The organism is Mycobacterium sp. NGS64, assembly GCF_059812245.1.
In genome coordinates, this window is sequence record NZ_JCALCI010000003.1 from 788,168 (window position 1) to 869,738 (window position 81,571).

General features: G+C 66.9%; 85 protein-coding genes and 1 tRNA gene. 43 read left to right on the top strand and 43 right to left on the bottom strand.

What is annotated here, in order from left to right; translation table 11 throughout:
- The first annotated feature begins 179 nt into the window (after positions 1 to 179).
- Positions 180 to 1,538: a WS/DGAT/MGAT family O-acyltransferase gene (locus AC5Y4S_RS17615; protein ID WP_500033946.1), complete on the top strand. Its 1,359-nt coding sequence runs from the start codon at positions 180 to 182 to the stop codon at positions 1,536 to 1,538.
- Between the two features lies 1 nt (position 1,539).
- On the opposite strand, the gene AC5Y4S_RS17620 is transcribed toward AC5Y4S_RS17615, so the two are convergent.
- From AC5Y4S_RS17620 to AC5Y4S_RS17640, 5 genes are all read right to left on the bottom strand, one after another.
- On the bottom strand, positions 1,540 to 1,983 hold the full coding sequence (locus AC5Y4S_RS17620) for an ATP-binding protein (RefSeq protein WP_500033947.1): 444 nt from the start codon (positions 1,981 to 1,983) through the stop codon (positions 1,540 to 1,542).
- Positions 1,984 to 2,047: 64 nt separating this feature from the next.
- Positions 2,048 to 2,470, bottom strand: coding sequence for a nitroreductase family deazaflavin-dependent oxidoreductase (locus AC5Y4S_RS17625; protein WP_500033948.1), 423 nt, complete (start codon positions 2,468 to 2,470; stop codon positions 2,048 to 2,050).
- A gap of 68 nt (positions 2,471 to 2,538) precedes the next feature.
- Positions 2,539 to 3,753: an NAD(P)/FAD-dependent oxidoreductase gene (locus tag AC5Y4S_RS17630; protein WP_500033949.1), complete on the bottom strand. Its 1,215-nt coding sequence runs from the start codon at positions 3,751 to 3,753 to the stop codon at positions 2,539 to 2,541.
- Positions 3,754 to 3,757: 4 nt separating this feature from the next.
- On the bottom strand, positions 3,758 to 3,946 hold the full coding sequence (locus AC5Y4S_RS17635) for a ferredoxin (RefSeq protein ID WP_067153738.1): 189 nt from the start codon (positions 3,944 to 3,946) through the stop codon (positions 3,758 to 3,760).
- Positions 3,943 to 4,908 (bottom strand): metal-dependent hydrolase, encoded by a 966-nt coding sequence (locus tag AC5Y4S_RS17640; protein WP_500033950.1) that lies wholly within the window; start codon positions 4,906 to 4,908, stop codon positions 3,943 to 3,945. Before AC5Y4S_RS17640 ends, AC5Y4S_RS17635 begins: the two co-directional genes overlap by 4 nt.
- A 262-nt stretch (positions 4,909 to 5,170) precedes the next feature.
- On the opposite strand from AC5Y4S_RS17640, the gene AC5Y4S_RS17645 reads away from it, so the two are divergent.
- Positions 5,171 to 6,028 (top strand): LLM class F420-dependent oxidoreductase, encoded by an 858-nt coding sequence (locus AC5Y4S_RS17645; protein WP_500033951.1) that lies wholly within the window; start codon positions 5,171 to 5,173, stop codon positions 6,026 to 6,028.
- 24 nt (positions 6,029 to 6,052) lie between these two features.
- On the opposite strand, the gene trhA is transcribed toward AC5Y4S_RS17645, so the two are convergent.
- Together trhA and AC5Y4S_RS17655 are read right to left on the bottom strand one after the other, a co-directional pair.
- Positions 6,053 to 6,751, bottom strand: coding sequence for a PAQR family membrane homeostasis protein TrhA (gene trhA, locus AC5Y4S_RS17650; protein WP_500033952.1), 699 nt, complete (start codon positions 6,749 to 6,751; stop codon positions 6,053 to 6,055).
- A 132-nt stretch (positions 6,752 to 6,883) separates the two neighbouring features.
- The gene (locus AC5Y4S_RS17655; protein ID WP_500033953.1) at positions 6,884 to 7,951 is read right to left on the bottom strand and encodes a GGDEF domain-containing protein; all 1,068 of its coding nucleotides are present in this window, start codon (positions 7,949 to 7,951) and stop codon (positions 6,884 to 6,886) included.
- A 681-nt stretch (positions 7,952 to 8,632) separates the two neighbouring features.
- Here AC5Y4S_RS17655 and AC5Y4S_RS17660 point away from each other — a divergent pair.
- Positions 8,633 to 8,800 (top strand): hypothetical protein, encoded by a 168-nt coding sequence (locus AC5Y4S_RS17660; RefSeq protein ID WP_500033954.1) that lies wholly within the window; start codon positions 8,633 to 8,635, stop codon positions 8,798 to 8,800.
- Between the two features lie 95 nt (positions 8,801 to 8,895).
- Here the strand turns inward: AC5Y4S_RS17660 and AC5Y4S_RS17665 are convergent, their stop codons facing one another.
- Positions 8,896 to 9,252: a nuclear transport factor 2 family protein gene (locus tag AC5Y4S_RS17665; protein ID WP_500033955.1), complete on the bottom strand. Its 357-nt coding sequence runs from the start codon at positions 9,250 to 9,252 to the stop codon at positions 8,896 to 8,898.
- Between the two features lie 71 nt (positions 9,253 to 9,323).
- Here AC5Y4S_RS17665 and AC5Y4S_RS17670 point away from each other — a divergent pair, with 71 nt between their 5' ends.
- Positions 9,324 to 10,799, top strand: coding sequence for a phospholipase D-like domain-containing protein (locus tag AC5Y4S_RS17670; RefSeq protein ID WP_500033956.1), 1,476 nt, complete (start codon positions 9,324 to 9,326; stop codon positions 10,797 to 10,799).
- 107 nt (positions 10,800 to 10,906) lie between these two features.
- Positions 10,907 to 11,992 carry a GGDEF domain-containing protein gene (locus tag AC5Y4S_RS17675; protein WP_500033957.1) on the top strand — a complete coding sequence of 362 codons (1,086 nt, stop codon included), beginning with the start codon at positions 10,907 to 10,909 and terminating at the stop codon, positions 11,990 to 11,992.
- 91 nt (positions 11,993 to 12,083) lie between these two features.
- Here AC5Y4S_RS17675 and AC5Y4S_RS17680 read toward each other — a convergent pair whose 3' ends face one another.
- Positions 12,084 to 12,500, bottom strand: coding sequence for a hypothetical protein (locus tag AC5Y4S_RS17680; RefSeq protein WP_500033958.1), 417 nt, complete (start codon positions 12,498 to 12,500; stop codon positions 12,084 to 12,086).
- A 247-nt stretch (positions 12,501 to 12,747) separates the two neighbouring features.
- Between AC5Y4S_RS17680 and AC5Y4S_RS17685 the strand changes: the two genes are divergently transcribed.
- Entirely contained in the window at positions 12,748 to 13,665 is a 918-nt protein-coding gene (locus AC5Y4S_RS17685) for an alpha/beta fold hydrolase (protein ID WP_500033959.1), read from the top strand.
- A gap of 46 nt (positions 13,666 to 13,711) precedes the next feature.
- Here AC5Y4S_RS17685 and AC5Y4S_RS17690 read toward each other — a convergent pair whose 3' ends face one another.
- From AC5Y4S_RS17690 to AC5Y4S_RS17770, 17 genes are all read right to left on the bottom strand, one after another.
- A complete protein-coding gene (locus tag AC5Y4S_RS17690; protein WP_500033960.1) occupies positions 13,712 to 14,194 on the bottom strand; it encodes a DUF4262 domain-containing protein in 483 nt (160 codons plus the stop codon).
- 183 nt (positions 14,195 to 14,377) lie between these two features.
- Positions 14,378 to 15,241 carry a serine hydrolase gene (locus AC5Y4S_RS17695; RefSeq protein WP_500033961.1) on the bottom strand — a complete coding sequence of 288 codons (864 nt, stop codon included), beginning with the start codon at positions 15,239 to 15,241 and terminating at the stop codon, positions 14,378 to 14,380.
- A 37-nt stretch (positions 15,242 to 15,278) separates the two neighbouring features.
- Positions 15,279 to 16,067 carry an alpha/beta hydrolase gene (locus AC5Y4S_RS17700; RefSeq protein ID WP_500033962.1) on the bottom strand — a complete coding sequence of 263 codons (789 nt, stop codon included), beginning with the start codon at positions 16,065 to 16,067 and terminating at the stop codon, positions 15,279 to 15,281.
- Between the two features lie 111 nt (positions 16,068 to 16,178).
- Positions 16,179 to 17,732: a GMC family oxidoreductase gene (locus AC5Y4S_RS17705; protein WP_500033963.1), complete on the bottom strand. Its 1,554-nt coding sequence runs from the start codon at positions 17,730 to 17,732 to the stop codon at positions 16,179 to 16,181.
- A 213-nt stretch (positions 17,733 to 17,945) separates the two neighbouring features.
- A complete protein-coding gene (locus tag AC5Y4S_RS17710; protein WP_500033964.1) occupies positions 17,946 to 18,869 on the bottom strand; it encodes an alpha/beta hydrolase in 924 nt (307 codons plus the stop codon).
- A gap of 110 nt (positions 18,870 to 18,979) precedes the next feature.
- On the bottom strand, positions 18,980 to 19,417 hold the full coding sequence (locus tag AC5Y4S_RS17715) for a nuclear transport factor 2 family protein (RefSeq protein WP_500033965.1): 438 nt from the start codon (positions 19,415 to 19,417) through the stop codon (positions 18,980 to 18,982).
- A 68-nt stretch (positions 19,418 to 19,485) separates the two neighbouring features.
- Positions 19,486 to 20,073: a TetR/AcrR family transcriptional regulator gene (locus tag AC5Y4S_RS17720; RefSeq protein ID WP_500033966.1), complete on the bottom strand. Its 588-nt coding sequence runs from the start codon at positions 20,071 to 20,073 to the stop codon at positions 19,486 to 19,488.
- A gap of 329 nt (positions 20,074 to 20,402) precedes the next feature.
- A complete protein-coding gene (locus tag AC5Y4S_RS17725; protein WP_500033967.1) occupies positions 20,403 to 21,461 on the bottom strand; it encodes a cupin domain-containing protein in 1,059 nt (352 codons plus the stop codon).
- Between the two features lie 613 nt (positions 21,462 to 22,074).
- Entirely contained in the window at positions 22,075 to 25,155 is a 3,081-nt protein-coding gene (locus AC5Y4S_RS17730) for a replicative DNA helicase (RefSeq protein ID WP_500033968.1), read from the bottom strand.
- Positions 25,156 to 25,687: 532 nt separating this feature from the next.
- The gene (gene rplI, locus AC5Y4S_RS17735) at positions 25,688 to 26,146 is read right to left on the bottom strand and encodes a 50S ribosomal protein L9 (protein WP_500033969.1); all 459 of its coding nucleotides are present in this window, start codon (positions 26,144 to 26,146) and stop codon (positions 25,688 to 25,690) included.
- Positions 26,147 to 26,176: 30 nt separating this feature from the next.
- A complete protein-coding gene (gene rpsR, locus AC5Y4S_RS17740; RefSeq protein WP_066935440.1) occupies positions 26,177 to 26,431 on the bottom strand; it encodes a 30S ribosomal protein S18 in 255 nt (84 codons plus the stop codon).
- A 45-nt stretch (positions 26,432 to 26,476) separates the two neighbouring features.
- Positions 26,477 to 26,992, bottom strand: coding sequence for a single-stranded DNA-binding protein (locus AC5Y4S_RS17745; RefSeq protein ID WP_068111888.1), 516 nt, complete (start codon positions 26,990 to 26,992; stop codon positions 26,477 to 26,479).
- A gap of 98 nt (positions 26,993 to 27,090) precedes the next feature.
- The gene (gene rpsF, locus AC5Y4S_RS17750) at positions 27,091 to 27,381 is read right to left on the bottom strand and encodes a 30S ribosomal protein S6 (RefSeq protein WP_044509152.1); all 291 of its coding nucleotides are present in this window, start codon (positions 27,379 to 27,381) and stop codon (positions 27,091 to 27,093) included.
- A gap of 129 nt (positions 27,382 to 27,510) precedes the next feature.
- Entirely contained in the window at positions 27,511 to 28,152 is a 642-nt protein-coding gene (locus tag AC5Y4S_RS17755) for a DJ-1/PfpI family protein (protein WP_500033970.1), read from the bottom strand.
- Positions 28,149 to 29,795 (bottom strand): glycosyltransferase family 87 protein, encoded by a 1,647-nt coding sequence (locus AC5Y4S_RS17760; RefSeq protein ID WP_500033971.1) that lies wholly within the window; start codon positions 29,793 to 29,795, stop codon positions 28,149 to 28,151. Before AC5Y4S_RS17760 ends, AC5Y4S_RS17755 begins: the two co-directional genes overlap by 4 nt.
- Positions 29,792 to 32,338, bottom strand: a complete 2,547-nt coding sequence (locus tag AC5Y4S_RS17765) for a transglycosylase domain-containing protein (RefSeq protein ID WP_500034056.1) — start codon at positions 32,336 to 32,338, stop codon at positions 29,792 to 29,794. Before AC5Y4S_RS17765 ends, AC5Y4S_RS17760 begins: the two co-directional genes overlap by 4 nt.
- A gap of 55 nt (positions 32,339 to 32,393) precedes the next feature.
- Positions 32,394 to 32,819 carry a DUF5318 family protein gene (locus AC5Y4S_RS17770; RefSeq protein ID WP_068178901.1) on the bottom strand — a complete coding sequence of 142 codons (426 nt, stop codon included), beginning with the start codon at positions 32,817 to 32,819 and terminating at the stop codon, positions 32,394 to 32,396.
- Positions 32,820 to 32,953: 134 nt separating this feature from the next.
- Here AC5Y4S_RS17770 and AC5Y4S_RS17775 point away from each other — a divergent pair, with 134 nt between their 5' ends.
- The 10 genes from AC5Y4S_RS17775 (at position 32,954) to AC5Y4S_RS17820 (ending at position 42,424) form a co-directional block, all read left to right on the top strand.
- Positions 32,954 to 33,844, top strand: a complete 891-nt coding sequence (locus tag AC5Y4S_RS17775) for a DUF1707 SHOCT-like domain-containing protein (RefSeq protein ID WP_500034057.1) — start codon at positions 32,954 to 32,956, stop codon at positions 33,842 to 33,844.
- Positions 33,845 to 34,024: 180 nt separating this feature from the next.
- Positions 34,025 to 34,567, top strand: a complete 543-nt coding sequence (locus tag AC5Y4S_RS17780; RefSeq protein WP_068111901.1) for a PadR family transcriptional regulator — start codon at positions 34,025 to 34,027, stop codon at positions 34,565 to 34,567.
- A gap of 66 nt (positions 34,568 to 34,633) precedes the next feature.
- Positions 34,634 to 35,740 (top strand): inositol-3-phosphate synthase, encoded by a 1,107-nt coding sequence (locus AC5Y4S_RS17785; RefSeq protein ID WP_068178905.1) that lies wholly within the window; start codon positions 34,634 to 34,636, stop codon positions 35,738 to 35,740.
- Between the two features lie 191 nt (positions 35,741 to 35,931).
- Positions 35,932 to 36,858, top strand: a complete 927-nt coding sequence (locus tag AC5Y4S_RS17790; RefSeq protein WP_500033972.1) for an Rv0045c family esterase — start codon at positions 35,932 to 35,934, stop codon at positions 36,856 to 36,858.
- 16 nt (positions 36,859 to 36,874) lie between these two features.
- On the top strand, positions 36,875 to 37,669 hold the full coding sequence (locus tag AC5Y4S_RS17795; protein ID WP_500033973.1) for an LLM class F420-dependent oxidoreductase: 795 nt from the start codon (positions 36,875 to 36,877) through the stop codon (positions 37,667 to 37,669).
- 131 nt (positions 37,670 to 37,800) lie between these two features.
- Positions 37,801 to 38,541, top strand: coding sequence for a GntR family transcriptional regulator (locus AC5Y4S_RS17800; protein ID WP_068178915.1), 741 nt, complete (start codon positions 37,801 to 37,803; stop codon positions 38,539 to 38,541).
- 48 nt (positions 38,542 to 38,589) lie between these two features.
- On the top strand, positions 38,590 to 40,395 hold the full coding sequence (locus AC5Y4S_RS17805) for an ABC transporter substrate-binding protein/permease (RefSeq protein ID WP_500033974.1): 1,806 nt from the start codon (positions 38,590 to 38,592) through the stop codon (positions 40,393 to 40,395).
- Complete coding sequence (locus AC5Y4S_RS17810) at positions 40,392 to 41,141, top strand: amino acid ABC transporter ATP-binding protein (RefSeq protein WP_500033975.1); 750 nt, start codon at positions 40,392 to 40,394, stop codon at positions 41,139 to 41,141. The genes AC5Y4S_RS17805 and AC5Y4S_RS17810 overlap by 4 nt, the downstream gene beginning before the upstream one ends.
- 66 nt (positions 41,142 to 41,207) lie before the next feature.
- A complete protein-coding gene (locus AC5Y4S_RS17815; protein ID WP_068111922.1) occupies positions 41,208 to 41,705 on the top strand; it encodes a MarR family winged helix-turn-helix transcriptional regulator in 498 nt (165 codons plus the stop codon).
- A 47-nt stretch (positions 41,706 to 41,752) separates the two neighbouring features.
- Positions 41,753 to 42,424: an SDR family oxidoreductase gene (locus AC5Y4S_RS17820; RefSeq protein WP_500033976.1), complete on the top strand. Its 672-nt coding sequence runs from the start codon at positions 41,753 to 41,755 to the stop codon at positions 42,422 to 42,424.
- A gap of 10 nt (positions 42,425 to 42,434) precedes the next feature.
- On the opposite strand, the gene leuS is transcribed toward AC5Y4S_RS17820, so the two are convergent.
- Entirely contained in the window at positions 42,435 to 45,341 is a 2,907-nt protein-coding gene (leuS, locus tag AC5Y4S_RS17825) for a leucine--tRNA ligase (protein ID WP_500033977.1), read from the bottom strand.
- 185 nt (positions 45,342 to 45,526) lie between these two features.
- Here leuS and AC5Y4S_RS17830 point away from each other — a divergent pair, with 185 nt between their 5' ends.
- The 3 genes from AC5Y4S_RS17830 to AC5Y4S_RS17840 all read left to right on the top strand — a co-directional run bounded on the left by AC5Y4S_RS17830 (position 45,527) and on the right by AC5Y4S_RS17840 (position 48,136).
- A complete protein-coding gene (locus AC5Y4S_RS17830; RefSeq protein ID WP_500033978.1) occupies positions 45,527 to 46,672 on the top strand; it encodes an LpqN/LpqT family lipoprotein in 1,146 nt (381 codons plus the stop codon).
- Between the two features lie 68 nt (positions 46,673 to 46,740).
- A complete protein-coding gene (locus tag AC5Y4S_RS17835) occupies positions 46,741 to 47,091 on the top strand; it encodes a hypothetical protein (RefSeq protein ID WP_500033979.1) in 351 nt (116 codons plus the stop codon).
- A gap of 25 nt (positions 47,092 to 47,116) precedes the next feature.
- Complete coding sequence (locus tag AC5Y4S_RS17840; RefSeq protein WP_500034058.1) at positions 47,117 to 48,136, top strand: bile acid:sodium symporter family protein; 1,020 nt, start codon at positions 47,117 to 47,119, stop codon at positions 48,134 to 48,136.
- Here the strand turns inward: AC5Y4S_RS17840 and AC5Y4S_RS17845 are convergent.
- Positions 48,133 to 48,735: a YqgE/AlgH family protein gene (locus tag AC5Y4S_RS17845; RefSeq protein ID WP_152531273.1), complete on the bottom strand. Its 603-nt coding sequence runs from the start codon at positions 48,733 to 48,735 to the stop codon at positions 48,133 to 48,135. The two genes, AC5Y4S_RS17840 and AC5Y4S_RS17845, sit on opposite strands and share 4 nt — an antisense overlap.
- Before the next feature lie 123 nt (positions 48,736 to 48,858).
- Here AC5Y4S_RS17845 and AC5Y4S_RS17850 point away from each other — a divergent pair, with 123 nt between their 5' ends.
- Together AC5Y4S_RS17850 and AC5Y4S_RS17855 are read left to right on the top strand one after the other, a co-directional pair.
- Positions 48,859 to 50,151, top strand: coding sequence for an MFS transporter (locus tag AC5Y4S_RS17850; protein WP_500033980.1), 1,293 nt, complete (start codon positions 48,859 to 48,861; stop codon positions 50,149 to 50,151).
- A gap of 9 nt (positions 50,152 to 50,160) precedes the next feature.
- Positions 50,161 to 50,934 (top strand): TIGR03084 family metal-binding protein, encoded by a 774-nt coding sequence (locus tag AC5Y4S_RS17855; protein ID WP_500033981.1) that lies wholly within the window; start codon positions 50,161 to 50,163, stop codon positions 50,932 to 50,934.
- 183 nt (positions 50,935 to 51,117) lie between these two features.
- Here the strand turns inward: AC5Y4S_RS17855 and AC5Y4S_RS17860 are convergent, their stop codons facing one another.
- Positions 51,118 to 52,365 carry a DUF5631 domain-containing protein gene (locus AC5Y4S_RS17860; RefSeq protein WP_500033982.1) on the bottom strand — a complete coding sequence of 416 codons (1,248 nt, stop codon included), beginning with the start codon at positions 52,363 to 52,365 and terminating at the stop codon, positions 51,118 to 51,120.
- An 82-nt stretch (positions 52,366 to 52,447) separates the two neighbouring features.
- Between AC5Y4S_RS17860 and AC5Y4S_RS17865 the strand changes: the two genes are divergently transcribed.
- Positions 52,448 to 52,591 carry a hypothetical protein gene (locus AC5Y4S_RS17865; RefSeq protein WP_169924623.1) on the top strand — a complete coding sequence of 48 codons (144 nt, stop codon included), beginning with the start codon at positions 52,448 to 52,450 and terminating at the stop codon, positions 52,589 to 52,591.
- 13 nt (positions 52,592 to 52,604) lie between these two features.
- Here AC5Y4S_RS17865 and AC5Y4S_RS17870 read toward each other — a convergent pair whose 3' ends face one another.
- The 6 genes from AC5Y4S_RS17870 to AC5Y4S_RS17895 form a co-directional block, all read right to left on the bottom strand.
- On the bottom strand, positions 52,605 to 52,916 hold the full coding sequence (locus AC5Y4S_RS17870) for a DUF2694 family protein (protein WP_068178947.1): 312 nt from the start codon (positions 52,914 to 52,916) through the stop codon (positions 52,605 to 52,607).
- Positions 52,913 to 53,230: an ESX-1 secretion-associated protein gene (locus tag AC5Y4S_RS17875; protein ID WP_068111957.1), complete on the bottom strand. Its 318-nt coding sequence runs from the start codon at positions 53,228 to 53,230 to the stop codon at positions 52,913 to 52,915. The genes AC5Y4S_RS17870 and AC5Y4S_RS17875 overlap by 4 nt, the downstream gene beginning before the upstream one ends.
- A gap of 52 nt (positions 53,231 to 53,282) precedes the next feature.
- Positions 53,283 to 54,665 (bottom strand): DUF4226 domain-containing protein, encoded by a 1,383-nt coding sequence (locus AC5Y4S_RS17880; protein ID WP_500033983.1) that lies wholly within the window; start codon positions 54,663 to 54,665, stop codon positions 53,283 to 53,285.
- Between the two features lie 103 nt (positions 54,666 to 54,768).
- Positions 54,769 to 55,131, bottom strand: a complete 363-nt coding sequence (locus tag AC5Y4S_RS17885) for a DUF4226 domain-containing protein (RefSeq protein WP_500033984.1) — start codon at positions 55,129 to 55,131, stop codon at positions 54,769 to 54,771.
- Between the two features lie 18 nt (positions 55,132 to 55,149).
- Complete coding sequence (locus AC5Y4S_RS17890) at positions 55,150 to 55,956, bottom strand: C40 family peptidase (RefSeq protein WP_500033985.1); 807 nt, start codon at positions 55,954 to 55,956, stop codon at positions 55,150 to 55,152.
- Positions 55,953 to 56,717, bottom strand: coding sequence for a helix-turn-helix domain-containing protein (locus tag AC5Y4S_RS17895; RefSeq protein WP_500033986.1), 765 nt, complete (start codon positions 56,715 to 56,717; stop codon positions 55,953 to 55,955). Before AC5Y4S_RS17895 ends, AC5Y4S_RS17890 begins: the two co-directional genes overlap by 4 nt.
- A gap of 146 nt (positions 56,718 to 56,863) precedes the next feature.
- Between AC5Y4S_RS17895 and AC5Y4S_RS17900 the strand changes: the two genes are divergently transcribed.
- From AC5Y4S_RS17900 to AC5Y4S_RS17915, 4 genes are all read left to right on the top strand, one after another.
- The gene (locus tag AC5Y4S_RS17900) at positions 56,864 to 57,280 is read left to right on the top strand and encodes a WhiB family transcriptional regulator (RefSeq protein ID WP_068111974.1); all 417 of its coding nucleotides are present in this window, start codon (positions 56,864 to 56,866) and stop codon (positions 57,278 to 57,280) included.
- A 71-nt stretch (positions 57,281 to 57,351) separates the two neighbouring features.
- Positions 57,352 to 58,734, top strand: a complete 1,383-nt coding sequence (locus AC5Y4S_RS17905) for an acyl-CoA dehydrogenase family protein (RefSeq protein ID WP_500033987.1) — start codon at positions 57,352 to 57,354, stop codon at positions 58,732 to 58,734.
- A gap of 28 nt (positions 58,735 to 58,762) precedes the next feature.
- Positions 58,763 to 59,734, top strand: a complete 972-nt coding sequence (locus tag AC5Y4S_RS17910) for a pirin family protein (protein WP_500033988.1) — start codon at positions 58,763 to 58,765, stop codon at positions 59,732 to 59,734.
- Entirely contained in the window at positions 59,731 to 60,048 is a 318-nt protein-coding gene (locus tag AC5Y4S_RS17915) for a GNAT family N-acetyltransferase (protein ID WP_500033989.1), read from the top strand. The genes AC5Y4S_RS17910 and AC5Y4S_RS17915 overlap by 4 nt, the downstream gene beginning before the upstream one ends.
- Here AC5Y4S_RS17915 and AC5Y4S_RS17920 read toward each other — a convergent pair.
- Positions 60,045 to 60,314: a YdeI/OmpD-associated family protein gene (locus AC5Y4S_RS17920; protein ID WP_068111986.1), complete on the bottom strand. Its 270-nt coding sequence runs from the start codon at positions 60,312 to 60,314 to the stop codon at positions 60,045 to 60,047. The genes AC5Y4S_RS17915 and AC5Y4S_RS17920 overlap by 4 nt on opposite strands.
- 38 nt (positions 60,315 to 60,352) lie before the next feature.
- Here AC5Y4S_RS17920 and AC5Y4S_RS17925 point away from each other — a divergent pair, with 38 nt between their 5' ends.
- Both AC5Y4S_RS17925 and AC5Y4S_RS17930 read left to right on the top strand, forming a co-directional pair.
- Positions 60,353 to 60,706 carry a VOC family protein gene (locus tag AC5Y4S_RS17925; protein WP_500033990.1) on the top strand — a complete coding sequence of 118 codons (354 nt, stop codon included), beginning with the start codon at positions 60,353 to 60,355 and terminating at the stop codon, positions 60,704 to 60,706.
- 22 nt (positions 60,707 to 60,728) lie between these two features.
- A complete protein-coding gene (locus tag AC5Y4S_RS17930; protein WP_500033991.1) occupies positions 60,729 to 61,217 on the top strand; it encodes a glutathione peroxidase in 489 nt (162 codons plus the stop codon).
- A gap of 68 nt (positions 61,218 to 61,285) precedes the next feature.
- On the opposite strand, the gene AC5Y4S_RS17935 is transcribed toward AC5Y4S_RS17930, so the two are convergent.
- A tRNA-Leu gene (locus tag AC5Y4S_RS17935) sits at positions 61,286 to 61,371 on the bottom strand.
- Positions 61,372 to 61,624: 253 nt separating this feature from the next.
- Between AC5Y4S_RS17935 and AC5Y4S_RS17940 the strand changes: the two genes are divergently transcribed.
- The 7 genes from AC5Y4S_RS17940 (at position 61,625) to pknB (ending at position 71,577) form a co-directional block, all read left to right on the top strand.
- The gene (locus AC5Y4S_RS17940) at positions 61,625 to 63,325 is read left to right on the top strand and encodes an FhaA domain-containing protein (RefSeq protein ID WP_500033992.1); all 1,701 of its coding nucleotides are present in this window, start codon (positions 61,625 to 61,627) and stop codon (positions 63,323 to 63,325) included.
- A gap of 128 nt (positions 63,326 to 63,453) precedes the next feature.
- Complete coding sequence (locus AC5Y4S_RS17945; protein ID WP_067154186.1) at positions 63,454 to 63,921, top strand: FHA domain-containing protein FhaB/FipA; 468 nt, start codon at positions 63,454 to 63,456, stop codon at positions 63,919 to 63,921.
- Positions 63,922 to 63,997: 76 nt separating this feature from the next.
- Positions 63,998 to 65,506, top strand: a complete 1,509-nt coding sequence (locus AC5Y4S_RS17950) for a PP2C family protein-serine/threonine phosphatase (RefSeq protein WP_500033993.1) — start codon at positions 63,998 to 64,000, stop codon at positions 65,504 to 65,506.
- Entirely contained in the window at positions 65,503 to 66,912 is a 1,410-nt protein-coding gene (locus AC5Y4S_RS17955) for an FtsW/RodA/SpoVE family cell cycle protein (protein ID WP_500033994.1), read from the top strand. Before AC5Y4S_RS17950 ends, AC5Y4S_RS17955 begins: the two co-directional genes overlap by 4 nt.
- Positions 66,909 to 68,387, top strand: a complete 1,479-nt coding sequence (gene pbpA / locus AC5Y4S_RS17960; protein WP_500033995.1) for a D,D-transpeptidase PbpA — start codon at positions 66,909 to 66,911, stop codon at positions 68,385 to 68,387. The genes AC5Y4S_RS17955 and pbpA overlap by 4 nt, the downstream gene beginning before the upstream one ends.
- Positions 68,384 to 69,706 (top strand): serine/threonine-protein kinase, encoded by a 1,323-nt coding sequence (locus AC5Y4S_RS17965; RefSeq protein WP_500033996.1) that lies wholly within the window; start codon positions 68,384 to 68,386, stop codon positions 69,704 to 69,706. The genes pbpA and AC5Y4S_RS17965 overlap by 4 nt, the downstream gene beginning before the upstream one ends.
- A complete protein-coding gene (pknB, locus tag AC5Y4S_RS17970) occupies positions 69,703 to 71,577 on the top strand; it encodes a Stk1 family PASTA domain-containing Ser/Thr kinase (RefSeq protein ID WP_500033997.1) in 1,875 nt (624 codons plus the stop codon). Before AC5Y4S_RS17965 ends, pknB begins: the two co-directional genes overlap by 4 nt.
- Here the strand turns inward: pknB and AC5Y4S_RS17975 are convergent.
- Both AC5Y4S_RS17975 and AC5Y4S_RS17980 read right to left on the bottom strand, forming a co-directional pair.
- Positions 71,555 to 72,253, bottom strand: a complete 699-nt coding sequence (locus tag AC5Y4S_RS17975) for an aminodeoxychorismate/anthranilate synthase component II (protein WP_500033998.1) — start codon at positions 72,251 to 72,253, stop codon at positions 71,555 to 71,557. The genes pknB and AC5Y4S_RS17975 overlap by 23 nt on opposite strands.
- A 39-nt stretch (positions 72,254 to 72,292) precedes the next feature.
- On the bottom strand, positions 72,293 to 73,036 hold the full coding sequence (locus AC5Y4S_RS17980) for a DUF881 domain-containing protein (RefSeq protein WP_500033999.1): 744 nt from the start codon (positions 73,034 to 73,036) through the stop codon (positions 72,293 to 72,295).
- Positions 73,037 to 73,156: 120 nt separating this feature from the next.
- Here AC5Y4S_RS17980 and crgA point away from each other — a divergent pair, with 120 nt between their 5' ends.
- On the top strand, positions 73,157 to 73,438 hold the full coding sequence (crgA, locus tag AC5Y4S_RS17985; protein ID WP_066917062.1) for a cell division protein CrgA: 282 nt from the start codon (positions 73,157 to 73,159) through the stop codon (positions 73,436 to 73,438).
- Between the two features lie 155 nt (positions 73,439 to 73,593).
- Entirely contained in the window at positions 73,594 to 74,019 is a 426-nt protein-coding gene (locus tag AC5Y4S_RS17990; protein WP_068178745.1) for a PH domain-containing protein, read from the top strand.
- A gap of 12 nt (positions 74,020 to 74,031) precedes the next feature.
- Here AC5Y4S_RS17990 and AC5Y4S_RS17995 read toward each other — a convergent pair whose 3' ends face one another.
- Positions 74,032 to 74,580, bottom strand: a complete 549-nt coding sequence (locus tag AC5Y4S_RS17995) for a peptidylprolyl isomerase (protein ID WP_068111486.1) — start codon at positions 74,578 to 74,580, stop codon at positions 74,032 to 74,034.
- A gap of 115 nt (positions 74,581 to 74,695) precedes the next feature.
- On the opposite strand from AC5Y4S_RS17995, the gene cwsA reads away from it, so the two are divergent.
- Complete coding sequence (cwsA, locus tag AC5Y4S_RS18000; RefSeq protein WP_500034000.1) at positions 74,696 to 75,127, top strand: cell wall synthesis protein CwsA; 432 nt, start codon at positions 74,696 to 74,698, stop codon at positions 75,125 to 75,127.
- A gap of 3 nt (positions 75,128 to 75,130) precedes the next feature.
- Here cwsA and AC5Y4S_RS18005 read toward each other — a convergent pair whose 3' ends face one another.
- Positions 75,131 to 76,345 carry a cytochrome P450 gene (locus tag AC5Y4S_RS18005; RefSeq protein WP_500034001.1) on the bottom strand — a complete coding sequence of 405 codons (1,215 nt, stop codon included), beginning with the start codon at positions 76,343 to 76,345 and terminating at the stop codon, positions 75,131 to 75,133.
- A gap of 195 nt (positions 76,346 to 76,540) precedes the next feature.
- Here AC5Y4S_RS18005 and AC5Y4S_RS18010 point away from each other — a divergent pair, with 195 nt between their 5' ends.
- Positions 76,541 to 77,107 (top strand): TetR/AcrR family transcriptional regulator, encoded by a 567-nt coding sequence (locus AC5Y4S_RS18010; protein ID WP_500034002.1) that lies wholly within the window; start codon positions 76,541 to 76,543, stop codon positions 77,105 to 77,107.
- Positions 77,104 to 77,322, top strand: a complete 219-nt coding sequence (locus AC5Y4S_RS18015; RefSeq protein ID WP_500034003.1) for a hypothetical protein — start codon at positions 77,104 to 77,106, stop codon at positions 77,320 to 77,322. The genes AC5Y4S_RS18010 and AC5Y4S_RS18015 overlap by 4 nt, the downstream gene beginning before the upstream one ends.
- A gap of 10 nt (positions 77,323 to 77,332) precedes the next feature.
- Here the strand turns inward: AC5Y4S_RS18015 and AC5Y4S_RS18020 are convergent, their stop codons facing one another.
- Positions 77,333 to 78,598, bottom strand: a complete 1,266-nt coding sequence (locus AC5Y4S_RS18020; protein WP_500034004.1) for a PE family protein — start codon at positions 78,596 to 78,598, stop codon at positions 77,333 to 77,335.
- Positions 78,599 to 79,209: 611 nt separating this feature from the next.
- Between AC5Y4S_RS18020 and AC5Y4S_RS18025 the strand changes: the two genes are divergently transcribed.
- Positions 79,210 to 79,509 (top strand): PE family protein, encoded by a 300-nt coding sequence (locus AC5Y4S_RS18025; protein ID WP_500034005.1) that lies wholly within the window; start codon positions 79,210 to 79,212, stop codon positions 79,507 to 79,509.
- A 6-nt stretch (positions 79,510 to 79,515) separates the two neighbouring features.
- A complete protein-coding gene (locus tag AC5Y4S_RS18030; protein WP_500034006.1) occupies positions 79,516 to 80,676 on the top strand; it encodes a PPE family protein in 1,161 nt (386 codons plus the stop codon).
- 33 nt (positions 80,677 to 80,709) lie between these two features.
- Here AC5Y4S_RS18030 and AC5Y4S_RS18035 read toward each other — a convergent pair whose 3' ends face one another.
- The gene (locus tag AC5Y4S_RS18035; RefSeq protein WP_500034059.1) at positions 80,710 to 80,952 is read right to left on the bottom strand and encodes a long chain fatty acid-CoA synthetase Faa4p; all 243 of its coding nucleotides are present in this window, start codon (positions 80,950 to 80,952) and stop codon (positions 80,710 to 80,712) included.
- Between the two features lie 246 nt (positions 80,953 to 81,198).
- Between AC5Y4S_RS18035 and AC5Y4S_RS18040 the strand changes: the two genes are divergently transcribed.
- On the top strand, positions 81,199 to 81,522 hold the full coding sequence (locus tag AC5Y4S_RS18040) for a hypothetical protein (protein ID WP_500034007.1): 324 nt from the start codon (positions 81,199 to 81,201) through the stop codon (positions 81,520 to 81,522).
- Positions 81,523 to 81,571 lie beyond the last annotated feature (49 nt).

An 81,571-nucleotide genomic window follows, 5' to 3' on the forward strand; every position in this document is an offset into this window, starting at 1 on the left:
GTGATCTCAGCCGCTCGAGTTACGGCCTAGCAGTCTATCCGTCCGGCTGGCCGGGCAACGAATTGATGGCCTTAGCGGCGGAAACTGGCGGCGCCGAATTTTGCAGGTGTGGGCGATGCCCGCTCGGGCTAATTGGAGGTGAGGAGCCGTACCGAATGGACTGAATGGGGAGGCCAACCATGGAACCGATATCGCCGACGGATGCGCTGTTCCTCATCGGCGAGTCCCGCGAGCATCCGATGCACGTGGGCTCGTTGCAGCTCTTCGTGCCGCCCGAGGACGCCGGGCCGCACTTCGTCCGCGAGTCCTATCAGGCGATGCTCGAGCGCACGGACGTTCAACCGACGTTCCGCAAACACCCGGCCTTCTTCGGCGGCATCACCAATGTCGCGTGGTCGTTCGACCGGGAGGTCGAGCTCGATTACCACCTCCGCCGGTCGGCCCTACCGGAGCCGGGACGCGTGCGTGACCTGCTGGAATTGGCCTCCCGGCTGCACGGCAGCCTGCTCGACCGGCACCGCCCACTCTGGGAAGCGCACCTCATCGAGGGCCTGGAGGACGGGCGCTATGCGGTCTACACGAAGTACCACCACTCCCTCATGGACGGCGTATCGGCGCTGCGGCTGGTGCAACGGGCCTTCAGCCCCGACCCGGATGACGACGAGGTGCGGGTGCCATGGAATCTGGGTCCCCGGCAGCACAGGGGGTCGCGGAAGCGGCCATCGCTGCTCGAGCGGGTCGGCCGGACCGCGGGGTCGGCGTTCGCGCTGGCGCCGTCCACGGTGAGGCTTGCGCGCGCGGCGCTGCTCGAACAGCAACTGACCCTCCCGTTCCGTGCGCCGCGCAGCATGTTCAACGTCCGGATCGGCGGTGCCAGGCGGGTGGCCGCGCAGTCCTGGTCGCTGGACCGCGTCAAGGCGGTGAAGTCCGCCGCGGGAGTGACGGTCAACGACGTGGTGCTGGCTATGTCCTCCGGGGCGCTTCGCGCCTACCTTCTCGAGCAGAACGCCCTGCCGAGTGACCCGCTGACCGCGATGGTGCCGGTCAACCTGCGCAAGGCCGACGACGACCGCGGCGGCAACATGGTCGGAACGTTCCTGTGCAACCTCGCGACGGACCTCGATGATCCGGCCAAGAGGCTGGAGATCATCAGCTCGTCGATCCACGACACCAAAGAGGTGTTCCGGCAGTTGCCCCCAGTTCAACAGCTTGCGCTCTCGGCCTTCAACATCGGGGGGCTGTTCCTCGGGCTGGTTCCCGGCTATCTGTCGACCGCCTCGCCGCCGTTCAACATCGTCATCTCGAACGTCTCTGCCGGACCGTCGGAACCGGTGTACTGGCGCGGCGCGCGGTTGGACGGGAACTACCCGCTGTCGATCCCGCTCGACGGGCAGGCGGTCAACATCACCGTGACCAACAACGCCGAAAACCTCGATTTCGGTCTCGTCGGCTGCCGCCGCAGCGTTCCGCACCTGCAGCGGCTGCTCGGCCACTTGGAAACGTCGCTGAAGGATCTGGAGCGCGCCTACGGCGTGTGACCTAGGGCGGCGTAGGTGTTGTGGTGTAGTCGAGGCACACCGTGGTGCCATCGGGTCGGGCGTTGATGGTGCAGTGATCGGCGAGCGCGTGCATCAGCAGGATGCCCCGGGACGCGCGGGGATCGTCGGGCTTCATGGGCTGCTGCCGATGCCAGGTTCCCCGGTCGCTGACGCGCACGTTGACCGATTGTGCGCCGGGATCGTGGCGTGCGTGCAGTTTCATCGGGCCGGGCGTGGGGTGGGCCCGGTACGCGTGCTCGACGCAATTCGCTAACGCTTCGTTGGCGCCCAAAACGATGTCCTCGCGAAGATCCGCCGGAACCTCGGTCACCTCCTGCAGCCACCGTCGCAGGGCACTGCGCAACTCGGCAGCGGTAGCGGCATCCGCGGCACCGGCGCGGGTAAACCCCGCGGGGACGGCGGCCATAGGTGAATCTGCGGGCATCTGTGGGGGATACCCAGTTGGTGCCCGAGCGAATAACCCCTCCGCGGCAAGCGGATTCGATCGACTATTCCAGAACGAAAACCGGAATCTGCCTCGCCGTCTTCTCCTGGTATTCGGCATAAGGGGGAAACGCTTCGACCGCCAGCCGCCACCAGTGCTCGCGCTCGGTCCCCTCCAGCTCGCGCGCGGTGAGGGCGACGACCTTTTCGCCATCCTGCACAGTCACCGCCGGGTTGGCCTTGACGTTGAAGTACCACGACGGGTGTTCGGGCGCGCCGCCTTTCGACGCCACCATGGCGTAGCGACCGTCCTCTTCGACGCGCATCAACGGCACGTAGCGCTGCTTGCCGGACTTGGCGCCGGTGACGGTGATCAGGACGACGGGCCGGTCGAGGATCTCGACGCCGTCGGTCGTGCCCTGCTGCAGGATTCGTTCGGTTTGCTCGCGCACCCAGTCTCTCGGGCTCAGCTCGATCCGGTCGGTCATGGCCTTCTCAACTGCAGACCCCGCGTATCCATTCCCTGGGCAGCGCCCGACTAGTGGCACACCTGGCGCTAATCCGGACGCCCGAGCGGAAACTCCGCCCGTTTCGCGATGGCGTCACGGTAGGCATACACCCGGTTCGGGATCGTTCCCAGCACCGCGATGGTCTGGCCGTCGCGTCCATACGCGGCGACGAACTCCCAGCCGTCGGGATAGCCCTCGACGACTTCGATGGCATCGTAATCCGTTGGGACGCCTAGCATCTGGACCTTCACGTCGTATTGATCGGACCAGAAATACGGCACGTCGTCGTAAGCTTGCGCCCCGTCGGGCCCCGTCAGCAGCGTGCGAGCCGCCGCCGCGCCCTGACGCCCGGCGTCGTCCCAATGCTCGGTCCGCAAATGCCGCTCGTAGAGCGGGTGCCACCAGCGTGCGACGTCGCCGGCGGCGACGACGGCAGCGTCCCCGTCGGGGCCCTCGGCCGCGCCCGTGGCGTCGCACAACACGCCGTCATCGAGGTGCAATCCCGAGCCGCCCAACCAGTCGGTGGCAGGGGTGACGCCCAGGCCGACGACGACGAGATCGGCGGGAACCTGTGAACCGTCGGTCAACCGAACGGCCTCCACGTGCCCGTTTCCGATGAACGTGTCCACGCCCACCCCGACCCGCAGATCCACCCCATGCTGGCGGTGCAGTTCGGCCCAGCGTGGCGCCAGTTCCGCGCCCAGCGCGGCCAGCAGCGGGCTGGATGCCTTCTCGATCAGAACCACATCCAGCCCCACCGAGCGGCAACTCGCGGCCACCTCCGCTCCGATGAAACCCCCGCCGACGACGACGACCCGTGGGCGTGAGCCCAGCCTTTGCCGGATCGCCAGACAATCGTCGACCGTGCGGAGCATCAGCACTCCGTCCGGGACCGGGCCGCCCGGCCATTCGCGTGGTGTCGCACCACTTGCGATCACCAGTCCGTCGAATTGCAGTGCCAGGTCCCGGTTTTCGTCGTATACGTGGACGGTGCGCGACGCCAGGTCCAGCTTGGTCGCCGATGCGCCGCGCAGCACCCGCGCTTCCAGCTCGAATTGGGGCGCCAGGTCGACCCCGGCGCGGTGTACGTCGCCGGTGAGCAGTTTCTTGGAGAGCGGCGGCCGGTGATAGGGGGCGTAGCGCTCGGCGCCGACGATGGTCAGGGCACCGTCGTAGCCCTCCTGTCGCAGGGTCTCGGCCGCGCGGGTCCCCGCCACGCCGGCACCGACGACGACTACGTCCTTTAGCTGACGGCTCGGCATCGGATCACTCCTTCACCGTGATCGCCTGCGTGGGGCAGGACACCTCGGCGCCGATCAGTTGCTGGCGCAGTTCCTCCGGTGGCTCCGCCTGCAGTACGTGGAGCCCGTCTTCTTGTACGTCGAACACCTCGTGGCAGATGCTCATGCACACGCCGTTGCCGTCGCAGGTGTCGAGATCAACCGAGACCTTCATCGGACATCGACCTTCCCTGCTCCGTTGCGGGACGTCTCGATCCCGTGCGATTGGTCCGGGGACTTACCTTGGGAATGCGCCCGCTCGCGGGCCGCTTTCGCCACGGGCGAGTAGTTGAGGTAGTCGACCGCCATCTGCGTGGACGCCTCGTCGTTTGGATGATGGCTGGGCCGCATGTACCGGACCGGTGTGGTCACCAGCAGCTTCCAGGGCCCGACCACCCGGTACTCGCGGGCCGCCCATAGCCAGTCCCGCCATCGCCACTTCTGATCGATGGTCGGGTCCTGTGCCATCAGGTAGCGAGCGCCCGCGATCCACCAGCCGACGAACAGCGGCGCAGTGAAGAACATCGCGAACGCCCTGATCCAGTAGTTGCCGCAGACGTGCTGGAACACGTCGAAAACCAGCGAGCGATGCTCGACTTCCTCGGCGCCGTGCCAGCGCAATAAATCAAGCATCATCGGGTCGGCCCCCGCATAGTCCAGGCCCCGGTTCGTCAGCACCCACTGGCCCAACATTGCGGTGAAATGTTCCAGCGCCGCGACGTCGGCCAACCGCCGGTACAGCCACCACCGCTTCATCGCCGGCGGAAACCACTTGGGCGGATCACCCAGCGTGATCGACAACAGTCGGCCAAGCCGGTCGGTGTACGGCTTGGTGTCGATGCCCTGCTCGGCCAAGTGGTCGAGCACGATCTGGTGCGCCCACGCGTGCCAGGATTCCTGCTGAATGAACGGCTTGATCGCCGCCTCCAGCTCCGGGTCGTCGACCAGCGAGGAGGCTTCGAGGACCGCCTTGATGAAGTGCCGCTCGCCTTCGGGCAGCAGCAGATGCAGGACATTGATCATGTGGGTGGAGAACGGATCGTCGGGCACCCAGTGCAGCGGCGTTTCCGACCAGTCGAATCGGACCATCCGGCGGTACTTGGGATGTCCTTCGTGGTGAAGTTGGACTTCTGGCATCAGACGCTCCTCCCGCCGACGGGTGGTGCGCCGTCGGCATCCCCTCGATTTCAGAGAGCGGTCGATCCAAGGGCGGAACGCAGGCCGCCGCTACGCGACCGTTCAACCGCCCGGGTACCCACCCGGCTCCCGCGTCATGCGTACCGGCGGTACCGGGTTCCCTGACAGTTCGCTGTGAACGCGTGTTTACTGGGAAAAGCACGCCGGCGCGGCAGATTCCGATTCGGGGAAGCAACCGCGGCGCGACTCGGTTGAACGGGCAATGCGCATTGGTGTCGTGTTCCCGCAGACCGAACTGGGTGGAGACCCCGCAGCGGTACGTGCCTATGGGCAGCGCGTCGAGGAATTGGGCTTCACCCACATCCTCGCCTACGACCATGTCGTCGGCGCCGATCCGGCGGTGCACCGGGGCTGGCAGGGCTACTACGACATCGAGTCGACCTTTCACGAGCCGTTCGTGATGTTCGGCTACCTGGCCGCGGTCACCTCGCTTGAACTCGTCACCGGCGTCATCATCCTGCCGCAGCGCCAGACGGTGTTGGTGGCCAAGCAGGCCGCCGAGGTCGATCTGCTCACCGACGGGCGCTTCCGGCTCGGTATCGGGTTGGGGTGGAACGACGTCGAGTACGAGGCGCTCGGCGAGACGTTCACCAACCGCGGCCGCCGCTCCGAGGAACAGGTTGAGGTCATGCGCAAGCTGTGGACCGAGCGGTCGGTGACGTTCAACGGCAAGTACCACACGGTGACTGGGGCGGGCCTGGCCCCGATGCCGACCCAGCGCCCCATCCCGGTGTGGTTCGGCGCCGCGTCCGACCGCGCCTACGAACGCGCCGGACGGCTGAGCGACGGCTGGTTTCCGATGATGGAGCCCGGACCCGGCCTGGACTACGCGCGTGAGCAGGTCCGTCGCGCAGCGACGGCGGCCGGCCGCGACCCCGACACCCTCGGCATGGAGGGCCGGATCAGCTGGACCGGCGACCCGCAGAAAGCCGCCGCCGACATCGCCGCCTGGAAGGCTGCCGGCGCCACGCACGTATCGGTGAACACCATGAAGGCCGGCCTGGCGACCGTCGACGACCACCTCGCCGCGTTGGAGCGGGTCGCCTCCGAAGCGCAGTAGCCGGCCGCGCCAGGGGCCGTCGGCTCAGAAGACCGCGAACCAGATGGCGATGTATTGGCAGATCGCCGCGACCGCGGTGCACGCGTGAAAGACCTCGTGGTAGCCGAACGTCGTCGGCCAGGGATCGGGCCAGCGCAGTCCGTAGAACACGGCACCGACGCTATACAGCAGCCCACCCACCGCCAGCAGGACCGCCGCCGCCATTCCGGCGTTCTGCGAGATCAGCCCGGTGTACCAAACCGCCACCCAGCCCAGCAGCAAGTAGAGGGAAATCCCCAGCCACCGCGGGGCAGTCGGCCAGAACAGTTGCAGCGCAATGCCAACCACCGCACCACCCCAGACGATCGCGAGGACCAGGTAGCCGGTCCCGCGGGGCATCGCGAGCCTGGCGAACGGTGTGTAGGTGCCGGCGATGAGCACGAAGATCATCGAGTGGTCGAGCCGCCTCATCCAATTCCGGCAGACCGCGGACTCCCAGTGCACGCGGTGATAGACGGCGCTGACGGCAAACATCGCCACGATCGCCAGGGTGTAGGTCAGCGTCGAGTGTCCAGCCCGCTTGGAGGCCTCGGCCCACGAGATCACCACCAGCGGCGCGCCGGCGATTACGGCGGCGACGGCGCAGTATTGGTGGATGAAGCCCCGCAGCCGTGGCTTGGTCAGCGTGGCGGCCACGTTCTCGACGAGCTTGGGTTGTGCGGCCACGTCGGTCTGGAAGCTCAATGTCCCTCCCTCGCGTGCGCGGGCAGCTGATAAGCCTGGCTCGATGATTTCGCCGCAACCTAAGCGGCCGCTATGGCGAATCTGTGCAGGACATGTACGCGAGCGAAGCGGGTATCTTTCGAAAGCCGGCGGCTAGGCCATCACGCTCTGGTGGACCTGGTCTCCGCCGCGGCGTTTGGCGGCATACATCGCGTCGTCGGCGATCTTGATGAGGTCGTCGACGACGTAGGCAGCGTCGCCATTGAACTGGCGCAGCTCGGTGCTCGCGATGCCGACACTCGCGGTGACCCTGGGGAGCAGCCCGGCCAGCGCCCTGCTGAATTGCACGGTCAGTGGCCTCACGTCCGACGTCACGGCGGTCAGCGCGACCAAGAACTCCTCGCCGCCGGCGCGGCAGATGACCGCGTCGGACGGGGTGTGTTCGCGCAGCAGGTCGGCCACCGCCCGCAGAGCGCGGTCACCGGCCAAATGACCATGGGTGTCGTTGATTCGTTTGAAGTTGTCCAGATCGACCATCAGCATCGCCAGGTGCGTGTGCTCGGCCGGCGGATTCGCCAATCGGTTAGTGACCGCGTCGGCGAACGCACGCCGGTTCAGCAACCCGGTGAGGGCATCCTCTTCGGAGCGCTGAACATACATTCCCATGGCCCGCGACATACCCCAAATACCCAGTGCCACAGACACATTGAGAAAGGTGATTATCCAGAGCGCGGAGGCCGCCGTGGCAATATTGGTCTCACGAGCCAGCCGCACCACCGCCGCCGCGGTGACCGCGCAGGCCACCACGCTATTGAAGACCAAGAGCTTGGGACCGTGATAAAACGCGATGTAGCCGCCGGTGACAGCCATCGCCGTGCACGCCAGCGCGGCGAGGGCACCGCTGGGCTGCACCAGGCTCCACGCGCCGACGAACAACGAACCCAGCCCCACGCCGACCTGCGACTGCCAACGAGTGGGCCAGCGCGTCAGCCACAACAAGGTGACACAGATGGTGAAAGCGGAGGCGACGGCACCGGTGGTCAGTTCGACGGCACTCGGGTGGCTGTGGCTCGGCAACACCGTCAGCGGCACCATCGCCGATGATCCGGCGACAACCGCCATGATCATCCGTGCCGGACGAAGCATCCCACGCTGGTCCAGGAATGCGGTGATCCACTCATACTCGTCGGGCTGGCTCCACCATGCCTTGAGCCGCGACATCACTGAGCCAACCCCCGGCCAAGCATCGAGTCGCGTCTTGCCTGGTAGCAGCGAGACACGCGATACGAGGTCAACCAAGGCAGCCCACCGTCGAGGTAGTTTGGCCTGTGCAGGAGCTCCGGTTCGTCTGACTGCGCAAACGTCTTACCGGCCACCGGATTGGCACCTTTCGTGACCCGCGTCGGCCCACGCGTCGTTTGAGCCGGCAGCTGTACCAACACCCTGCGAGTGTGAATGCTACTACCTTGCGAGCATGGTCTTTTCGATCGAATAAACCGGCCGAAACCCCGGCAAAGCGTTACGGCTAGCTGTAACGTCTTGCGCGTGGTTGCCGCGAGACTGCGGTGTTGTGTGTGCCGGACGCCGTTCTACGGTCGTTCCGACGCGTGTTACTGCTCCGGGGCGTGCCGGCAGAAGGCCTACCGCTCGCGCATCGCCCGACGGGCCTTCGACGAATCTGTCCCGCAAAAACCGCGTGACCCGACCATGCAAGCCCGCCAGCTTCGCAGGCACGCGCGACTCGTCCGCAAAGAAGCCGTCCTGGTCCGCGCTAAAGCGACCGACCTCCGGGAGGCCCGTCGCCGTGCTCGATCAGGCCCGTCGTCGTGACTGTTCGGTTTCGGATCGCGTGATCCGGGCGATTCTCCAGGAACAGCCGTCGAAGCTCGAGGGAGATCTCGCGTGGATCAACAAGTCAACATCGACCCGCCGCCGGCGCCCGAAGATGCCCGGAAAGCGACCGCGGAGCAGCGGGAGCTTCAGGAGAAGCTGAAGCACCAGGACGATGACCCGGACGGACCCGCGCTGCATCAGTCTCGGCACGATCTTCCTGACGAGAGCACGCGGTAGGTCTCGCCGCCGCGAGGGGCGGCTCAGCGCTCGATTCTGTGCATCGGGCTCGAACGCTCCAGCGCACCGAGTCGATCGAGCGGGACGGACCGTGGTTACCGAGGAACGAGGTATGTCGCGTGCCCCTCGATCACCACGTCGCCGTCGAACCGTAAGACTTCACTCATCAGCTTGTCGGATTGGTTGCGGTAGGCGATGACGATGGTGTCGATGCCCAGGTAGACCCCCTCGACGACGAAGCGAAGGTCGGGAACGCGCTGCAAGGCGTGAGTCCAGTAGCGCCGCAGCGCGGCCTTGCCGCGAACCAGCCCCACCGTTTCCGGAAGCAGCTCGGCCGCCACCGGCGAGGTGAACAGCACGTCTTCGTGGAAGTGCTTCAGCACGGATTCGACGTCGTGGGCGTTCCATGCCGCCACCCACTGCTCGCTGAAGGCGACCGCGTCAACGTTCACGGTTCACGACTGTACGCAGGCCGGCGGCGGTCGCCGGGCAATCGGGCGCTCGTGTGATAGACAGACCGCGTATGCGCGACGAGCCCCTGCCCATTACCGGACGGACCTGCTGGCGCGTCGAGCGCGCCGACCAGCTGGCCTGCATCATCGACGCCGCCGACTACTTTCTTCAGGTCAAGGCGGCGATGCTGCGGGCCCAACATCGAATCATCTTGATCGGCTGGGACTTCGACGCCAGGACGGCATTCGAACGAGGAGGCAAGAAGCTCGCCGGACCGAACCAGCTGGGCGCCTTTCTCTACTGGCTGCTGTGGCGACGCCCGGCCCTCGAAATTTTCGTATTGAAATCCAACCTCCGCCTGCTGCCCGTGTTCGACGGCCTGTGGTACGGCGTCACGCCCGTGTCGGTTGTGAATCGGCTGAGCAGCAGGCGATTGCGCCTGGCCATCGACGGGGCCCGGCCAACCGGCGCGGTCCACCACCAGAAGATCGTGGTCGTCGATGACGTCCTCGCGTTCTGCGGCGGCATCGACCTCACACTCGATCGCTGGGACACTCCGGAGCACAAGCACAACAACCGGTTTCGCCGCGCGCTCGGCCGCAGGTACGGCCCGAGACACGAGGTCGCGGTCGCGGTGGACGGCGCCGCGGCGGTCGCCCTCGCGGAGCTCGCCCGGGACAGGTGGTGGGCCGCGACCCGGGAGTCGCTGGCCCCGATCGAGCCTGCGCGCGCCGTATGGCCCGGCGGCTTGCGGCCCATCTTGCGCGACGTCGAGGTCGGGATCGCGCGCACCTTGCCCACCTTCGGTGGTCGCGACGAGGTTCGCGAGGTGGAAGCGCTCAACCTCGCGGCGATTGCGGCGGCACGTCACACCATCTATCTAGAGAACCAGTACCTGGCGGCCCGACAGGTGGTCGAGGCGCTGGCCGCTCGGCTCAAAGAGCAGGACGGTCCGGAGATCCTCATCGTTCTTCCCCGCCGCGGGCTGAACCGGCTCGAGCGCGAGACGATGGACAGCGCGCGTCACCGGCTCCTCCAAAAACTCTGGGCGGCCGACGAATACCGCCGGCTGGGCGTCTACTGGGCGGTGACCGACGGCGGGTCGCAGATCTACATTCACTCGAAGATATTGGTCGTCGACGATTGGCTGTTGCGCGTCGGCTCGTCGAACTTCAACAACCGGTCAATGGGGTTCGACAGCGAGTGCGACCTCGCCGTCGAGGCGGACCCGAAAAGTGAAGCACACGAACATATTCGGCGGGCGATCGAGTCGGTGCGGCAACAACTGGTGTGCGAGCATCTGGGGATTTCCGTCGACGAGTTCGAGGGGACGATGCGGCAGGATAAGTCCTTCCTGACGGCCGTCGAGACGCTTCGTGGGCAGGGCAAGACATTGCGGCGATTCACCGGGCGGACGGTGACCGGCGAGGACAGCGCGCTGGCCGAGAACGACCTGATGGATCCCGATCACGTTCCGCGATCCCTCGGCCGCAGTATGCGGCGGCTGATTACCAAGCTGTCCGCACAACCGCGCAGTTCGAACTGAAATTCTGAACGGGACCTGATTTTCAGGCCAATAAGTAGCATACGACGGAGGTTCAGTCGTCCGCGCAGACGAACGGTGGTGTCAAGGAGGGGCCAAAGGCGTCGAAAATGCGCTGGATCGGTGTGTGGTGGCGTCAACCCGACCACTATGACTGGTTGTCGGATTACCTTGCCGCGCGCGGATTGCAGCCCTTTGTCCGCTTTTTATTGGTCGTTATCCTAACGACCCTGACCGCGGCGACATTACTGATGCTGAGCAGCCCATCGGGTCCGCGAACCCCAACTGAGCGCGCAGTCGCGGTGGCGTTCATCGTCATCCTGGCCGGAATGGCGCTGGTGTGGCTGCGCGGTTGGCCGACGCTGGTTCAGTCCCAGGTCTTTTCGACAGCGGGGACGCTGGGCATCGCCGCGACCTGCCTGATCGAGAGCAACCCGCTCAGCGGGCTGCTGGGTTGCGCGGCGTTCGGAGGCCTCGCCGGGTACGTCGCGTTTTTTCATTCGGCCCGCCTGCTGGTCTTCACCCTGGGCACGGCCCTGCTTACCGCGGCGGTGTGCGCCGGCCGGGTGGCGGTGGCCGGTGATGTGTCGATGGCTGCGGCCAAACTGCTGGTGCTCAGCGCTGGGATCCTGGCGGTCCCGTTCTGCGGGCAGATCCTCGTTCATTGGCTGTCGGTGGACGCCCTGAAGTCCTCCACCGATCCGCTCACCGGCTTGCGCAACCGACGGGGCTTTTATCGGTCCGCGTCCAGGTTGCTGACTGGCCAGACGCCCGCGCCTTGTCTCAGCGTGTTGATGCTCGATCTCGACAATTTCAAACGGATCAATGACACTTACGGCCACGCCGCTGGCGACCGCATCCTGGTGGCCGTGGCCGACAACCTGCGCCGAATCAGCCATGCCGGAACGGTTCTCGCCCGGGTGGGCGGAGAGGAATTCCTGGTCGCCGAGACGACCGGAATTCACGACGCGCTTAGGACGGCCGAGGCGATGCGCTCCGCAATCGCCGACGCCCCTTGGGGTGTGACGGCGAGCTTGGGCGTCAGCAGTATCCAGCTGTTATCGGACGGTGAAACCATCAACCGGCAGGTCATACAACGCCTGGTGGACGCCGCCGACGGCGCGATGTACGAGGCGAAACGCGCTGGGGGAAACCAGATTCGGCACGCAGACATTCCGGTGCCACCCAGCCGCTGAGCATGCCGCCGCAATCGCCGGTTGATCGGGAAGCTCTCCCAAAGCCCTGGCCGAACTCTGTCGCGGGCGGTAGCGGCCGCCCGCTTTCCGCCTAATAGAGCCGCATCTTTTGGGCGCGGCCGGTGAGGGCGGTTATCCGGTAATGGTCACGCTGGCCGGGAAGCGTCACCACAGCGGGGATCTCGTGGGTGGCGATGATCAGCATCGACTGCACCGGGATTTCCCCTCCCGTCGGGGGCATGACGACGGTTGGGAAGAGAATCGTTGCGGTGACCGAACCGGCATCGCCGAGCTCGTGCGTGGTCACGCTCAGAGTCCAGCCCAGGTCGGCCACGAACGTACTGCGGATCTGCTCGCGCTCGAAGTTGAGCGTCTGCCAGCCGTTGTCGTATCGAAGCACGAAGGGTGGCCTGCCGGGGATCCGCGGTGGGGTGACGCAGTACTCGATATAGATCCCGTCGCCGGCGAGGTCGCAGTAGTAGTCGGGGAACGTCCGCTGAGTAGCCATGGCTGCGGTCATAAGAATCGGCTTCCTCGGTTCACAATTCGCTCCTTGGTGGCGGCCTCTATCGCCGTCCTCCGGTTCAGGCAGTGCTGGACGGCAACAGAGTCTCAGCTGCCAGGCCGCTTCACATGCGTAGTTGACTACTCGACTTGCGCGGATGCCGAGCGTCTTGGGCGCTGACTGCGCTGCTGTGCACGTTTCCCAGGGAGTTTGACTGCAGTTAAAGTAGGGCGTCCACTGAGCTGCGTTTATGTCCACACGGAGGTCGGAGCTGTTTTCCCGTTCGCGCCAGGTGGAAACCGAACCGTCCTGGTTCGCCGCCGCGCTGGCCCAGCGACCGGACCATTGCGACGTCGACGTCGATGGTTGCCGCATTCACCTACGCGCCTGGGGCGACGCGGACCAACCCACGGTCGTGCTGGTCCACGGCGGCGCGGCTCACTCCGGTTGGTGGGACCACATCGCACCGTTCTTGTCCCGCACCCATCGCGTGATCGCGCCGGATCTGTCCGGACACGGCGACAGCGGCACGCGTAGCAGCTACGACCTGCAAACGTGGGCAGACGAAGTGATGGCAGTTTCCACGGCCGCCGGGGCGTCGGGGCGACCGACGATCATCGGCCACAGCATGGGCGGCTGGATCGCGGCCACGGCGGCGATGAGTTGCGGTAATCAGATCAATAGCATGATCGTGATCGACTCGCCGCTGTGGGAACGTTCGCCGGAGGAAGCGCGGTTACGCAACCGCAAACACACCCCGTACCGGACGAGAGACGAGATCCTGCAACGCTTTACGGCGGTTCCCTCGCAGCAGGTCATTCTCCCCTACATCCGGCGGCATATCGCGGTCGAGTCGGTGCGGAAGGCCGAGGGGGGCTGGAATTGGAAGTTCGACCCGGCGATTTTCGGCGGTGACCTTCTCGAGCCGACAACCTCCGACGAAGAAACGCTCGAAACCATGATGGCCGAAATGCGGTGCCGTTTGGGCTATGTGCGTTGCGAATCCGGATTGGTGCCGCCCGCGATGGCCGAACGGATCCGCTCCATGCTCCAGCTGCGAGGGCCGTTCGTCGAATTGGCCGAGGCCGGCCATCATCCGATGCTCGACCAGCCGCTCCCCCTCGTCGCGACGTTGCGGACTCTGCTCGAATTCTGGTCGATCACGTAACCGGGCCGATTCAGCGTGGCAGAACGCGCGGCAGATCGAGGCGTCGTTAGGCGGCCGAGCCCGGGCAGTCCGCACGGACGCCGAGCACCGGCTGCCGACGCCGGCCGTGCCCCCACCCCGCATCCCAGGGCCAACGGCCCTTGTCGTCAGCCCACACCAACTGCAGGCCACGAACCCGAGGGCCGAAGAGCCCAACTGCGAATTTCAAGTGGACATCGGGGTGCTCGACCTCGACAACCTCGATAAGAAACCTGTCTTGGTAGTCGATATGCATCGCCGGTGCGAGCGCCGTCCCGTCGTCGACGATCATGTGGGCAATGGAATTCAGCACGCGGCAGGCCGTGTCGGCGGGCAGACCCGTCATCAATAATTCGGGAAGCCCTCGACGGTGTAACCCGACCGTGTAGGCGAACGGTCTGTTCTCGCTCTCGACGTACTGAACCGCCCAACCGTGGTCGCGGATGGTCTCACGCAGTTCCTCCAGGTATTCCTCGGTTGTGCCGTCCGGATGGTCGCATTGCCAGCACATCGCAGCTCCCTTTCGTAGTGGTTGCGCACCAGCATGCACGCACCCTCCGACAAGCCCGCTGATGCGAGCCCGCGACGACCACCGCATAGGTCGTCGGCTTCCGCTACCTGACCCCACTCAGGTGAGTTGGTCGGCTTGGCCGGTCTGGGCGCTCACTGGACACGGTCTGTTTCGGGATCATGTTTACGAAGCACTTTCGATCATGGTCCTCAGTGTCATGCCGATGGCATGCATTCCCGCCAGCACCTCGTCTCGGAGGTCTCGGTCAGAGGGATCCCAATTGGCGATCACCGCGTAGTCGAACCAGGCGGAGTCTCGCCCGATCGTCCCGACGTCTGCTCTGATGCCCGCGTCCGCACCAGTTTTGTTACGGACAAGGAAGTTTCGATCCAACGTCGCATGAGCCAGCGGATCAAGCCCGAATGCGCCCGCGACCATGGATAGGTCTACGGACGTTGCCAGCCAGGCGTTCACCTGTTCTGAAACCGCATGGGATATCAGCTCTTTGCGATCCAGCTGGCTCATCAGATGTGACAACTCGGATGCTGAGCCGGTAGACAGCGTCGCCGGGTCATCTGGCCCTCGGTGATCCCTGACGTAGTCCAGCTGCGCCGTGTGGACTAAGCCGAGGGATTCGGCAAGGTCGCGAAGCGTGCGCAAGCCCACCCTCTTGAGGACTACATTTGTCGCCAAATTGTCGCTGACGCTGGCAATCAGAACGCAGAGATCCTGGATAGATAGTCTCTCGACGTGAAGGTGTTGCCAGATCCCCGAATCGGCAACCAAGAGCTCTGGATCACGGTCGAGCAAAGTAGCGCCGCTGAGATCGCCCTCTGCGCATTGCCGTGCGACCTCGACAAGTAACAGCAGCTTGCCGATGCTCGCAGTCTTCATCGGACGATCGGCATTACGAGAGGCTAGTTCGTGACCTGCGGCATCTCGAATGCACACCGACCAGTCGATGTTGGCACTCGTGCCCATCACATCGTCGATCGATCGCTGGAGCACCTCTAGCCCTTCAATCCGGTCAGGAGGCAGTGGCGGCATATCGATGATTATTGCGCCGTCAACTAGGCGCCGAGGGTCATAGTCGTCGCTTGCCCAGCCAAGAAATAATGGTGTCGGCGACCGTGGCCCATCCCGGCTCTAACATGAGCTCGTGTCCCATCTCTGGAAGGAAGACGGGTTCTGTGTTGTAGGCCTTGGCGGTCCGGCGTACGTCGCTGACGGCATAGACCTGGTCCTGTTGTCCGCCCATGACAAGCATCGGGGTGCCGATCTTTCTGGTGTTGACCAAGTTGGTGGCCACCATGTCCAAGAAGATGGCGCGCATGCTTTCCGGCTGGAGTCGGGTTGCGACCGCTTGGACGAGAGGATCGGGAGCCTTGTCACCGAAGAGGAGTTCTCGGGCGCCTGTGGTTGACCCGTACAGGTGAGCGGGATCACCGGTGAGCGCGAACCTGTTGCTGCGGCAGGGATGTCGGCGCATCGACCGCATGAGGGAACGCAGCTGTCCCCGCGGTGGCGCCGAGGCGATAAGTACCGCGGCTGGTACGTCATGAATCTCCAGATATTTTTGGACTAGGAAGCCGCCCATAGAATGGCCGACCAGCACCGGGGGTGTTGCAAGCTTTTGTGCGACCGAGCTCAAGTCGGCGAGGAAGTCTGAAATCGAGCACGTGCGAAGCGATTTCTCGATTGGACTGGTGCCGTGGCCCCGCAGGCTCAGCGCCAGGGCGTGGAAGCCCCGGCCGGCGAAGAAGTCGAGAAAGTGTTCATTCCAACACCATGCGCCGTGCCAGGCGCCGTGGACGAAGAGCAGGGGGTGCGGGTGCGCATTGCTGGCTTGTCCCTTATAGATCAATTCCAGCATGCGTCTTCTCCTCTGCATGTGATGGTTGATTTCTCGGCTAACCGGCGAACGCTTCTGAGCACGATTGGAGAGGCCGTTTGGGCTGCCTGCCGTGATCGGATGGATCGCGGCTCAGATTCGGTGTGCGGCCTTGATGAATTGCGCGGCGCGCTCGCCGATGACGACGCAGGGCGCCATGGTGTTGGCGGTGCTGATGCGGGGCATGATCGATGCGTCGGCGACGCGCAGGCCCTCGATGCCGTAGACCTTGAGGTGTCCGTCGACGACCGACATGTTGTCGCGGCCCATCTTGGCGGTACCGGATTCGTGCCAGTAGGTGGTGACGGCGTCCCGCAGATATGTCTCGAGTTCAGCGCCGGTCAGGTCGCCCGGCATGACCTCGCGTGCGACGAACGGCCGAAGTTCGGCGGAGTTGCCAATTTCGCGCAGGGTTTCGATGCAGGAGATGGCGGTCTTGAGGTCGTCGGGGTCCGAGAGCGCGTTGGCTTCGATGCGAAGGGGGTCGGTCGGGTCGGGACCTGACAGGCGTAGTTGACCGCGGCTGTGCGGGTGCGTGGGTGAGCCGAACAGGACCCAGCTGTTTTGCGGCAGGCCGTATTTCGCGGCGTTTTCCGGGGTGGCTTTCGGGAATGGGCCTGAACATGCGAACAGGTCCGGTCCCTGGACATCGGCCGCCCCGGAGTCCCAGAACATCGTCGCCCCCACCTGGGTGCTGCCCTGGATGTTCTCGGGGAACTCCCACACGCAGTCGAACCCGAAGTGGTCCTGAAGGTTACGCCCGACTCCGGGCAGGTGCTGGCGAACGGTGACGCCGACTCGACGCAAGTCGTCTTCGTCTCCGATGCCGGACTGCATCAGCACCTTCGGTGTGTGAATGGCGCCCAGCGACAGGACGACCTCAGCGTCGGCGGCTACGCGATGTACTGTGCCGCCATGGACGACCTCGACACCGGCGGCCCGGCTGCCTTCGAAGATCACGCGGGTGACCAGTGCGAGCGGGACCACGGTCAGATTCGCCTGCTGCTGATGCGGGGCGGTATACGTGCGAAACACCGATAGGCGTTTTCCGTCACGCCAGCGCAGATCGGTGATAGCAGCGCCGCGGGTCTCCTCCATCAGGCGGCCGTTGGGGCTCTGATAGGTGGGAATGCCGATGGCCCTGGCCGCCTCAAGGGTCGCCGCGGCAAGCGGGTGCGCATCAGGTGCCGGCTGGACGAACACCGGCCCGCCCCTGCCCCGATGGTTCGGCTCGCCGATGCCGTGCCAGTCCTCGATCCGCCGGTAGAGGTCGAGGATTGCTTGGTATCCCCAGGCCAGCTCGCCGGACTCCGAGGCGTAGTGGTCCCAGTCGCTGCGATGTCCGCGCGCCCAAATCATCAGGTTGATGCTGGACCCGCCGCCGAGCACTTTGCCCATCGAAAACGGGATCGCGCGGCCGTGAAGCCGCGGGTCGGGCTCGGACATGAATCCCCAATCACGTCCGCTGCCAAGGTTAGATGGCCATTGGCTTGCGTCAGTCACGCTGGGGACGTCGTCGCTGCCGCCGGCCTCCAAAAGTAAGACAGTGATGTCGGGGTTTTCGGCCAGCCGGCCGGCGATCACAGATCCCGACGATCCAGCACCGCACACGATGACGTCGTAACGCGGCTTCAACTCAGTATTCACAAGGGTCTCCTGACTTGAACGGCTGGGTATATCAGCAGATACCTAGATACACGACCGGGAAAGCTGAGCGGTTCAACCGCACTCGGACAAAGGTCTTCGGCCACTAATTGGGCTCGCCCGCAAGGGCTTCCGCGGGCACTGCCGGCGATAGCGTCTTCGCCCGAATCTCCTGTGCGGCGCCGGCCAACGTCAGTTCGAACGGCTGCATGTCTTTCAGGCCACCGCGGTCTGGAGCCCGAGCACAGAGCGCAGCCAGCGACCCATCTCGGCGATCGCGCGGTCGACCTCCCCGACGCGGCCCGCGCCCATGATGAAGGAGTGCTGCCCCTCGTCGACCCGCCGAACGAGTACGTCATTGCCTGCCTCCTTCGCCCGGCGGGAGAAGGCGATGGCGTCCGACGCGAGCAGCTCGTATTCGCCGTAGTACACCGCGGTCGGGGGCAGCCCCGACAGGTCGGCCCCGAGCAGATGCACCTGCGGGTCGGTGAATTCCACGCCGGTTCCATCAAGCCAGCACGACCGGAACAGCTCGAGCAATCCCCGCGTGAGCAGCTTGTCTCGCTCGGCGTTGGTCTCGATGGAGTCCCCCGACAGCGTGGCGTCGGTCCACGGCGAGATGGACAGCACGGCACCGGGCAGTGCCTCGCCCCGATCACGTAACCGCAGTGCAAGTTCGACCGCGAGATAGCCGCCGATCGAGTGGCCGACACTGCCGATCTTGTCGGGCCGGTAGCCCTGGTCGAGCAGCCAGCGGTAGGCGGCGTCCACGTCTTCGACCTGCGCTGGGTACTTGTGCTCCGGGGAACGCCGGAAGTTCAATACCAGCGACCGCACGCCCGCCGCTTTCGCGATGTGCGCGGCAGCTTTTCGGTCCGAATGCATTGACATCAGCACGCTGCCGCCCATGTGCGTGTGCAGCAGCACCGCCTCGGGGTCGCTGTCGACCGGGACGCACCACAGCGCCTCGACTCCGCCGGCGTCCACCTCGGCGTAGGTCACGCCCTCGGGTTCCTTCGTCGCCAGATGGATGTTCTCGGTGACGTCGCGGATCGTCTCCAGCTCGAAATTGGGATTCGAGGATCTCCTGCCGATCTCGGCGTAGAAGTCGGCGAACTCGATCGCTTGCTGGCTTGCCATTGCTTTCCTTCCGTCGGTCCATAGGATAACGGTCACTATATAGTGATCGTTATCCTATGGCTAGCCCAGGGTTCGGATCCGCGGTGGGATGGGCCGCGAGGAACCTCGGGTTAGGCGAAGTACGCGTCAAATGACCCGACGTCGGTCAAATGCGCTGTGACCTCAGAAATCTTGTCGTCACGGATGGTGAGCACGTTGACCACGTCCTGATCGAGCCGCTTGCCATTGTGTTCACCGGTGTCGTGCAGCGTGACCGCGACGGTGTCTTGGCCGAAAGCAAATCCGCGCGGCGAGATGTGCAGCCCGTACTGGGCAAACGTGTCGGTCAGCCTGGTGACGTCGTCGATTCCAGTCGCCCTGCCGGACACCACACTGGAGCCGGGGATGGTCCAGACAATGTCGGGGGTGGCGTGTTCGGCGATTCCGGCATGGTCGTCGTGCACGATGGCGGTCGCGAACGCGCCGACGATGGCCCGCTGCCGCTGGATTGTCGCAGCTTCGTCGTCCGGCGCTGCGATCGAATTGCCGCCCGGCACAACGCAAACCAAGAGCATGACGATACCCAGGCTTGCCAGAGCGGCTTTCCAAGCACTCGATGCCCACATGCCGCCTCCACTCAAGCGCGTCGCTTGCCGGGTGAAATGAGCCTATCCGCGGTCTCGCTCGCGGCGTCGATCACGTCTGCTTGCGTCGCGGGGTCGGCCATCGCGCGCGAGATCGACACCGCCCCCACCATCAGCGCGACGACGCTCCACGCCCGCCGCTGCCGATCGGCTCCGTCGAGAACATCGGCCACCCGCTGCGCAAGCGCGCTGATCTTGTGTTCGTACACCTCTCGAGTGGACACTCCCGCCCGCGCGACGTCGGCGCTAAGGGTCGGCATCACACATCCGTCGCCCGGGTTTTCCACGTGGCAGGTGCTGAGGTATTCCGCGAGAAAGCTCTTCAGCTTCGACCGGCGCTCGGTCTTGCTGCCGGACTCTGTGTCGGAAAGGAACGGCTCACCGACGGCGGCCTCGATGATCGCCTCGAGCATCGCTTCCTTGTTTGCGAAGTTCGAATAGAACGCTCCCGAGGTCACGTCCGCCGCGGCCGCTAGCCCGTCGACACCGATCCCGTTGAAGCCGGCGACCTTCATCGAGCGCGTGCCCGCACGCAGCAGCGCGGCGCGTGCCTTGACCTTCTGGTCTGCCGGGTATCTCATGACAAGAACTTTATAGCATAACCACCGATATTCTATCTTCGGGAAGCCGGCTCGGTCATCTGCCTGGCAGACGACGTCACCCCCGAAGCCTCCAGCGACCAGGTCCTGGCGATGACCTACCTCGGCGGCATGGCCTACCTCGAGGGCCGGCTGATCGCACCAAGCGATACGCCCCCTTGCGGGGAGTCGCTTGCGTCAATCCGGACGGCGCCCTGCACCGCATCGGATCTCGGATCACCTGATCGCACTAGACGCCCCAGCGCGGCCTGCCTTTACGCATGGCACGGGCTCGCGCGGCGGACGTGACCGCCACGCGAGCCCCCGTCCGTCTACACCTCGCTGATAGCGTGCGCGTCCAGCGCGTTGATCCGGTTCACGATCAGCGGGTCAGCTTTGGTGAACGGGAAGTCGGGCAGGTCGTCGATGTGGGTCTCGAACGTCGCCGCGAGCACCTGGCGCGAGTAGGCGCTGACCGAGGCCCGATAGCCGATGTCGGCAGGGGTTGGCTGGTCGAAAAAGATGCAGAAGTGCATCTCCGGCGCGTCGAAAACCTCGATGTGATGCGGGTAGGCGCGCGGGATGAAATACACGTCGCCCTGCCGCAAGTACCAAGTGTCCAGGCTGCCGTCGGGGTCCATCACCGTCATGCGTGCGGCGCCCTTGTTGACGTAGCCCATCTCCGCGGTAATCGGGTGCCAGTGCGGTTCGCGCATGCCGTCCTCACGGATGCGCAACGAGTACATCGACAGGTCCTTCAGCGCGGGCCAGTACTGCAGGCGGGCGGTCCTCGCCGAACCCACGGCTACGCTGACCGGCGGTGTCATCGCGTCGACCGAGAACTTGTGCGGGTCATCGAAGTAGGCGGTGGCTGGCACGTCGGGGCCACCGGTCCGGGCCGCCAGCGCGCGGTCGGTAGTGCTGCGGCGCATCGCCGCGAAGTCCGAGGCCGGCAGGTCGTAGGTGTTGCCCAGTACCGCGTCGGTCATCGCGCCGAAAGCCGCACCCAGCCCGAAGTCCTCGGGCCTCTCGCTGCGGAACGTGATGATGAATTCGGCTGTGTCCGTGCCGATGTTCTCGATGTGGTGCAGTGAACCGCTGTCGATGTGGAACATATCTCCGGCGCGCACCACAAAGGACGCGAACCGGCTGCCGGTGTCGAGGACCGAGACCAGCGCCGTTCCCGAGACGCAGTAGGTCAGCTCGTTGGCGTTGGCGTGCCAGTGCGGGGTCCGCATCGCCCCGGGGTTGATCAGCAACCGCTTGATGGACAGGCCCTTCAGGATCGGGAAGGTGTCGGCCGTCAGGCGCGTGATCGACCCCAGGTCGGACTCCTGCACAATTTCGCCCTGCGTTAACGACGCCACGTGCTTGCTTGTCTGCGTGATCATTTCGTCCCTCCTTTGGTGGATGTCTCAGCGTCTACCTCAACGATGCGGCTGAGGGACACGGCCGTCCAACACCGGTTTTGGATGTGATGATCACCGTCGTTTATCGAGCCGCTGTCGCGCGTTTCGGCCTGCGCAGTTCGGCGCCGACGTGGGTTGGCCGCTCGGGCCCTGGTGCTCGACGACTCCGGTGCCGTGCTGTTGTCGCGCGAGCTGGGCAAGAATGAACAACACGCCCGTAAACTCGTCACCGATGTCGACGGAATGGGTTCTCGAGTGTCGTGGACGGTCACGAACCAGGAACCGATGGGACGGACCATCCCCTGGGCAGGAGCGACATGCGGTTCGGGGTTTGGTCGATAACAGCTGGTATCCACGAACTTTGTTGTCGTCAGAGGCGTCGCCACAGCCGTCCGCTTGACGACTGGACGCCGATGTCCTTCGTGTACAAGGCAATCCGAGTCCCACAGATCCACACGCAGAGCGGTTGGGCCACCGCTCAAGTCCACGCCTAAGCTTAGGCCGACCAACTAGATTCCTTGTGGCGGATCAGCCATTTCCTCGTCACGACGACGAGAATCGCCGTGTTGAATGAGAACCTACAACAAAGACGTGATCAACGCGCCATGTTGGCGAAGCGCGACAGGTGCAGCTGGTGCGCGACCGTAACCGTCTTGGTCGGACCGTTACGGTGTTTGGCGAGAATGAAATCCGCCTCCCCCCCACGCGGATCATCGCGCTCGAACGCGTCCGGCCGGTGCAGCAGGATGACGACGTCGGCATCTTGTTCGAGGCTGTTATGTACTGAAATCCCTTGTGCTACAAAGTTATTCGTCTCAGGAACGGTACCATCGTATACGTCGTGTTCACCGATGCTGCTGATCTCCACGATCCTGTCCCAAAACACATCGCTGGTAGCCAGAGCGTGAAGCTCGCGGTCTTCGAGCAGCGCAGCCACGCTCTGCAACCGAGAGCGCCCCGGTGCGAATCTTCTTGTCGCATCGGCAAAATTCGAGTTCATCGCAGCTGAAAGTTCGCGATGCGTTATGCCCTTTACCGTCAATGCTTTTGCGATTTTTTCCCACACTTCTTTGGGTATGGTGTCACAGCCTGGGCGACCGATGCGGGCGTCCAGCTTAGCGAGAACTCCGCGGGCAGACTCACCCCGCTTCCCGTGAACACCGATGCTTCTAAGGAACTTGCCCTGATTCTCCGCCCTGTCGATATACAGGGACCAACAATCGCGGTAGCCAAGCTTGCGCACAGGTGCTACCCGGGAAAAAACTCCAAATCGGAGTAGCAACTGCATGACGTCATCGACCAGACGCCGACTTGTCGAGGCGTAGTAGATCTGTGCAGCATCAGTTGACTCGTTCCAGCAAACCGAACCATCGGTTGCCCAGAGGTGCCTCAGGAACAACGCCACCTGGTCGTTGGGCGCACGAAATACGGCCTCCGGCACGAACTTTTCGTAACTGCGCTTGCCGAACAGACCCATTCCATCGAGCCAGGCAGCAATGGGATTGCGCCGGCCGCGTGCCAGTCGTTCCGGCGACGGCAACCGCAGCGTGGTCACGCGAGCCGCCGGGTATTCGTCGCGGATCGCCTTCACCCCGAAGTGCGCCGCGGAGATCGTCACCGCGGCGAGGTTCGCCTCATCGACCGACGCGTAGCGGATCGGCTGGCGTTTCACGCACGATCCGTCGCCGATCATGTGGGCAAGCAGCATCACCTCGCAGTCGTCCATCCGCTGCGTGTTGACGGGCTCGGGAACACGCCGCGGCGCGGCGATGCGATCGCCGATCTTGAGCTGCTCCAACGGAGTCCAACCATCGAGCTTCATGAACGGGTGGTTACCAGTGGCCTCGACCTCGCGGCCCGACGCCAATCGAAGCCGGAACACCTCCTTGCGGCCACTTGGGAAAACGTTGGTCATGGGGCGCGCGACCATACGTAGCCGCTCGTCCAACGACCACACCAGCGGACGCTCGCCCGTCCGCATCAGCTCACCGAACGTGACCTCAGCCCCAGTATCGGCGCGCAGGATCCGTGTCGATGCGGTCAGACATCCCGACTCGCGAAGGTCAGCGAGCATCGGCCTCTTGTCGGTGCGCTGCTCGGGACCGCGGTTGAGCTGGCTGATCGCCACCACCGGAACCTCGAGCTCCTTCGCCAAAAGCTTGAGATGCCTTGAGAATTCGGACACCTCCACCTGGCGAGACTCGTGCTTCTTGCCCGACGTCATCAGCTGCATGTAGTCGATGACGATCAGCCGCAGGTCGGCCTTTTGCCGCAGCCGGCGCGCCTTGGCCCGGATCTCCATCATGGTCAGGTTGGGCGAGTCGTCGATATACAGTGGCGCTTCGCTGATTTCGCTCATCCGGCGCGCCAGCCGCGTCCAGTCGTCGTCGCTCATGCGGCCCGAACGCATGTCGGCGAGCTTGATCTTGGCCTCGGCTGACAGCAGCCGCATCACGATCTCGGACTTGCTCATCTCCAGCGAGAAGATGACGCTGGCCAGCCGGTGCTTGATGGAACACGACCGCATGAAGTCCAGACCCAGCGTGGAATTGTGCGTCGGCACCATCCCTGCGCCGGCAAGATAAAGACGCGCGGCGTTGTCCACCTGGACACAGCGCACCGGCACACTTTCCACGCGGCGCACCGAGATGATCTGCAGGACAGGAGCCAACAAGGCCGTCGTCCCAAAGTCGCCGTAGTGCGGCGTCGAGCCGGCCGCGGCAATCGTGTCCCAGCCGCTGCGCAGCTGAGCTGATGTCCGGATGCCGCGAGTCGTGGGCCACTGATGCGCGGCGTCCGCGGTGATCACTGTCCCGTCGGAGAACTCCACCTCGTAGCAGGGGCGTCCCAGCATCACGTCCGTCGCGGCAACCACCCGCGTCGGCTGCCCGTCGGCGTCGAGCAGCTCCTCACCGACCGCGACGTCGCCCATCGTTGTCCAACCGCCCGGCGTCGGCAGGGGCGTTTTCAGCGCCAGCGCCTTGCCCACGCCAGGTCGGGCCGCCACGATGATCATCTGCCCGGGGTGCAGGCCGTTGGTCACCTCGTCGAGCTCGGTGAAACCGGTCAGCACGCCGCGCGACACCCCGCCGCTGGACGCGATGGCGTCGATCTCGTCCATCGTCGGCTGCAGCAGGTCCTCGAGGGGAACGAAGTCCTCGGACATCCGGCGGTCAGCGACGTCGTAGATCTCGGCCTGCGCGCGGTCGACTATCTCGGCGACGTCGGCTCCCTCGGCGCCCGCGTAGCCGTATTGCACGACCCGCGTGCCCGCCTCGACCAACCGTCGCAGCAGGGCCTTCTCGGCGACGATGCCCGCGTAGTACCCCGCGTTGGCCGCCGTCGGCACCGTCGAGATCAGGGTGTGCAGATAGGGCGCGCCGCCGATGCGGCGCAGCATGCCGCGCCGGTCCAGTTCCGCGGCCACCGTCACGGCGTCGGCCGGCTCGCCGCGCCCGTAGAGGTCGAGGATCGCGTCGTAGACATTCTGGTGCGCCGGGCGGTAGAAGTCGCCGGGCCGCAGCCGCTCCAAGACGTCGGCGATCGCGTCCTTGCTCAGCAGCATCCCGCCCAGCACCGACTGCTCCGCGGCGAGGTCCTGCGGGGGCTGGCGGCCGAACTCTTCGTTGGGTGGCGACGAATCCATGCCTGGCGCGAGGTCATCGACGACCGCCACGGACTCTCACCTCCCCTAACACGAGTAGCCGAACATACATTCGAACCGACATTCGGAGCGTAAGTCAAGGCCCCGACAACCACCGACCTAGCGCGCCCGTATCGCATCGCGCGGGGACGACGGTAAACGTTGCTGGCAAGGACTTAAAGGGGGCTCTGTTCATAAGGCTGTGCATCGTGTGTGCATATCCTTCGACACCTGTGTTGAACGGGGTGTGGAGAACCTGTGGATTAATTCGAGACTCCGCGACATCGCTGCTGATAAGAGCAGTACAACTCACCACAATCGGTGTGGACAGGAATCTCTTCGGCGTGTCGTCGCAGGTTACTGCGTCGGGCGTGTTGGCTTTCGGCCATATTTTCGCCGAGTTACGAGGTGGTTAAGAGGTTCTGCCGCCGGCACCCCTGAAAGAGTTCGCCAGCCGAGCAAACGCGACGGAGTTCAAAAGCCGCCGCGAACCCCGCGCCGAGCACCAAAGGTTCGGCGGCGGCCGATCGAGGGCCGCCACCGAATGAGAGCAAACGCTACTTAGTTAGCTATCCGCGACGACATCGAGCGCGACCTCCGCGTCGATCTCGGGGTGCAGGTGCACCGAAACCGCATAGGTGCCGACGGCCTTGATGTGCGTCTTGGGCAGGCGGACGACCCGCTTGTCGAGGTTGGGTCCGCCGGCCTTCTTGATGGCCGCGACGACGGCACCGGCGGTCACCGAGCCGAACAGCTTGCCCGTGTCGCCCGCGGCCTTCACCGGCAGCGGGACGGGGCCCAACGCATCGATCGCCGACTTGATTTCGTTGGCGTGCTCGAGGTCGCGAACGGTCTTGGTCTCGCGGGCCCGACGAATCTCGTCGGCCTGCTTTTGTGCGCCGCGGGAGGCCAGGATGGCCAGGCCGCGCGGGAGCAGGAAGTTGCGGCCGTACCCGTCCTTGACCTCGACCGCGTCGCCGACAGTCCCGAGGTGATCGACGTCAGCCGTCAGAATCAGCTTCATTGTTTTGTACTTTCGGTTGGCTCTCGGCGGCTACCGCGTCGAGGAGGTGAAGGGCAGCAGGGCCACCTCGCGCGCGTTCTTCACCGCGATGGCGATGTCGCGCTGGTGCTGCACGCAGTTGCCGGTGACCCGGCGCGCCCGGATCTTGCCGCGCTCACTGATGTAGGTGCGCAACAGGGTGGTGTCCTTGTAGTCGATCGCTTGACCCTTTTTGGCGCAGAAGACGCATTTGCGCGCCTTGATCGGCTTTTCCGGAGCCGGGCGCCGCTTGGTGGACTTGGCCATGTCTGTCTTTCTTTCCGTTTGTTACTGGTCTGAAGGTTTTGTGTTTTAGAAGGGGGGCTCGTCGTCGCCGCCGCCGAAGGACCCCGACGCCGGGGCGCTGCCCCACGGGTCGTCCCCGCCGCTCGGCTGGGCCGCCGGGGCCGCCGCCGGGCGCGAGCCGCCGCCCCCGCCGAAGCCACCGCCCCCGCTCCCGCTGCGGCTGGCCTTGTTGACCTTGGCGGTGGCGTACCGCAGCGAAGGCCCGATCTCGTCGACCTCGACCTCGACGACGGTGCGCTTCTCGCCCTCACGGGTTTCGAACGAACGCTGCTTGAGCCGTCCGGTGACGATCACCCTGGCACCGCGAGTGAGGCTTTCCGCGACGTTCTCGGCGGCCTCCCGCCAGATGTTGCACCGCAGGAACAGCGCCTCGCCGTCCTTCCATTCCCCGCTCTGGCGGTCATAGATCCGTGGCGTCGAGGCCACGGTGAAGTTCGCCACGGCGGCACCCGAGGGAGTGAACCGCAGTTCGGGGTCGGCGGTCAGGTTGCCGACAACGGTGATTGTGGTGTCACCAGCCACAGGTTCCTCCTCGTTCCACCCTGTTCGTCGCCTTTGGACGGGGGATAGACATCAGTGTGTTCCCGCTGAGCGTACGCAGCTCCGACGACACTCGGCAGTCAGTGCTTGTCGGTGCGCATCACCTTGGTGCGCAACACCGACTCGTTGAGGCTGAGCTGGCGGTCGAGCTCGGATACCGTCGCCGGCTCGGCCTTCAGATCGACGACGACGTAGATGCCCTCGGCGTGCTTGGCAATCTCGTAGGCCAGGCGGCGCTTGCCCCAGATGTCGACCTTGTCGACGGTCCCGCCATCCTTCCGGACGACGTTGAGGAACGTCTCCAAGGATGGGGCAACGGTGCGCTCGTCGAGCGTGGGGTCAAGAATGACCATGATTTCGTATGGACGCATGGAAACCTCACCACCTCCTCTGGTCTCAAGCGGCCACGGTCGTTCCGTGGCAGGAGGGTCGCCTGCGTCGGCAACCGCACCAGGGTACCGGACGGGGGGCCGGCCCGAAAAATCCGTCCGTCCGGTGCCTTACTTTCGGCGTTCGGTGTATTCCTTCGCCCTGGCCCTCGTCGCGTCGTCGGCCTTGGCGAGCGACCCGGCGTCGAACGGCGGCTGCGGGTCGTATTCGATCAACAACTGAGCGGCTTGCGCGGCCTCTCGGTCGACAAGAAGCTCGACCAACCGTAGGGCCATGTCGATGCCGCTGGACACACCGGCGGCGGTGATGATTCGCTGCGACAGGTGCTCGACAACTCGTTCGGGCACGTAACGTGCGCCCAACTCGTTCAACAAATCCGCAGCACTGAAATGGGTCGTCGCGGTGAGCCCGTCGAGCAGGCCGGCGGCGGCCAGCAACAACGCCCCGGTGCACACCGAGGTGGTGAACGTGGTGTTGGGGTGCACCGATCGAAGCCAGGCGCGGATAGCGTCGTCGTGGATCAGCTGGCGGGTTCCGATGCCGCCCGGCACGACTACCACGTCGGGGGCGCCGACTTCGTCGAAGGCCGCATCGCAGGCGACGCCGAGCATGCCGTTTTCGGTGCGCACCTCGCCGCGGCGGTGCCCGACGAACACGACCTCGATCGATGGAATGCGTTGCAGCACTTCGTACGAGCCCACGGCGTCCAAGGCGGTGAACCGTGGGAACAGCGGGATCGCGACGACGGTCATGGCGCCGCGGCCACCGCTTCCTTGTCCGGTTCGGCTGCCGGCGCCGTCGGGCGGCGCACCCCCGGCGGACGCAGCCAGTCGGGCAACCAGCGGGGCGGTGCGTCGGAGGCGCGATCGAAGGGGCCTCCCGCCGGATCGTCGACGCGTCCGCCCCAGCGCACCAGGTCTTCCTCGGGCCGGTAGATCTGCCGGAGAACGAGCACACACAGCGCCACGACCGCGATATCGCGCAGTAGCACCGTCGTGGTGAAGAACTGCTCCGGCAGCCCGCGGTTCGGGTTGCCGTACAGGTAGTACATCCGCGGCACCCAGACCAGTGCGTCAATTGTCATCCACGCCAACAGGATTCGGCGATGCGGCAGCGCCAGCACGGCCAACGGCACCAACCACAACGAGAACTGAGGGCTCCACACCTTATTGGTCAACAGGAAGGCCGCCACCACCAAGAACAGCAGCTGCGCCAGCCGTGGTCGCCGCGGGGCGGTCAGCGCGACATACGCGATCGCGGCGCAACACAGCGCGAAGGACACCGCGACGACCGCGTTCAATACGGTCGGCGGCTGCCAGAAGCCCAGCCCGGGATCGAAACCGCGCCAGCCGGTGAACGACTTCACCACGTTGTACAACGAATCCATATCGTCGCCGCGCCGCGTGTTGAGCCGGAAGAACTCAGACCAACCGCGCGGAAACAGCACCAGCACAGGCAGATTCACCAACAACCACGTCGCCGCGGCCGTCGCCGCTGTGCGCACCAAGGCGCGAAGGCGACCGGTCCGGATGCCCAGCACCAACATCGGGCCCAGAAACAGCAGCGGATAGAGCTTGGCCGCGGCGCCCAATCCGATCAGCACACCGGCCAACACCGGTTTGCGCCGCGCCCAGGCCAACAGCCCGCCCATCGCGAAAGCCGTTGCCAAAGCATCGAAGTTGGTGAATATCTGAAAGATCACCAACGGCGAGGCGGCCACCAGCGCGGCGTCCCAAATGCGCCGGCCCGACAGCCCCGCGGTCGCCCAGACGGTCGCCAGCCAGGCCAACGCCAGCCCGAACGCCGCGATGTCGAAGAACATCACCACCTCGGCCACCACCGGCAGCGGCGCGACCTTGCTCAGCGCGGTGTAGGTCTTGGCCACCGCCATCGACACGTACTGGTAGACCCCGGTCAGCACCGGATACTCCATGTAGCGCACGGCGGGCCGGCCGTCGTAGCGCGTCTGCGGCGCGCCGCTGCCGTCGGTCTCGATCCAACTCGACTTGTACGGGAACTTGCCCTGGCTCAACAACTCCGCGCCGTAGAGGGGCACCGTGTCGGAGTAGCACAACTCGTAGTAGGCCCGCTGGTTCTCCCAATTGGCGACCCGCTGGTCGCCGCTCCCCGAGCCGGTGCTCTGCAGGCACGCCGCCTTGGTCGACCAGCCGAGCGCCAGAAACACCAGCGCGATCAGGAACATGACCCGCACCGGCGTCATCACCCTGGTGCGGCCGATGAGCGCGTGGCGGCCCACCGGTCCGCCCACGACATCGGCCAGTGCCGCGCCCAAAACGTCGGTGCGGCTGGGGCAATCGCGATTGTCGGCGCTGCGCAGATCGGCGGCCAGGGGCCGCGGTGAGATGGTGCTGTCCTGCTGCCGCGCGCCGGTCACGGCGGCGGCGGGGGCGCTTGCGGGCCGCCCGGCGGGACGCCGGGTGGCTGCGGACCACCCGGCTGGGTGCCCCCGGGCGGCGGAGGCGCGTTGGTGATCGTCGTCGGCGGGCCGACCGGAATCGTGATGCCGGGCGCCACCTCGATGGTGGGCTGGATGACGCTCACCGCGGGCGGTGCCGGCGGGGGCGGCGCGGCGGGAACGCCGGCGTAGCCGCCGATCTCGCTCGGCTTGGGGAAGGTCTCGTTGGGGGTGCCCTTAAGGGCGCCGTCCATGGTCGCCTTCCAAATGTCCGATGGCAGGCCGGAACCGTAGACCTCCGCACCGGAGGCCGTCACCAGCGGCACGTTGTCTTGCACGGTGCCCACCCAGACCGCCGTCGACAGCGACGGCGTGTATCCGACCATCCAGGCGTCCTTGTTCGCCTGGGTGTCGCCCAGCTGCACCGTCCCGGTCTTGGCGGCCGAGGGGCGCCCACCGGCCAAATTGTGTCCGCGCGAGTAGCCGGCAATCGGCGCCATCGCGGCAGTGACGTTGTCGGCGACGCCCTTGTCGATGCGGTTCTCGCCGTTGTTGTCGGAGTTGCCGGCGTCGAACAGCACCTGGCCTTCGGCGTTGACGACCTTTTGCACCAGATGGGGCCGGTGGTAGACACCTGACGCGGCCAGTGTGGCGTACGCCGAGGCCATGTCGATGGGCCGGGTTTGGTACTGGCCCAACACAATTCCGTTGTTGGGCGGTCCGCCCTTGCCGTCCTCGGACAGCGTGTGCGCGACACCGGGGAAGCTGGTCGCGACGCCCGCCTGGTGTGCGGCGTCGGCGACGGCCTGCGGTCCCCCCTTGAGCTTGAGCATCAGGCGGTAGTAGGCGGTGTTGAGCGAAAGCTTCAGCGCCTCGGCGATATTGCAGGTCCCGCAGCTCTCCCCGTCGACGTTGGTGATCTTGATCCCGTCGACGGTGAGCGGCGAACTGTCCACCTGGTAGCCCAGCCCGATACCTTGCTGCAGCGCGGCAACCAGAGCGAACACCTTGAACGACGATCCGGTCTGCAGCCCGGCCTGAGCAAAGTCGAAGCCGTTGGCGTCCGAACCGCCGTAGTAGGCGCGTATCGCGCCGGTGTGCGGATCGACCGACACCGCCGCGGACCGCATGTCGGGGTCCTGCCCGTCAAGGTATTTCGACACCGCCTTCTCCGCGGCCTGCTGGGCCTTCGGGTCGATCGTCGTGGTGACCTGCAGCCCCTGGGTGTTCAGAGTCTGCTCGTCGATGTTGAACAGCTCCATCAGCTCTTTGGTCACCTGGCGCTCGATCAGCCCGTTGGGCCCGGTGGTCTGGTTCTGCGCGCGGGCCTGATCGGGCGGCAACGTCGCCGGAAACACCTGTGCCGCACGGTCGCTCGGCGACAGCGCCTTGGTTTCCACCATGCCGTCCAAAACCCAGTTCCACCGCTCCGCGGAGCCCTTGGGATCGACGGCGGGATCCAGCGAGGAGGGCCGCCGGATCAGCGCCGCCAACAGCGCTCCCTCGGACACGGTGAGCTGCTCGACCGGCTTGTCGAAATAGGCCTTCGCGGCGGCCGAAATGCCGTAGGCCCCGCGACCGAAGTAGATGATGTTCAGATAGGCCTGCAAGACATCGTCTTTGGACCATTCCCCCGACATCTTGGTCGCGATCACCAATTCCTTGGCCTTGCGCATCAGCCCGCTGAACCCGTGCTGCGCCGAACCGACGAGCGCGTTCTTTACGTACTGCTGGGTGATCGTCGAGCCGCCCTGCAGGTCGCCGCCGAAGAGGTCGTTGTTGACCGCCCGCGCGAACCCGGTGAACGAAATGCCCGGGTTGGAATAGAAGTTGCGGTCTTCCGCGGCGATCACCGCCTGACGCACATGGACCGGCACCTGGCTGATGTTGACGTCGACCCGATTCCCTTCGGGCGGAACGATTTTGGCGAGCTGCGAGCCGTCGCTCGCGAGGATCGTCGAGACCTGGTTGGTGCGGATGTTGCCGGGTTTGGGCACGTCGACGATGAAGTACGCCATGGTGAAGGTGACGATCGGCAGCAGCACCAAGGCCGCCGCCGTGATGTAAGCCGCCCGTCGCACCCACAACCAGTTGATCTGCTGGGTCCAGCTCCAGTCCACCCCGGGTCGTGGGGGTCTTCCAGCAGGTCCATCAGGTCCGCCCGGTCCGCCGGGCCCACCAGGCCCTCGGGGCGGGGGTGGGGGCCCTTCGGGTGGGCGGCGCCCGGACATCGGCTCGCCGCGGCGCGGGGCGGTCGCCCGTCCGTCCAGCGCGGCCTTCACCTCTTCGATCGGGTCGCTTTGCAGGGGCACAGACGCGGGGCGGTCGAGTGCGGCCTTCACCTCTTGGACCGGGTCGGGCCGGCGGGGGGCGCGGTCATCGACGACGGGCGGCAGGATCGTGGTCAACCGGTCGTCGGGTGGAACCGGGCGGCGGCGCCCGGGCGCGTGGGGCGCCTCTCGCCGCTGCGGATCCGGACGGTCGGGGTTCCCCGGCCGGTCGGTGCTCGCGTGCTTGCCCACGCGCTCGGTCGCCGATTCGTTCAGGTCACCGGGCGACTGGTCGTGGGGCCCTTCGTTACTCAATGGCCGTGCGGGCGCCGTTGCGCGCCGTCCGGGTGCCGCCGGTGCCTTTGGGGGGGCGTGCCGCACCCATCACGTACGACTTCACGAGGTGGTTCCAGCTGCACGTGCGGCACACCTCCACCACGTGGACGGAAAACTCCGGGAAGCGAGTCGCCAGCAGCACCAGCTCCTCGGCGGTGCGCGCCGAGCCCGACACCGCGCCCAGGTGGTCGCCGAACACCCACGACACCAGGGTGAGCTGCTCCTTGCGGCAGATCGGGCACATCACCTGGCTCTGTTTCCCGTGAAATTTCGCGGCGCGCAGCAAATACGGATTGGCGTCACACACCTCGGATACACCGGTGCGGCCCGAATAAACCTCGGCGAGCAGGGAGCGCCGCCGAAGCGCGTAGTCCACCACTTGTCGCTGCAGTCGCACGCTGACCAGAGTACGTGGCCGCCCGCACCGCCGATACGCAACCGACGCCGTCGCCGGACCGCGCCGCGACGATCGACCGTCGGCGTCCTGTGCCGGATCCGGACGGGACTTCTACGATCATCGGCGTGGCGAAATTGCTCGGGACGACGGCGCGCGGCGGGGTTGCCGGCGCCACGTCGACGACCCGCGCCAAGGACAGCGACCGGCAGGACGCCTGCCAGATCCTCGACACCGCCCTGAACGACGGCGAGATATCCGATCAGGAGCACCGGGAACGCGTCAGCGCGGCGACCAACGCGGTCACGCTGGGCGAGCTGCGGGCCTTGGTCGACGACCTGCAGGGCGACACCACCGGGCTGCAGTCGACCGCTCGCGCGTGGGGGTCAACCTCGTCGATGCTGCCGAAGTTCGGTGGGTGGCGCGGCCTGGCCGCCGCCTTGCTCGTGTCGGTCCTGCTGGGCGTCGGCATCGGTTGGGCCGTCTACGGCAACACCCGCTCGCCGCTGGATTTCACGACGGACCCCGGAGCCAAGCCCGACGGCGTCGCCCCGGTGGTGCTGACGCCGCCCACGCAGCTGCTGTCGGTCGGCGGCCTCACGGGCCTGATGGAGCAAACGCGCAAAAGGTTCGGCGACACCATGGGGTTCCGGCTGGTGATCTACCCGACCTACGCGGTGCTCGACCGCCCCGACCCCTCCGACGACCGGCGCATGCTGGCCTACGACTACCGCGGCGGATGGGGAGACCCCACCAGCTCGGCCAAGAGCGGCACCGACGGTCCCGTCCCGGTCGACCTCTCCAAATTCGACATCACCGCCGCCGTGGGCCTGGTGCGCGGCGCCCCGGAGAGCCTCCGGATGAAGCAGTCCGACGTCAAGACCACCTATCTGGTGATCGATCCCTCGACCGACCCCACCACCCCGGGCGCGCTCTCGCTATCGGTGTACGTGTCGGGCGACTACGGCGGCGGATACATCGTTTTCGCAGGTGACGGCACCATCAAACGCATCAACCTGCCGTCCTAGCGGTCCCCGCGGCGGTGTGACGAATAGCGCACCAACGACAGGTAGTGTTGTGGCGAATATATCGAAACGATACGATTACGCGAGGCGTCGGACCGTTAAGTCCGTCAAAGCAATCAGGCAAGCGAAGCCATACGTAGCCGTACTTAGTCGTTCCCGGCCATTTCGAGGGGGTGTATATCGATGCTTGAGCTCGCCATCCTGGGACTCCTGATCGAATCGCCCATGCATGGGTATGAACTACGGAAACGGTTGACGGGCCTGCTCGGCGCATTCCGGGCCTTCTCGTACGGATCGCTGTACCCAGCCCTGCGGCGCATGCAGGCCGAAGGGCTGATTGCCGAGGACGCCGCGCCTGCCGGCACCCCGGTCCGGCGGGCTCGTCGGGTCTACCAACTGACCGACGCGGGCCGGCAACGCTTCGGCGAGCTGGTGGCCGACACCGGTCCGCACAACTACACCGACGACGGCTTCGGCGTGCACCTGGCCTTTTTCAACCGCACGCCGGCGGAGGCGCGGATGCGCATCCTGGAGGGCCGTCGCCGTCAGGTCGAGGAGCGTCGTGAAGGGCTCCGCGAAGCGGTGGCGCGGGCGAGCAGCTCGTTCGACCGCTACACCCGCCAGCTGCACCAGCTCGGGCTCGAGTCCAGCGAGCGCGAGGTCAAGTGGCTCAACGAGCTGATCGCGGCGGAGCGGGCGATGCCAGGCCTATCCGAACAGACGTGAAACCCCTGCACGAACCCGCAACCAGAACACCCAAGACAGAAGTAACAGAAGTTAGGAGAACGCCCTATGAGTGACCACAAGCCGTTCGGGGCGCCCGAGGCGTCGACAGAGGTACGAGTCGCCATCGTCGGCGTCGGAAACTGTGCCTCGTCGCTGGTTCAGGGCGTGCAGTACTACCTCGACGCCGACGAGAACAGCACGGTGCCCGGCCTGATGCACGTGAAGTTCGGCCAGTACCACGTCCGCGACGTGAAGTTCGTGGCCGCGTTCGACGTCGACGCCAAGAAGGTCGGGTTCGACCTGTCGGAGGCGATCTTCGCGTCGGAGAACAACACCATCAAGATCGCCGACGTGCCGCCCACCAACGTGACTGTGCAACGCGGTCCAACCCTCGACGGCATCGGTAAGTACTACGCCGACACCATCGAGCTGTCCGACGCCGAGCCGGTCGACGTGGTCAAGGTCCTCAAGGAGAACAACGTCGACGTGCTGGTGTCCTACCTGCCGGTGGGCTCCGAGGAGGCCGACAAGTTCTACGCGCAGTGCGCGATCGACGCGGGCGTGGCGTTCGTCAACGCGCTGCCGGTGTTCATCGCCTCCGACCCGGTATGGGCCAAGAAGTTTGCCGACGCCGGCGTTCCGATCGTCGGCGACGACATCAAGAGTCAGGTCGGCGCCACCATCACCCACCGCGTCATGGCCAAGTTGTTCGAGGACCGCGGCGTGCAGCTGGACCGCACCATGCAGCTCAACGTCGGCGGCAACATGGACTTCCTCAACATGCTGGAGCGCGAGCGGCTGGAGTCCAAGAAGATCTCCAAGACACAGGCGGTCACCTCAAACCTGCAGCGCGAGTTCAAGACCAAGGACGTGCACATCGGGCCGTCCGACCACGTCGGTTGGCTCGACGACCGCAAGTGGGCCTACGTGCGGCTGGAGGGCCGCGCGTTCGGTGACGTTCCGCTGAACCTCGAATACAAGCTCGAGGTGTGGGACTCGCCGAACTCGGCCGGGGTCATCATCGACGCGGTGCGCGCGGCCAAGATCGCCAAGGACCGCGGCATCGGCGGCCCGGTGGTGCCGGCGTCTGCCTACCTGATGAAGAGCCCGCCGCAGCAACTGCCCGACGACATCGCGCGGGCCCAACTCGAAGAGTTCATCATCGAGGGGTAACTCTCCGTACCGGTGTGCGGTGGGGTCGCGTTGAGTGGCCTCACCGCACGCTTGTCTTTGCGGGCCGTTTGGGTGTGCGCTGACGGCGGCGCGTGTGCGGTGAGGGCTTTCCTTGGGAGCTGAGGGCGCGCTGAATGCACGCGCAGAACCCTGGACGCACATCCCGCAGTCCAAAGTAGTGTCTTTAGACCGTGACCGAGATATCTGAGGACCGACTGGCCGAATTGTCGGAGTTCTCGCTCCTTACCGAAAACGCTGAGCAGGCGGGCGTTCCGGGTCCGCTGCCCGACGTAGAGCGGGTCGAGTCGGGCGCGGCCGAGCGCAGGATCAGCGCGCTGCGCTGGGGCGCGCCTTCGCTGGACCGTCGCCCGCGGATTGTCTTCCTGCACGGCGGCGGGCAAAATGCGCACACCTGGGACACCGTGATCGTCGGTCTCGGTGAGCCGGCGCTGGCCGTGGATCTGCCCGGGCACGGGCATTCGGCGTGGCGCGAGGATGGCGACTACTCGCCGCAGCTGAACGCCGACGCCCTGTTGCCGGCGGTACGCGAGCACGCGCCGAGCGCCGACCTCGTCGTCGGAATGTCGCTCGGTGGGCTGACCGCGATCCGGCTGGCCGCGGTGGCACCCGAACTCGTGAACGAACTCGTCCTGATCGACGTCACCCCGTCGGCGTTACAACGCCACTCCGAGCTGACGAAAGAACAGCAGGGCACGGTTGCGCTGATGCACGGTGAGCGCGAGTTCCCCAGCTTCCAGGCCATGCTCGACCTGACCATCGCGGCGGCACCGCACCGCGAGGTCAAGGCGCTGCGCCGCGGCGTCTTCCACAATTCCCGCCGCCTCGACAACGGCAACTGGTCCTGGCGCTACGACGCCATCCGCAAGTTCCCCGACTTCGACGGCCTGTGGGACGACGTCGACGGGCTGTCTGCACCCGTCACCCTCATCCGCGGCGGCTCGTCGGGCTTCGTCACCGACGACGATGCCGCCGAATTAGCCAGGCGCGCAAGCAATTTCCGCGCGGCACATGTGGTCGACAATTCGGGCCATTCCGTGCAGAGCGACCAACCCCGCGCGCTCATCGAGATCCTGCGCGGAGTGCTCGACGCGGGCTGAGCCTACGGTGGGTGTTATGACTCCCGACCGTCCCGTTCGTATCGGCGTGCAATTGCAGCCCCAGCACGCCCCACATTACGGCCAGCTCCGCGACGCGGTTCGCCGTTGTGAAGACATCGGCGTCGACATCGCCTTCAACTGGGACCACTTCTTCCCGCTCTACGGCGATCCCGACGGCCCGCATTTCGAATGCTGGACGATGCTCGGCGCCTGGGCCGAGCAGACGTCACGCATCGAAATCGGTGCGCTGGTGACGTGCAACTCCTATCGCAATCCCGAATTGCTCGCCGACATGGCCCGCACCGTCGACCACATATCCGCGGGCCGACTCGTCCTGGGGATCGGTTCGGGCTGGAAGCAAAAGGATTACGACGAGTACGGCTACGAATTCGGCACCGCCGGCAGCCGCCTCGACGACCTGGCGGGCGCCCTGCCGCGGATCAAGGAGCGGCTGGCCAAGCTGAACCCGCCGCCGACCCGCGACATCCCAGTGCTCATCGGCGGTGGTGGTGAACGCAAGACCCTGCGCCTGGTGGCCGAGTACGCCGACGTCTGGCACAGCTTCAGTTCCGCCGACGAGCTCCCGGCCAAGTCCGCCGTCCTGGAGCGGCACTGCGCCGACGTCGGCCGTGATCCTGCCACGATCGAACGCTCGGCCGCGGTCAACGGCGACGTTTCTGGCGGCCAGCTGATCGCCAATGCCGAAGCGCTGGTGAACCTCGGCGTCACGATGCTGACCGTCGGCTGCGGCGGCCCGGATTACGACCTCGGCGCCGCCGAGGCGCTGTGCAAGTGGCGCGACGGACGCTGAGGGCCGCTGCTCGAATTCGCTGCCCGTTTTGCCTTCGATTCATCCACCAAAGAGCTGAACACTGCGCCAAGACATGAGAAACTCTCTGCGCTAGGTGGACCGAACCGGTTGGGAAGGCACTCAAGAAACGGATGCCAAAAAAATACGGGGTCAAAGAAAAGGACCAGGTGGTTTCGCACATTCTCAACCTGGTTCTGACGGGGAAACTTCGCAGCGGCGACCGCGTCGATCGCAACGAGATCGCCGTCGGTCTAGGGGTCAGCAGGGTGCCGATTCAAGAGGCGCTGGTGCAGCTGGAACACGACGGGATCGTGTCCACCCGCTATCACCGAGGCGCATTCGTCGAGCGGTTCGACGAAGCGACCGTCCTCGAACATCACGAACTCGACGGCCTGCTGAACGGCATTGCCTCGGCGCGCGCGGCCACCAACCCCACGCCCCGGATCCTGGGACAGCTCGATACGCTGATGCGATCGCTGCGCTCCGCCAAAGAATCCCGCGCCTTTTCGGAAATCGCCGGGGAATATCGGCGCACGATCAACGAGGAATACGCGGGCCCGCGGTTGCACGCCACCATCCGCGCTTCGCAAAACCTCATCCCCCGCGTGTTCTGGATGACCTACCAGTGCAGCCGCGACGACATGTTGCCGTTCTACGAAGACGAGACCTCCGCGATCCACCGGCGGGACCCGGAGGCCGCGCGGGCGGCATGCGTCGGCCGGTCCAACCTGATGGCCCAGACCATGCTGACCGAGCTGTTTCGACGCAGGGTGTTCTCCGCGCCGGATGACATCGGCCAGGTCGTCGCGGGCCCGCTTCGGGTACTGGCCGGCGCGGAGGCGGCTGAGGACGAGCCGTCGATCGCGCTGTAAATCTCTTTCGGCGCGCCAGGTTGCCGGTGTGTCGATACGGTAGCGGTGATGAGTTCGCGCCTGGACCGGCGTCCCATGTGCCGAAAGCTCTTCGCACTGGCCACGACAATGCTGATTGTCTGCGGCCTGGCAAAGGCCGCACCCGCCGCCGCCGACTGGAATCAGTGCGCGCCGGGCGGCTTGGACAGCGCCCGCGTCCTGCCGAAGGATCTGACCGAGCACCCATCTACGGATGACGACGACCGGAACACCACGGCCACCGTCGAGCCGCTCGGGTCGGTGGACGCCGGCGCCCTGGGGCTGAGCACACCGGGCATCCTGACGGTCGGCACGCTGTCGGACGCCCCGCCCAACATCTGCATCAATCCCACCGGCGAGTTCAGCGGCTTCGACAACCAGCTGTTGCGGGCCATCGCGGCCAAGCTTGGCCTCCAAGTCCGTTTTGTCAGCACAGACTTCTCCGCTCTGCTCGCCCAAGTCGCATCGCGGCGTTTCGACGTCGGCTCGGCATCGGTGAAAGCCACCGATGCGCGTCGTCGCACGGTTTCGTTCACCAACGGCTACGACTTCGGCTTCTATTCGCTCGTGGTCCCGCCCGGTTCGGCGATCCACCAATTCAGCGATCTCGCGGCGGGCCAGCGCATCGGCGTGGTCCAGGGCACCGTCGAGGAGTCGTACGTCGTCGACCACTTGCACCTGCAGCCGGTGAAGTTTCCCGGCTTCGCCACCCTGTACGCGAATCTCAAGACCCGCCAGCTCGATGCATGGGTGGCGCCCGGAACCCTGGCCTCGACCATCATTCGACCGGGCGACCCGGCGGTGGTGGTGGCGAACACCTTCAGCCGAGGCAGCTTCGTGGCCTACGCGGTCGCCAAGGACAACCAGCCGTTGATCGACGCGCTGAATTCCGGGCTGGACGCCGTCATCGCCGACGGCACCTGGTCGAACCTGTACTGCCAATGGGTACCGCGGACAATGCCGCCCGGCTGGAAACCCGGATCCAAAGCCGTTCCCAAACCACACCTGCCGGACTTCGCCGCGATCGCCGCGAGCCACCACCGCGAACCAGTGGGCCCGGCCGCGCCGATGTCGACGCTGGACCAGTTGCGTGAGTCGTTCTTCGACTGGGATCTCTATCGACAGGCCATCCCGATTCTTCTCACCGTCGGCCTGCCCAACACGATGATCCTGACCAACAGCGCGCTGGTTATCGGCCTGGCGCTGGGGATGCTGCTCGCAATGGCCGGCATCTCGCATTCACGCTGGCTGCGTTGGCCGGCGCGGATCTACACCGACATTTTCCGCGGTCTGCCCGAAGTGGTGATCATCCTGATCATCGGGATGGGCGTCGGGCCGTTGGTCGGCGGGCTGACGCACAAGAACCCGTACCCGTTAGGGATCGCCGCCTTGGGATTGATGGCCGCCGCCTACATCGGCGAGATTCTGCGCGCGGGGATTCAAAGCGTCGACCCCGGCCAACTCGAGGCCTCCCGCGCACTCGGGTTCAGCTACGCGACCGCAATGCGTTTGGTGGTGGTACCGCAGGGAATACGGCGGGTGCTGCCGGCGCTCGTCAATCAGGCCATCGGGCTGTTGAAGGCCTCCGCCCTGGTGTACTTCCTCGGCCTGGTCGCCAATCAGCGAGAGCTCTTTCAGGTCGGCCGTGACCTCAACGCGCAGACCGGCAGTTTGTCGCCTTTGGTCGCCGCGGGTCTCTTCTACCTGATATTGACCATTCCGTTAACGCATTTCGTGAACTACATAGACGGCCGGCTTCGCCGCGGCCGCTCCGCCGCCAAGCCGGACGACCACGACCACGTGCTCGCGTCACCGTTAAGCCAGGAGATGACGTGACGGCGACTGTCACCCACCGCGCGCCAGTATCGCTGGCGGCCAAGGATGTTCACCAGACGCTCGGTGGAAACTTGGTGCTGCGCGGCGTCGATTTCGAGGCCCCCGCGGGCACCACGGTGGCCGTCATCGGACCGTCCGGTAGCGGCAAGTCGACGCTGTTGCGCACCCTGAACCGACTGCACGAGCCCGATAGCGGCGACATCCTGCTCGACGGCAGGTCGGTGTTGCGCGACGATCCGAACGAGCTGCGCCAGCGCATCGGCATGGTGTTCCAGCATTTCAATCTGTTCCCGCATCTGTCCGTGCTGAAGAATGTTGCACTGGCGCCGCGCAAGCTGCGGCGGCTCTCCGCGGACGCGGCCCGCGACCTTGCGCTCGCTCAGCTGGACCGAGTTGGCCTGAAACACAAGGCAGATGCCCGCCCCGCCATGTTGTCCGGTGGCCAACAACAACGGGTCGCGATCGCCCGCGCGCTGGCCATGGCGCCGCAGGTGATGTTCTTCGACGAGGCGACCTCGGCGCTCGATCCCGAAATGGTCAAGGGCATTCTGCAACTCATCGCCGACCTCGGCGCCGACGGCATGACGATGATTGTCGTCACCCACGAAATGGACTTCGCCCGGTCGGCATCCGACACCGTCGTTTTTATGGATCACGGCAAGGTCCTGGAATCGGGCCCCCCGGAGCAGATATTCGAAGCCGCCGAGACGGAGCGCCTGCAGCGATTCTTATCCCAAGTCCTTTGAAACGTCGGTAACTGGTCCGGAATAGCTCCCTTGTACGCCACGCATATCGGGTTAGACTGCCGACTTATGGCGGACAGCGAATCCACCGCACCCGAGGTGACGGAGCTTGCGGAAGGTTTGCACCGCGCGTTGTCCAAATTGTTTTCGATTCTGCGCCGCGGCGATCCCAGCGGGGTGGTGGCCGGTGACCTGACCCTGGCGCAGCTGTCCATCCTGATTACGCTGCTCGACCAGGGCCCCATCCGGATGACCGACCTGGCCGCGCACGAACGGGTGCGCACCCCGACCACGACGGTCGCGATCCGCCGGCTGGAGAAGATCGGGCTGGTCAAACGCTCGCGCGACCCCTCCGACCTGCGAGCGGTGCTCGTCGACATCACGCCGCGGGGCCGGGCCGTGCACGGCGAATCGCTGGCCAACCGGCACGCCGCCCTGGCCGCGATGCTCAGCCAGCTGCCCGAGTCCGACCTGAACACCCTGGCACGTGCGCTGGCGCCGCTGGAACGCCTGGGCTGCGGCGAATCGCCGCCCGCCGGAGAGCCGCCGGCGCGCAAGCAGGCCTGAAAGTGGCTGGTCTCCAACGGAATTGATCGCTTCCGTAGACTGAGTGCATGCCTATCGCACTCATCACCGGCGCGAGCGGCGGCATCGGTTCCGCGATCGCCGCGGCGCTGTCCACCACCCATACCCTGCTGCTGGCGGGCAGGTCCTCCGATCGGCTCGACGCCGTCGCGGAGCGGTTCGGCGCCAGCACCTTGCCGCTCGACCTCACCGACCCGGGCGAGATCGAGGCCGGCTGCGAAATCATCGACGAACTCGACGTGTTGGTGCACAACGCGGGGGTGTCCATCCCCGGCCGTGTCGCCGAGTCGAACGTCGACGACTGGCGCGCCACGTTCGCCGTGAATGTCTTCGGGGTCGTGGAACTGACGCTGGCCCTGTTGCCGGCGCTGCGGCGGGCCCGCGGTCAGGTGGTGTTCATCAACTCCGGTGCGGGGCAGAATGTTTCACCCGGCATGGCCTCGTACTCGGCCAGCAAGTTCGCGTTGCGGGCCTTCGCCGATTCGCTGCGCGCCGACGAGCCGGAGCTGCGCGTGACCACCATCTATCCCGGCCGCACCGACAGCGCCATGCAACGCGAACTCGTCGCGTTCGAAGGCGACCAATATGACCCGGCGAACTTCCTGCGGCCCGAAACGGTCGCGGCGGCGGTCGCCAATGCGGTGGCCACGCCATCCGACGGTCACGTCCACGAAGTCGTGCTGCGGCCGCGCAAGCACTGACCGGCGCCCGCTAGACGACCAGGTTGACCAGCCGGCCGGGCACCACGATCACCTTCCGCGGGGCGGCGCCGGCCAAGAACGCCTGCACCTTCTCGTCGCCCATGGCCGCGGCCTTCAGCGTGTCGTCGTCGGCGTCGGCGGCCACCACCACGCGCCCGCGCACCTTGCCGTTCACCTGCACCGGGTATTCCACGGTGTCTTCGACGAGGTAGGCCGGGTCGGCCTGCGGGAAGGGCCCGTGCGCCAACGAGGCGCCATGGCCCAGCCGCGACCAGAGCTCCTCGGCCATGTGCGGGGCCAGCGGCGCCAGCATCAGCACCAGTGGCTCGACCGCCGCACGCGGCACCGAGTCGCGGTGCTCCTTGGTGAGGTGGTTGGTGTATTCGATCAGCTTGGCCGCCGCGGTGTTATTGCGCAGCGCCGCATAGTCTTCGGAGACTCCGGCGATAGTGCGGTGCAGCGACCGCAGGGTCTCGGTACCCAGTGGGCCGGTGTCGTCGGTCACCCGAGTCTCGCCGGTCTGCTCGTCGATCACCAAGCGCCACACTCGCTGCAGGAAGCGGTGCGCGCCAACCACGTCCTTGGTGGCCCACGGCCGCGACGCCTCCAAGGGCCCCATGGACATCTCGTACACCCGCAGCGTGTCCGCACCGTATGCGTCGCAGATCTCGTCCGGAGAGATCGAATTCTTCAGGCTCTTACCGATCTTGCCGAATTCCTGGGCGACCTCGATCTCGCCGTCGGGCCCGGGATAGAAGAATCGGCCGCCGCGTTCGATCACTTCCTCCGCCGGGACATACGATCCGCGCGAATCGGTGTACGCGAAAGCCTGGATGTAGCCCTGGTTGACCAGCCGGCGATAGGGCTCGCGCGAGGTCACGTGGCCCAGGTCGTACAGCACCTTGTGCCAGAACCTGCAGTACAGCAGGTGCAACACCGCGTGTTCGGCGCCCCCGACGTACAGGTCGACCCCACCCGGATCCTGCGGGCCATGCTGGGCGGGTCGCGGGCCCATCCAATACGCCTCGTTTTCCTTGGCGCAGAAACGTTCTGAGTTGTGCGGATCGGTGTAGCGCAGCTCGTACCAGGAGCTGCCGGCCCATTGCGGCATCACGTTGGTGTCCCGGGTGTAGGGCTTGAGGCCATCGCCCAGGTCGAGCTCGACGTGCACCCAGTCGGTCGCCTTGCCTAAGGGCGGCGACGGCTCGCTGTCGGCGTCGTCGGGGTCGAACGACACCGGTGAGTAATCCGACACGTCGGGCAGCTCGACCGGCAGCGCGGACTCATCGAGCGCGTGCGGCCGTCCGTCGCTGTCGAAGACGATGGGGAACGGCTCACCCCAGTAACGCTGCCGCGCGAAAAGCCAGTCGCGCAGCTTGAATTCGATGCGTGCCCGCCCGCGGCCATCCCCCTCCAGGCGAGCGGTGATCGCCTCCTTGGCCGTCGCCACATCCATGCCGTCCAGGTAGCCGGAGTTGACCAGCACACCGTCCCCAGCATGCGCCGCCTGCGAGATATCGCCGCCGGCAATGACTTCCACGATCGGCAGGCCCAGCTCGTGGGCAAAGTCCCAGTCGCGCTGGTCGTGGCCGGGCACCGCCATGATCGCCCCGGTGCCATAGCCGGCCAGCACATAGTCGGCGATGAAGATCGGAACGGGTTTCCCGTTGACCGGGTTGGTCGCGTAGCTGCCCAGGAAGACGCCCGTCTTCTCCCTGCTCTCCTGGCGTTCGAGGTCCGACTTCGCGGCGATCGCGCGGCGGTAGGCGGCGACGGCCTCGGCCGGTGCGGCGGCACCGTAAGTCCACCGGGGGTCCGTGCCGTCGGGCCATGCGGCGGCGACGAGTTCGTCGACCAGGTCGTGCTCGGGTGCCAGCACCAGGTACGTCGCCCCGAACAACGTGTCGGGCCGAGTGGTGAACACCTCGATGTCGACCGCCGAGCCGTCGCCGGTGGTCGCCGAGAACAGCGCCTGGGCCCCGGTCGATCGGCCAATCCAGTTGCGCTGCATCGTCTTTACCTGATCGGGCCAATCCAGGAGCTCCAGATCGTCGAGCAGCCGGTCGGCATACGCGGTGATGCGCATCATCCACTGCCGCAGCCGTTTGCGGAACACCGGGAAGTTGCCGCGGTCGCTACGCCCGTCCGCGGTGACCTCTTCGTTGGCCAGCACCGTGCCCAACCCCGGGCACCAGTTCACCATCGAGTCGGCTCGATAGACCAGTCGGTGGCCGTCGATCACGTCGGCCCGCTCCCCCGCGGTCAGCGTTGCCCAGTCGCGTCCGTCGTCGAGACGCCTTGCGCCGGAATCGAACTCGGCGATCAGCTCGGCGATCGGCCGCGCTTTGTTGGCGGCGGGGTCGAACCACGCGTTGTAGATCTGCAGGAAGATCCACTGGGTCCACTTGTAGAACTCGGTGTCGGTGGTCGAGAAGCTGCGCCGGCTGTCGTGGCCCAGGCCCAGCCGGCCCAGCTGGCGCCGGAAGTTGACGATGTTGGCTTCGGTCCTGGTGCGCGGGTGTGTGCCGGTTTGCACCGCGTATTGCTCGGCGGGCAGCCCGAACGCGTCAAAGCCCAACGCGTGCAGCACGTTATGGCCGGTCATCCGGAAGTACCGGGCGTAGACGTCGGTGGCGATGTAACCGAGCGGGTGCCCGACGTGCAGTCCGTCACCCGACGGATACGGGAACATGTCCTGCACGAACAACTTGTCCTCGGGCAGGGGGCGCCCGTCCGTCGGAGCCAGATCACCGACGGGGTTGGCTACGTTGAACGTGCCGAGCTTCGCCCAGTTCTCCTGCCAGGTGCTCTCGACGCGGCCGGCCAGCGCGGCGGTGTAGCGAAACGGCGGCGCATCGGAGTCCGGCGCGGCGGCGGCCGGGGTGCCCCCAGGCGCCGTGGTCGGGGATTCGGTCACCTGAACAGGGTATAAGGGCCGACCGGACCGGCTTGCCGGCCACAGGTTGGTCTCGGTTGCGTTGCGCGCCGATCAGAGCTTCATCCCAGGTCGATTTCGACGGTATCCAGTGCCTTTGACCTGTGGTTACAGTCAGCCTCTACGACGGGTGTTGGGACCCGGGGCCATGGGAAGGATCGACGCAGATGATTCACATCGCCCGTACCGTGCGGGTATTAGCCGGAGGATTGGCCGCCGGTGCGATCGGCGTCACCGCGTTCGCGGGCGCCACCGCTTCGGCAGATCCCGTACTGCCCGCGCTCCCCGCGCCGCCGCCCGTCCCCGCCGTCGCGGCACCGGCGCCGCAGAACGTCACGGCCGCCCCGGCACAGGTCCCCGGGAACAGATTCCTCGCCGCTCCCCCGGCGGCAAATCCGGTGGCGCCAACCCCGGCCGTCGCGCCGGCGCCAGCCGCGCCCGCGGCCGTCGCACCGGCCGCGCCGCTGCCCCCGGCGCAGACACCTGGCGTCTCGGGCACGCTGCGTGACTATTTCCAGTCGAAGGGCGTCAAGCTGGAGGCGCAGAAGCCCCAGGGCTTCAAGGCGCTGGACATCACGTTGCCGCTGCCCACCCGCTGGACGCAGGTGCCCGACCCCAATGTGCCCGACGCGTTCGCGGTGATCGCCGACCGGCATGGGACCAGCATTTACACCTCGAACGCGCAGGTGGTGGTGTACAAGCTGGTCGGTAACTTCGATCCGAAAGAGGCCATCACCCACGGGTTCGTCGACAGCCAGCAACTTCCCCTCTGGCAGACCACGAACGCCTCGATGGCCGACTTCGGCGGCTTCCCGTCGTCGATCATCGAGGGCACCTACCGCGACGGCGACATGCTGCTCAACACGTCGCGCCGGCACGTGATCGCGACGTCCGGACATGACAAGTACCTGGTGTCGATGTCGGTGACCACCGACCGTGCGGTGGCCGTCGCGGACGCGCCGGCGACCGACGCGATCGTCAACGGCTTCCGGGTGACCGTGCCCGGAACCACCGCGCCCGTACCCGGACCGGGCGCCGCTGCGGCCCCGGTCGGCATTCCCGCTCAAGCAGCCGGCGCGGCCCCGGTCGGGCTTCCCCCCCAGCCGGTCGGAGCGGCGCCGGTCGGAGCGGCGCCGGTCGGGCTTCCCTCGCAGCCGGTCGGAGCGGCGCCGGTCGGAGCGGCGCCGGTCGGGCTTCCGTCGCAGCCGGTACCGCCCAACCAGGTGGCCGCACCACGGCCGACACCCAACCTGTTAACCATGGTGCCGGGTTTGCCGCCGCTGCCGAACTTCGCGTTCCTGCAAGGGCGTTAATCAGCCGCGAAACGAAAGCTGGTCGAGCCCGGCGCGCGGGCGCGCCTTCGGACTCGTATTGTGAGGCCATGTTGATCGCGGGCGTGGTGTGCATGTGTGCGGCGTTGGCCTCCGCCGGGTTCGGGGCCTGGTCGCTCTCCCACAACCAGACCACCGAAGGCGTCGGCGGCACCCAATTGGCGTTGCGCGCCATGGCCCCGCCCCAGTTGGCGGCCGCCGTGATGTTTGCCGCCGGCGGTGTGGTGGCCCTGGCCGCCTCCCCCGACACCGCTTTGGTCGTGTTGATCATCTGCGTCGCCGGTGCCCTGGGGACGCTGGCCACCGGGTCGTGGCAGAGCGCGCGTTTCGCGCTGCGCAGTGAAGCCGCGGCGCCCGACTGCGCCGGCAGCTGCGCCGTCTGCACACAGTCTTGCCACTGACACCCTTACCGCTCGAGCCGTCATGTTGAAACGGCTGTCGGCGTTGCCGATCGATACTTTCCTGCTGGCGCTGGGGGCGACGGTTGCGTTGGCCGCCCTGGTCCCGGCACGCGGCGAAGCGGCCGAAGCCGTGTCGGTCGCCGCGAAAGCGGCGATCGCGTTGCTGTTCTTCCTTTACGGCGCCCGCCTGTCGCCCCAGCAGGCCTGGCACGGTGTCCGGCAGTGGCGGCTGCACCTGCTGGTGCTGGCGACGACGTTCGTCCTCTTCCCGATGCTGGGATTGGCCGCCCGAGCGTTGGTGCCGTCGGTGCTGACCATCGACCTCTACAACGGCCTGCTGTTTCTGTGCCTTGTCCCGTCGACCGTGCAATCGTCCATCGCGTTTACCTCGATCGCGCGGGGGCACGTCTCGGCCGCCATCGTCAGCGCGTCGTTGTCCAACATCCTCGGCGTGGTGCTGACGCCGCTGCTGGTGGTCCTGTTGATGACGACCACCGGCGCGCCGCGGGTCGACGGCACCGCGATTCGCGACATCATGGTGCAGCTGCTGCTGCCGTTCGCGGCGGGTCAGCTGGCGCGCCCATGGCTGGGCGGGCTTATTACCCGGTACGCGGCGCTGCTGAAGGTGGTGGATCGCGGATCCATCCTGCTGGTGGTCTACACCGCCTTCTCGATGGGCGTCGTCAAGGGGATCTGGGTCAGTGTCGATGTGTGGCGCCTGATCTCGGTGACCGTCGTCGCCGCCGTGCTGCTGGCGGTGGTGCTGGGCGTTACCACGGCCGTCGGCCGGCTGGCCAGGCTGGACCGTGGCGACGCCATCGTTCTGCTGTTCTGCGGCTCGAAAAAGAGCCTGGCGTCCGGGCTTCCGATGGCGCTGGTGCTTTTCCCGGCGGCCACAGTCGGTTTGACCATGTTGCCTTTGATGATCTTTCACCAGATCCAGTTGGTGGTCTGCGCGGTGATCGCCAGCAGGCTGGCGCGCGACGCCGACGAGGCCGGCCCGGCGCCGTCGGCGATCTCGGCCGCGCCGGACGAAACGGGCTAGTTTCTGCTGACGTCGATCGGGTGGGTGGCAAGCAGCGACAGCGGCAGCGGTTGCCTGCGCAGCACCTGCCCCCACAGATCGGACCTCGGCCCGGCTAGCACGTCAGATGGCAAGGCGGACAAGACAATCCAGTCGTCGCGTTCGATCTCACCCTCGAGCTGACCGATAGTCCAACCGGAGTAGCCGGCGAAGATGCGCACCCCTTCGAGCAGGGGGGCGATCAGGTCGGGGTCGGCGTCCAGATCCACCATGACGATCCGGCCGTCCACATGCCGCAGGCCCGGCACACCCTCCGGATCGGCGCCGATCCGCAGCGCCGCCAGGCAAAGTGCCGCGTCGCGCTTGACCGGCCCGCCGATGAACATCGTCTTGGGTTTGGCGGACAGCTTGGCCCACTGCGGCAACACGTTGTACACCGCGGTCTCGCTGGCCCGGTTGAGCACGACACCCAGTGTGCCGCCGTCGTTGTGCTCGACGATGTAGATCACGCTGCGCCGAAAAGTCGGCTCGAGAAGGTCGGTGTTGGCGAGCAGCAAAGTGCCGGCACGCACCCGCTGCGCTGCGGGTGCTACGTAGTCCTCCGGATCTTCGGGCGGCATCAAACCATCATCGCACCTTCGTAACGTCGGCCGGTGCAATCGGGCATGGCCGATACATATTTGTACTGTTGGCGATGGCGCCCAACCCCAACGGTGGAAGTCGGTTCTGTGATTCAATCCCGGATGCAGTCGCGCGCACCCGTCGACCTGTGGCGGTCGGTGCGCGGTTTGCCGGACTTCTGGCGGCTGCTCCAGGTGCGCATGGCGAGCCAGTTCGGCGACGGTCTCTTCCAGGCCGCCCTGGCCGGGGCGCTGCTGTTCAACCCCGACCGCGCCGCCGACCCGATGGCCATCGCCCGGGCGTTCGCGGTGCTGTTCTTGCCGTACTCCCTGCTCGGGCCGTTCGCCGGCGCGCTGATGGACCGCTGGGACCGGCGGCTGGTGCTGGTCGGTGCAACCGTGGGCCGGCTGATCCTCATCGCCTGCATCGGCACCATCCTGGCGTTGCGGGCCGGCGACATACCGCTACTGATCGGCGCGCTGCTCGCCAACGGCCTGGCCCGGTTCGTCGCATCCGGCCTGTCGGCGTCCCTGCCGCATGTGGTACCGCGAGAGCAGGTGGTCACCATGAACTCGGTGGCGACCGCATCCGGTGCCTTCGCGGCCTTCCTCGGTGCCAACTTCATGCTGGTGCCCCGGTTTTTCGTCGGCGCCGGCGACGAGGGCGCCTCGGTGATCATCTTCATGACCGCGATACCGGTGTCGATCGCGTTGTTCCTGTCGCTACGGTTCGGGGCCCGGGTGCTGGGCCCGGACGACACCGAGCGCGCGATCCACGGATCGGCCGTCTACGCGGTGACCACCGGCTGGCTGCACGGCGCCCGGACGGTCGTGCAGCGCCCGACGGTCGCGGCCACCCTGTCCGGCCTGGCCGCGCATCGCATGGTGGTGGGCATCAATTCGCTGGTGATGCTGGTGCTGGTGCACCATTTGCCCGGTCCGCGTCCGGCGACCGGGGGCCTGGGCATCGCGTTGCTGTTCTTCGCCGCGGCGGGCCTGGGGGCGTTCCTGGCCAACTTGTTGACACCGGCGGTGGTGCGCCGCTGGGGGCGCTACGCCACGGCCAATGGCGCGCTGGTGGCGGCCGCGGTCATCCAGATCCCGGGCGCCAGCCTGCGGCTCCCGGTGATGGTGGTGTGTGGCTTTCTCCTCGGCCTGGCCGGTCAAGTGGTCAAGCTCTGCGCCGACTCCGCAATGCAGATGGATGTCGACGATGCGCTACGCGGACACGTGTTCGCGGTGCAGGACGCGCTGTTCTGGGTGGCGTTCATCGTCTCGATCACGTTGTCCGCCACGCTGATTCCCAACGACGGACGCGCGCCGGGGTTCGTGCTGTTCGGGTCGGGGCTGTACCTGATCGGGCTGGCCATGCACGCCTTCATCGGGCGCCGCGGCCAGCCGGCGGGCACTGGTTAAGGTGCATACATGACCGGTGCCGCGCCGATGGTGGCCGACCTGCGGGCCGAAAGCGACGACCTCGACACGTTGGTGGCGCCACTTGCGCCGGGCCGCTGGGCGGATGCGACGCCCGCGCCCGGCTGGACCATCGCCCACCAGATCGGGCACCTGTTGTGGACGGACCGGGTCGCGCTGACCGCGGCCACCGACGAGGCGGGCTTCGCCGCCGTGCTCGAGGCCGCTTCAGCCGACCCCACCGGGTTCGTCGACGCGGGCGCCGAGGAACTAGCCGCCGTCGCGCCGGCCGAGCTGCTCGCCGACTGGCGGACCACCCGAGCAAGGCTGCACGACACCCTGCTGACGGTGCCCGACGGTCGCAAGCTGCCGTGGTTCGGGCCACCGATGAGCGCGGCCTCGATGGCGACGGCCCGGTTGATGGAAACCTGGGCGCATGGACTCGACGTGGCCGACGCGCTCGGCGTCAAGCGCCCAGCCACCGAGCGCCTGCGGTCGATCGCGCACATCGGGGTGCGCACCCGCGATTACGCGTTCGCCATCAACAACCTGACGCCGCCGGCGGACCCGTTCCTGGTCGAGCTGCGCGGGCCCGGCGGCGACACCTGGTCGTGGGGGCCGCCGGACGCCGCCCAGCGGGTCACGGGCTCGGCCGAGGACTTCTGCTTCCTGGTGACCCAGCGGCGCCCGTTGGGGGCGCTCGACATCACGGCGCACGGTCCCGACGCGCAGCGGTGGCTGGAGATCGCGCAGGCTTTCGCCGGGCCTCCCGGCCCCGGTCGATGAGCGCGAAAGCGCGAAGAGAGCCGGGGCCATCTAACCGAGCCCCGGTCGATGAGCGCTCGAGCGCGCGAAGAGAGCCGGGGCCATCTAACCGAGCCCCGGTCGATGAGCGCTCGAGCGCGCGAAGAGAGCCGGGGCCATCTGACCAAGCCCCGGTCGATGAGCGCGTAAGCGCGAAGAGAGCCGTTAAGGCGCGCTGAGTTTCTGAAACCAGGCCAGGTGGTAGTTCGCCGCCACCGAGTCCCCGGTCGCGGCGGCTTCGGTGGCGGCCAGCAACAAGCAATTGAGGAAGAGCGCGGGATCGAGGTCCGGGTACTGGATCAGGAGCTGATAACGCGCGGTATCAAGATGCACTCGCAGCAGGTCGATTTCTTCCTCCACGACACCGGTTCCGGCGGTGGCGGCCCGGGCCACGGTGTGCACCATCCGCGGCAGGCCGTCGCGCCAATGCGTGGCCTGGCTCAGCTCCCAGCCGAGGTCGTCGACCGCGGGCAACTCGCGGGGCTGCGCCGAGGCCTTGGTCTCGGCGAAGTCGTCCAGTCGGCCCAGGGAGTCCCCAGGCGCGTAGGTGACGGCGCGCTCGGTTTCGCCCAGCAGGGCGGATACCTTGCCGGCGCGCCGCTCCGGTTCCAGCAACCGCACGCCCTCCGGAATCGCGATATCCGGCGGTATCCAGCCGTTGGCGAAGTCGGTGACCAATACGGTGGTGCCGTCGGGACGATCCCCGATCGCCCAATTGAGGCGCGGCTCTTGATGGATCACGAACGCGAGGAGCCGCCGCAACCGCTCGTCCTCGGATTCGCGTGCGGCCGCGGTTGCCGAGGGGACCGGTTCTTCCCGGGGCTCCGCGGGTACCGGCGTCACGGCGTCGTCGTCGGGGGCTCGGTGCCGAGCCTCGGTGGCTTGCGGGGCGGCCACGTCGGTGACGACGGGGATGGCCTGAGTCTCCTCGAGATCGGCGCCGTTACTTCCTTCCGGGCACTCGGCGTCGGTGACGACGGGGATAACCTGCGTCGTCTCCAAATCGGCGCCGTTGAGGGTTTCGGCATCCCGCGGGCGGTCGCGTTCGACGGGCGCCGCGGCGCGCATCGCGTGCAATTGCCGAATCGTCGACTCGACTCGTCGCGCGGCGCGGGCCCGTGCCTCGTCGATGACCCTGGCTTCTTCCGCCCGTCTGGTGAAATCGGGCATTCCCGCCAGCTTGATCGCCCGCAGCTCGTCATTGGCGCTTCGGGTGATCCGCTGCAGGTCGTCCTTGAGATACTCTGCGAGAGTGGCGGTTTCGTCGTTCGTCGTGGAAAGCTCGGCAGGCCAAAGCCCGCCCGTCACCCAGGGCGTGCAATCCAGCGGAGAGCTGAAGGCGGGAATCGTCAGTGACTCCCGAGTAGCTCTCCGGAGGCGCTGGCGCGCCGTCATCCGACCGAAGATCGCCACTGGTTAAGCCTACCGACATCCATCGGGGCGTCCATTCAGTCAGTGAATTGTGCAGCTTCGATGGCCTGGGTAGCGTGGGGACATGGCTGATTCTGCGCTGCAGCAGCAACTCGACGAGGTGCGTGCCCTGCTGGCCCGCGCCCGAGAGTTGTTCGGCCCCAATCCCATAGAGCCGCCCACCGACATCGCACCCGATCCCGACAGCGCGAAGAGGTGGCTGCTTTAGGCCCGTTGAGCCGCTAGCGCGCGCCGTGGCGGCGGCGCAGTTTGTGCGCCAGCAGCTTTTCGATGGCCGCATCGAGATCGTGCGGGGTGGGGACTTCCATCGACGGGGTATGGCCTGCCGCGAGGATCTCGTTGCGGACTTCGAGTAACGCCTTGAGGCAGGACACATCGGCGGTCAGCAGGATGCCCTGTGCCAGCGTTTCGGCGTCGGTTTCCATCGCCTCTTCGCTCAGCGCGACGCTGTGCATATACCCGCCGCGGCAGGAGCGGACCAGGATGTGGCCGCTCGGGTGGACGGTGTCGAAGGCTGGATTGGCGTCCGTCATCGACCGCCGTCGATGATGCCGCCGAAATCTCGTGCCGCGTCTTGTTCGTGCTGCTCCCACGCGGCCGCCGAAATGCCCAATTTCTCGGCCATGTCGGCGTGGTCGTCGGCTTGCTGTTCGTAGCACTGGCGGCGGAGTTCGAGCAGATCGCGCCCGGCCTCACGCAGTTCACCGAAGATGGGCCCGAGTGAGTCCAGGCTTTCCTGGATCGCCGCGTGCGACGACGGAACGGTGCGCAAGTAGTCGGAGGTCTCCTGGTGATGCGCAGCGGCTTGACGTAAGTGCGCGGGCACCACACGAATTGGCTCGGCCATCTGCTGTCTCCTCTTCCTGCGGCGCCGGGGAAGCCCGGCGAGATCACTATTCTCATGCGGTCGACGTGGCCGCCGGCCCGGTGGGTGTCGGTGTGTGCGGCTCAGCCGGCGGGGCAGCGGGCGCGGTCGCCGCCGGTGGATGCTCCCAGCCTAGAAAGCTCGGCCCGTTCACGGAGGCGATGTGCTGAATCTGGCCGTCGAGAAGGGCCTTCTCGTGACCGAGCGCGAGCGCGTGACGATCGGTGAGGATGCCGATGTCGCCGGGTACCGCTTGCAGCGGGTCGACGGGGTCTGTGACCGCGGTTCCCGGCGGCGGGATGGTAATTCCCTGCTGGTGGAAGGCATCTGCGATAGGCGCGCCGCCGACGGCGGCCTTGATCACCGCGGCGAGCTGCGGGCTGGCGGCCGTCACCGTATCGCCGTCGGGCAGGGTCACGGTGGTCGGACCTACCGGCGGCGAATCGCGCTGGTCCGTCGCGGCGTCTTCTGCGTCGGCCCGATTTTGCTCTCCCTCGGAATCGTCCGCTTCCGGGTCGTGCGACCCGACCAGCCGTTCGTCGCCCATGCCGCGCAAGGTGCGACCGGCGTCCTCCAGCCCGGGCAACGGCAGGCCGCCCAGGCCACCCAGGCCCGGCAGCGATCCGGCGCCGAGGCTCGGGATGGCCGGCATCAGCGGTGCCGACGGCGCCGCCGGGGCCGGGCTGCCCCCGCCGGTGGCCGGCACCGGGGAATCCGCTGCGGGCGGGCCGGAGTCGTCGGCCGGCATCGAATCCAGTAGCGGGTCCCAGCCGGTCTCGAGGTCCTCGACAGGCTCCTGCGTCGTGCCGTCGGCGGGCGCGGCGACGCGGGCGGGGGACGCGGGCGGCCGTTCGTCGGCTCCGCTCTTGGAGGCGTCGTAGAGCGACGTCCAGGCGGCCATCAGCGCCGATTTCGACGTGTCGTCGAGGCTCGCGTTCAGGACGACCGCCCGGATGTCTTTGAGCTTCCCGATGAGGAATCGCTGGAAGTCCCGCGCGCCCGCCGGAGTGTCGAGATCAGACCGGGTCAGGACGGCGGATTCGGTCTCGCGCTGCAGCTTCGACAGGGCTTCTCTGCCCTCGACGGACTTCAGGTGGGCGTTCAAGATCGCCGTGATCACTTGCATATCAAGCTGAGAGCTCGCCGAATTCTGATGTGCCAGAGCGGCTTCGGCACCCGCCATGGCCTCGGCGGCCTCGCCCTGTTCCCGGTCGGATACGGGCGCCCCGGCGCCGAAGATGTCCGAATGTTGCTGGCGGATCTTGCGCACGATCGCCTCGAGTTGGTCGGCCCGGGTGGTGGGGGTGATGACCGCCGTCACCTCATTCGGCGCCAAGCCGGCCTGCCACGCGTTCGGGTCGCCGGTGCGGTCCCGGACGGATTTGATCGTGTTGATCAGCTCGTCATACGTCGACATCGGTGTCGCGGCCCCTCCATGCCGGGCGACAGTACCCAGGCATGTTCCCGTCGACAATTCACCCCGGCGCGCCTGTGCACGACCGGATCGAAGCGCGTTCGGGCTAGCCGGTGGGCACGGCGTACTGAGCGCGCAAGCCATCCAGCACAGCCCTTTTCGCGCGGCCGAGTTCGCGCGCGTCGGCGACCACCGTCGCGATCTCGCGCTGTTTGTCGGCCAGGAACCGACGGAATTCGCGCGCCCCCATCGGGGTATCGACGGCAAGGTACGAGCGGCCGCTGGCGGCGCGGTCGATCTCCGCGGCGATGGCGTCGAGTCGCCCGATGCTTTCGCGGGTCGCGGCATGCGCGCTGGCCAGCACTTCCGCCAGCACGCGGTCGGCGTCGGCGGCGGCGCCGTGCTGGCCGGCGAGCACCGACTGCTGCGCCTGGATGGCGCCAATCGAAGGTCCGGCTGGTTCCGACATTGGTTCAACCTTCTCGTGTCATAGCGGGCGGCGAATCGCGATGTTGCTGCCCAGTGGACTGATTCGCACCGACGCGCCCGAGTAGGGCGCTTCGACGACCAAGTTGTTGCCGATGGCCATCTGGACGTGTCCGGCGTGGGGGAAGACCAGGTCTCCCGGACGGACCTGGGAACGGGAAACCGGTATCCCGTCGTCGATCTGCTCATAGGTGGTGCGACCCAGGTGGACGCCCGCGCGGGCGTAGGACCACTGGACAAGCCCGGAACAGTCGAATTGGTTCGGCCCCGTCGCACCCCAGACGTACGGGCGCCCCAGCCGCGACAACGCCGCGCGCACGGCGATCGCCGCGCGGGTCGGTGCCCCGCGATGGTGCGTCAACCGGTATCGCAGCGCCCGCAGCGCCGCGGAGTGCCTCCGCGCGTTCGCACGGGCCGACAGGACATGGGACCGCTGGGCGCGCAGTCGGGCGACGCTGCGGCGCATCGCCTCGCGCTGGGCCATCGGCGTCACCGGGGTGGCGGCGGCGTCCGCGCGGGCCTCGTCGACCAGGGATTTGGTCAGGGCGCCGGCGCGGGCCCGATCCCGGTGGGCAGCGGCGATGATCTCGGCGGCCGCAGTGTCGGTGCGGGCCGCCGATAGCAGCCGCTGCCGGCCACGCTCCGCGCTCAGCTGGTAACGGCCCTGTGCCACAGCATGATTCAGGTCGGCAGCTCTCGTCAACGCTGCGCGGTACTGCTCGGTGCCGGCATCCAGCGACGGCTGCCGGATGTCGCCGGCGAACAGGCGATGCGCGCGGCTCAACACCTCTATTTCGTTGCCATTCATGGCGCCCCCTCGCCACCCGTCGCCTCGACCGCCTCGGCGAAAGCCCGAACGCGGGGGAGGGCTCCAGGGGGTATCACGCCCCGGTTGCGGATGTCCCACATTTCGTCGGTGCCGACACCGACCAGCGCGGCGATGACGGCCTCCGGCAGCGGAGACTCCGAGCACGCGCGATCGAACCGCGCGCTCAAGCTGGTCGGCATGCGCTTGAGGAGGGAGGTGCGGGTCGCCTCGAGTGCCTGTAGATGCTCCATGAGCCGCCCCGTGGAATCGGCGCCGGCGTTGACGGCCACGCGCCACGAGCTGGCGGCCAGCATCTCGGCCTTCACGCACTGAGCGATCACAGACAGAATATACGTCTCATATTCGTTTGATGTCGTCGCCGGCAGCCGATCGATGACGGATTTGAGGGCGTCGAGTTGGGCTTCGGCGTAGCCTTCCAGCACTTCCGTGTCGCTGTGGCGGTCGACGACGACCGTGCCGGCGGGCGCCGCGGACCTCGCGTCGACCGGCTGTGCGGCCATCAGCCTGGCCAGCTCGGCGTCCGGATCGGCGGCTACCAGCAGGCGGGAGTAGGTGCCCGGTGGCAAGCCGAGCCCATTTTCGACCTTCTGAACTGTGCTTTTGTGCGGCTTGCGGGCGCCGCGCTCCAGAAAACTGAGGCCCATGATGCTGACCCCCGTGGCGGCGGCGAGCTCCGCCAGCGACCAGTCGCGTGACTCGCGCAACGCGCGGATCGCGGCACCGGCCGACTCACGGCTCACCGCAGGCTCCGGCCATAGGCCGGATATTACACACGGGGCCCGTCCATCCTGCGGATATACGTTTTCATCACGTTTCTCTTGCGCAGGCGACCGATATGCGTATACGCTTTTGCCTACGTTTCGCTACTGACCCAAGGAGACCGGCCATGGGACACCCTTGCGCAGCCAACCCGGAATTGTGGTTCGGCTACCCCGACGACGACGGTGGTGACGGTGCGGCGAAGGCGCGCGCCTACGAGCGCTCCGCGACCGAGGCGCGGATCCAATGCCTGCGCCGCTGCCCGCTCGCCCAGCAGCGTCGCTGCGCCCAGCACGCCATCGCCCACCGCGAGGAGTACGGCGTCTGGGCCGGCGTCAAGCTGCCCGGCGGCCAGTATCGGAAGCGGGAACAGCTCGCCCGCGCCCACGACGTGCTGCGGCGGATCGCTGCCGGCGAAATCAATTCGCGGCAGCTTCCCGAGAACGCGGCCCTGCTGGCGCGCCACGAACACGAGGCGATGCCGGTCGCGGCGGTGGTGTTGCACCTGCCGATCGCGCAAGTGGGTCCCCGTTCGGCCGCATGACCGTTTGCTGACCCCGCCGACGGGGTAGTCGGGCTTGGCACGACCGAGTCTGTCGACCCGAAGGCGGATCCATGACGTTCGACCTGACACCGACGGCCGCACAACACGATCTGGCTCGGCGCACCCACGAGTTCGCCGAAGAAGTGATCCGCCCGGTGGCCCTCCATTATGACCAGCGCCAGGAGTTTCCCTGGCCGGTGTTGGAGGAGGCGGCCCAGCGCGGCTTCTACAGCCCGTTGTTCTACCGCGACCTGATCGGGGACCCGACCGGTATCTCGCTCCCGATGTTCATGGAGGAGCTCTTTTGGGGCTGTGCCGGAATCGGTTTGGCGATCGTCATGCCGGCGCTGGCGCTGTCGGCGATCGGCCAGGCCGCGTCCCCCGAGCAAATGCTCCAGTGGGCGCCCGAGTGTTTCGGGACACCGGGCGACATCAAGCTCGCCGCGTTGGCGATCTCCGAACCCGAGGGCGGCAGCGACGTGCGGAACCTGCGCACCCGCGCGCGCCGCGACGGTGACGACTGGATCATCGACGGCCACAAGATGTGGATCGGCAACGGCGGTATCGCGAACGTACACGTGGTGAATGCCGTGGTCGACGAGGAACTCGGGCATCGCGGGCAGGCGCTGTTCGTGGTGCCCGGCGGGACGCCCGGGCTGAAGCTGCTGCGAAAGCTCGACAAGCTGGGCTGCCGGGCGTCCCACACCGCCGAGTTGCTGTTCGAGGGTGTGCGCGTTCCTGGCGCCAATTTGCTTGGCGGAGAAGAAAAGCTGGAACACAAGCTCGCCAAGGCCCGCGAAGTGGTGGCCGGCGGAAAACAGTCCGGCTCGGCGACGCTGGGCACCTTCGAGCAGACCCGCCCCATGGTGGCCGCTCAGGCGATCGGGATCGCCCGCGCCGCACTGGAGTACGCGACGGCGTACGCCACCGAGCGCGAGGCGTTCGGCGGACCGATCATCGACAACCAGGGCATCGCCTTTCCGTTGGCGGACTTGGCCACCCAGATCGATGCCGCTCGGCTGCTGACCTGGCGCGCCTCCTGGATGGCGGCCAACGGGGTGCCCTTCGAGCGGGGCGAGGGCTCGATGTCGAAACTGGCCGCCAGCGAGGTCGCCGTGCGGGCCACCGAGCGCGCGATCCAGACCATGGGTGGCTGGGGCTACATCACCGACCACCCGGTGGAGAAATGGTATCGGGATGCCAAGCTGTACACCATCTTTGAGGGCACCAGCGAGATTCAGAGGATGGTCATCTCCAACGCGCTGGGCGCCACGGTGGGCACGCCACCGCTCCATGTGGTGATCGAGCCGACCGGGGGGCCGCTGAACCGGCTCTTCGGCCGCGGCGCCCCACTGCGATCCCGGGCCGCCGATACCGCGTTGGCGATGCAGGACCGCGTGCCGGATCCGGTCATGCGGCTGGCCATGCGGGTGCTGCGGCCGCCGCGCAAGTGATGCCCCGACAAGGCGTAGCGTCGAGCCGGTGAGCAACCTCGAGACCGCGCCGGACGAAGTCGCCTGCGGCGCTTCGCGGGTGCTCGGCACCGAGTTGTTGCATCCGCGCGAGGTTCCGTTGGGCGGGCCGCGGGCGATCAGGGTGCAGCGCACGCTGCCGCAACGGCAACGCTCGCTGATCGGGGCGTGGTGTTTCATCGACCACTACGGCCCCGTGCGCGCACGCATGGACGTCCCGCCGCATCCGCACACCGGATTGCAAACGGTCAGTTGGTTGTTCAGCGGGGGAGTGGAGCATCGGGACAGCGCCGGTGTGCACGCCGTGGTCCGGCCCGGTGAGCTGAACCTGATGACCGCGGGCGCGGGCATTTGTCACTCCGAGGTGTCGATCGGTTCGGACGCCGTCTTGCACGGGGTTCAGCTGTGGGTGGCGCTGCCCGATTCCGCCCGCGACACCGGCCGCGATTTCGCGCACTATGTGCCGCCGCCCGTGGCGCTGCCCGGCGCGGTGGCGCGGGTCTTTCTCGGCGAGCTGGCCGGAGGCCGGTCGCCGGTGCGCACGTTCACCCCACTGGTCGGCGCGCAGATCGATGTGGCGCCCAGCACCGGGCTGGACATCGACGTCGACCCGGCATTCGAACACGGCGTGCTCTGCGATCTCGGACCCGTCGACATGGGCGACACCACGCTCGCGGTCGGCGACCTCGGATACCAGGGCGCGGGCGCTTCGTCGTTGCGGTTGCGCAACCCGGGCGACCGGCCGGCGCGGGTATTGCTGCTGGGCGGGACCCCGTTCGCCGAAGAGCTCGTGATGTGGTGGAACTTCGTCGGGCGCAGTCACGACGACATCGCGGGCTACCGCCGGCTCTGGCAGGACGCCGACGAACGCTTCGGCGCCGTCACCGGCTACCAGGGTTCGGTAACCCGACTGCCGGCCCCGCCACTGCCGACCGCTCGGTTGCGGCCGCGACCGATACCCCAAGGGAAGGAACACATATGACCGCCGACAAGACCGGCGCACCAACCACCGTCACCGCCGAGGAGGGCCGCTACACCATTGCCGTCGACGGCAAAACCGTCGGCCTGGCCGACTTCTTCGACCGCGGCAATCAGCGCGTCTTCCACCACACCGAGATCGACCCCGCGTACGGCGGGCGCGGCCTGGCGACCATCCTTGTCGAGGAGGCGCTGCAGGCGGCCCGTGCTGACGGCAAGCGCATAGTCCCGGTGTGTTCCATGGTCGGCACGGTGCTGAAGAAGCATCCCGAATACGACGACATCACCGATCCCGTCACGCCCGACGTGCGGGGCTAGGCGCGGCCGTTGCGCTCCCGGTGCTTGCAGCCGGGCCAGCAGCACGGCCGGCGCATGCCTTCCTCCAGTTCCTCCTGGGTTCGGCGAATGCGGCGCTTGCGGGTGGCCTCCTGTTTGGCGTCCTCGACCCAGCAGATGAACTCGTTGCGCGCCAGCGGGGTGATGTCCTTCCAGGCCGCCAGCGCGGTGGAGTTGGCCGCCAGCGCTTCGCGCAGGTCGGCCGGCAGCGTGTGCACCACGCCGCCCGGTACTCGGTTGCTGCTCACGGGGCTAGGGTAAGGCGACCCGGCCACAGGAGGCACCAATGAGCGATCACGAAGTCCGGATGATCGTGTTGTCGACCGACGACCTTGACGAATCGATTCGGTTCTACAGCGAGACGCTGGGGATGCCGCTGAAGTTCCGCGACGGTGCCCACTTCGCCGCGCTCGACGGCGGGGCCGTCACCCTGGCGCTGGCGACCGCGGTGGACCATCCCATCCCCGGGCAGGTGGTCGTCGGCATCAAGACCGCGGACGTCGACGCGGCAGCGAAGGCCGCCGAGACCAGCGGCGGCGGCATCGTAAAAGGCCCGTATGACGACGCGCACGAGCGGCGCGCCGTGGTCTACGACAACAAGGGCAACGGCCTGGTCTTCTACAGCCCGCTGGCCCGCTAAAGCAAGTGTTAGCGTCATCGGCGTGACCCTCAACGACATCGCCTTGACCACCCTCGACGGCAAGCCCACCACGCTGGCCGAATTGTCCGGCGGCGCAACGCTGATCGTGAACGTTGCCTCCAAGTGCGGGCTGACTCCGCAGTACACGGCGCTGGAGAAGCTGGCCCGCGACTACCGCGATCGTGGTCTGACGGTCGTCGGCGTTCCGTGCAACCAGTTCATGGGCCAGGAGCCGGGCACGGCCGAAGAGATCCAGGAATTCTGCTCGACGACGTACGGGGTGACGTTCCCGCTCCTCGCCAAGACCGACGTCAATGGCGACCACCGTCACCCGCTCTACGCCGAGCTGACCAAGGCCGCCGATTCCGACGGCTCGGCAGGCGACATCCAATGGAACTTCGAGAAGTTTCTGGTTGCCCCCGACGGTCAGGTGGTCAATCGGTTTCGTCCCCGCACGGAGCCCGACGCGCCCGAGGTCGTCGACGCCATCGAGTCCGTGCTGTCGCGCTAGGCGACTCGGCCCAAAACACAAAGGTCACGCCCTCTTTCGAGGTCGTGACCTTTCTCTCCAACCACTCTTGGTGGGCGAAGGGGGACTTGAACCCCCACGTCCCGAAGGACACTGGCACCTGAAGCCAGCGCGTCTGCCATTCCGCCACTCGCCCGGAAAATCAACCGATGGACCATACCACTCTAATAGTCGTGTGCCCCAATCGCCTCGGCGGTTCCGGGCGGCCGTCAGTGCCTGCTGATGGCCGGGCCGCGAGGCTCTGACCTGGACGGATCCGATTCTCAGAATTCCCACGGTGCCGCGGTGTCCCGGTGTCCCGATAACATGCGGGGGTGAAACAACACGCGGGCGGTTCGTTTGCCTCGCGCCCGCGACACACCACAACAACAGCGGGCGAGCGCTGAAAGATGAGTAGCCAACGGGGGCTCGTGCAACGCATCGAGCGCAAGCTCGAGGCGACCGTGGACAACGCGTTCGCCCGGGTGTTCGGCGGATCGATCGTCCCGCAAGAGGTTGAAGCGCTACTGCGCCGGGAAGCCGAGGACGGTGTCCGGGCCCTTCAGGGCGGGCGTCTTTTGGCCCCCAACGAATACATCATTACCCTCGGTGTGCACGACTTTGCGAAGGTCGGCGCCGACAGGAATCCCACGTCGAGCGCTTTCGCGAGGTACTTGGCCGACTATATCTATGAACAGGGGTGGCAAACGTATGGTGATGTGGTCGTCCGGTTCGAGCAGTCGTCGAGCCTGCATACCGGTCAGTACCGCACCCGCGGTGCTGTCAATCCCGATGTCGAGCCCCGCCCGACCGCCAACCATCCGCCCCGGCCACAATCAGATCATGCGTTCGGCGCAGAACGAGGAGTAGCAGCAATGACTGACAATTCGAGCTACCGCGGTGGTCAGGGGCAGGGGCGGCCCGGCGACGAGTACTACGACGACCGCTACGGGCGGCCGCAGGACGAGCAGCGCGGCCCGGAGCCGCAGGGCGGACCGGATCCGCGTGGCGGCTATCCGCCCGAGCAAGGCGGCTACCCTCCGCAAGGCGGATATCCGCCGCCTCGTCCGCCGGAGCACTACCCCCCGCAGGGCGGCTACCCCGACCAGGGCGGCTACCAAGAACCGCGCGGCGGCTACCCCGAGCAACCGCAGGGCGGCTACCCCTCGCAGGGCGGCTACCCCGACCAGGGCGGCTACCAAGAACCGCGCGGCGGCTACCCCGAGCAACCGCAGGGCGGCTACCCCCCGCAGGGCGGCTACCCCGAGCAAGGCGGCTACCAGGGACAGGCCGGCTACCCCGACCAAGGGCAGGGTGGCGGCTACCCGCCGTCCTATGAGCAGCGTCCGCCCGCTCCCGGCGGCTACGGCGGCCAAGGCTACGACCAGGGCTACCGCCAGGGCGGCGGCTACCCCCCGCCTGCCGGCGGCCAGCAGGGCTACGGCGGCGGCTACGGCGAATACGGTCGCGGCCCGGCTCGCCCGGAGGAGGCGGGCTATGCGCCGCCTGCCCCGCAGGCCGCGCCCGAGCAGCGGCCGCCGTACCCGGAGCAAGGCGGCGGGTACGAGCAGGGCTACCAGCAGGGCGGTGGATACGGCCAGCAGGAGTACGGCGCGGGCGACTACACCCAGTACGCCGAAAGCGTTCCGGGCGGTGGCTACCCCCCGCAGGGCGGCGGATACCCCGAGACCCAGCACCGCGACTACGAATACGGCGGCCAAGCCGCGGAGTACGGCCAGCCGGCCGACTACGGCGCGGCGGACTACGGGCAGCCGGCGGGCGCGGGCTACGGCGGTTATGGCCAGGGCGGCTACGGGGCCGCCGGAGCGGCGGTGACCCTGCAGCTCGACGACGGCAGTGGCCGGACCTACCAGCTGCGCGAGGGCTCCAACATCATCGGCCGCGGCCAGGACGCCCAGTTCCGGTTGCCGGACACCGGGGTGTCGCGGCGTCACCTGGAGATCCGCTGGGACGGGCAGGTCGCGCTCCTTTCCGACCTCAACTCGACGAACGGCACGACGGTCAACAACGCACCGGTACAGGAGTGGCAGTTGGCCGACGGCGACGTCATCCGTCTGGGCCACTCGGAGATCATCGTTCGCATCCACTAGACGCACCGGGCTCAAAGCTGCCGTGCTTCGCCCCGCGGCGACGACCGTCCAAGTATCGTGACGTTGCTGACGTGCTCGGTATCACGGGCGCGACGAGGGGTGCGGCGCCAGGACGGAAAGGACGCCAGATGCAGGGACTAGTACTGCAGCTGACGCGTGCCGGATTTTTAATGTTGTTATGGGTATTCATCTGGTCCGTGCTGCGGGTCCTGCGGACCGATATCTACGCACCCACCGGGGCCGTCATGGTGCGTCGCGGTTTGGCGTTGCGCGGCACCCTGCTGCCCGCACGCCAGCGCCGCACCGCCGCACGCTATCTGGTGGTAACCGAGGGGGCCTTGATGGGCGCCCGGATCACCCTCAGCGGGCAGCCGGTGTTGATCGGGCGCGCTGACGACTCGACCCTGGTGCTCACCGACGATTACGCCTCGACGCGGCATGCCCGGCTGTCTCAGCGTGGCTCGGAATGGTATGTCGAGGATCTAGGATCGACCAACGGCACTTACCTTGACAGGGCGAAGGTGACGACTGCGGTACGGGTTCCCATCGGCACGCCGATTCGGATCGGCAAGACGGCGATTGAGCTGCGCCCGTGAGCCGCGCCTACGACGATGACGCCGGCATGGCCGGGGTCGTGGGGGCACCTCCCGCTTGCAGGGGAGAGTGGCGCTCGTGAGCCTGGTCCTGCGATATGCGGCCCGCAGCGACCGCGGCCTGGTACGCGCCAACAATGAAGATTCTGTCTACGCCGGCGCCCGGCTACTGGCCCTGGCCGACGGCATGGGCGGTCACGCGGCCGGTGAGGTGGCCTCGCAGTTGGTGATCGCCGCGCTGGCCCACCTCGACGACGACGAACCCGGTGGCGACCTGCTCGCCAAACTCGACGCGGCGGTGCGCGCGGGCAATGCGGCCATCGCCGCACAGGTCGAGATGGAGCCCGACCTGGAGGGAATGGGCACCACGCTCACCGCAATCCTGTTCGACGGCAACCGGATTGGGCTGGTGCACATCGGGGACTCGCGTGGCTACCTGCTGCGCGACGGCGAGCTGGTCCAGATCACTAAGGACGACACTTTCGTTCAAACCCTCGTCGACGAGGGACGCATCACCCGCGAAGAGGCGCACAGCCACCCCCAGCGATCGCTGATCATGCGGGCGCTGACGGGCCACGAGGTGGAGCCCACGCTGACCATGCGCGAGGCGCGCGCCGGCGACCGCTACCTGCTGTGCTCCGACGGACTGTCCGACCCGGTCAGCGACGAGACCATCCACGAGGCGCTGCAGATCCCCGACGTCGCCGAAAGTGCTTACCGCCTCATCGAATTGGCGCTGCGGGGCGGCGGGCCGGACAACGTGACCGTGGTGGTCGCCGACGTCGTCGACTACGACTACGGTCAAACCCAGCCGATTCTGGCCGGCGCGGTATCCGGCGACGACGACCAACTGACCACCCTGCCCAATACCTCCGCCGGGCGCGCCTCGGCCATCAGGCCCCGCGACGAGGTCGCCAAACGCGTTCCGCCGCAAGAGGAACCGTCCCGGCGGCAGCGGTGGTCACGCCGACGGATGGCGATCGTCGTCACCCTGATCGTGCTGCTGGTGCTTGCGGGTCTAGGAATTGGCCGAGCCATCATCCGCAGCAACTACTACGTCGCCGAATACCACGGCATGGTGTCGATCTTGCGGGGCATCCAAGGGTCGCTGCTGGGAATGTCGCTGCACGAACCCTATTTGATCGGCTGCCTGAATGCCCGCAACGAGTTGTCGTTGATCGGCTTCAGTCAGAGCGGAGGCCATCTGGACTGTCGCCTGATGCAACTGCAGGATCTGCGCCCGCCCGAGCGCGCCCAGGTTCAGGCCGGGCTGCCCACCGGCAGCCTGGACGACGCGATCGCCCAATTGCGCGAACTGTCCGCCAACTCCCTGCTGCCACCCTGCCCGCCGCCCCGCGCCACCTCCCCGCCGGCGCCGCAGGCCCCGACGACCACGGGCAGCAGCACCGAGCCGAATCCCACAGCGCCCCCGACCACTTCCAGCGGCACTCCGCCCACCAGCGCCACCCCGACCAGCGTTCCCGCCACCCCAGCGCCCGCGACCACGTCGCCGACCACGTCCCCCACGGTGACTGCGCTCCCGCCACCTCCACCTAAGCCGGGCATCGACTGCCGGGCGGTGGCATGACCACACAACTTCAGCCGCCGGTCGCGGTGACTCCTCCGCTGCCCACTCGGCGCAATGCCGAGCTGCTGTTGTTGTTCTTCGCCGGGTTGATAACCGTCGCCGCGCTGCTCATCGTCCAGGCCAACCAGGAACGTGACCTGCACTGGAACCTGGTGACCTACGGGCTCATCTTTCTGGTCATGTTCGGTAGCGCGCACCTGGCCATCCGGCGCTTCGCTCCTTACACCGACCCGCTGCTGCTGCCAATTGTGGCCCTGCTCAACGGACTTGGCTTGGTGATGATCCACCGGCTGGACCTTGTCAACAACGAGTTGAGCGGCCGTCGCCACCCCAGCGCCACCCAGCAACTGATGTGGACCGTGGTCGGAGTGGCCGCCTTCGCTTTGGTCGTCACCTTCTTGAAAGACCATAGACAGCTCGCGCGCTACGGCTACATATGCGGCGTCGCGGGTCTGGTTTTCTTGGCGATCCCCGCGGTGCTGCCGGCATCGCTGTCCGAGCAGAATGGCGCCAAGATCTGGATTCGCTTGCCGGGCTTCTCAATTCAGCCGGCCGAGTTCTCCAAGATCCTGCTGCTGATCTTCTTCTCCTCGGTGCTGATCGCCAAGCGGGGTCTGTTCACCAGCGTCGGCAAGCATTTCATGGGAATGACCCTGCCCCGGCCCCGAGACCTCGCGCCGCTGTTGGCCGCCTGGGTGATCTCCATCGGCGTGATGGTCTTCGAAAAAGACCTCGGCACTTCGCTGTTGCTCTACGCGTCGTTTCTGGTGGTTGTCTACCTCGCCACCCAGCGCTTCAGCTGGGTCGTCATCGGACTGGTGCTGTTCGCCGCGGCAAGCGTTGTGGCGTACTTCCTTTTCGAGCACGTCCGCGTTCGGGTGCAGATGTGGTGGGACCCGTTCTCGGATCCCGACGGCAGCGGCTATCAGCTCGTGCAGGCGATGTTCAGCTTTGCCACCGGCGGCATATTCGGCACCGGGCTGGGAAACGGTCAACCCGATACGGTGCCGGCGGCATCGACGGACTTCATCATCGCCGCGTTCGGTGAAGAGCTCGGGCTGGTGGGCTTCGCGGCGCTTCTCATGCTGTACACCATCGTCATCGTCCGCGGCCTGCGCACGGCGATCGCGACGCGCGAAAGCTTCGGCAAGCTGCTCGCCGCGGGTCTGGCCTCGACGCTGGCCATCCAGCTGTTCATCGTCGTCGGCGGCGTGACCCGGCTGATTCCGCTGACCGGGTTGACCACTCCGTGGATGTCGTACGGCGGCTCGTCGCTGCTGGCCAACTACATCCTGCTGGCCATCCTGGCGCGCATCTCGCACAGCGCCCGACGACCCCTGCGCACCCGCGCCCGCAACACGTCGCCGATCGCGGCGGCCGGCACCGAGGTGATCGAGCGGGTATGAACGCCTCCCTCCGCCGGATTTCGGTGACCGTGATGGCGCTGGTCGTGCTGCTGTTGCTCAACGCCACGATGACGCAGGTCTTCGCCGCCGACGGGCTGCGTGCCGACCCGCGCAACCAGCGAGTCCTGCTCGACGAGTACTCCCGGCAACGGGGCCAGATCGTCGCGGGCGGTCAGTTGCTGGCGTACTCCGTGGCCACCGACAGCCGCTTCCGTTTCCTGCGGGTCTATCCCGACCCCGCCGTGTACGCACCCGTCACCGGCTTTTACTCGCTGCGCTACTCCAGCACGGGACTGGAACGCACCGAGGACCCGGTGCTGAACGGGTCGGATGAGCGGCTGTTCGGGCGCCGGTTGGCCGACTTCTTCACCGGTCGCGATCCCCGGGGCGGCAACGTCGACACCACCATCGTTCCGCGGGTCCAGCAGGCGGGCTGGGATGCCATGCAGCAGGGCTGCGGTGGGCCGCCGTGCAAGGGCGCCGTCGTGGCGCTGGAGCCGTCCACCGGCAAAATCCTGGCCATGGTCTCGTCGCCGTCCTACGATCCCAACCTGCTCGCGTCGCACGATGCCCAGGTGCAGTCGCAGGCGTGGCAGCGGCTTCGTGACGATCCCGATAATCCGATGACCAACCGCGCCATCTCCGAGACCTACCCACCCGGCTCGACGTTCAAGGTCATTACCACCGCGGCGGCTCTGCAGGCCGGCGCGACCGACACCGAGCAGCTGACCGCGGCGTCCTCCATTCCGCTGCCCGGCAGCACGGCCACCCTGGAGAATTACGGCGGCACGCCGTGCGGCAATGAGCCGACGGTGTCGCTCAGCCAGGCGTTCGCTCTGTCCTGCAACACCGCGTTCGTCCAGCTCGGCCTCCGTACCGGCGCCGACGCGCTGCGCAGCATGGCGCACTCGTTCGGGCTGGATAGCACCCCCAGCGTCATCCCGCTGCAGGTCGCGGAGTCCACCATTGGGATCATCCCGGACGCCGCGGCGCTGGGGATGTCCAGCATCGGTCAGAAGGATGTGGCCCTCACACCACTCGAAAACGCCGAGATCGCCGCTACCATCGCGAACCGCGGGGTGACGATGCAGCCCTACCTGATCGATAGCCTCAAGGGGCCGGACCTGTCCAACATCAGTACCACCGCGCCCTATCAACAGCGCCGCGCGGTGTCACCGCAGGTCGCCGCTAAGCTAACAGAGCTGATGGTCGGCGCCGAGAAGGTCGCGCAGCAGAAAGGGGCGATTCCCGGCGTGCAGATTGCATCCAAGACGGGTACCGCTGAGCATGGCACCGACCCGCGTAACACTCCGCCGCACGCGTGGTACATCGCCTTCGCGCCCGCGCAGACACCGAAGGTTGCCGTGGCGGTGCTGGTGGAGAACGGCGGCGACCGCCTGTCCGCGACCGGGGGGGCGCTTGCCGCACCGATCGGCCGGGCGGTGATCGAGGCCGCGCTACAGGGAGGACCATGAGCCCGCGAGTTGGTGTGACGCTGTCTGGCCGGTACCGCCTGCAGCGCCTCATCGCCACCGGTGGCATGGGCCAGGTGTGGGAGGCGGTCGACAGCCGGCTGGGCCGGCGCGTCGCGGTCAAGGTACTCAAGCAGGAGTTCTCCCAGGACCCCGAGTTCATCGAACGGTTCCGCGCCGAGGCGCGCACCACGGCGATGCTGAATCATCCCGGAATCGCCCAGGTCCATGACTACGGCGAGAGCCAGTTGGACGGGGAGGGCCGCACCGCCTACCTGGTGATGGAGCTGGTCAACGGCGAACCGCTGAACTCGGTGCTGAAACGCACCGGACGGCTGTCGCTGCGGCACGCGCTCGACATGCTCGAGCAGACCGGCCGGGCCCTTCAGGTCGCGCACGCCGCCGGCCTGGTGCACCGCGACGTCAAACCGGGCAACATCTTGATCACCCCGACCGGCCAGGTGAAGATCACCGACTTCGGCATCGCCAAGGCGGTCGACGCCGCACCGGTGACCCAGACCGGGATGGTGATGGGCACCGCCCAGTACATCGCACCCGAGCAGGCGCTGGGTCACGACGCCACCCCCGCCAGTGACGTCTACTCACTGGGAGTCGTTGGCTACGAGGTGGTTTCGGGTAAGCGCCCGTTCGCCGGCGACGGGGCGTTGACCGTGGCGATGAAGCACATCAAGGAACCCCCGCCGCCGCTGCCAGCCGAGCTGCCGCCCAACGTGCGCGAACTGATCGAGATCACCCTCGTGAAGAACCCCCAGATGCGCTACCGCAGCGGGGGACCGTTCGCCGACGCGGTCGCCGCAGTCCGGGCCGGTCGCCGCCCGCCGCGGCCAAGCCAGTCGCCGCCCCCCGGTCGGGCCTCACCGGCGGCCATTCCGTCGAGCCCGCACGCCAGAGCCACCGCCGTCGGGCCCAGCCGCGCCGTCGCGCCCCGTCGCTCCGGGCCGTCCACCGGTCGTTCCCGGCCGCCCGCGCGGCGCACGTTCTCGTCGGGCCAGCGAGCGCTGCTGTGGGCCGCGGGTGTGCTGGGGGCGCTTGCCATCCTGATCGCGGTGATCATCGTCATCAACTCCCGCGCGGAGAACGGGCAACCAGCGCCGCCGACGGTCACCGACACCGGGACACCGCCGGCCACGGCGCCGCCGGCGAGCAGGACGCCCAGCGGCTCCGCGCCGCGTCTGCGCCTGGATTGGACGGATCCGGAGAGCTCAGGTAATTCTGGACTTCAGAGCAGGCCGCATGGACCTGACTGGGTCACCCCCTCTCGACCCAGCACATCGCCGGCCCGTTATGAGACACCGCGATGACCACCCCGCAGCACCTGTCCGACCGCTATGAGCTCGGCGAGATCCTCGGTTTCGGGGGCATGTCCGAAGTTCATCTGGCCCGCGACGTCCGTTTGCACCGCGACGTCGCGGTGAAGGTGCTGCGCGCCGACCTGGCCCGCGATCCCAGTTTTTATCTGCGCTTCCGGCGCGAGGCGCAAAACGCCGCGGCGCTGAACCACCCGTCCATCGTGGCGGTGTACGACACCGGTGAGGCGGAAACCCCCACCGGCCCGCTGCCCTACATCGTCATGGAGTACGTCGACGGCGTCACCCTGCGCGACATCGTGCACACCGACGGGCCGTTGCCGCCCCGGCGGGCCATCGAGATCATCGCCGACGCCTGCCAGGCGCTGAACTTCAGCCATCAGAACGGCATCATCCACCGCGACGTCAAGCCGGCGAACATCATGATCAGCAGCACCAACGCGGTCAAGGTGATGGACTTCGGCATCGCGCGCGCCATCGCCGACAGCGGCAACAGCGTGACCCAGACCGCGGCCGTGATCGGGACGGCCCAGTACCTGTCACCCGAGCAGGCCCGCGGTGACTCCGTCGACGCCCGATCCGACGTCTATTCGCTGGGCTGCGTCCTCTACGAAATCCTCACCGGCGAACCGCCTTTCACGGGTGACTCACCCGTCGCGGTCGCCTACCAGCACGTCCGCGAGGATCCGGTACCGCCGTCCAAACGGCACGAGGGCATCTCCGCCGACCTGGACGCCGTGGTGCTCAAGGCGCTGGCCAAGAACCCGGAGAACCGCTACCAGACGGCGGCGGAGATGCGCGCCGACCTGGTGCGGGTGCACAACGGTGAGCCGCCGGAGGCGCCCAAGGTGCTCACCGACGCCGAGCGCAGTTCGTTCCTGTCGTCCACCGGCCCCGGTCACGGACCGCGCACCGACCCGTTGCCGCGCCAGGCGCTGGACGACACCGACCGCGACCGCGGCGGTTCCATCGGCCGCTGGGTGGTCGCGGTCGCCGTGCTGGCGGTGCTGACGATCGTCGTGGTCATCGCCTTCAACACGTTCGGCGGCAGCACCCGCGATGTCCAGGTGCCCGACATGCGCGGGCAGGTGTCCGCCGATGCCATTGCCGCGCTGCAAAACCGGGGCTTCAAGACGCGCACCCTGCAGAAGCCCGACTCGACGGTTCCGCCCGACCACGTCATCAGCACCGACCCCGCCGCCAACGCGTCGGTGAGCGCCGGTGACGAGATCACCATCAACGTTTCGACCGGCCCCGAGCAGCGCGAGGTCCCCGACGTCTCGTCGCTGAGTTACAGCGACGCGGTCACCAAGCTGAAGACCGCCGGATTCAGCAAGTTCAAGCAGGCGAACTCCCCGTCGACCCCGGAGCTGCTGGGCAAGGTGATCGGGACCAACCCGCCGGCCAACCAGACGTCGGCGATCACGAACGTGATCACCGTCATCGTGGGCTCCGGACCAGAGACCAAGCAGGTCCCCGAGGTCGCCGGTCAGACCGTCGACGTCGCGCAGAAGAACCTGACGGTCTACGGCTTCACGAAGGTCACCCAGGCGCAGGTGGACAGCACCCGGCCCGCCGGTGAGGTGATCGGCACGAATCCGCCCAAGGGCCAGATGGTTCCGGTGGACTCGATCATCGAACTGCAGGTGTCCAAGGGCAACCAATTCACGATGCCCGACCTGACCGGCATGTTCTGGACGGACGCCGAACCGCGGCTGCGTGCCCTCGGCTGGACCGGGGGGCTGGACAAGGGGCCCGACGTCGACGCCGGCGGCTCCCAATCCCACCGGGTCGTCTATCAGAACCCGCCGGCCGGCACCGGTTGCAACCGGGACGGAATCATCACGCTGAAGTTCGGCCAGTAGCTCCCGCGCCGCTGGTTTCGGCGTCCGGGAAATAGGGCCGCACGGCGGCGCGCACCTCGTTCTCCAGGCGGCGCACCAACATGTCGTCGTGGGTCCAGCCGCAGTACCCGAGCCAGTTCGCCAGCATGCGGTGCCCGCCCTCGGTGAGGATCGATTCCGGATGGAACTGGACACCGTAGATCGGCAACCCGGTGTGGCGCACGCCCATGATCACACCGCTGCGGGTGCGGGCCGTCACCTCCAGGACCGCGGGCAGCGACTCGGGCAGGATCGTCAGCGAGTGGTACCTGGTCGCCGTGAACGGATCCGGAAGCCCTTGCAGCACACCGACATTGGTGTGAAATACGCTGCTCGTCTTGCCGTGCAACAACTCCGGCGCGCGGTCCACCGTGGCGCCGAACGCCACGCCGATCGCCTGGTGTCCGAGGCAGACCCCCAGCAGCGGGGTGCGCTGCGCGGCGCACGCGCCAACCAGGCTGATCGACGCGCCCGCGCGTTCCGGGGTGCCCGGTCCCGGGCTGAGCAGGACGCCGTCGAACTGCGCCGCGACGGTGGTCGGGTCCGAGAGGCGGTCGTCGTCGTTGCGCCAGACGTCGGCCTCGACGCCTAGCTGGCCCAGGTACTGCACCAGGTTGAACACGAAGCTGTCGTAGTTGTCGACAACCAGGATCCGCATCGTGTCAGGTTACCGTCCGGCCCCACGCGGGGCCGCCGCTCAGTACCCCACCGGGCCCGCCGGCTGCGCGACGTGCATCCGGACCGGCTCGGAATGGCCGGCGACCTGCACATCGGGCTTGACCTCTTCGCGGTAGCCGAGGCCGAACCGGACCACGTACTGCTTGTAGAGGATGACCAGGGGAGCGGCCGCCAGGGCGGCTTGCATGGCCGCCGCGTTGCCGATCGCGGTGATCGTGTAGGGCGGGCTGTACGTGCGGCCGTTGAGCAGCAGCGTGTTGCCGACGCAGCGGGGCACCGAGGTCGCGATGATGCGCTGGTCTTGCATCTGGATCGCCTCGGCGCCGGCGCTCCACAACGCGTTCAGGACGGCCTGGATGTCCTGCTGGTGCACGACCAGATCGTCGGGCGATGCGTCGCGGGGGAAGCGGCCGTTGGCGTCGCGCTGGGCATCCTGCAGGGTCACCACCAGACCCGGGCCGTGCACCGGGTCCATGCCCGCTTCGCCGGCCAGCTCGGCGGAGCGCCGAAGCATCGCCTTGAGCGCCGTGTCCGTCGACCGGCCATGCGCGGAGTCGATCTTGTGGGCCAGCTCGTCGCGTTGGGCGCGGAGGCGATCGACCGACGACTGGGCCTCGCGGACCAGATCGACCAGGCGCGGCGCATCGCTGCGGCGGATCTCGGCGCCGCCGGACACCCCATGCGTGGCGGCTAGCAGCAACCCGGCCAGTAGGCACACCAGCGGGACCCCGAAGCGCCATGGTGAGCGGCGCGTGTCAGTCATCGAGTCTCCATTTCCTGGTCACCGTGCCAGGTGAGTTAGTCTCGTATCCGAGCTATGCGTGCAGCTGCCATCGTTATCGTCGCACCCCGTCCCGTTGTTCAGGTATGCCGAGGTATTCAAATGCCCAAATCGAAGGTCCGTAAGAAGAACGACTTCACCGTCAGCGCGGTCAGCCGCACTCCGGTGAAAGTGAAGGTCGGACCCTCCAGCGTGTGGTTCGTTTGCCTGTTCGTCGGACTCATGTTGATCGGGCTCGTCTGGCTGATGGTGTTCCAATTGGCCGCCGTCGGAAGCCAAGCGCCGGCCGCCCTGAACTGGATGGCGCAACTCGGCCCGTGGAACTACGCGATCGCGTTCGCTTTCATGATCACCGGCTTGTTGCTCACAATGCGCTGGCACTGACCAACCCCGCAGAGGTAATGAATTCATCTTGGGGTGTTCCTGTAACTGGCTCAGCAACGTCGCGACCAACCAATCACACGCGTGTGATTTATCCCCACTGTTGATAGCGCTTGTGGATAAGCGCGTTGGCAGTGGTGGGAGGGGTTAGGTAGCCCATGCAGCAAACAGAATGGGCGCCGCCCGCGACTGGAATCGCAGGTTGCGGGGTTGCCGGGGTCTTGATGGCTATCGCCAGTGTGACCGTAGTCACAGACGCGCCCGGCCGCATCCTGACCGGGATTGCCGCGGCGGGTTTGATCTTGTTTGCGGGCATGACGTGGCGCGCGCGTCCGAAACTGGCAATTACCCCGGCCGGCCTCGCGTTGCGGGGGTGGTTCCGGACGCAGTTATTGCGGCACTCCGACATCAAGATCATCCGGATCACCGAATTCCGCCGTCACGCGCGCACCGTGCGGTTGCTCGAGGTCGAAACGGTCAACGGTGGGCTGCTGATCTTGAACCGCTGGGACCTCGGGACGGACCCGTTGAAGGTGCTCGACGCCCTCACGGACGCCGGCTACGCGGGCGGCAACCGGCGCTGAGCGACCGCCGCCTCAGGAGATCGTGATCGACTCGATGACAACCGGCTCGGTGGGACGGTCGTTGCCGTCGGTGGAAGTCGTCGCGATCGCGTCGACCACCTTTTGCGAATCGGGGTCGGTCACTTCGCCGAAGATCGTGTGGCGCCGGTTCAGGTGCGGCGTCTGGGCGACGGTGATGAAGAACTGCGAACCGTTGGTGCCCGGGCCCGCGTTCGCCATCGCCAGCAGGTAGGGCTTGTCGAACTGCAGCTCAGGGTGGAACTCGTCGGCGAACTTGTAGCCCGGACCGCCGCGGCCGGTACCGGTCGGGTCACCGCCCTGGATCATGAAGCCCCTAATCACCCGGTGAAAGACCGCGCCGTCGTAAAACGGGCCCGACGGGCCACCCGATGCGTTCTGGGTGGAGTACTCCTTGGTGCCCTGCGCCAGGCCGACGAAGTTGGCGACGGTCTTGGGCGCGTGGTTTCCGAACAGGGCGACCTTGATGTCTCCGCGGTTGGTGTGCAGCGTTGCGGTGGCGGTCTGAATGGGGCTGTTAGTCACGGGGCTAGAGTCTGCCATTACGCGCGACCTTGCCCGCACCCGGTACCGAACCCGGATGCGCGCAACAGGGCCGGGCGTGGCCCATCAACGGCACGCTGATGAGGCATCCCACGAGCGGACAGAAGGGCGGCAGATGAGCGCGAAGACGGAAACTCGGCTGACCCCACGGGAGCGACTGGCCCGCGGGCTCACTTACTCGGCGGTGGGTCCGGTCGATGTCACCCGGGGCGTCGTCGGGCTGAGCGTGCACGGCGCGCAGTCGACCGCTTCGGGACTTCGTCGCCGGTATCGCGAGGGCCGGCTCGCCCGCGAAATCGCCGCTGCCCAAGAGGCACTCACGCAGGAGCTGGCCGCCGCGCAGGAGGTGGTCGCCGGGCTGCCCCAGGCGCTGCAGGAGGCGCGCCGGGCCCAGCGCCGCCGGCCCCGCCCCTGGGTGATCGCAGGGGCGGCGGTCCTGGTCGTGGCCGGCGGCGCCGTCGCGTTCAGCGTCGTCCGGCGTTCGATGCGCGGCGGGGAGGAGCCGTCGCCCCGGCCGCCGAGTGTCGACGTGCAGCCCCGACCGTAATCGTCAGCTGACGGCCAATTGCAGACTTTTGCGGCGCCGGACCAGGATGCTGGGCAGCCAGTCGCCGACGTCAACCGCGTCGATCCAGGCGGTGCGCTCCAGTAATTTGCGCAATACGATTTGGGCCTCGAGGCGGGCCAGCGCGGCGCCCACGCAAAAGTGCACGCCCTTGCCGAACGCCAGGTGGCCCTTGGCGGCAGTGCGATCGAGGCGGAATTCGTTCGGAGCGTCGAAGTGCGCCGGGTCGCGGTTGGCCGCTCCCCACATCAGCAGCAGATGGGAATCGGCCGGCACCTCGACACCGGCCAGCGTGGTGTCGCGCCACACGTGTCGGTAATGGCCACGGAACGGAGATTCGAGGCGCAGCGTCTCCTCGATGAAAGCGGTTAGTAATTCGGGGTTTTCACGGAGCTGCCGTTGGATCGCGGGGCGATCGGCGAGAATCCACGCCGCGCTGCCCAGGAGCGACGCCGTCGATTCTCCGGCGGCGCTGAACAGCGTCATCATGATGCCCATTGCGGGGAGTTGGTCCAGTTCACCCGAAGCGCAGCGCGCCGCCAGGTCGGCGATCAGGCCGAATTCGGCATTCTCGCTTGCCTTTTCGAAATGCTCTGTGACATACCCCGATAGCTCCAGGGCCGCCGCGAACGCCTGTTGAAGTTGGTCGGGGGTGACGATCCCGTCGAGCAGCGTGGTGGTGGCGTACCCGAGCCGGATGAGTTTGTCGACGTCGTCGTCGGGCAGGCCGAGAAGCTGTGCGACCACCATCATCGGCAAGCGGTTGGCGATGGCGCTCATCCATTCGATCTGACCGTTGTCCAGATTCTGCTCCCACAACCGGTCGGCGGTGGCGGCGGCGAACTCCTCGATGATCCGCACCCGCTTGGCCGACAGGTGCGGCAGCAAAATTTTGCGGTGCACCGCGTGCACTGGATCGTCGGCGGTGGCCAGCGCGTGGGCGGCGCCTCCCGCCGGCCCCATGTCGAACGGGGTGACGGTGCCGTCCTCATGAAAAACCATGGTGGCGGTCAGGTTTGACGAAAAGTCGTCGACGCGCTCGACGGCCTCGTGGACCGCGTCCCAACCGCACACGGCGTAGAAGACGGACTCGCCGATGCGCTGCACCGGCGCTTCGGAGCGCATCCGGTCATACAGCGAGTACGGATCTTGCAGCGCCTCTGGGCCCAAGAGCTCACTCGGTCTGTCCAGGACGGGCATACGTTCAGCCTCGGTGCGCCCACCTGCCACGTCAACGGGACCAGACGATGTTGAGGAGCGATCGCGCCGGGCGCCGGTCAAGGCCGCCGGCGGTCAGCTACCGCCAGCAGCGCATTCGCCTGAGAAATACTGCTGGGGAATTCTCATCGTGAGAGAAGTATTTCTGCTAGCCGCGATCTGTTAGAGCATGGGTGGATGGCGCGCGACGACTGGCTGGTGGGGCGCGATCGCCGCAGCGAAGCCACCGAACGGATTTTCACCGCGGCCGCCGATCTCATCTCTCGCGAAGGATACGAGGGTTTCACGATCGAAGCCTTAGCGGCCCGCGTGCACTGCTCGCCCGCGACGATCTACCGCCATGCCGGCGGCAAGGCGGCCATCCGCGACGCCGTCGTCGCCATCCAAGCGGCTCGCATCGTCGACACCACACGCGAAGCCATCAAGGACCTCAGGGGGCCCGACCGTGTTGCGACCGCCACGATTATCGCGCTACAACGACTGCGGGCCGATCCGCTGGCCCAGCTCATGCAGTCCATGCATGCGAATCCTGTCAGTGAGTGGGTCATCAGCTCACCCATCGTCACGGGGCTGGCCGCCGAAATGGTCGGCCCCGACAACGACGACCCACTGGCCGCGCAGTGGCTGATCCGCGTTTTCCTGGCGCTGTGGTGCTGGCCCGTCAAAGACCCGGATGCCGAACGCGCCCTGATTCAACGCTTCCTGGGTTCGCCCCGGGCGCCGCAGCAAGGATGTAAGCCGTGACTTGGACGAGATATGAGGGCAGGGCGCTCGCGGACACCGCTCTCACCGGCGACGCGCTCGAGGCGGCGCTCGAAGACCATGTGCGCGTACAGAATCCGCATCTGACCGACGTCCGCTTGGAGTCGGTGGTTGCCACCGAGGACTACGACACGCAGGCAACGGGGCCGGGGCGTTGGTACCGCGTCACCTACTTGGCCGAAGGTGCGGACCTCTAGGCGAACCGCCCTATAGGTGCGCCCCGGTCGATCCGTTGGTCCCCGCCGCTCCCAACAGAATTCCGCCGTTTCCGCCGGCACCACCGGTCCCGCCCGAGCCCGTGCCGGCTGCGCCGCCTTCGCCGCCGTCGCCGCCGTTGCCGAACAGCCCCACCGCGTTGCCCCCCGCGCCCCCTGTCCCCGGGGTACCGAACACCGCCTGCCCGCCGGTGCCGCCGTGACCGCCGTTGCCCGCCAGGAGCCCACCGCTGCCCCCCGCGCCGCCGGGACCTCCAGGGTTCACGGTGCTGAAAATGCCGCCGCCGGTCCCTCCGGCGCCGCCGTTTCCAATCAGCCCTGCGCTTCCGCCGGTGCCGCCGCCCTGTCCCAGTGAGCCGGCGCCGCCATCGCCGCCATCGCCGAACAGCAATCCGCCTTTGCCGCCGGCACCGCCCACGTTGCCGCCGTTGCCGAATCCGGCGTCGCCGCCGGCACCCCCTGTCCCGAAGAGGAGGCCACCGCTGCCGCCACTGCCGCCGGCCCCTCCAGGACCCGTCCCGTCGTTTGCAAAGCCGCCGGCCCCGCCGGCGCCACCTGCTCCGCCGAACAACCCGATGGCGTTACCGCCAGCCCCGCCATCGCCGGCCCGGCCAGCCACGAAATTGTTTGCGCCGCCGGTCCCGCCCGCGCCGCCATTGCCGTAGAGCAGGCCACCGGTGCCGCCCGTGCCGCCGGTGCCGCCGGTGCCGCTCGCGACGTTGACGCTCCCGCCGGTACCACCGGCGCCGCCGTGACCGAAGAGGCCCGCGGCGCCACCGTTGCCACCGTTGCTGCCCCCCGCGCCCGACCCGCCGTCGCCGCCATTGCCCCACAGGATGCCGCCCGCCCCGCCGTTTTGCCCTGTGCCGGGTGCTCCGTTGGTGCCGTCGCCGATCAGCGGGCGTTGCAACAGCAGTTCGGTGGGCGTGTTGATGACGCCCAGCAGGTCCTGCACGGCGGTCTGCAGGGGCGACACATTGGCCGCCTCGGTGCCCGCATAGGCAGCCGCGCCCCCGCTCAAGGCCCGCACAAACTGCTCGTGAAGCGCCGCCGCTCTGGCCCCGGCGGCCTGATAGGCCTGTCCATACTCGCCGAACACCGACGCGATCGCCGCCGACACCTCGTCGGCACCGGCCGAGAGCACGTTCGCGGTTGGGGCCAACGCGGCCGCATTGGCCTCGCTGATCTTCGAGCCGATACTCGCCACGTCGGTCGCGGCCGCGGCGATCAGGTCTGGAATTGCGACAGCAAACGACATTCCGCACCTCCGATCGACGCTACGACCCGGCGGTCGGCCACTCAGCTAGATCGTCGAGCCTCGCGGAATACCCGAAAGCGTATACATGCGCCGCGCGCTTTATAGACGATTCCGAACAAAAAATAGCGGCCGGGCGGGGCACCCGCCGGTTGTGGTCGCCCGGCGGAAGGCCGCCGGAGAAAGCCCGCGGCTGCGTCAATTGAAACTCACACGCAATACACACGCGCCCACGAAATGTAGTTCCCGGCGGCGCAGCGTGCCCAATTTAGGGCGGTTGACACCGCGCATTGCCCCAATGCTGCCGCCCAATCCCGTTGTCAGGCCGACTAGCCGCGGAGCCGAACGAATTCATATATTCATGACGATGCGAAGGCTTTTTTGGCCGGCAGCTCACGTCGGATTCATATGCTGCGGTCCAATACGCTCCGATTCAATGCTAATTCAGAGAAATCGCGCCGGAATCCATATTTTTCGAGTACCGGAATTTGAATCAGCGTGAGCTTTGCCAGAATTCCGAGGTCAGGAGCGATTGGTTGTCATTCGGGTGGGATCGATACACGGCCGGCTTTGAATAGCGTCCCGTAGCAACGACAAACACGGGAGGAAACCGCATGTCCTTCGTAACTGCTTATCCGGAGAAGCTGGCGTCGGCCGCCGCCAATCTTCAGTCGATCGGCGCCGCACTGAACGCCGGCAATGCGGCCGCGGCCGCTCAGACCGTCGGTGTCGTTCCCGCGGCCGCCGACGAGGTATCCGCGCTGACCGCGGCCTACTTCGCCTCGCACGCCCAGCGTTTTCAAGCGTTGAGTGCTCAGGCGGCGGCGATTCAGCAGATGCTGGTCGCGACGCTGGCCGCAGGCGCGGCTTCCTATGCGACAACGGAAGCCGCGAACGCGGCGTCTGCGGGCTGAGCGGCCATGGACTATGGGTTGTTGCCGCCCGAGGTCAACTCCGCACGCATGTACACCGGTCCGGGGGCGGGTTCGTTGGTCGCCGCCTCGGCCGGCTGGGGTGATCTCGCCATCGAATTGCATTCGGCCGCAGCCGGATTCCAATCGGTGATTTCCACGCTGACCAGCGGTCCGTGGCTGGGTCCGGCGTCGGCGTCGTTGGTTGCGGCCGCGACGCCGTTCGTGGCGTGGTTACAAAGCAGCGCCATGAGTTCGGAACAGGCGTCCAGCCAGGCGGCGGCCGCCGCCTCCGCCCACGAGACCGCGTTCGCCCTGACGGTGCCGCCCCCGGTGATCGCGGCCAACCGTGCCGAGTTGGCGGCCTTGCTCGCGACGAATTTCTTAGGGCAAAACGCCCCGGCGATCGCTGCTAACGAGGCCGAGTATTTCGAAATGTGGGCTCAGGACGCGACGGCAATGTATGCCTATGCGAGCTCGTCGGCGGCGGCGGCACAGTTGACCGATTTTGCGGAGCCACCGGAGGTGGCCGATTCCTCCGGCCTGGCACGCCAATCTGCCGCGGTGTCCGCGGCCGCCGCCGACAATCCCGTCCAGACCGTCGTGCAGGATGTGCTGACGCGTTTGGAATCCATTCCGAACCCGTGGGCCGAACTGGTTTCGTCGTTCAACGGCACGCAGCTCGACAAATACATTTCGACTAACACCATCTTGGACGACGTCGTCATGCTGTACGGCAAGTACTTGGTGCCTTACGTGTCAACCGCGCAGTCGATGATTCAGTCGACGCAGTCCTTCGGGCAGGTGAGCAATGGGATTACGGCCATGACCACCTTCGCCAAGGGCCTCGGCCCCGCGGTCAAGGCGGCCGAAGGCGCGGCGCAGTCGGCGGCCAATGCCGGCACGAACGCCGGGGGCGTCGCGGCGGGTCTGGGCAGGGCGCTCCCGATGGGCGCCTTGTCGGTACCGCCGAGCTGGGCCCCGGTAAGCGCGGTCACCAATCCGGGGGTGGCCGCCCTCAATTCCGCGGTCGTCCCGGTCGGGTCCGACGGAATGAATGCCCTGCCCATGGCCCCGTTGGGGCAACTCGGCGGAAACCGTTACGGGAGAATGCTTCCGACCTACGGTTTCAAGCCGTCGGTGATGGCAAAGCCGCCGGCGGCCGGGTGACCGACGCGCCTCGTTCGAAAAAAGTGTTCGGCTCTAACCGATCTCGCGTGCAACGTAGATTGCGACATATCCGAGCGGGATGCCGGTGCGGTTCGCGATCGATTGCCGCGCCGCCAGCTCCACGGCGGCCCGGCTGCTGGCTCGAGTGGCCCCGCCGATCTCGGGAATTCGAATCAGCCATCCGTCGGCGTCGCGAGTGATCTCGATGTCGAAGCACTGGCCAACGGTGGGGCGCGTTACGCGGGGAGCGACGCGTTGCGTGCGGCTCCTGCGCAGCGTGCTGGGACGGTGCAGAGTCTGACCGGGCATGGCTACTTTCCTGAGTTGAAAACGGACCGCGGGCAAGAGTAAATCCGGCCGAAGCAAAACACCTAATCCGCCGATCCCCGGCCGCCCAGGTCGGGCGTTCGACCGAGATTCGATCGCGGCGGCTTTATACCGGGAGTGGAGCGAGCCGATGCCCTAAAGTCGTCTCCCGGGTCTACCAAGGGGTGACCGGACCAGGCGCAGGCCGGAGGCGTCGTGACCAAGATGCGGTACGCAACGCCCGTCCGAGTGGGTGTGGCATCGGCGTTGATCGTCGCCTGTGTCGCCTACCCGCCGGCGCGCGCGAACGCGACTTACGGACCGGGCTCTTACGCAGTGCCGGGCCAACTTCCCTACGGCGTATATGTCGCCCGCGCCGAACCCGGCGGCTACTCAGCAGCCTGCTCGTTCAGTACCTGGACCAGCGCCGGAAAATTCATCAGCTCCGACGACGGGACTTCGCTTACCGCGCAGATCGTGGCACCCGCGATCGGAAGATTCATTACCCACGGCTGCACGCCGTGGATCAAGGTGGGATAAGGCCGTCGCACTGGGTTTCGGGAAGCGCTGACGCATCACCGCGGTGGAG

Excerpts from the sequence above, each read along its gene's own strand:
- AC5Y4S_RS17890 (WP_500033985.1), bottom strand. The coding sequence starts at position 55,956 with ATGAATGGCAACGAAATAGAGGTGTTGAGCCGCGCGCATCGCCTGTTC.
- AC5Y4S_RS17875 (WP_068111957.1), bottom strand. The coding sequence starts at position 53,230 with ATGGCCGAGCCAATTCGTGTGGTGCCCGCGCACTTACGTCAAGCCGCT.
- AC5Y4S_RS17640 (WP_500033950.1), bottom strand. The coding sequence starts at position 4,908 with ATGCCAGAAGTCCAACTTCACCACGAAGGACATCCCAAGTACCGCCGG.
- AC5Y4S_RS17830 (WP_500033978.1), top strand. The coding sequence starts at position 45,527 with ATGATTCACATCGCCCGTACCGTGCGGGTATTAGCCGGAGGATTGGCC.
- AC5Y4S_RS17695 (WP_500033961.1), bottom strand. The coding sequence starts at position 15,241 with ATGCCGCCACTGCCTCCTGACCGGATTGAAGGGCTAGAGGTGCTCCAG.
- AC5Y4S_RS18030 (WP_500034006.1), top strand. The coding sequence starts at position 79,516 with ATGGACTATGGGTTGTTGCCGCCCGAGGTCAACTCCGCACGCATGTAC.
- AC5Y4S_RS17795 (WP_500033973.1), top strand. The coding sequence starts at position 36,875 with ATGACTCCCGACCGTCCCGTTCGTATCGGCGTGCAATTGCAGCCCCAG.
- AC5Y4S_RS17955 (WP_500033994.1), top strand. The coding sequence starts at position 65,503 with ATGACCACACAACTTCAGCCGCCGGTCGCGGTGACTCCTCCGCTGCCC.
- AC5Y4S_RS17905 (WP_500033987.1), top strand. The coding sequence starts at position 57,352 with ATGACGTTCGACCTGACACCGACGGCCGCACAACACGATCTGGCTCGG.
- AC5Y4S_RS17725 (WP_500033967.1), bottom strand. The coding sequence starts at position 21,461 with ATGATCACGCAGACAAGCAAGCACGTGGCGTCGTTAACGCAGGGCGAA.
- AC5Y4S_RS18020 (WP_500034004.1), bottom strand. The coding sequence starts at position 78,598 with ATGTCGTTTGCTGTCGCAATTCCAGACCTGATCGCCGCGGCCGCGACC.
- AC5Y4S_RS17915 (WP_500033989.1), top strand. The coding sequence starts at position 59,731 with ATGACCGCCGACAAGACCGGCGCACCAACCACCGTCACCGCCGAGGAG.
- AC5Y4S_RS17900 (WP_068111974.1), top strand. The coding sequence starts at position 56,864 with ATGGGACACCCTTGCGCAGCCAACCCGGAATTGTGGTTCGGCTACCCC.
- AC5Y4S_RS17800 (WP_068178915.1), top strand. The coding sequence starts at position 37,801 with ATGCCAAAAAAATACGGGGTCAAAGAAAAGGACCAGGTGGTTTCGCAC.
- AC5Y4S_RS17880 (WP_500033983.1), bottom strand. The coding sequence starts at position 54,665 with ATGTCGACGTATGACGAGCTGATCAACACGATCAAATCCGTCCGGGAC.
- crgA (WP_066917062.1), top strand. The coding sequence starts at position 73,157 with ATGCCCAAATCGAAGGTCCGTAAGAAGAACGACTTCACCGTCAGCGCG.
- AC5Y4S_RS17995 (WP_068111486.1), bottom strand. The coding sequence starts at position 74,580 with ATGGCAGACTCTAGCCCCGTGACTAACAGCCCCATTCAGACCGCCACC.
- AC5Y4S_RS17835 (WP_500033979.1), top strand. The coding sequence starts at position 46,741 with ATGTTGATCGCGGGCGTGGTGTGCATGTGTGCGGCGTTGGCCTCCGCC.
- AC5Y4S_RS17940 (WP_500033992.1), top strand. The coding sequence starts at position 61,625 with ATGAGTAGCCAACGGGGGCTCGTGCAACGCATCGAGCGCAAGCTCGAG.
- AC5Y4S_RS17820 (WP_500033976.1), top strand. The coding sequence starts at position 41,753 with ATGCCTATCGCACTCATCACCGGCGCGAGCGGCGGCATCGGTTCCGCG.
- AC5Y4S_RS18025 (WP_500034005.1), top strand. The coding sequence starts at position 79,210 with ATGTCCTTCGTAACTGCTTATCCGGAGAAGCTGGCGTCGGCCGCCGCC.
- AC5Y4S_RS17855 (WP_500033981.1), top strand. The coding sequence starts at position 50,161 with ATGACCGGTGCCGCGCCGATGGTGGCCGACCTGCGGGCCGAAAGCGAC.
- AC5Y4S_RS17655 (WP_500033953.1), bottom strand. The coding sequence starts at position 7,951 with ATGTCGCGGCTCAAGGCATGGTGGAGCCAGCCCGACGAGTATGAGTGG.
- AC5Y4S_RS17720 (WP_500033966.1), bottom strand. The coding sequence starts at position 20,073 with ATGAGATACCCGGCAGACCAGAAGGTCAAGGCACGCGCCGCGCTGCTG.
- rpsF (WP_044509152.1), bottom strand. The coding sequence starts at position 27,381 with ATGCGTCCATACGAAATCATGGTCATTCTTGACCCCACGCTCGACGAG.
- AC5Y4S_RS17690 (WP_500033960.1), bottom strand. The coding sequence starts at position 14,194 with ATGTGCTGGCAATGCGACCATCCGGACGGCACAACCGAGGAATACCTG.
- AC5Y4S_RS17850 (WP_500033980.1), top strand. The coding sequence starts at position 48,859 with ATGCAGTCGCGCGCACCCGTCGACCTGTGGCGGTCGGTGCGCGGTTTG.
- AC5Y4S_RS17945 (WP_067154186.1), top strand. The coding sequence starts at position 63,454 with ATGCAGGGACTAGTACTGCAGCTGACGCGTGCCGGATTTTTAATGTTG.
- pbpA (WP_500033995.1), top strand. The coding sequence starts at position 66,909 with ATGAACGCCTCCCTCCGCCGGATTTCGGTGACCGTGATGGCGCTGGTC.
- AC5Y4S_RS17965 (WP_500033996.1), top strand. The coding sequence starts at position 68,384 with ATGAGCCCGCGAGTTGGTGTGACGCTGTCTGGCCGGTACCGCCTGCAG.
- AC5Y4S_RS17635 (WP_067153738.1), bottom strand. The coding sequence starts at position 3,946 with ATGAAGGTCTCGGTTGATCTCGACACCTGCGACGGCAACGGCGTGTGC.
- pknB (WP_500033997.1), top strand. The coding sequence starts at position 69,703 with ATGACCACCCCGCAGCACCTGTCCGACCGCTATGAGCTCGGCGAGATC.
- AC5Y4S_RS17885 (WP_500033984.1), bottom strand. The coding sequence starts at position 55,131 with ATGTCGGAACCAGCCGGACCTTCGATTGGCGCCATCCAGGCGCAGCAG.
- AC5Y4S_RS17630 (WP_500033949.1), bottom strand. The coding sequence starts at position 3,753 with ATGCCGAGCCGTCAGCTAAAGGACGTAGTCGTCGTCGGTGCCGGCGTG.
- AC5Y4S_RS17710 (WP_500033964.1), bottom strand. The coding sequence starts at position 18,869 with ATGGCAAGCCAGCAAGCGATCGAGTTCGCCGACTTCTACGCCGAGATC.
- AC5Y4S_RS17755 (WP_500033970.1), bottom strand. The coding sequence starts at position 28,152 with ATGACCGTCGTCGCGATCCCGCTGTTCCCACGGTTCACCGCCTTGGAC.
- rpsR (WP_066935440.1), bottom strand. The coding sequence starts at position 26,431 with ATGGCCAAGTCCACCAAGCGGCGCCCGGCTCCGGAAAAGCCGATCAAG.
- rplI (WP_500033969.1), bottom strand. The coding sequence starts at position 26,146 with ATGAAGCTGATTCTGACGGCTGACGTCGATCACCTCGGGACTGTCGGC.
- AC5Y4S_RS17865 (WP_169924623.1), top strand. The coding sequence starts at position 52,448 with ATGGCTGATTCTGCGCTGCAGCAGCAACTCGACGAGGTGCGTGCCCTG.
- AC5Y4S_RS17845 (WP_152531273.1), bottom strand. The coding sequence starts at position 48,735 with ATGCCGCCCGAAGATCCGGAGGACTACGTAGCACCCGCAGCGCAGCGG.
- AC5Y4S_RS17925 (WP_500033990.1), top strand. The coding sequence starts at position 60,353 with ATGAGCGATCACGAAGTCCGGATGATCGTGTTGTCGACCGACGACCTT.
- AC5Y4S_RS17675 (WP_500033957.1), top strand. The coding sequence starts at position 10,907 with ATGCGCTGGATCGGTGTGTGGTGGCGTCAACCCGACCACTATGACTGG.
- AC5Y4S_RS17700 (WP_500033962.1), bottom strand. The coding sequence starts at position 16,067 with ATGCTGGAATTGATCTATAAGGGACAAGCCAGCAATGCGCACCCGCAC.
- AC5Y4S_RS17980 (WP_500033999.1), bottom strand. The coding sequence starts at position 73,036 with ATGACTGACACGCGCCGCTCACCATGGCGCTTCGGGGTCCCGCTGGTG.
- AC5Y4S_RS17680 (WP_500033958.1), bottom strand. The coding sequence starts at position 12,500 with ATGGCTACTCAGCGGACGTTCCCCGACTACTACTGCGACCTCGCCGGC.
- AC5Y4S_RS17870 (WP_068178947.1), bottom strand. The coding sequence starts at position 52,916 with ATGACGGACGCCAATCCAGCCTTCGACACCGTCCACCCGAGCGGCCAC.
- AC5Y4S_RS17990 (WP_068178745.1), top strand. The coding sequence starts at position 73,594 with ATGCAGCAAACAGAATGGGCGCCGCCCGCGACTGGAATCGCAGGTTGC.
- AC5Y4S_RS17815 (WP_068111922.1), top strand. The coding sequence starts at position 41,208 with ATGGCGGACAGCGAATCCACCGCACCCGAGGTGACGGAGCTTGCGGAA.
- AC5Y4S_RS17615 (WP_500033946.1), top strand. The coding sequence starts at position 180 with ATGGAACCGATATCGCCGACGGATGCGCTGTTCCTCATCGGCGAGTCC.
- AC5Y4S_RS17625 (WP_500033948.1), bottom strand. The coding sequence starts at position 2,470 with ATGACCGACCGGATCGAGCTGAGCCCGAGAGACTGGGTGCGCGAGCAA.
- AC5Y4S_RS17805 (WP_500033974.1), top strand. The coding sequence starts at position 38,590 with ATGAGTTCGCGCCTGGACCGGCGTCCCATGTGCCGAAAGCTCTTCGCA.
- AC5Y4S_RS17670 (WP_500033956.1), top strand. The coding sequence starts at position 9,324 with ATGCGCGACGAGCCCCTGCCCATTACCGGACGGACCTGCTGGCGCGTC.
- AC5Y4S_RS17685 (WP_500033959.1), top strand. The coding sequence starts at position 12,748 with ATGTCCACACGGAGGTCGGAGCTGTTTTCCCGTTCGCGCCAGGTGGAA.
- AC5Y4S_RS18010 (WP_500034002.1), top strand. The coding sequence starts at position 76,541 with ATGGCGCGCGACGACTGGCTGGTGGGGCGCGATCGCCGCAGCGAAGCC.
- cwsA (WP_500034000.1), top strand. The coding sequence starts at position 74,696 with ATGAGCGCGAAGACGGAAACTCGGCTGACCCCACGGGAGCGACTGGCC.
- AC5Y4S_RS17620 (WP_500033947.1), bottom strand. The coding sequence starts at position 1,983 with ATGCCCGCAGATTCACCTATGGCCGCCGTCCCCGCGGGGTTTACCCGC.
- AC5Y4S_RS17645 (WP_500033951.1), top strand. The coding sequence starts at position 5,171 with ATGCGCATTGGTGTCGTGTTCCCGCAGACCGAACTGGGTGGAGACCCC.
- AC5Y4S_RS17975 (WP_500033998.1), bottom strand. The coding sequence starts at position 72,253 with ATGCGGATCCTGGTTGTCGACAACTACGACAGCTTCGTGTTCAACCTG.
- AC5Y4S_RS17785 (WP_068178905.1), top strand. The coding sequence starts at position 34,634 with ATGAGTGACCACAAGCCGTTCGGGGCGCCCGAGGCGTCGACAGAGGTA.
- AC5Y4S_RS18005 (WP_500034001.1), bottom strand. The coding sequence starts at position 76,345 with ATGCCCGTCCTGGACAGACCGAGTGAGCTCTTGGGCCCAGAGGCGCTG.
- AC5Y4S_RS17780 (WP_068111901.1), top strand. The coding sequence starts at position 34,025 with ATGCTTGAGCTCGCCATCCTGGGACTCCTGATCGAATCGCCCATGCAT.